The organism is Kitasatospora sp. NPDC051702, from assembly GCF_040681575.1.
Taxonomy (GTDB): domain Bacteria; phylum Actinomycetota; class Actinomycetes; order Streptomycetales; family Streptomycetaceae; genus Kitasatospora.
In genome coordinates, this window is record NZ_JBFAZB010000010.1 from 111,477 (window position 1) to 193,604 (window position 82,128).

68 protein-coding genes and 2 pseudogenes (1 of these 70 cut by a window edge) are annotated in these 82,128 nt (G+C 73.8%); 45 read left to right on the forward strand and 25 right to left on the reverse strand.

From position 1 onward, the window contains the following. The 6 genes and pseudogenes from AB0N04_RS11900 to AB0N04_RS11925 all read left to right on the forward strand — a co-directional run. Window positions 1-1,490, forward strand: the 3' portion of a protein-coding gene (locus tag AB0N04_RS11900) for a succinic semialdehyde dehydrogenase (protein ID WP_360209002.1). The gene continues 142 nt to the left of window position 1, outside the view; 1,490 of the gene's 1,632 nt are visible here — the last part of the coding sequence; its start codon lies off the left edge, out of view; the stop codon is at window positions 1,488-1,490. Window positions 1,491-1,617: 127 nt separating this feature from the next. Then, window positions 1,618-3,423, forward strand: a complete 1,806-nt coding sequence (locus AB0N04_RS11905) for a GMC family oxidoreductase (RefSeq protein ID WP_360209000.1) — start codon at window positions 1,618-1,620, stop codon at window positions 3,421-3,423. A 328-nt stretch (window positions 3,424-3,751) separates the two neighbouring features. Then, complete coding sequence (locus tag AB0N04_RS11910; protein ID WP_360208997.1) at window positions 3,752-5,434, forward strand: hypothetical protein; 1,683 nt, start codon at window positions 3,752-3,754, stop codon at window positions 5,432-5,434. A 1,070-nt stretch (window positions 5,435-6,504) separates the two neighbouring features. Continuing rightward, window positions 6,505-8,100 carry a glutamine-hydrolyzing GMP synthase gene (guaA, locus tag AB0N04_RS11915; RefSeq protein WP_360208994.1) on the forward strand — a complete coding sequence of 532 codons (1,596 nt, stop codon included), beginning with the start codon at window positions 6,505-6,507 and terminating at the stop codon, window positions 8,098-8,100. A gap of 215 nt (window positions 8,101-8,315) precedes the next feature. After that, window positions 8,316-8,810, forward strand: a pseudogene (locus tag AB0N04_RS11920) (DoxX family membrane protein); the annotation flags it as partial. A gap of 225 nt (window positions 8,811-9,035) precedes the next feature. Then, a complete protein-coding gene (locus tag AB0N04_RS11925; RefSeq protein WP_363364127.1) occupies window positions 9,036-9,320 on the forward strand; it encodes a Rieske (2Fe-2S) protein in 285 nt (94 codons plus the stop codon). 21 nt (window positions 9,321-9,341) lie between these two features. Here AB0N04_RS11925 and AB0N04_RS11930 read toward each other — a convergent pair whose 3' ends face one another. Together AB0N04_RS11930 and AB0N04_RS11935 are read right to left on the reverse strand one after the other, a co-directional pair. Further along, window positions 9,342-9,563 (reverse strand): hypothetical protein, encoded by a 222-nt coding sequence (locus AB0N04_RS11930; RefSeq protein ID WP_360208991.1) that lies wholly within the window; start codon window positions 9,561-9,563, stop codon window positions 9,342-9,344. Continuing rightward, window positions 9,560-10,996 carry a PspC domain-containing protein gene (locus AB0N04_RS11935; RefSeq protein WP_360208989.1) on the reverse strand — a complete coding sequence of 479 codons (1,437 nt, stop codon included), beginning with the start codon at window positions 10,994-10,996 and terminating at the stop codon, window positions 9,560-9,562. The genes AB0N04_RS11930 and AB0N04_RS11935 overlap by 4 nt, the downstream gene beginning before the upstream one ends. 203 nt (window positions 10,997-11,199) lie before the next feature. On the opposite strand from AB0N04_RS11935, the gene AB0N04_RS11940 reads away from it, so the two are divergent. The 3 genes from AB0N04_RS11940 to pcrA all read left to right on the forward strand — a co-directional run bounded on the left by AB0N04_RS11940 (window position 11,200) and on the right by pcrA (window position 15,969). After that, complete coding sequence (locus tag AB0N04_RS11940) at window positions 11,200-12,591, forward strand: PspC domain-containing protein (protein ID WP_360209220.1); 1,392 nt, start codon at window positions 11,200-11,202, stop codon at window positions 12,589-12,591. Next, window positions 12,584-13,264 carry a response regulator transcription factor gene (locus tag AB0N04_RS11945; RefSeq protein WP_360208987.1) on the forward strand — a complete coding sequence of 227 codons (681 nt, stop codon included), beginning with the start codon at window positions 12,584-12,586 and terminating at the stop codon, window positions 13,262-13,264. The genes AB0N04_RS11940 and AB0N04_RS11945 overlap by 8 nt, the downstream gene beginning before the upstream one ends. An 89-nt stretch (window positions 13,265-13,353) precedes the next feature. Then, a complete protein-coding gene (pcrA, locus tag AB0N04_RS11950; RefSeq protein WP_360208984.1) occupies window positions 13,354-15,969 on the forward strand; it encodes a DNA helicase PcrA in 2,616 nt (871 codons plus the stop codon). A 75-nt stretch (window positions 15,970-16,044) separates the two neighbouring features. Here the strand turns inward: pcrA and AB0N04_RS11955 are convergent, their stop codons facing one another. Beyond that, window positions 16,045-16,860, reverse strand: a complete 816-nt coding sequence (locus AB0N04_RS11955) for a M23 family metallopeptidase (RefSeq protein ID WP_360208982.1) — start codon at window positions 16,858-16,860, stop codon at window positions 16,045-16,047. A 333-nt stretch (window positions 16,861-17,193) separates the two neighbouring features. Between AB0N04_RS11955 and AB0N04_RS11960 the strand changes: the two genes are divergently transcribed. Next, window positions 17,194-17,601 (forward strand): cobalamin B12-binding domain-containing protein, encoded by a 408-nt coding sequence (locus tag AB0N04_RS11960; RefSeq protein ID WP_350503520.1) that lies wholly within the window; start codon window positions 17,194-17,196, stop codon window positions 17,599-17,601. An 80-nt stretch (window positions 17,602-17,681) separates the two neighbouring features. Here AB0N04_RS11960 and AB0N04_RS11965 read toward each other — a convergent pair whose 3' ends face one another. Beyond that, window positions 17,682-19,280, reverse strand: coding sequence for a DUF5691 domain-containing protein (locus AB0N04_RS11965; protein ID WP_360208979.1), 1,599 nt, complete (start codon window positions 19,278-19,280; stop codon window positions 17,682-17,684). Window positions 19,281-19,291: 11 nt separating this feature from the next. Then, entirely contained in the window at window positions 19,292-20,605 is a 1,314-nt protein-coding gene (locus AB0N04_RS11970) for an SWIM zinc finger family protein (protein ID WP_360208976.1), read from the reverse strand. Between the two features lie 201 nt (window positions 20,606-20,806). Between AB0N04_RS11970 and AB0N04_RS11975 the strand changes: the two genes are divergently transcribed. From AB0N04_RS11975 to sucD, 5 genes are all read left to right on the forward strand, one after another. Beyond that, on the forward strand, window positions 20,807-21,889 hold the full coding sequence (locus tag AB0N04_RS11975; protein WP_360208973.1) for an AAA family ATPase: 1,083 nt from the start codon (window positions 20,807-20,809) through the stop codon (window positions 21,887-21,889). Further along, window positions 21,886-24,240 carry a DUF5682 family protein gene (locus tag AB0N04_RS11980; protein WP_360208971.1) on the forward strand — a complete coding sequence of 785 codons (2,355 nt, stop codon included), beginning with the start codon at window positions 21,886-21,888 and terminating at the stop codon, window positions 24,238-24,240. The genes AB0N04_RS11975 and AB0N04_RS11980 overlap by 4 nt, the downstream gene beginning before the upstream one ends. Window positions 24,241-24,327: 87 nt before the next feature. Then, window positions 24,328-25,494, forward strand: coding sequence for a VWA domain-containing protein (locus tag AB0N04_RS11985; RefSeq protein ID WP_360208968.1), 1,167 nt, complete (start codon window positions 24,328-24,330; stop codon window positions 25,492-25,494). Window positions 25,495-25,795: 301 nt separating this feature from the next. Beyond that, entirely contained in the window at window positions 25,796-26,968 is a 1,173-nt protein-coding gene (gene sucC / locus AB0N04_RS11990) for an ADP-forming succinate--CoA ligase subunit beta (RefSeq protein WP_360208965.1), read from the forward strand. A gap of 18 nt (window positions 26,969-26,986) precedes the next feature. Further along, window positions 26,987-27,871 (forward strand): succinate--CoA ligase subunit alpha, encoded by an 885-nt coding sequence (gene sucD, locus AB0N04_RS11995; protein WP_350573897.1) that lies wholly within the window; start codon window positions 26,987-26,989, stop codon window positions 27,869-27,871. A gap of 68 nt (window positions 27,872-27,939) precedes the next feature. Here the strand turns inward: sucD and AB0N04_RS12000 are convergent, their stop codons facing one another. Continuing rightward, a complete protein-coding gene (locus AB0N04_RS12000) occupies window positions 27,940-29,883 on the reverse strand; it encodes a LuxR C-terminal-related transcriptional regulator (RefSeq protein WP_360208962.1) in 1,944 nt (647 codons plus the stop codon). Between the two features lie 132 nt (window positions 29,884-30,015). Between AB0N04_RS12000 and AB0N04_RS12005 the strand changes: the two genes are divergently transcribed. Continuing rightward, window positions 30,016-31,455, forward strand: coding sequence for a DUF6350 family protein (locus tag AB0N04_RS12005; RefSeq protein WP_360208960.1), 1,440 nt, complete (start codon window positions 30,016-30,018; stop codon window positions 31,453-31,455). 10 nt (window positions 31,456-31,465) lie between these two features. On the opposite strand, the gene AB0N04_RS12010 is transcribed toward AB0N04_RS12005, so the two are convergent. After that, the gene (locus AB0N04_RS12010) at window positions 31,466-32,110 is read right to left on the reverse strand and encodes a hypothetical protein (RefSeq protein ID WP_360208957.1); all 645 of its coding nucleotides are present in this window, start codon (window positions 32,108-32,110) and stop codon (window positions 31,466-31,468) included. Window positions 32,111-32,524: 414 nt separating this feature from the next. Between AB0N04_RS12010 and purN the strand changes: the two genes are divergently transcribed. Beyond that, window positions 32,525-33,181, forward strand: a complete 657-nt coding sequence (gene purN / locus AB0N04_RS12015) for a phosphoribosylglycinamide formyltransferase (protein WP_360208955.1) — start codon at window positions 32,525-32,527, stop codon at window positions 33,179-33,181. Further along, a complete protein-coding gene (gene purH, locus AB0N04_RS12020; protein ID WP_360208953.1) occupies window positions 33,178-34,755 on the forward strand; it encodes a bifunctional phosphoribosylaminoimidazolecarboxamide formyltransferase/IMP cyclohydrolase in 1,578 nt (525 codons plus the stop codon). Before purN ends, purH begins: the two co-directional genes overlap by 4 nt. A gap of 140 nt (window positions 34,756-34,895) precedes the next feature. Here purH and AB0N04_RS12025 read toward each other — a convergent pair whose 3' ends face one another. Further along, window positions 34,896-35,516 (reverse strand): hypothetical protein, encoded by a 621-nt coding sequence (locus tag AB0N04_RS12025; RefSeq protein WP_360223090.1) that lies wholly within the window; start codon window positions 35,514-35,516, stop codon window positions 34,896-34,898. 481 nt (window positions 35,517-35,997) lie between these two features. Between AB0N04_RS12025 and AB0N04_RS12030 the strand changes: the two genes are divergently transcribed. From AB0N04_RS12030 to AB0N04_RS12055, 6 genes are all read left to right on the forward strand, one after another. Then, the gene (locus AB0N04_RS12030; RefSeq protein ID WP_360223087.1) at window positions 35,998-36,852 is read left to right on the forward strand and encodes a bifunctional methylenetetrahydrofolate dehydrogenase/methenyltetrahydrofolate cyclohydrolase; all 855 of its coding nucleotides are present in this window, start codon (window positions 35,998-36,000) and stop codon (window positions 36,850-36,852) included. 34 nt (window positions 36,853-36,886) lie between these two features. After that, window positions 36,887-37,312, forward strand: coding sequence for a DUF3017 domain-containing protein (locus AB0N04_RS12035; RefSeq protein ID WP_360223084.1), 426 nt, complete (start codon window positions 36,887-36,889; stop codon window positions 37,310-37,312). A gap of 201 nt (window positions 37,313-37,513) precedes the next feature. Beyond that, window positions 37,514-38,506, forward strand: coding sequence for a malate dehydrogenase (locus AB0N04_RS12040; protein ID WP_360223081.1), 993 nt, complete (start codon window positions 37,514-37,516; stop codon window positions 38,504-38,506). Between the two features lie 75 nt (window positions 38,507-38,581). Next, window positions 38,582-39,907: a hemolysin family protein gene (locus AB0N04_RS12045; RefSeq protein ID WP_360223078.1), complete on the forward strand. Its 1,326-nt coding sequence runs from the start codon at window positions 38,582-38,584 to the stop codon at window positions 39,905-39,907. A gap of 30 nt (window positions 39,908-39,937) precedes the next feature. Beyond that, complete coding sequence (gene trpS, locus AB0N04_RS12050; protein WP_360223075.1) at window positions 39,938-40,978, forward strand: tryptophan--tRNA ligase; 1,041 nt, start codon at window positions 39,938-39,940, stop codon at window positions 40,976-40,978. A 62-nt stretch (window positions 40,979-41,040) separates the two neighbouring features. Then, window positions 41,041-41,529, forward strand: a complete 489-nt coding sequence (locus tag AB0N04_RS12055; RefSeq protein ID WP_360223072.1) for a 2'-5' RNA ligase family protein — start codon at window positions 41,041-41,043, stop codon at window positions 41,527-41,529. Here the strand turns inward: AB0N04_RS12055 and AB0N04_RS12060 are convergent. Both AB0N04_RS12060 and AB0N04_RS12065 read right to left on the reverse strand, forming a co-directional pair. Further along, window positions 41,514-44,030, reverse strand: a complete 2,517-nt coding sequence (locus tag AB0N04_RS12060; protein ID WP_360223069.1) for a CDP-glycerol glycerophosphotransferase family protein — start codon at window positions 44,028-44,030, stop codon at window positions 41,514-41,516. The two genes, AB0N04_RS12055 and AB0N04_RS12060, sit on opposite strands and share 16 nt — an antisense overlap. 276 nt (window positions 44,031-44,306) lie before the next feature. Continuing rightward, complete coding sequence (locus AB0N04_RS12065; RefSeq protein ID WP_363364108.1) at window positions 44,307-47,879, reverse strand: CDP-glycerol glycerophosphotransferase family protein; 3,573 nt, start codon at window positions 47,877-47,879, stop codon at window positions 44,307-44,309. Between the two features lie 133 nt (window positions 47,880-48,012). Here AB0N04_RS12065 and AB0N04_RS12070 point away from each other — a divergent pair, with 133 nt between their 5' ends. Together AB0N04_RS12070 and AB0N04_RS12075 are read left to right on the forward strand one after the other, a co-directional pair. Next, window positions 48,013-49,011, forward strand: coding sequence for a glycosyltransferase family 2 protein (locus AB0N04_RS12070; protein ID WP_360219519.1), 999 nt, complete (start codon window positions 48,013-48,015; stop codon window positions 49,009-49,011). A gap of 89 nt (window positions 49,012-49,100) precedes the next feature. Further along, window positions 49,101-50,051, forward strand: coding sequence for a YihY/virulence factor BrkB family protein (locus tag AB0N04_RS12075; RefSeq protein ID WP_360219522.1), 951 nt, complete (start codon window positions 49,101-49,103; stop codon window positions 50,049-50,051). Between the two features lie 55 nt (window positions 50,052-50,106). On the opposite strand, the gene AB0N04_RS12080 is transcribed toward AB0N04_RS12075, so the two are convergent. Continuing rightward, entirely contained in the window at window positions 50,107-51,255 is a 1,149-nt protein-coding gene (locus AB0N04_RS12080) for a D-alanyl-D-alanine carboxypeptidase (RefSeq protein WP_360219616.1), read from the reverse strand. Between the two features lie 202 nt (window positions 51,256-51,457). Between AB0N04_RS12080 and AB0N04_RS12085 the strand changes: the two genes are divergently transcribed. After that, window positions 51,458-51,718 (forward strand): hypothetical protein, encoded by a 261-nt coding sequence (locus tag AB0N04_RS12085; RefSeq protein ID WP_360219525.1) that lies wholly within the window; start codon window positions 51,458-51,460, stop codon window positions 51,716-51,718. An 83-nt stretch (window positions 51,719-51,801) separates the two neighbouring features. On the opposite strand, the gene AB0N04_RS12090 is transcribed toward AB0N04_RS12085, so the two are convergent. Genes AB0N04_RS12090 through sdhC form a run of 4 tightly spaced genes read right to left on the reverse strand, consistent with a single transcriptional unit; the run spans window position 51,802 to window position 55,249 of the window. Then, window positions 51,802-52,575 carry a succinate dehydrogenase iron-sulfur subunit gene (locus tag AB0N04_RS12090; protein ID WP_360219528.1) on the reverse strand — a complete coding sequence of 258 codons (774 nt, stop codon included), beginning with the start codon at window positions 52,573-52,575 and terminating at the stop codon, window positions 51,802-51,804. Then, window positions 52,575-54,317 carry a succinate dehydrogenase flavoprotein subunit gene (gene sdhA, locus AB0N04_RS12095; protein ID WP_360219531.1) on the reverse strand — a complete coding sequence of 581 codons (1,743 nt, stop codon included), beginning with the start codon at window positions 54,315-54,317 and terminating at the stop codon, window positions 52,575-52,577. The genes AB0N04_RS12090 and sdhA overlap by 1 nt, the downstream gene beginning before the upstream one ends. A 51-nt stretch (window positions 54,318-54,368) precedes the next feature. Next, window positions 54,369-54,860, reverse strand: coding sequence for a succinate dehydrogenase, hydrophobic membrane anchor protein (gene sdhD, locus AB0N04_RS12100; RefSeq protein ID WP_360219534.1), 492 nt, complete (start codon window positions 54,858-54,860; stop codon window positions 54,369-54,371). A gap of 8 nt (window positions 54,861-54,868) precedes the next feature. After that, a complete protein-coding gene (gene sdhC / locus AB0N04_RS12105; RefSeq protein WP_360219537.1) occupies window positions 54,869-55,249 on the reverse strand; it encodes a succinate dehydrogenase, cytochrome b556 subunit in 381 nt (126 codons plus the stop codon). Window positions 55,250-55,529: 280 nt separating this feature from the next. Between sdhC and AB0N04_RS12110 the strand changes: the two genes are divergently transcribed. After that, complete coding sequence (locus AB0N04_RS12110; RefSeq protein ID WP_360219540.1) at window positions 55,530-56,312, forward strand: hypothetical protein; 783 nt, start codon at window positions 55,530-55,532, stop codon at window positions 56,310-56,312. A 27-nt stretch (window positions 56,313-56,339) separates the two neighbouring features. Here the strand turns inward: AB0N04_RS12110 and AB0N04_RS12115 are convergent, their stop codons facing one another. The 3 genes from AB0N04_RS12115 to AB0N04_RS12125 all read right to left on the reverse strand — a co-directional run bounded on the left by AB0N04_RS12115 (window position 56,340) and on the right by AB0N04_RS12125 (window position 59,607). After that, entirely contained in the window at window positions 56,340-56,825 is a 486-nt protein-coding gene (locus AB0N04_RS12115) for a 2-oxo-4-hydroxy-4-carboxy-5-ureidoimidazoline decarboxylase (protein ID WP_360219619.1), read from the reverse strand. Between the two features lie 323 nt (window positions 56,826-57,148). Next, window positions 57,149-58,798, reverse strand: a complete 1,650-nt coding sequence (locus tag AB0N04_RS12120) for an alpha/beta hydrolase (protein WP_360219543.1) — start codon at window positions 58,796-58,798, stop codon at window positions 57,149-57,151. Between the two features lie 68 nt (window positions 58,799-58,866). After that, a complete protein-coding gene (locus AB0N04_RS12125; RefSeq protein WP_360219546.1) occupies window positions 58,867-59,607 on the reverse strand; it encodes an SDR family oxidoreductase in 741 nt (246 codons plus the stop codon). 195 nt (window positions 59,608-59,802) lie between these two features. Here AB0N04_RS12125 and AB0N04_RS12130 point away from each other — a divergent pair, with 195 nt between their 5' ends. The 10 genes from AB0N04_RS12130 to AB0N04_RS12175 all read left to right on the forward strand — a co-directional run bounded on the left by AB0N04_RS12130 (window position 59,803) and on the right by AB0N04_RS12175 (window position 71,063). Beyond that, entirely contained in the window at window positions 59,803-61,392 is a 1,590-nt protein-coding gene (locus tag AB0N04_RS12130; protein ID WP_360219549.1) for a methylmalonyl-CoA mutase family protein, read from the forward strand. Between the two features lie 183 nt (window positions 61,393-61,575). After that, window positions 61,576-62,841: an amidohydrolase gene (locus AB0N04_RS12135; protein WP_360219552.1), complete on the forward strand. Its 1,266-nt coding sequence runs from the start codon at window positions 61,576-61,578 to the stop codon at window positions 62,839-62,841. 308 nt (window positions 62,842-63,149) lie between these two features. Next, window positions 63,150-64,208, forward strand: coding sequence for a BMP family ABC transporter substrate-binding protein (locus tag AB0N04_RS12140; protein WP_360219555.1), 1,059 nt, complete (start codon window positions 63,150-63,152; stop codon window positions 64,206-64,208). 210 nt (window positions 64,209-64,418) lie between these two features. Further along, window positions 64,419-66,077: an ABC transporter ATP-binding protein gene (locus tag AB0N04_RS12145; RefSeq protein ID WP_360219622.1), complete on the forward strand. Its 1,659-nt coding sequence runs from the start codon at window positions 64,419-64,421 to the stop codon at window positions 66,075-66,077. 4 nt (window positions 66,078-66,081) lie between these two features. Further along, window positions 66,082-67,245 (forward strand): ABC transporter permease, encoded by a 1,164-nt coding sequence (locus tag AB0N04_RS12150; protein WP_360219558.1) that lies wholly within the window; start codon window positions 66,082-66,084, stop codon window positions 67,243-67,245. Further along, the gene (locus tag AB0N04_RS12155) at window positions 67,242-68,507 is read left to right on the forward strand and encodes an ABC transporter permease (protein WP_360219561.1); all 1,266 of its coding nucleotides are present in this window, start codon (window positions 67,242-67,244) and stop codon (window positions 68,505-68,507) included. The genes AB0N04_RS12150 and AB0N04_RS12155 overlap by 4 nt, the downstream gene beginning before the upstream one ends. Window positions 68,508-68,518: 11 nt before the next feature. Next, a complete protein-coding gene (locus tag AB0N04_RS12160; protein WP_360219564.1) occupies window positions 68,519-68,908 on the forward strand; it encodes a cytidine deaminase in 390 nt (129 codons plus the stop codon). A 112-nt stretch (window positions 68,909-69,020) separates the two neighbouring features. Next, entirely contained in the window at window positions 69,021-70,298 is a 1,278-nt protein-coding gene (locus AB0N04_RS12165; protein WP_360219567.1) for a thymidine phosphorylase, read from the forward strand. 46 nt (window positions 70,299-70,344) lie between these two features. After that, a complete protein-coding gene (locus AB0N04_RS12170; protein ID WP_360219570.1) occupies window positions 70,345-70,725 on the forward strand; it encodes a type II toxin-antitoxin system RelE/ParE family toxin in 381 nt (126 codons plus the stop codon). Further along, window positions 70,725-71,063, forward strand: coding sequence for a helix-turn-helix transcriptional regulator (locus AB0N04_RS12175; protein ID WP_360219573.1), 339 nt, complete (start codon window positions 70,725-70,727; stop codon window positions 71,061-71,063). The genes AB0N04_RS12170 and AB0N04_RS12175 overlap by 1 nt, the downstream gene beginning before the upstream one ends. Before the next feature lie 37 nt (window positions 71,064-71,100). On the opposite strand, the gene AB0N04_RS12180 is transcribed toward AB0N04_RS12175, so the two are convergent. Together AB0N04_RS12180 and AB0N04_RS12185 are read right to left on the reverse strand one after the other, a co-directional pair. Beyond that, window positions 71,101-71,280: a hypothetical protein gene (locus tag AB0N04_RS12180; RefSeq protein ID WP_360219575.1), complete on the reverse strand. Its 180-nt coding sequence runs from the start codon at window positions 71,278-71,280 to the stop codon at window positions 71,101-71,103. A gap of 26 nt (window positions 71,281-71,306) precedes the next feature. After that, entirely contained in the window at window positions 71,307-72,641 is a 1,335-nt protein-coding gene (locus tag AB0N04_RS12185; protein WP_360219577.1) for an MFS transporter, read from the reverse strand. Window positions 72,642-72,732: 91 nt separating this feature from the next. Between AB0N04_RS12185 and AB0N04_RS12190 the strand changes: the two genes are divergently transcribed. The 3 genes from AB0N04_RS12190 to AB0N04_RS12200 all read left to right on the forward strand — a co-directional run bounded on the left by AB0N04_RS12190 (window position 72,733) and on the right by AB0N04_RS12200 (window position 75,601). After that, window positions 72,733-73,701: a LysR family transcriptional regulator gene (locus tag AB0N04_RS12190; protein ID WP_360219580.1), complete on the forward strand. Its 969-nt coding sequence runs from the start codon at window positions 72,733-72,735 to the stop codon at window positions 73,699-73,701. Between the two features lie 166 nt (window positions 73,702-73,867). After that, on the forward strand, window positions 73,868-75,022 hold the full coding sequence (locus tag AB0N04_RS12195) for an adenosine deaminase (RefSeq protein ID WP_360219583.1): 1,155 nt from the start codon (window positions 73,868-73,870) through the stop codon (window positions 75,020-75,022). A gap of 216 nt (window positions 75,023-75,238) precedes the next feature. Further along, on the forward strand, window positions 75,239-75,601 hold the full coding sequence (locus AB0N04_RS12200; protein ID WP_360219586.1) for an ATP-binding protein: 363 nt from the start codon (window positions 75,239-75,241) through the stop codon (window positions 75,599-75,601). Window positions 75,602-75,739: 138 nt separating this feature from the next. Here AB0N04_RS12200 and AB0N04_RS12205 read toward each other — a convergent pair whose 3' ends face one another. The 5 genes from AB0N04_RS12205 to AB0N04_RS12225 all read right to left on the reverse strand — a co-directional run bounded on the left by AB0N04_RS12205 (window position 75,740) and on the right by AB0N04_RS12225 (window position 77,408). Continuing rightward, the gene (locus AB0N04_RS12205) at window positions 75,740-75,925 is read right to left on the reverse strand and encodes a PspC domain-containing protein (protein ID WP_360219589.1); all 186 of its coding nucleotides are present in this window, start codon (window positions 75,923-75,925) and stop codon (window positions 75,740-75,742) included. Between the two features lie 349 nt (window positions 75,926-76,274). Next, window positions 76,275-76,592 carry a hypothetical protein gene (locus AB0N04_RS12210; protein WP_360219592.1) on the reverse strand — a complete coding sequence of 106 codons (318 nt, stop codon included), beginning with the start codon at window positions 76,590-76,592 and terminating at the stop codon, window positions 76,275-76,277. A gap of 74 nt (window positions 76,593-76,666) precedes the next feature. After that, on the reverse strand, window positions 76,667-76,789 hold the full coding sequence (locus tag AB0N04_RS12215) for a hypothetical protein (protein ID WP_360219595.1): 123 nt from the start codon (window positions 76,787-76,789) through the stop codon (window positions 76,667-76,669). Continuing rightward, window positions 76,777-77,037, reverse strand: a complete 261-nt coding sequence (locus AB0N04_RS12220; RefSeq protein ID WP_360219598.1) for a hypothetical protein — start codon at window positions 77,035-77,037, stop codon at window positions 76,777-76,779. Before AB0N04_RS12220 ends, AB0N04_RS12215 begins: the two co-directional genes overlap by 13 nt. Further along, complete coding sequence (locus AB0N04_RS12225; RefSeq protein WP_360219601.1) at window positions 77,037-77,408, reverse strand: ATP-binding protein; 372 nt, start codon at window positions 77,406-77,408, stop codon at window positions 77,037-77,039. The genes AB0N04_RS12220 and AB0N04_RS12225 overlap by 1 nt, the downstream gene beginning before the upstream one ends. A 233-nt stretch (window positions 77,409-77,641) precedes the next feature. On the opposite strand from AB0N04_RS12225, the gene AB0N04_RS12230 reads away from it, so the two are divergent. The 4 genes and pseudogenes from AB0N04_RS12230 to AB0N04_RS12245 form a co-directional block, all read left to right on the forward strand. Beyond that, window positions 77,642-78,532 (forward strand): helix-turn-helix transcriptional regulator, encoded by an 891-nt coding sequence (locus AB0N04_RS12230; protein WP_360219604.1) that lies wholly within the window; start codon window positions 77,642-77,644, stop codon window positions 78,530-78,532. 10 nt (window positions 78,533-78,542) lie between these two features. Beyond that, on the forward strand, window positions 78,543-78,743 hold the full coding sequence (locus tag AB0N04_RS12235) for a DUF397 domain-containing protein (RefSeq protein ID WP_360219607.1): 201 nt from the start codon (window positions 78,543-78,545) through the stop codon (window positions 78,741-78,743). A 295-nt stretch (window positions 78,744-79,038) separates the two neighbouring features. Beyond that, window positions 79,039-80,319 (forward strand): aspartate--tRNA(Asn) ligase, encoded by a 1,281-nt coding sequence (aspS, locus tag AB0N04_RS12240; RefSeq protein ID WP_360219610.1) that lies wholly within the window; start codon window positions 79,039-79,041, stop codon window positions 80,317-80,319. A gap of 286 nt (window positions 80,320-80,605) precedes the next feature. Then, a pseudogene (locus AB0N04_RS12245) lies at window positions 80,606-82,128 on the forward strand (hypothetical protein); the annotation flags it as partial.

An 82,128-nucleotide genomic window follows, 5' to 3' on the forward strand; every position in this document is an offset into this window, starting at 1 on the left:
GCGAGCCCAGCCTGGTGGACACCGTCGCCCCGCTGACCGGTGAGCGGCTGGCCAGCCTGCCGCAGTCCACCCCGGCCGACGTCGAGGTCGCCTTCCAGCTGGCCCGCCGCGCGCAGACGGCCTGGGCCGCCCTGCCGGTGCGCCGCCGCGCGGCCGTCCTGCTGCGCTTCCACGACCTGCTGCTGCGGCGGCAGGACGAGGTGCTGGACCTCGTCCAGGCGGAGACCGGCAAGGCCCGGCTGCACGCCTTCGAGGAGGTGCTGGCCGTCGCCATGGCCGCCCGGTACTACGGGCGGACGGCGCACGCCCACCTGCGGGACAAGCGGCGGGGTGGTGCCCTGCCGGTGCTCACCCACGCCGTCGAGGCCCGTCGCCCCAAGGGCGTGATCGGCCACATCTCGCCCTGGAACTACCCGCTGGAGCTGTCCGTCGGCGACGCCCTGCCCGCCTTCGTGGCCGGCAACGCGGTGGTCAACAAGCCGGACACGCAGACCGCGCTCACCGCGCTGTGGGCCCGGGAGCTGCTCGTCGAGGCCGGGCTGCCGGCCGACCTCTGGCAGGTCGTGATCGGCGACGGGCCGGTGATCGGCCCCGCCGTCGTGGAGCACGCCGACTACGTCTCGTTCACCGGCTCCACCCGCACCGGCCGCGACGTCGCCCAGCGCGCCGCCGCCCGCCTGGTCGGCGCCTCGCTCGAGCTCGGCGGCAAGAACGCCATGCTGGTGCTCGCCGACGCCGACCTCGACCGGGCCGCCGCCGGCGCCGTCCGGGCCTGCTTCTCCTCCGCCGGGCAGCTGTGCATCTCGATCGAGCGGCTGCTGGTGCACCGGTCGGTGGCCGACGGGTTCCTGGAGCGCTTCGCCGCCCGCACCCGGGCGCTGCGCCTTGGCGGCGGCCTCGCGTACGGCGCGGACATGGGCTCGCTGGTCTCGGTCCGCCAGTTGGAGACCACCACCCGGCACGTCGAGGAGGCCGTCAAGGCGGGCGCCACCGTGCTGGCCGGCGGCCGCGCCCGGCCCGACCTCGGCCCCTTCTTCTTCGAGCCGACCATCCTCGACGGCGTGACCCCCGAGATGGCGGTCTGCGGCGAGGAGACCTTCGGCCCGGTCGTCTCCGTCTACCGCTTCGACACCGACGACGAGGCGGTGGCCGCGGCCAACTCCACGCCGTACGGGCTGAACTCCAGCGTCTGGAGCGGGGACCAGCGGCGCGGCCGGGCGGTCGCGGCCCGGTTGCGGACCGGCACGGTCAACGTCAACGAGGCCTACGCGGCGGCGTACGGCTCGGTCGCCTCGCCGATGGGCGGCATGGGGGACTCCGGGCTCGGCCGCAGGCACGGGGCCGAGGGCCTGCTGCGGTTCACCGAGGCGCAGACCATCGCGACCCAGCGGCTGATGCCGATCGCGCCCTCGTTCGGCCTGGACGACCGGCAGTTCGCCGCGGTGATGACCGGCGGGCTGCGGGCGTTGAAGGCGCTGCGGTTCAAGTAGCCGCCGGCTCCGCGGTCCGACCGGCCGCGGGCGCCGTGTAGCGGGCGGGCGGCCCCGCCGTCATGGGTTCGGGGTGCGGCTCGTCCGCGCCCGTGGTCAGGTTCGTGTCCCGAAGGAGCAGTGGCAGATGGTGGAGTCCGGCGGTGCGGCGGAGTTCGACTACGACGTGGTCGTGGTCGGGTCCGGGTTCGGCGGCTCGGTCGCCGCGTTGCGGCTGACCGAGAAGGGCTACCGGGTCGCCGTCCTGGAGGCGGGGCGGCGCTTCGAGCGGGACGAGCTGCCCAGGAACTCCTGGGACCTGTCGAACTACCTGTGGGCGCCGCAGCTCGGCCTCTACGGAATCCAGCGGATCCACCTGCTGGCCAACGTGCTCATCCTGGCCGGCGCCGGGGTCGGCGGCGGCTCGCTGAACTACGCGAACACCCTGTACGTGCCGCCGAAGGCCTTCTTCGAGGACCGCCAGTGGAGCCACATCACCGACTGGCAGCAGGAGCTGGCGCCGTTCTACGACCAGGCGCAGCGGATGCTCGGGGTCCGGCTCAACCCGACCGTCACCCCCTCGGACGTCCACCTCAGGGCGGCCGCCGAGGAGATGGGCGTCGGCGACACCTTCCACATGGCACCGGTCGGCGTCTTCTTCGGTGACGGCGAGGACGCCGGGGGCGCGGCCAAGGCGGCGCCCGGTGACGAGGTCGCCGACCCGTACTTCGGCGGTGCCGGGCCGGCCCGCAAGGCCTGCGTCGAGTGCGGCGAGTGCATGACCGGCTGCCGGCACGGGGCCAAGAACATGCTCACCGAGAACTACCTCCACCTGGCCGAGCGCGGCGGCGCCGAGATCCACCCGCTGACCACGGTGGCCCGGATCCGCGCGCTGGGCGGCGAGGACGGGTCCGGCGGCTACGCGGTGGACGTGCGCCGCACGGACTCGCGATCCCGCACCGACCGGGTGAAGGCGGGTGCGCGGACCATCACCGCCGCCCGGGTGGTGGTGGCGGCCGGCACGTACGGCACCCAGTCGCTGCTGCACCGGATGCGCGACGCCGGGCACCTGCCCCGGATCTCGAGCCGGCTCGGCGAGCTGACCCGCACCAATTCCGAGGCGCTGGTGGGCGCGCAGACCACCGACCGGCGCTACGGCGCCCGGGCGGACTTCACCAAGGGCGTGGCGATCACCTCGTCGATCCACCCGGACGCCAACACCCACATCGAGCCGGTCCGGTACGGCAAGGGCTCGAACGCGATGGGCGCGCTGTCGATCGCCCAGGTCAAGGGCGGCGGTCGGGGCCCGCGCTGGCTGCGCTACCTGGGGAACTCGGCGCTGCACCCGGTGACCTTCGCCCGCTCGATGAACCAGCGCCGCTGGTCCGAGAAGACGATCATCGGGCTGGTGATGCAGTCGCTGGACAACTCGATCACCGTCTCGCTGAAGAAGGACCTGCTCGGCAAGAGCCGGCTCACCTCCACCCAGGGCCACGGCGCCCCCAACCCGACCTGGATCCCCGCCGCCGAGCAGGGCGCGCAGGCGCTGGCCGCACAGATCAACGGCTTCGCGGGCAGCACCGTGGGCGAGATCTTCGACATCCCGATGACCGCCCACTTCCTCGGCGGCTGCCCGATCGGCGACGCCCCCGAGACCGGCGTGGTCGACCCGTACCACCGGCTGTACGGCTACCCCGGGATCAGCGTGGTGGACGGCTCGGCCGTCTCCGCCAACCTCGGGGTGAACCCCTCGCTGACCATCACCGCGCAGGCCGAGCGCGCCATGTCGATGTGGCCCAACAAGGGCGAGACGGACCGCCGCCCCGCCCAGGGCGAGGCCTACCTGCGGGTCACCCCGGTGGCGCCGACCCGGCCGGCCGTCCCGGAAGGGGCGTTCGGCGCGCTGCGGCTGCCGCTGCTGCCCGTCCCGGAGGTCCCGAAGAAGCAGGCCTGAGCACGCCGGACGGGCCAACCGGCAGGCCCGGGCACCCGGTTGACATCCGTTCGGATCCGATGGGATAAACGGGCTTTCTGGGCGACCAGGAACTCGTCGAGCGGGGGGAAACCGGCCCATGGCCAACTGCGCAGCGTGCGGCGCGGCATCGGTGGAGGGGGCGCCCGCGTGCGCCTCGTGCGGGCGGCCGGCGGCACCGCCGCCCCCGCCACCCGCGGCGCCCCCGGCGGCGGCCACGCCTCCCGCCGGGCCGCCGACCGCCGGGATGCCTCCCGCCGGGCCGCCGGCCGCGCCCCCGGGGGTGCCGCCCGCGACGCCGCCCCGGCAGGTGTACGGACCGCCGCCCGCCGGGCCGGGGTACCCGCCCCCGCCGCCCGGCCCGCAGCCGGGCTACCCGCCGCCTGCCGGCCCGCTCACCGGCCCGCCCACGCTGGCCGGTTGGGGCGCCGGTCGGCCGTACGACCCGAGGGCCGGTCAGTCGGCCGCGCTGCGCGGACTGCTCGGCGCGGACTGGCGCCCGGCACTCGTGGCGGCCGTCGCGCCGACCCTGGTGCTGCTCCTGGCGGCTCTGGTCGCGGCCGTCCCGAGCGACTACCAGTACGCCTTCCTGTTCCGGGCGCCCGAGTTCGGCGAGCGCTACGGCGCCGCCCTGGCGATGGCGCTGAACGCGCTCGGCGCGCCGTTCCAGGTGGGCTACCACACCACGTTCACGCGCGGCGACGCCGGAGGGACGGACCTCCTGCTCCGGGTCGTCCCGATGACGGTCACGGTGCTGTGGGCGGTGGCGCTCTGGCTCGGCCTGCGGGCCGGGGCCCGGCGCCGCCGGTCCGCCGGGATCCAGCTGACCAAGGGCCAGGCGGCCGGCGAGGCGCTGCGCACCGCGGTGGTCCTGTCGGCCGTGACGGCGCTGCTCGGGCTCCTCGGCGGGACGAGCTGGCAGCCGGAGCGCGGTGGTGCCGGCTACCCCGGCGGCATCGTCGGCCGTGCTCTCGGGGCGACGTACACCATGGACTCCGGCTGGCCGGAGGCGGTCGGCTGGACCGCGCTGCTGGCCGGCCTGCTGGCCTTCGCCGTCCACGGCACCGACGCGCTGCGCTGGGCCGCCTGGCGGAGCCGGGCGGTGCGCGGCTGGGCGGTGGCCGCGCTGACCGCCGGCCAGGCGCTGGCCCTGACCCTGGGGCTGGCCTCGCTGACCGGATTCGTGCTGGTCGCCGCGAACAGCGACAAGGGCTGGCAGACCGCGGTCTCGCTGGCCTTCCTGCCGAACCTGGGCCTGGGCCTGCTCGGCCTCGGCTCGGGGGCGACGCTGCGGTTCTTCAACGGGGTGGACGGCGTCTCCTCCGGCGGCGGTGACTACGGCGACTACGGGGGCAGCCCGGACCGGACGGAGCTGTCCTTCTTCGACCTGCCCGCCCAGAGCGCCGACTGGCGCTGGACCGGCCTGCTGGCGCTCGCCGCCGCCGGGATCCTCGGCTGGTCGGCGTACCGGCGGCAGCTGGACGCGGCCGACCGGCTCCGGCTGGCGGGCGTGTACGCCGTGCTGCTCGTCGCGCTGTCGGCGGCGGCCGGCGCGCTGACGACGACCACCTCCTCCTCCGCGACCGGGGGCTGGGGCACCGCCGGCCGGCAGCTGGACACGACCCGGGAGACCTCGGTCGGTCTGGTGTTCGTGAGCGTGCTGCTGGCGAGCCTGGTCTGGGCGGCCGTGGGCGCGCTGCTGGTGCCGCCGCTGCTGGCGGCCGTCCGCGGCCGGGGCGCGGCGGCCCGGTACGGGGCCGCCCCGCACGCGGCCGGACCGCTCGAGGGTGCTCCGCATGAGGGCGCTCCGCACGAGGGCGCGCCGTTCGCCGGTGCCTCGCCGGGGGTGCCGCACCTGGCCGCGCAGCCGTCCGCCCCCGCGGCGGAGGTGCGCGAGGTGATCGGCTCGTCCGACGCCCCGCCGGCCGGCCACGCCCCGCCGGCGGCGGCCGGTGAGTCGGTCGACCCGAGCGTCTGGCGCAAGCAGGACTGAGCCCCGCCGGGGCGACCTGCCGCCGGGCCCACCCGGACGGTCGGGGTGGGCCCGGCGGCCCGGACAGGGCAAAGGGCCCCGCGGGGGAACGGGGCCCTTTGTCGTTCAGCACGCGGCGTCAGGGCTGCGCCGGTGCTGGGTGGACGGCGCCGGGGGAGGAGCGCCATCCGGTCGGTCGGCTCGGGGGTGCGCCGCCGCGGCCCGGCGTGGGTGACCGGTCGTGCGGGGCGCACGAGTGCCCGGGGCGGCGGGTCGGCGCAGGTCTGCGCCGGACCTTCGCTCACGGAGCGTGAGATCTCCTCCGGGGTTGCCGCAGCGCGCGGCGACCCCGGTCGGCCCTCCGCGGTGCGCCTTCCGGCGGCCGGGAGAACCTCTTCCACGCAGCATCGTGCTGGACGAAGGGCTTGCTCTGCAACCGATTCGGCACAGTTGGGTGCAATCCACAAAGTGCGGGTACCGACCTGCGGACGCCGTTCCGACCGGTTCCGCGGCTCCGGTCGGAGTGACGGCACCAGGCCGTCGATGATCACGGTGTGTAGTGGTGTGGGCGTTGCGGCGCACGGGGACGCGCGTAGCGGCGTGGGACGGCGGGGGTTGTGCGCCCGGGTGTGTCCGGCTCGCGCCGGGGGTGCGACGGCCGGCCCCGGGCGTCCCCGGGCCCGGCCGTCCCACCTCTCGGTCCAGTCGCGGCCGGGGTCGCTGTCCCCTGCTGTCCGGCCGCGGCACCCGCGCACGGTCCCACGGCGCCGCGCTCCCGGCGGGGCCGGGGCGGTGGCGCCACGCGCGCCGGTGGACTGGGATGAAGCTCCACGCGTGGTCCTGCAGCCCGTACGGCGGCGCCCCTGGCCGGGGCGAAGGCGGCGCGCCTGGCGGGCGCGGCGCGGTCGTACGGTCGTCAGAAGCAACGAAGCGCGGCCCCGCCCGGTCACGGTTCTTTGGACGGGCAGACGAGTGAAACCGGACAGCCCGGTAGAATCGGTGTCCAGACACCCCCACCCGTCGCCGCCGCGGCCCCCGCCGGGGAAGCGGTTCGGTGTGACACCTCTCGTACCGCTGCCGGAAGGCCGTCTGTGTCCTCTGCAATCCCCGTCCAGTCCGCGCCGGACAACGACCCCGTCCTGGTGGTCGACTTCGGTGCCCAGTACGCCCAGCTCATCGCCCGTCGGGTGCGTGAGGCGCGGGTCTACAGCGAGATCGTGCCGAGCAGCATGCCGGTCGCCGAGATGCTCGCCAAGAACCCCAAGGCGATCATCCTCTCCGGCGGTCCGTCGTCGGTCTACGAAGAGGGCGCGCCGCAGATCGACCGCGCGATCTTCGAGGCCGGTGTCCCGGTCTTCGGCATGTGCTACGGCTTCCAGCTGATGGCCAAGACCCTCGGCGGCACCGTCGACAACACCGGTGCCCGCGAGTACGGCCGCACCCCGCTGGTCGTCAGCCGCACCGGCTCCACCCTCTTCGAGGGCGTCCCGGCCCGGCACTCGGTGTGGATGTCGCACGGCGACGCCTGCTCCGCCGCCCCCGAGGGCTTCACCGTCACCGCCTCCACCGAGGTGGTCCCGGTCGCGGCCTTCGAGAACGACGAGGCCCGCCTGTACGGCGTCCAGTACCACCCCGAGGTGCTGCACTCCGACCACGGCCAGCAGATCCTCGAGCACTTCCTCTACCGCGGCGCGGGCATCGCCCCGACCTGGACCACCGGCAGCGTGGTCGAGGAGCAGGTGGCGCTGATCCGTGCCCAGGTCGGCACCAAGCGCGCGATCTGCGGCCTCTCCGGCGGCGTGGACTCCGCGGTCGCGGCCGCCCTGGTCAACAAGGCCGTCGGCGACCAGCTGACCTGCGTGTACGTCGACCACGGTCTGATGCGCAAGGGCGAGACCGAGCAGGTCGAGAAGGACTTCGTGGCGGCCACCGGCGTGCAGCTGAAGGTGGTCGACGCCGCCGAGCGCTTCCTGACCGCGCTGAAGGGGGTCACCGACCCCGAGGAGAAGCGCAAGATCATCGGCCGGGAGTTCATCCGGGTCTTCGAGCAGGCCCAGGCCGAGATCATCGCCGAGGCCGGCGAGCAGGGCGAGTCGGTCGACTTCCTGGTCCAGGGCACCCTGTACCCGGACGTGGTGGAGTCCGGTGGCGGCACCGGCACCGCCAACATCAAGTCCCACCACAACGTCGGCGGCCTGCCCGAGGACCTGCAGTTCCAGCTGGTCGAGCCGCTGCGCAAGCTGTTCAAGGACGAGGTCCGGATGGTCGGCCAGGAGCTGGGCCTGCCGGAGGAGATCGTCCAGCGCCAGCCGTTCCCGGGCCCGGGTCTGGGCATCCGGATCGTCGGCGAGGTCACCCAGGAGCGGCTCGACCTGCTCCGCGAGGCCGACGCGATCGCCCGCGAGGAGCTGACCGCGGCCGGTCTGGACCGGGAGATCTGGCAGTGCCCGGTCGTGCTGCTGGCCGACGTGCGCAGCGTCGGCGTGCAGGGCGACGGCCGCACCTACGGTCACCCGATCGTGCTGCGCCCGGTCTCGTCCGAGGACGCCATGACCGCGGACTGGTCGCGCCTGCCGTACGACGTGCTGGCCCGGATCTCCACCCGGATCACCAACGAGGTCCGCGACGTGAACCGCGTCGTCGTCGACGTCACCAGCAAGCCGCCGGGCACCATCGAGTGGGAGTAGCCACTCCCGCCGGACGCTGAGCCGGTGCTGAACGGCCGCGCCGTCGTTCCCGTATACAGGGGAGCGGCGGCGCGGCCGTTCGCGGTGGGGCTTCCGCCCACCGGGTGGGCCCTCCCACCGAAAGCGATCGGGACCGGGCAGAATGCGGACCGGACCTGTCAGGACGTGGCAGGCCGCGAGGGAAGGTGTGACGGATGTCGGAGGCCAGCAACTCCGTGGCGGTCGACGGGGGAGCGGCCGGTCGGGCCGACCGGGCGGCGCAGCGGCGGGCGTTCGCGTCCCGGTACGCGCTGCTGCCGCTGCGCCTCTTCCTCGGCGTCACGTTCGTGTACGCCGCCCTCGACAAGCTCTCCGACGGGCACTACCTGGCCGGCGCCGGCGACCCGGCCTCGTTCGTCTCGCAGACCCAGGCCGTCAGGGCCGGCAGCCCGATCTCCTTCCTGCTCGGCCCCGCCCTGGACGCCCCGACCCTGTTCGCGCTCGCCATCGCCTTCGGCGAGCTGGCGGTCGGCCTCGGCACCCTGCTCGGCCTCTGGGGCCGGGTCGCGGCGCTCGGCGGCGCGCTGATCAACCTGAGCCTCTGGCTGACCGTCAGCTGGAGCGTCTCCCCGTACTACCTGGGCAACGACCTCGCCTACCTGATGGCCTGGACCCCGCTGCTGCTGGCCGGCACCCCGTACCTGTCGGTGGACGGCTACCTGGCCGCCCGGGCCGGCCGGGACCGGGCGCGCGGCCTCGCCGAGGACCGGGTCAAGCGCCGGGCCCTGGTGGACGGCGGGATCGCCGCCGTCGCGATCGGCGGCGCCGGGCTGCTCACCGGCTCGCTCACCCGGACCTTCGGCCGGGGCGGGAAGTCCGCGGCCAAGCAGTCCGCGGCCCCGGTCAGCTCCGCCCCGGCCCCCGCCGGGCCGGCCCCCTCGGTGCCCGCCGCGAGCGTGCCGGTCGGCGGCTCGGCCCAGGTCAAGGACCCGGCCACCGGCGACGCCGTCTACATCGTGCAGCCCAAGGCCGGCCAGTACTGCGGCCTCTCCTCGGTGTGCACCCACTCCGGCTGCGCGGTCGACGCCCCGAAGAACGGCCAGCTGTACTGCCCCTGCCACGGCTCCCGGTTCGACGCCGCCACCGGCGCGGTGGTCAACGGCCCGGCGGTGAAGCCGCTGCCGAGGTACGGCGTGACCAAGGACGGCGACCAGCTGAAGCTCGGTCCGCTGCAGAGCTGACCGCTCCGCCCGTCGCCGCGGTCACCCGCCGTCGCGTTCGCCGCCGTCGCCGCGGTTGCGCCGGGCGACCGCGGCGACGGCGCCGACCAGGCCGCCGAGGCCGAGCACGATGAAGGTGACCGGGATGACGATCCGGCCGTTCACGGTCTGGTCGTTGAGCGCCGCGACCAGGTAGAGCACGGCGATCGTGGTGAACAGTCCGCCCGCGATCAGCGAGAACGGGTCGAGCCGGTGCTTCCTCACTGCTGGACCTCCACCTTGATGTTGCCGAGGCCGACCGAGAGTTCCAGGTCGATCGTGCCCTTGGACGTCTGACCGCCGACGGGTTGCAGCAGGTAGGTGTGGCGACCGGTGCCGTCGTCGCGGCCGCCCGGGACGGAGACGTTGCCGAGGCCCGTCCGGGTCACCAGGTTCACCGTCGCGTCCGGCGGCAGCACCACGGTCAGTTCGCCGACGCCCAGCTCGGCGCGGCTGGTGAGGGTCGCGCCGGTGGTGTCCAGCGCGCTCAGGTCGAGGTGGAGCTCGCCGGCGCCGAGGGTGTACTTGGGCGCCAGGTCGGTCGTCGCGGTGACGGTGAAGTCGCGCCGCCCGACCGCGTCGCGCACGGAGTCCGGGGAGTGGCCGACGAAGGTCAGCGCCAGGGTGATCAGCAGGCCGATCGCCGCGAGCTTGCGGGCCCGGCCGAACTTCGCTCCGAGCAGCAGGGTCAGACCGACCACCAGCAGCGCGGTGGCCAGCACCGTCGTGCTCAGCACGCCGAGATCGGTGTGGCCGACCGAGGCGGACCAGACCGCGGCGCCCGCGCCGATCGCCAGCAGCAGGCCGAAGAACCCCAGCGCGGAGCGCTCCCGCGGGTGCCGGACGGCGGCGGGCCGCGGCCGGCGGGGCGGGCCGTCCTTGCGCAGCGGATCGCCCTCGGGCAGGTCGGCGCGCTGCCACCAGGGCTGGGCGGGGCCGCCGGCGGGCGGCACCGGGGTGCCGTACGGCGGGGTGCCGGTGCCGCCGTAGGGGTTGCGGTCGGGGTGGCGCGGGTCCCACAGGTAGCCGCTCGGGCCGGGGGCCGGGGAGTCGGCGGGCACCGTGCCGGCGGCCTGCGCGGCGGCGTGCCGGGCGCGGGCGGCCGCGTCCTCCTCCGGCCGGGACCAGGGGTGGCCGCCCTGGTCGTCCTCGGGGAAGTGCCGGTCGTACGGGCCGCCGCGGCGGCGTCCGCGCACCCGGCCGCGGCGCCGCTCGGGGTCGTAGCGCACCGCCAGGAAGACCAGGCCGGCGAGCAGCAGCAGCGGGAAGAGCTGGCCGTCGTCGCCCATCGAGGAGAAGAACACCCCGGTGCCGATCACGGTCAGCAGCACCGCGCCGACCGACTGGCCGTCCACCCGGCCGGTGAGCACCCGCTGGAGTTCGGTGCGCCCCTGCCGGTCCTCGCCCCGGCCGTCCGGCACCGGCTCGGTCGGGACGACCAGCCAGGCCAGGCCGTACAGGAAGAGCCCGAGGCCGCCGGAGAGGCAGAGCACCACGATGACGACCCGGAAGACCACCGGGTCGATGTCCAGGTGCCGTCCGAGACCGCCGCAGACACCGGCCACCACGCGGTGGTGCCGTGCCCTGGTCAGCGGCGGGCGGTCCGGTTCCGGCGGGGCGGCGGGCCCGGCCTCCTCGATGCGGTGGTCCTCGGTCATGGGCACCATCCTCCCGGCTGGGCCCGGCCCGCCCAACCGGTGGGAGCCCTGTCCGTACCCTGACCCGTCCCTGAGAAGGGCTTAGGGACACACCCTGATGCGCCCGCGTGCGCGAGCGTGGAACCATCGGTGCCGTGGCAGCACCCGGTACCGATCCCCGACCCCTCGCCCCCGACACCGCGTCGGCGGGCACCGACCCGAGCGTGCCCGACGGCGGGCGGCCGCCCTACCGACGGCTCTACCGCAGCCCGCAGGGACGGATGCTCGGCGGTGTGGCGCACGGCCTCGCGGTGCACCTCGGGCTGCCGGTGCGGTGGGTCCGGCTGGCGTTCGTGCTGCTGTTCTTCGCGCAGGGCATCGGCGCCCTGCTGTACGCGGCGTTCTGGTTCGTGGTGCCGATCGGCATCGGCGAGCCGGCGCAGCGCGGCGGCGCGCACTGGGTGTACGTCAACGGCGGCTTCGTCCCGACCGGCCAGGGGCAGCAGCAGGGCGGGGCGCTGACCAAGGGCGGCCGCGGCGGCTGGCTCGGCCGGCTGCGCGAGCTGCTGCAGCACGCGCTGCAGGGCGAACCGGCCGCGCCGGCCGCGGAGGGGGAGGGCGCCGCGCCCGGCGGCCGCCCCGGTCAGGGCGGGCTCGGCCAGCTCGCCGCCCTGGTGATCACGGTGATCGGCCTGATCGCGCTGCTGAACGTGCTGGGCGTGCAGACCGCCAAGCCGTACACCTGGCCGCTGCTCGCGATCGGCGTCGGCGTCGCGCTGGTCTGGCGGCAGGCCGACGACTCGCGCTGGCAGCGCTGGTTCGGCCTGGAGGAGGGCGACCGGCGCCGCGGCGCCTACACCCGGGTCGGCGTCGGCGTGCTGCTCGTGGTGGGCGGCACCATCGCCTTCCTCGCCGTGCAGGGCAGCGGCTCGACCCTCGGGTCGGTCGTCGAGGCCTCGCTCGCGGTGCTCGCAGGGGTGCTGGTCCTGCTCGGCCCGTACGGGCTGCGCCTGTGGCAGGACCTCGGCGCCGAGCGCACCGCCCGCATCCGGGCCCAGGAGCGGGCCGAGATCGCCGCGCACGTGCACGACTCGGTGCTGCACACCCTGACCCTGATCCAGCGTCGGGCCGAGGACCCCAAGGAGGTGCTGCGGCTGGCCCGCGCCCAGGAGCGCGAGCTGCGGCTCTGGCTGTACCGCCCGGAGGCCGCCGCGGAGGCCGCCCCGGACACCATGGCGGAGAGCCTGCGGGCCGTCGTGGCGGAGGTGGAGGACCGGCACGGCGTCCCGGTCGAGCTGGTGATCGTCGGCGACTGCCCGATGGACGAGCGGATCGCGGCACAGATGCAGGCCGCGAGGGAGGCGACCGTCAACGCGGCCAAGTACGGTGGCGGGGGACCGGTCCAGGTCTACGCCGAGGTCGAGGGGAGGACCGTGATGGTGTTCGTCCGCGACCACGGCCCCGGCTTCGACCCCGACACGGTGCCGGAGGACCGGATGGGCGTACGGGAGTCGATCATCGGCCGGATGAAGCGCAACGGCGGCACCGCACGGGTGCGGCCCGCGCCGGACGGCGGGACCGAGGTCGAGCTGGAGATGGAGAGAACGAATGACTGAGGCAGCTCCGGAGCGCACGGCGAGGGTCGTCCTGGTGGACGACCACCGGATGTTCCGGACGGGGGTCAGGGCCGAGATCGGCCGCACCGACGTGACCGGCATCGACGTGGTCGGCGAGGCCGACGACGTGGAGTCGGCGGTCCGGGTCGTCGCCGAGACCAGGCCGGACGTGGTGCTGCTCGACGTCCACCTGCCCGGCGGCGGCGGCGTCGAGGTGCTGCGCCGCTCGGCCGGGCTGATGGGCGAGGCGGGGGGAGCGGTCAAGTTCCTGGCGCTGTCGGTGTCGGACGCCGCCGAGGACGTCATCGGCGTCATCCGCGGCGGTGCCCGCGGCTACGTCACCAAGACCATCACCGGGACCGACCTGGTCAACGCGGTCTTCCGGATCGCGGACGGCGACGCGGTGTTCTCGCCGCGGCTGGCCGGCTTCGTGCTGGACGCCTTCGCCGCGACGGACACCCCGCCGGTCGACGAGGACCTGGACCGGCTCACCCAGCGCGAGCGCGAGGTCCTGCGCCTGATCGCGCGCGGGTACGCCTACAAGGAGATCGCCAAGCAGCTGTTCATCTCGGTGAAGACGGTGGAGAGCCACGTCTCCGCCGTGCTGCGGAAGCTGCAGCTCAGCAACCGGCACGAGCTGACCCGCTGGGCCACCGCCCGCCGCCTGGTCTGAGCCCGCACCCGGGCCCCGTCGAGCCCGCCCGGCCCGTTCCGTACGGGCCGGGCGGGCTTGTCGGTGGGTGGCCATAGACTCGGAGTGCCATGAGTAGCCTCTTTGACGACCTCCCGCTCCCCGGTTTCGAGGCCCCCGCCGCCGGGTCGAAGCAGCCCGCCGCACCCATCGACGAGGAGCCTCCGCCGTACGAGGGCGACGTCCCGTACGACGCCTACGAGGAGGCGATCCCGGACGGCTTGTTCCACACCGACCACGCCGCCGAGGCCGAGCGGGACGCCTGGTACCGCAACGGCGCCGCCCGCCCGGTGGTGGACCCGGCGCAGCTGCTGGAGGGCATGAACGACCCGCAGCGCGAGGCGGTGCTGCACGCGGGTTCGCCGCTGCTCATCGTGGCCGGCGCCGGCTCCGGCAAGACCCGGGTGCTGACCCACCGGATCGCCCACCTGCTCGGCGCCCGCGGCGTGCAGCCCGGCGAGATCCTGGCCATCACCTTCACCAACAAGGCCGCCGGCGAGATGCGCGAGCGCGTCGAGGCCCTGGTCGGCCCGCGGGCCCGGGCGATGTGGGTCTCCACCTTCCACAGCGCGTGCGTGCGGATCCTGCGCCGCGAGTCCAAGCTGCTGGGCTTCACCTCCAGCTTCTCGATCTACGACTCGGCCGACTCGCAGCGCCTGATGTCGCTGGTCTGCCGCGACCTCGACCTGGACCCGAAGCAGTTCCCGCCGAAGTCCTTCACGGCGAAGGTCAGCAACCTCAAGAACGAGCTGATCGACGAGGAGACCTTCGCCGACCAGGCCGCCAACCCGATGGAGAAGAAGCTCGCCGAGGCGTACGCCCTCTACCAGCGGCGGCTGCGCGAGGCCAACGCGCTGGACTTCGACGACATAATCATGACGACGGTGAACCTGCTGCAGGCCTTCCCCGACGTCGCGGAGCACTACCGGCGGCGGTTCCGGCACATCCTCGTCGACGAGTACCAGGACACCAACCACGCCCAGTACATGCTGGTCCGGGAGCTGAGCGGGGGCTCCGTCGCCGCCGCGCCCAGGCGCACCGTCGACGGGGACTTCGTGAACCCGGCCGCCGCCCACCTCGCCGAGGTGCCGCCCGCCGAGCTGTGCGTGGTCGGTGACGCGGACCAGTCGATCTACGCCTTCCGCGGCGCGACGATCCGCAACATCCTCCAGTTCGAGGAGGACTACCCGAACGCGACCACGATCCTGCTGGAGCAGAACTACCGCTCCACGCAGACCATCCTGAGCGCCGCCAACTCCGTCATCGAGCGCAACGCCAACCGGCGCGAGAAGAAGCTCTGGACGGCCGGCGAGCACGGCGAGAAGGTCGTCGGCTACGTCGCGGACGACGAGCACGGCGAGGCCCAGTTCATCGCCGACGAGATCGACCGGCTCACCGACGCGGGCGACGCCAAGCCCGGCGACGTCGCGATCTTCTACCGGACCAACGCCCAGTCCCGCGTGTTCGAGGAGGTGTTCATCCGGGTCGGCCTGCCGTACAAGGTGGTCGGCGGGGTGCGCTTCTACGAGCGCAAGGAGGTCCGGGACGTCCTGGCGTACCTGCGGGTGCTCTCCAACCCGGAGGACACCGTGCCGCTGCGCCGGATCCTCAACGTGCCCAAGCGCGGCATCGGCGAGCGGGCCGAGGCGATGATCGACGCGCTGGCCGCGCGGGAGCGGATCTCCTTCGCCCAGGCGCTGCTGCGGGTCGACGAGGCGTACGGGATGGCCGCGCGCTCGGCCAACGCGGTGAAGAAGTTCAACGTGCTGCTGGCCGGTCTGCGGCAGGTCGTCGAGTCGGGCGCCGGCCCGGCCGCGGTGCTGGAGGCCGTCCTGGAGGAGACCGGCTACCTCGCCGAGCTCCAGGCCTCCACCGACCCGCAGGACGAGACCAGGGTGGAGAACCTCCAGGAGCTCGCCTCGGTGGCGCTGGAGTACGAGCAGGACCCGGGCGAGCGGCCGGACGCCGGCGAGGACGGCGCGCCGCCGGTCGGCTCGCTCGCCGACTTCCTGGAGCGGGTCGCGCTGGTCGCCGACTCCGACCAGATCCCGGACGAGGACGAGGAGGGCCGGGGCGTCATCACGATGATGACCCTGCACACCGCCAAGGGCCTGGAGTTCCCGGTGGTCTTCCTGACCGGCATGGAGGACGGCATCTTCCCGCACATGCGGGCGCTCAACCAGGTCAAGGAGCTGGAGGAGGAGCGGCGGCTCGCCTACGTGGGGCTCACCCGCGCGCGGGAGCGGCTCTACCTGACCCGCTCGGTGCTGCGCAGCGCCTGGGGGCAGCCCGCCTACAACCCGGCCTCGCGGTTCCTGGAGGAGATCCCGGACACCCTGGTGGAGTGGAAGCGGACGGGCGCGGCGCAGGCACCGGCCGCACGCGGCTTCTCCTCGGGCTCGTCCTGGGGCAGGTCCTCGTCCGGGGGCGGGGGGCAGCGCTCCTCCGCGTCCGCCTCGGCCGCCCCGAAGGCGGGCTGGGGGCAGTCGGCGCGGCGCGGCGGCAAGGTCGTCGAGCGGGACGTCGTCTCGCTGGCGGTCGGGGACCGCGTCACCCACGACACCTTCGGGCTGGGCACGGTGGTGGGCGTCACCGGTGTCGGCGACCGGGCCCAGGCCACCGTCGACTTCGGCACGGAGGGGCGCAAGCAGCTGCTGCTGCGGTACGCACCGGTGGAGAAGCTCTGACCCCCGGGCCGGGCGCCGGGCAGGGGCCGGCGGGGGCCGGTCCCAGCAGGGGTCCGGCCTGGCGGGGGTCCGGTCCTAGCGGGGGTCCAGTCCGTTCGAGAGGAACCACGGCAGCGGGTCGACCGGCCCGCTGCCGGCCGGGCGGATCTCGAAGTGCAGGTGCGGCCCGGTGCTGTTGCCGCTGCTGCCGACGAAGGCGATCACGTCGCCCTGCTTCACCGGGCCCTTGCGGACCTTGTACGCCCGCAGGTGGCAGTACCAGGCCTCGGTGCCGTCGGGCATCTTCAGTATCGACATGTAGCCGTACGACGGGTTCCACTGCGTGCGGATGGTGCCGTCCGTGACGGCCACGACCTGGGTGCCGCCGTCCACCGGGAAGTCGATGCCGGTGTGGCGGTTCGCCCAGTGGGTGCCCGCCTCGCCGAACAGCTCGCCGAGGCCGTGCTGGGCGACCGGCATGACCACCTTGGGCTGGGCGGGTTCGGCGGTCGGCTGGGCGGTCGGGGTGGCGCCGGGGGCCGTGGCGTCGGCGGGCTGGGCGCCGGACAGCGGCTGCCGGGCGTCGCCGCGGGAGGCCTGGGCCTGGTCGCCGACGGCGAGCGCCTGCTGCGCGGACGCCTTCGCGGCCGTGGCGGCCGTGCCGTCCGGGGCGTCGGCCGCCGTCGACTGCGGGGGGACCCGGCCGGCCGCCTGCGCGCGCTGGTCGGCCTCGCCCTGCACGGTGACCGCCGCGGCGGCGGCGACCCCGAGCGCGGCCACCGACGGCAGCGCGACCCGCAGCAACGCCGTCCGGGTGGCGGCCCGGGCGGCGCCGCGGCGCTGGGCGCGGGACTGCTCGCGGGCCGCGAGGCGCAGCTCCGCACGGGTCGGGCGGGCTGCTTCGGGAGCCATCGGGGGCTGCCTCCTCGGTGGGCCTCGGGCGCGTCGTCGGGCGTGGGGAAAACCGGGGGGAAAACAGCCGAGACTGTAGTCGCAAGGCCGACGCCCCCGAAAAACCAGCGCTTGTCAAGGGGTCGGCCGGGGGTCCGTGCGGACGGCGGCGGACGGGTATACCCACTGGTAGCAAGGCCGGTGGCTTGTGACTTTGCCCTCCTCTTGGGGGGTGGCACGACCAACGGGGTCGGGTGGCGCTAACCTCCCCTCAGGTTGGTTATTGACCGTTAACCGAGCCCGCGGCCCACGAGGTCCGGTCGGACGGTGGACGACGATGTCCAGGAGGCAGTCATGAGTGTGTCGGGGCCGATCCGTGTGGTGGTCGCCAAGCCGGGGCTCGACGGTCACGACCGTGGCGCCAAGGTCATTGCGCGCGCCCTGCGCGACGCCGGTATGGAGGTCATCTACACCGGGCTGCACCAGACGCCCGAGCAGGTCGTCGACACCGCGATCCAGGAGGACGCGGACGGCATCGGGCTGTCGATCCTGTCCGGCGCCCACATGACGCTGTGCGCGCGGGTGCTGGAGCTGCTGAAGGAGCGCGACGCCGAGGACATCAAGGTGTTCTGCGGCGGAATCATCCCGGACGAGGACATCGCCGAGCTCAAGGCCATGGGCGTCGCCGACATCTTCACCCCGGGCACGCCCACCCGGGACGTCGTCGCCTGGGTCGAGGCCAACCTGCGGGCGGCCGGCTGAGGCCCGCCCCTCCCCCGAAGCGGTAGCGCGCACGGCCGAGCGGGCCGCCCCCTCCGGAGGGGGCGGCCCGCTCCGCCGCGTCAGCCGCCGAGTTCGGCGAGCATCGCCGCCCGGAAGCGCAGGGTCCCGGCCAGCCGGGCGAAGGTCTCCGACCACGCGGAGTCCGGGGCGGCCCCGGCGGCCAGCTCCTCCACGGCGGCCGCCGTCTCCGGGGCGAGCGCCCGCTCCGTCATCCCGAGCACCCCGCTGTGGCTCCACGGGTACGCGCCCGAGCCGGCGGCCCGGGCCAGGGCCGTCACCACGGCGGTGGACAGCGGCGGCGTCCACGGGGTGGCGCAGGCGCCCAGCAGCTGGAAGGCCTCGCCGAGGCCGTGCACCTCGATGAACGCGGCCGTCCAGGCGGCCCGCTCCCCGGGCGGGAGGACGGCCAGCAGCTTGGCCGGGGCACCGGTGGCGCGCGGCGCGCGGGGCCGTCCGGAGCCGCGGACGGGCGGGGCGGGGGCGGGGCCGAGCAGCGCCCGGGCCCAGTCGGCGTCGTGCTGGCGGACGGCGGCCCGCGCCCAGGCCTCCCGCAGGTCGTCGGCCCAGCTGCTGCTGGTCTCGTCGATGCTGTCGCCGACCCGCAGGGCGAGCAGCTGCTCCGGGGTCAGACCGGTGCTGCGGGGCCAGGTGGCGAGCGGCGCGGCGGCGACCACCTCGCCGAACCACCAGGCCCGCTCGCCGCGCCCGGTGGGGGAGGTGGGCGCGATGCCGTCGCGCTGCATGGCCGCGTCGCACTCGGCGGGCGGGGTGACCAGCAGGTGCGTGCCGGCGTCGGCGAGGCGGACGGCGGCCAGCGCGCGCTCGGCCATCCGGTGGGCCAGGGCCGAGCCGGGCAGGGTGGAGAGCAGCTCGGCGGCCGTGGCGCGGACGTTCTTGCTGCGGTCCCCGAGGGCGGCCTCCAGGAACGGTTCGTCGGCGGCGGAGAGGCCGTCCTGCAGGGCGTCCAGGAAGAGCAGGCGGTCCTCGGCGCGCTCGGTGGGCCAGGTGCCGCTCAGCAGTTCCAGACCGGCCGCCGGGTCCCGGCGGCGCAGCAGGGTGAGGTGGGTGACCCGTTCGGCGAACAGGCCCTCGTGCCACAGGTGGTGGTCGACGGGCTGCCCGGGCCGTCCGGCCGGATCGCCCGCGGTGCGCAGCACGAACCGCCAGTCGGGGTTCTGCTCGGCCAGCCAGCGGCCCAGCGGGCCGGCCAACGCGACCGCGTCGGGGCGCAGTTCGCTGCGGGCCCGGGCGGCGTCGAGCAGGCCGGGTACCAGGGCGCCGGGCGGCCGCAGGCCCCGGGCGCGCGCGGTGGCGAGCCACTGCGGGAGCAGTTCGGCCAGGTTGGCCAGGGTGCTGCCGCCGGTGCCGCCGGAGCGGCCGGCCAGCAGCACGGCGAGCCGGCGGGCGGCCGGCTCGGGCAGCACCGGGCGCCGGTCCTCCGGCGCGGGCGGGCCGGGCGGGCCGGCGGCTGGCACGGGCAGGGCGCCGGCCCGGCGGCGGACGGTGGCGAGCGCGGCCAGCTCCAGCAGGGCGGTGGCCGGGTCGGACCGGTCGACCTCGTCGGCGAGCGGCAGCGCGGCGGCCGGGAGCGGGCGGCGGTCGGTGCCGAGCAGCGCGGTGGTGTGCAGGGTCTCCCACGGGTCCTGGGTGGTCGTCATGTCCGTTGCTCCTACGCAGTGGTGAGGCCGATCGGGCGGTCCTGGCCGGACCAGGCCGTGACCGGGGCGAAGCCCTGGTGGCCGTACTCGCCGAAGACGGTCAGCGGGCGGCCGGTGGAGACCGCGGCCAGCCGCCACAGCGCCGCCTCGGGGACGGCAGGGCCGTGCACGGGCACGGTGTGGTGGCCGTCCGTCAGGTGCCAGCCGTCCGGGGTGCGGACCGGCACGACCCCGGCGAGGACGGTCGGCCAGCTCTCCAGCCACGGGTCGTCGGCGACGGCGGTGCCGTAGCCGGCCACCGCCTCGGCGACGGCGAGGCCGTCGGGCGGGCCGGCCGGGCCGGGGGCGGGGGCGCCGTAGCGGGTGCCGAGGGCGGCGCGCAGCGGGCGGGCACCGGGGTGGAAGGCGAGGTCGGCCTCCAGCAGGTGGCCGGTGGGCAGGGCGAGGTCGGGGGCCTGGCCGGGCCGGCCGAAGGCCAGCAGCAGGGCGGGCCGGCCGGTCTTGGCGCCGCGCAGCCAGACCCGGCGGGTGGTCAGCCGGTCGTCGGAGCCCCCTTCCATCTGCACCGTCCGGCTGCCGAGCACCTGCCAGCGGTCGCGGACGGTGGGCCCGGCCAGGACCTCGGCGGTGTCGGCGGGGTAGCCGACCCGGGTGCGGACCGTCGCGGCGAGGTCGGCCGGCAGTTCGTCGAGGCGGGTGGCGGCGGTGGCGAGCAGGTGGAGCATCGCGTACTCCTCCAGGAGGAGGTCGGAGGGGACGGTGTCGAGCGTGCGGACCCGGGTGGCCAGGCCGGGTGCCTGCGCGTCGACCATCCGGGCGGCGACCGCCTCCCAGGGGCCGGCGGCGGACTGGTCGGCCAGGCCGTGCCGGACCCGGTCGGCCAGCCGCAGCCGGAGCTCGGCGGCGCCGGCGGCCACCCGGGCGCCCCGCTTCTCGGCCCGGCGGCGGGCGGCGGCAGGGTCGGCCGGGGCGGCGGCGCGCTTCTCGGCGCGCTCCCCGCGGGCCCGGAGCCAGTCGGCCGCCCAGTCGGCCGGCTCGGCGGCGGGGACGGCCTGCGGGGCGCCCGTCCAGAGCAGGAGGAGCCCGAGCGCGTGCTTGCACGGGAACTTCCGGCTGGGGCAGCTGCACTGGTAGGCGGGCGTGGCGAGCTCGACCACGGTGCGGTACGGCGTGCTGCCGCTGCCCCGGCACTCGCCCCAGACCGCGGTGCCGTCGGTGCCCGCCCCGGACCACGGCGCGGGCGAGGAGAGCTTGCCGGCCGCCTTCTGCGACGCGGCGTCAGGTGCCAGGGACAGGACGTGTTCGGTGCTCCAGCGTTCCTCCATGCGACCGACGGTAGGCGGCGGCACTGACATCGCCCGGGTGCCCGTCCGGCCCGCGCGCGAGGGCGCCCGCCGGTCCGTCAGGTGATGTCAGTGGCCCGGTGCAAGGTGGTTCCGCAGGCCGGGACGCCGACCTGGCTCCCCCCGATCACCCCGCCGCCGGGGCACCCGTGCACCCGGCGGCCGACCCGAAGGAGCCCCCCGATGACCGACGTTCTGCGGCAGCACGCCGAGGACGCCTTCGCCGGCGAACTGGCCGCCCTGGCCGCGCAGGACGACCGTCCGCGCCCGGAGCGCTGGAAGCTCTCGCCGTGGGCGGTGGCGACGTACCTGCTCGGCGGCGAGCTGCCCGACGGCACCCGGGTCACCCCCAAGTACATCGGTCCGCGCCGGGTGGTGGAGGTCGCCGTCACCACCCTGGCGACGGACCGCGCGCTGCTGCTGCTCGGTGTGCCCGGCACCGCCAAGACCTGGGTCTCCGAGCACCTGGCCGCGGCGATCAGCGGCGACTCCACCCTGCTGGTGCAGGGCACCGCGGGCACCCCGGAGGAGGCCGTCCGGTACGGCTGGAACTACGCCCGGCTGCTCACCCACGGCCCGAGCCGGGACGCCCTGGTCCCCTCGCCGCTGATGCGGGCGATGGCCGACGGGAAGATCGCCCGGGTCGAGGAGCTGACCCGGATCCCGGCCGACGTGCAGGACGCCCTGATCACCGTGCTGTCCGAGAAGACGCTGCCGGTACCGGAGTTGGGCTCCGAGACGCAGGCCGTGCGCGGCTTCAACCTGATCGCCACCGCCAACGACCGCGACCGCGGCGTCAACGAGCTGTCCAGCGCGCTGCGCCGCCGGTTCAACACCGTGGTGCTGCCGCTGCCGGGTTCGCTGGAGGAGGAGGTCGACATCGTCACCCGCCGGGTGAACCAGCTCGGCCGCTCCCTGGAGCTGCCCGAACTGCCCGGCGGCGCCGCGGAGATCAGGCGGGTGGTGACGGTATTCCGCGAGCTGCGGGCCGGGATCACGGCGGACGGCCGGACGAAGGTCAAGACCCCGAGCGGCACCCTCTCCACCGCCGAGGCGATCTCGGTGGTGACCAACGGGCTCGCCCTGGCCACCCACTTCGGTGACGGCGTGCTGCGCGCCGGGGACGTGACGGCCGGCATCCTCGGCGCCGTGGTCCGCGACCCGGTCGCGGACCGCGCGGTCTGGCGCGAGTACGTGGAGGGCGTGGTGCGGGAGCGCGACGGCTGGAAGGACTTCTACCGGGCCGCCCGCGAGGAGGTGCGATGACGGCCGACGTCGCGCTGCTCGGCATCCGGCACCACGGCCCGGGCTCGGCCCGGGCGGTCGCCGCCGCCCTGGAGCAGTGGCGGCCCGACGCGGTGCTGATCGAGGGCCCGCCCGAGGCCGACGGCCTGCTCCACCTCGCCGCCGGGACGGGCCTGGTGCCGCCGGTCGCGCTGCTCGCCCACGCCGTGGACGACCCGGCGAAGGCCGCCTTCTGGCCGTACGCCGAGTTCTCCCCGGAGTGGGTGGCGATCCGTCACGCCGTCGAGCGGGAGCTGCCGGTCCGCTTCATCGACCTCCCCGCGGGCCACGGTTTCGGTCCGGCCGCCGGGGAGGCGGACGGCGAGCCGGAGGAGCCGGCGGCCGATCCGCTGGCGCTGCTCGCCGAGGCCGCCGGGCACGACGACCCGGAGCGCTGGTGGGAGGACGTGGTCGAGCACCGCGCGCCCGGTGCGGACGCGCTGGCCCCGTTCGCGGCCGTCGCCGAGGCGATGGCGGCGCTGCGGGCGGAGGGCCTCGGCGAGTCCCGGCGGGACACCCTGCGCGAGGCCTACATGCGCCAGCAGGTCCGCGCCGCCCGCCGGGCCGGGCACGGCCGGATCGCCGTGGTCTGCGGGGCGTTCCACGTGCCCGCGCTGGCGGCCGCGCCGAGCGTCGCGCACGACCGGGCGCTGCTCGCCGGACTGCCCCGGAAGGTGCGGACGGAGGTCACCTGGGTGCCGTGGACGCACCGCAGGCTCTCCCAGGCCGCCGGCTACGGCGCGGGTGTGCGGTCGCCCGGCTGGTACCACCACCTGTTCACCACCGAGGGTGACCCGGTGCCGCGCTGGCTGACCCGGGCCGCCGAACTGCTGCGCGCCGAGGACCACCCGGTCTCCTCCGCCCACGTGATCGAGGCGGTCCGGCTCGCCGAGGCCCTCGCGGTGATGCGCGGCCGCCCGCTGGCCGGGCTGACCGAGACCCTGGATGCCGTACGGGCCGTGCTGTGCGAGGGCTCGGACGTCGCCCTGGAGCTCGTCCGGGACCGCCTGGTCGTCGGCGACGCGCTCGGCGAGGTCCCGGACACCGCCCCGGCGGTGCCGCTCCAGCGGGACCTCACCAGGCTGCAGCGCTCGCTGCGGCTCAAGCCCGCGGCCGAGCCCAAGGACCTGGACCTCGACCTGCGCAAGGACACCGACGCGGCCCGTTCCCGGCTGCTGCACCGGCTGCGGCTGCTGGGCGTCGACTGGGGCGTGCCCGCCCGGTCCGCCGTGAACTCCACCGGGACGTTCCGGGAGAGCTGGCGGCTCTGCTGGCAGCCCGAGTTCGCGGTCCGGATCGCCGAGGCCGCCCAGTGGGGCACCACGGTGGAGGAGGCGGCCACCGGCAAGGCCGTCGGCACCGCCCGCGCGGCGGCCGAACTCGCCGAGCTGACGGGCCTGGTGGAGACCTGCCTGCTGGCCGGCCTGCCCGGCGCGCTGCCCGCGGTGATGCGGGTGCTCGCGGACTGCGCGGCCCTGGACACCGACGTCGCCCACCTGGCCGGGGCGCTGCCCGCGCTGGTGCGGGCGCTGCGCTACGGCGACGTCCGCGGCACCGACCACGGTGCGCTCGGCGCGGTGGCCGCAGGGCTCGCCGACCGGATCTGCGTCGGGCTGCCGCCCGCCTGCGTGGGGCTGGACGCCGAGAGCGCTGCGGCCATGCGCGTCAGGATCGACGAGGTGCACGGTGCGATCGGCCTGCTCGGGCCGGGCGGACCGGCCGACCCGAACGCCGCGGGCGACCCGGACGCCGCGGACGGGCCCGGCGGCCCGGGCCCCGACGGCCGGAGCCCGGACGGCCTGGCCGGGCGTTGGGCCGCCACCCTGCGGGGCCTGGCCCGCCGGGAGCCGAGCGCCGGACCGGCCACCGGCGTCCCCGGGCTGCTGCGCGGCCGCGCCGTCCGGCTGCTGCTGGACGACGGCCGGCTCGACTCCGACGAGGCCGGCCGGCGGCTGCGCCTGGTGCTGTCCGCCGCCAGCGCCCCGCTGGACGCGGCCGGCTGGATCGAGGGCTTCCTCACCGGCGGCGGAGCCCTGCTGCTGCACGACCCGCGGCTGCTCGCCCTGCTCGACGCGTGGGTGAGCGGCGTCCCCGCCGGGGTGTTCACCGACGTCCTGCCGCTGCTGCGCCGCACCTTCACCGGGCTGGAGGCGGGCGTGCGGACCACGATCGGCGGCCGGGTGGCGGCCGGCCCGCTGGGCGAGGCCCCGGCCGGTGCCGACCAGCCGGGCGAGCTCGACCGGGGCCGGGCCGACGCGGCGGTGCCGGTGGTGGCGCTGCTGCTCGGGGTCCGGCCGCGGATCCCCCGGCAGGCTGCCGGGCGCAACACCTGACGCGGCCTCCCCGGGCCGCCCCCCCGGTCACCCCCGGTGTCCCCGTCACCCCTCTTACCCCCGTTGTCCCCGTCGAAGGAGGACGAGATGGCTGCGACCACGACCGACGACCGGCTGCGCCGCTGGCGCCTGGTGCTCGGCGGCGAGGCCGACGGCACCGGCTGCACCCTGCGCGGCCGGGACGCCGCGATGGACGGCGCCCTCGCCGCGCTCTACCGGGGCGCACCCGAGGAGGGCGGCCGTCCGGCCCGCGGCGGCCGGCGCGGTGCCGGGCTCGGCGGCTCGGCCCCGCAGGTGGCCCGCTGGCTGGGCGACATCCGCGAGTACTTCCCGTCGACCGTCGTCCAGCTGATGCAGCAGGACGCGATCTCCCGGCTCGGCCTCGACCGGCTGCTGCTGGAGCCGGAGATGCTGGAGGCCGTCGAACCGGACGTGCACCTGGTCGGCACCCTGCTCTCGCTCCGGCACGCGCTGCCCGAGACCACCCGGGAGACCGCCCGGGCCGTGGTCGGCAAGGTGGTCGCCGACCTGGAGCGGCGGCTCGCCGACCGCACCAGGGCCACCGTGGGCGGCGCCCTCGACCGCAGCGCCAGGGTGAACCGGCCCCGCCACCGCGACATCGACTGGGACCGCACCGTCCGGGCCAACCTGGGCAACTACCTGCCCGAGCACGGCACCGTCGTCCCCGAGCGGCTGGTCGGCCACGCCCGCGCCCGGCACGCGGTGCGCAAGGACGTCATCCTCTGCATCGACCAGTCCGGTTCGATGGCGCCGTCCGTGGTGCACTCGGCGGTGTTCGGCGCGGTGCTCGCCTCGATGCGGAGCCTGGACACCCGCCTGGTCGTCTTCGACACCTCGGTGGTCGACCTCACCGAGCAGCTCACCGATCCGGTCGACGTCCTGTTCGCCACCCGGCTGGGCGGCGGCACCGACATCAACCGCGCGCTCGCCTACTGCCAGTCGAGGATCACCCGGCCCGCCGAGACGGTCGTGGTGCTGATCAGCGACCTCTACGAGGGCGGGATCCGGGACGGCATGCTGCGGCGGGTCGCCGCGATGAAGGCGGCCGGCGTGCAGTTCATCGCCCTGCTGGCGCTCTCCGACGAAGGTGCGCCCGCGTACGACCACGCCCATGCGGCCGCCCTGGCCGCGCTCGGCGTACCGGCCTTCGCCTGCACCCCCGACGCCTTCCCGGAGATCATGGCCGCGGCGATCGAGAAGCGCCCCGTCCCGGTGCCTGACCAGGGAGTGTGAGGATTCACCCGGACGCGCTAAACCCGCCCGCCGGTGGGCGGGGCCCGCGCCGCACCGCTCTAGGCTGTCTGTGACGGTTCTCACCCAAGACGGGAAGGCCCCGGGCGAAACAGTCCCGTCGTACGGGGATAACCTGCCAGACGGACGTGACGCGCGTGTTGATTGACGTGTGCGCCCGTGGCTGTGTGGGCCGCAAGGCCGTACCTCTGCGTACCCGCACCGCCCCGACGACCCGCAGCGAAGATCCTGCCGTGGCACGCTCGTAGAGACACAATCCGCGACCACGAACAAGGACAAACACGTGGACCTGTTCGAGTACCAGGCGAGGGACCTCTTCGCCAAGCACGGCGTGCCCGTGCTTGACGGCGATGTCATCGAGACCGCCGCAGACGCTGCCGCCATCGCGGAGCGCTTCGGCGGCCGCGCCGTCGTCAAGGCTCAGGTGAAGGTGGGTGGCCGAGGCAAGGCCGGTGGCGTGAAGCTCGCCTCCGACCCGGCGGACGCCGTCGCCAAGGCCGAGCAGATCCTCGGCATGGACATCAAGGGCCACACCGTTCACAAGGTGATGCTGGCCCAGACCGCGGACATCAAGGACGAGTACTACGTCTCGTTCCTGCTGGACCGCACCAACCGCACCTTCCTGGCCATGGCCAGCGTCGAGGGCGGCGTGGAGATCGAGGTCGTCGCCGAGCAGAACCCCGACGCGCTCGCCAAGATCCCGGTCGACGCCAACGAGGGCTGCACCCCGGAGAAGGCCGCCGAGATCGTCGCCGCGGCGAAGTTCCCGGCCGAGGTCGCCGACCAGGTCGCCGAGGTCCTGCAGAAGCTGTGGACCGTCTTCATCAAGGAGGACGCCCTCCTCGTCGAGGTCAACCCGCTGATCAAGTCCGGTGAGGGCAAGATCATCGCGCTCGACGGCAAGGTCTCCCTGGACGAGAACGCCGAGTTCCGCCAGCCCGAGCACGAGGCGCTCGAGGACAAGGCCGCGGCCAACCCGCTCGAGGCGGCGGCCAAGGCCAAGGGCCTGAACTACGTCAAGCTCGACGGCCAGGTCGGCATCATCGGCAACGGCGCGGGCCTCGTCATGAGCACCCTCGACGTGGTCGCCTACGCCGGAGAGAACCACGGCGGCGTCAAGCCCGCCAACTTCCTCGACATCGGTGGCGGCGCCTCCGCCGAGGTCATGGCCAACGGCCTGGAGATCATCCTGGGCGACCCCGACGTCAAGTCGGTGTTCGTCAACGTCTTCGGCGGCATCACCGCCTGTGACGCGGTCGCCAACGGCATCGTGCAGGCCCTGGAGCTCCTCGTGAGCAAGGGCGAGAGCGTCACCAAGCCGCTCGTCGTCCGCCTGGACGGCAACAACGCGGAGCTGGGTCGCAAGATCCTCGACGACGCCAACCACCCGCTGGTCCAGCGCGTGGACACCATGGACGGCGCCGCGGACCGCGCCGCCGAGCTGGCCGACAAGTAAGGAAGGGGACTTAACACCATGGCTATCTTCCTTACCAAGGACAGCAAGGTCATCGTCCAGGGCATGACCGGCGCCGAGGGCATGAAGCACACCCGCCGCATGCTCGCCTCGGGCACCCAGATCGTCGGCGGCGTCAACCCGCGCAAGGCCGGGACCACGGTCGACGTCGACGGCACCGAGATCCCGGTCTTCGGCTCCGTCGCCGAGGCCATGGAGAAGACCGGCGCCGACGTCTCCGTCCTCTTCGTGCCGCCGGCCTTCACCAAGGCCGCCGTCATCGAGGCCATCGACGCCGAGATCGGCCTGGCCGTCGTCATCACCGAGGGCGTCCCGGTGCACGACACCGCCGCCTTCTGGGCCTACGCCGGCTCGAAGGGCAACAAGACCCGGATCATCGGCCCGAACTGCCCCGGCCTGATCAGCCCCGGACAGTCGAACGCCGGCATCATCCCGGCCGACATCACCACCTCCGGCAAGATCGGTCTGGTCTCCAAGTCGGGCACCCTGACCTACCAGCTCATGTACGAGCTGCGCGACATCGGCTTCTCCTCGGCCGTGGGCATCGGCGGTGACCCGGTCATCGGCACCACCCACATCGACGCCCTCAAGGCGTTCCAGGAGGACCCGGAGACCGAGCTCATCGTCATGATCGGTGAGATCGGCGGCGACGCCGAGGAGCGTGCCGCGGCCTACATCGCCGAGCACGTCACCAAGCCGGTCGTCGGCTACGTCGCGGGCTTCACCGCCCCCGAGGGCAAGACCATGGGCCACGCCGGCGCCATCGTCTCCGGCTCCTCGGGCACCGCCCAGGCGAAGAAGGAGGCCCTCGAGGCCGCCGGTGTCAAGGTCGGCAAGACGCCGTCCGAGACCGCCCGCCTGGCGCGCGAGATCATCGCCGGCTGACCTCGGTCAGCGGCGCGACGAGCGCCCCCGCCCTCCCGGGCGGGGGCGCTCGCCCGTTCCCGGGCCGTTCAGCGCGGTGCCGGCCCGGTGGTGCAGGGCAGCGGCGACCACAGCGGACAGGCCGCCGGCCCCTGCGGCGGGGGCGCCCCGGCCCCCCGGGCCGCCGCGGGCAGCTCCCACCGGGCGAGGGCCTCCGTCCGCGGCTCCACCACCACCGCCTCGATCCCCGGCGTCGGACTGCACCACAGGCTGCGCACGCCGTTCGGCGGGCCGCCCGGCAGCACCGGCACGCCCGGCTCGTCGGCGTCCGGGGCGGGCACGCACACGGCCGGCTCCGGCGGCTCCGGCTCCCGGAAGAGTGCCGCCGGTCGGATCCCCACCAGGGTCGCCAGCACCGCTCCGCCCACCGCCACCGTCAGGGCCGCCGCCGCCCCGGTCCGGCTCGCGCTCCACATGCGGTGCCGCGCCCGCAGCACCGGCACCGGGGCCCGGTGGGGCTCCGGGCAGCCCCGCACCGCCGCCCGGTGCAGCAGGCCGCTGAGCCGGTCCGCGAATCCGGGCGCCGTCGGGTCCGGGCCCACCAGGTCCGGCACCGACTGGGCCAGCGCCGCCCGGGCCGCCCACACCCGGCCCTCGGCGGCCGCCAGCGTGGACTCCACCTCGACCGAGACCGCCGCGGCCGGCAGCCCCAGGCCGTCGTGCAGCACCAGCGCCCGCCGCTGCGGCCGCGACAGGCGGCGCAGCGCCTTCAGCAGCGCGCGGTCCCGGTCGGTCAGCCGGTCGTGGTCCGGCAGGACGGCCTGCGACTCGTCGGCCGGTCGGACGGTGATCCGGCGGTGCGGCAGGCTCCAGAGGTGCGAGCGCCGCGGGCCCCCGCGATGCCACGGCGACAGCCCCAGCTCGCAGGCCCGCACCCGTACCCATCCCTCCGGATTCCCCGATGCGGCCACCGCCTCCCACTCCCGCCGCGCCTGTCCGAACGCCAGCCGGACGCAGTGCACCGCCCGGTGCCTGCAGGTGGTCAGCAGGAACACCTGCTGCACCAGGCGGGTGTGGGCCGCCTCGTACAGCTCCTCGAAGTTCCGGGGGACGGCGGCCGTCGCGGAGCCGGCCGGGGCGGGCGCGGGGGCGTCGACCGGCTGCTCCGCCGCCCGGGCGGGGGCGGGCTCGCCGCGACCGCCCCGGTCGGCCGGGCCCGCCGGGGCCGGTTCACCCGCCCGGGCCGGTGCGCCGGGGCCGGTCGCTCCCGCGACCGCTCGGGGGCGCCGGCCGGCGCGGGCGGGCCCGGTGCCGGTGGGGGCGGTGGTCTGCCGCCCGGCCGTGGTCGGCGCCTCGGTCGGTGCCGTGGTCGGCGCGGTGGGGGTCGCTGTTTTCACGGGCGCGGGCTTTCCGGTGCTGGTGGGCGGGTTGCCGGGCTCCGCGGGGGCGGGGGCGGCGGGGGCCGGGGCGGCCGGGGAGCTCGCGGAGCGTGGGGGCGTGCGTGGGCGGCCGGTGCCGGGGGGTGCGCCGCCGGGCCGCTCGCCGGGGGACGGCTGCGGGCGGTGGCCGTCCGGGGCGGATGCGCGGTTCTCCTTCGGCCGTCCGCCGGTGCCGAGGACCGGGGCCCGGCCGGCGCCGTCGGCCGGGGGAACGGCCGGGCCCGGGGGCCTGGCCGGAGCCGGAGCCGGTGCCGCCGACGTGGCCGGGGGAGCCGCCGGGGGCGAGGTCTGGGGCGCGCGGAGGCCGGCGGTGAGGGCGACGGCCTCGGCCTCCGTGGCGGCGCCGAGCTTGCGCATGGCCCGCTGGACGTAGCTGCGGGCGGTGGCCGGGGTGACGCCGAGGGCGGCCGCGGTCTGCGGGAGGTCGCGGCCGGTGGCGAGGTGGCCGAGGGCCTGGGCCTCACGGGGGGTCAGCTTGCGCAGGAGGCGGGCGGTGTCCTGGTCGGCGCGGGCGGCCCGGGGTTTGCGGGGTCGGCGGCCGGGGGTGGGGGAGTCGGCCCCGGCGGGGTGTTCGGCGGTGGGTGGCGTGGTCATCAGACGCTCCGGGCCGGGGCGCCGGCGGCTTGGGGGCAGGGTCTGAAAATGCGCATAAGCCAATAATCTGGGACACGGCGGCAGTTTGCCGCTTCACCGAGCATGGCGAGTCGCCTTGGCACCATGAGGCGCATGACGCAGCTGATGGGCCGTCCGATCCTCGAAGTGCCGGGCGAGCTGGGTGGACGCCCGCTGCCGGCCGACCTGTTGGCGGGGGTGCGGACGGCGCTGGTCGGCCTGGCGGCGGTCGGGGTGCCGGTGCTGGGGCTCTGGGTGGCCACGCCGTACGCGGACAACGGCGCGGCCGGTGCCACCCGGTTGGCGGGTGCGCTGTGGCTGCTCGGGCACGGCGCGCCGCTGGTGCGGGGGGCCGCGGACGCCCCGCTGACCGTCACTCCGCTGCTCCTGGGCGTGCTGGCGGTGGTTCAGCTCTACCGGGCCGCCGCCGGCGTGGCCGCCCGGCGCGGGCCCCGGCGGCGGTGGGGCGGCCCGGTCGCGGTGTGGGCGGGCTACTGCGCGGTGGCGTTCGCGGTGGTCCTGCACTGCACGGGCGACGGGCTCTTCCGGACCAGGGTGCTGCCGGACGTGCTGGTGGTGGGCCTGGTGACCGGGCTGGCGACGGCGGCGGGCGCCCGCTCGGCGCGGGCCTCCGGTCCGGGTCGGCCGCTGCTGGACCGGCTGCCGCCGTCGCTGCGCCCGTCCGGTGGCGAGGCGGCGGTGCGCGGGGCCGCGCTGGCCGCCGGTGCGGGGCTGGCGGCGGCGGGCGGGCTGCTGGTGGCGGTCGCGGCGGTGCTGGCCGCGGTGGTCGGGGGCGGCCGCGGGGCGGCGGTGCTCGGGGGCGGTCCGGCGGCCCTGGCCGGCTTGCTGCTGCTCGGGGTCGCGCTGCTGCCGAACGCCGTGCTCTGGGGGGCCGCGTACGCGCTGGGGCCGGGCTTCGCGGTGGGCGCCGGGACGGCGGTGACCCCGGCCGGTACGGCGCTCGGCCCGGTGCCGGAGTTCCCGCTGTTCGCGCTGCTCCCGGCCGAGGGGCCGGGCGGCTGGCGGTGGGCGGCGCTGCTGCTGCCGGTGCTCGCGGCCGTGGTGCCGGCGGTGCTGCTGGGCCGGGCGGCGGCCGGTCACGGCCGCCCGGCGGAGCCCGCGGGGGAGCCCACTGGGGAGCCCGGTGCGGTGCCCTGGTCGCCGGCCGCCACGGCGGCGGCGGTGCTGGCGGCGGCGCTGCTGACGGGTGCCGGGGCGGCCGCCCTGGGCTGGCTGTCGGGCGGCGCGCTCGCCGGTGGGCGGATGGCGTGGATCGGCCCGGTGCCGTGGTGGACGGGCCTGGCGGCGGCGGGCTGGCTGGTGCTGGTGGCCGTGCCGGGGGCGCTGCTGACCCGTCACCGGGCGCTGCGTCCCGCGGTCGCCGCCTCTGGGGTCGCCGCCCCCGGGGACGGCGGTGTCGGGGACGGCGGTGTGGGGGGCGCTCCGCTCACCGCCCGCGCCCGGCTCGCGGCGCAGGCGCACCGGGGTGCGCTGCTGGTGCGCGCCCGCGCGTACGCCGCCGTGGTGCGCCTGAGCGGACCTCGGGAGGGGTGAGGTCCGGGACCTACCCGGCGTTCCCGGTGAAGTCCACGTACCACTTGGGCGCCAGGCGGTTGCAGTTCTCGGCGCCGACGGAGGTCAGCGAGTCCCGGACGCAGGTGACGTAGTCGTCGTAGTACACCCCGAGGGCGATCACCGAGGAGGCGACCACGACGGTCATCGCGCCGGTGAGGATGCCCGCGAGCGCGGCCGGGGTGAGCGGGTTCGGGGCGGCGGGCCGGGGCGCGGCGCCGGGGCCCGCGGCTGCGCGCCGCGGGGTGCGCATCGCGCTGACGCCCAGGACGATGCCGAGCACGCCGAAGAACAGGGCCGCCCACTGGAGGCCGATGAACAGGCAGACCAGCGCGGCCGGTCCGGCGAGGGCGGCGTTGCGGGCGCGGCGCTGGGCCGGGTCGGTGGGGTCGAGCTTCGGCGGCTGCGGGGCGGGGGGCCGCGGCCCCCGGCCGTCACCGTGCTGGACGGGGCCCCAAGGGTGCGGCGGCGGGAACTGCGGGCGCTCGCCGGTGCCCTGGCCGTCGGGCCCCTGGCCGCCGTCGCCCCGGGGGTGCTCGCCGGGCCAGGGGTTGCGCGGCTGCCACGGCTGGTCCGGGGCATCCGCCGGCGGCGGCGCGAAGGGGTTGCGCTCGCCGGTGTCGTCACCGCTGCTCATGGTTCAGCCATTCCTTCTCGGTCGGAGGGGCGGTCTCCCGCGCCCCCTATGATCCCGCAGCCGTTCGCCGGGGCTCCGGCGGCCCGCCCGCTGCCCGGGCCGGGAGGGGCCCGCCGTGGCCGTCCGGCGCGGGACGGCCGCCCGGGTTCCGGACGCGCCCCGCCGCGGCAACTGCGCTGCGGGGGGCGGGAGGAGATCCCCGTCTCAACTACGCGCGTAGCGCCGACAGGAGGGTTCGAGGGGCGTCCGACCAGCCGTTATCGTGGTGACGGTCAGCAGCTCACATAGGTTCCCGGGGGCCCGCGTCGCGGCGGGTTCTCCTGGTGTTCCCCCTCGCTCGACCTGCCGTTCGTAGTGGCCCCACCGCCGGTGGACGTACCAGCGGGCGGCGCCCGACCTACGGAGAATCGCGCAGTGGCCGCCCCCGCCCAGCTCTTCCCGCCCCGTACGCCCGGACCGGCCCGACTGGTGGTGCTGGTCTCCGGTTCCGGCACCAATCTGCAGGCGCTGATCGACGCCGCCGCCGATCCGGCCTTCGGGGCCGAGATCGTCGCCGTGGGCGCGGACCGCGACGGGATCGCCGGTCTGGAGCGCGCCGGGAGGGCCGGACTGCCGGTCTTCGTGCACCGGGTGAAGGACCACCCGGACCGGGCCGACTGGGACCGCGCGCTGACCGCCTCCGTCGCCGCCCACGAACCGGACCTGGTGGTCACGGCCGGGTTCATGAAGATCCTCGGCCCCGAGTTCATCGCGGCCTTCGCCGGGCGGATCGTGAACACCCACCCCGCGCTGCTGCCGTCCTTCCCCGGTGCCCACGGCGTGGCCGACGCCCTCGCCTACGGGGTCCGGGTCACCGGCTGCACCGTCCACCTGGTCGACGCCGGGGTGGACACCGGGCCGATCATCGCGCAGGGCGTCGTCGAGGTCGTCGACGCCGACCACGCCGATGGCGGCGACGCGCTGCACGAGCGCATCAAGACTGTCGAGCGCAAGCTGCTCGTCGACGTCGTGGGCCGGCTGGCCCGCGAAGGTCACCGCATCGAGGACCGAAAGGTATGGATTCCGGCATGAGCGCAAGCTCCACCACCCCTCCTGTCTCCGAGGACGTCCGTCCGATCCGTCGCGCGCTGATCAGCGTGTACGACAAGACCGGTCTGGAGGAGCTGGCCCAGGGCCTGCACGCCGCCGGGGTCGCCATCGTCTCCACCGGCTCGACCGCAGGCCGGATCGCCGCCGCCGGCGTCCCGGTGACCGAGGTCTCCGAGCTGACCGGCTTCCCGGAGTGCCTGGACGGGCGCGTGAAGACCCTGCACCCGCGCGTGCACGCCGGCGTGCTCGCCGACCTGCGGCTGGAGTCGCACCGCGCGCAGCTGGCCGAGCTGGGCGTCGAGCCCTTCGACCTGGTCGTGGTGAACCTCTACCCGTTCAAGGCCACCGTCGCCTCGGGCGCCACCCCGGACGAGTGCGTCGAGCAGATCGACATCGGCGGCCCGAGCATGGTCCGCGCCGCCGCCAAGAACCACCCGTCGGTGGCCGTCGTGGTCGACCCGGCCCGCTACGGCGACGTGCTGGAGGCCGTCGCCGGCGGCGGCTTCGACCTGGCCACCCGCAAGCGCCTGGCCGGTGCCGCGTTCGCGCACACCGCCGCCTACGACGTCGCGGTCGCCTCGTGGTTCGAGGCCGGCTACGCGCCGAGCGACGAGCGCTTCCCGGAGTTCCTGGGCGCGACCTGGGAGCGGCAGAACGTGCTGCGCTACGGCGAGAACCCGCACCAGGGCGCCGCGCTGTACAGCGACGGCACGGGCGGCCTGGCCGGCGCGCAGCAGCTGCACGGCAAGGAGATGTCGTACAACAACTACGTCGACACCGACGCCGCGCGCCGTGCCGCGTACGACCACGCCGAGCCGGCCGTCGCGATCATCAAGCACGCCAACCCCTGCGGCATCGCGACCGGCGCGGACGTCGCCGAGGCGCACCGCAAGGCGCACGAGTGCGACCCGGTGTCGGCGTACGGCGGCGTGATCGCGGTCAACCGCCCGGTCACCGTCGAGCTGGCCGAGCAGATCGCACCGATCTTCACCGAGGTCGTGGTGGCCCCGGGTTACGAGGACGGCGCCGTCGAGGTGCTGGCCCGGAAGAAGAACCTGCGGGTGCTGCTGGCCCCCGAGGCGCCGGCCGGCCGGCAGGAGGTGCGCCCGGTCTCCGGCGGCGTGCTGCTGCAGGACACCGACCGGGTGCACGCCGAGGGCGACGACCCGGCGAACTGGACGCTGGCCACCGGCGAGGCGCTGTCCGGCGCGGAGCTGGCCGAGCTGGCCTTCGCCTGGCGGGCCTGCCGGGCCGTCAAGTCCAACGCGATCCTGCTGGCCAAGGACGGAGCCTCGGTGGGCGTCGGCATGGGCCAGGTCAACCGGGTCGACTCGTGCAAGCTCGCGGTCGAGCGGGCCGGCGAGCGCGCCAAGGGCGCCTACGCGGCCTCGGACGCGTTCTTCCCGTTCGCGGACGGTGCGGCGATCCTGATCGCGGCCGGTGTGCGGGCCATCGTGCAGCCGGGTGGTTCTATCCGGGACGAGGAGGTCGTCGCGGCGGCCGCCGAGGCGGGCGTGACGATGTACTTCACCGGCGCGCGGCACTTCTTCCACTGATCGCCCGGTCGCCCGACCGTCACCGGCTGACGGTGTGACGGAGCGGCCCGGCCCCCTCCCGCGGGAGGGGGCCGGGCCGCTCGTCGTTCCGGCCCGGCGGCCGGTGGCCCGGTGCGGGCGCCGCCCGCCGGGCCCGGTGCTCAGTAGCGCGGCCGGGAGAACCAGGCGACGCCGTCCTTCACGCTCATCGAGACGATCATGATGATCGACACCGCGAGCCACATCAGCACGAAGACCAGGCCGACCGGGTTGGCCTTGTTGGCGAAGGTGCCGAGCAGCCCGAGCAGGCCCAGCAATGCGCCGAGCGCGCCGTACACCAGGGTGGTGACGCGCACGGCCGGGCCGCCCTTGCCGAACTTCGCGCCCAGCGTGATCGAGAACGCCGCGAACAGCGCGCACACGACGCCGATCACCACCAGCACACCGGCCGCCGCGTTGCCGAAGCCGTTGAACGGGTCGCTTCCGTCGATCTGCTGCGCCCGGTTGGTGACCTCCTTGGCCGCCGCGGCGGCGATCAGGTAGACACCCGCGCCGATGATCTGCACGGCGCCGATGACGAACAACAGCACCCGGGTGGTGACGACCAGGCCCGGCATGCTCTGCGGGACGGCCGGCGGGTAGCCGTAGCCCGGGGCGCCGTAGCCCGGAGCGGCCTGCGGGTAGCCGTACGCGGCGGCCGGCGGGGCCTGCTGGGGGTAGCCGTAGCCGGGGGCCTGCGGCGGCTGGCCGTAGGGGTTGTTCGGGTCGGGCGGGTAACTCATCGATGCCTCCGGGCAGTTACGGGGACGTGGGGACGGTGCGGAGGTCCCGGTTCCGGTCGGCGGGTCGGGTCGGCGACGGAACGGGGCGCGGGCAGGGCGGAGGCCCGGCACGGGGCCGGGCGGCGCGGTCGGCTCAGCCGCGTGGTGAGCGCGGTGGCGGCGGCGCGAGCGGAGTCGTCGACGGGCACGCCGCGGGCGGGACGACGCCTCGCTGGTCGGGCTGCTCGATCTGAAGTGGTCGGCTCACGTGCTCTTTCCCCCGGGTACGCCCCGCCGGGAGTCCGTCGGCCCGTCACCGGGCCGGTTCGCGGCAGGGAATGCCCGCATATCGTCGAACGGACGGCCTGGCCGTGTCCAGCCGGTTCCCCGCGCGCGGGCCGGACTGTGGCGCAACCGCAACGTGGCCAGGACGTTCCGTGTCCGTTCGGTCGGCTGGCGGGCCCTGGTACGGCGGCGCGCCGCGATCCGGGAGAATGGGGTCATGACTGCCCAGATTCTCGATGGCAAGGCCACCGCCGCCGCGATCAAGTCCGAACTCGCCGCCCGCGTGGCGGCCCTCAAGGCGAAGGGCGTCACGCCCGGCCTCGGCACCGTCCTGGTCGGCGACGACCCGGGCAGCCGCTGGTACGTGAACGGCAAGCACCGCGACTGCGCCGAGGTCGGCATCGCCTCGATCCAGCGCGAGCTGCCCGCCACCGCCACGCAGGAGGACGTCGAGAACGTCGTCCGCGAGCTCAACGCCGACCCCGCGTGCACCGGCTACATCGTCCAGCTGCCGCTGCCCAAGGGCCTGGACCAGAACCCGGTCCTGGAGCTGATGGACCCGGACAAGGACGCGGACGGCCTGCACCCGACCTCGCTCGGCCGCCTCGCCCTGGGCATCGAGGGCCCGCTGCCCTGCACCCCGCTGGGCATCGTCGAGCTGCTGCGCCGCCACGGCGTCGGGATCGACGGCGCCGAGGTGGTCGTGATCGGCCGCGGTGTCACCGTCGGCCGTTCGATCGGCCTGCTGCTCACCCGCCGCAGCGAGAACGCCACCGTGACCCTGTGCCACACCGGCACCCGGGACCTCGCCTACCACCTGCGCAAGGCCGACATCGTGGTGGCCGCCGCCGGTGTGCCGCACCTGGTCAAGCCGGAGGACGTCAAGCCGGGCGCGGCGGTGCTGGACGTGGGCGTCAGCCGCAGCGAGGGCAAGATCGTCGGCGACGTGCACCCCGGCGTGGCCGAGGTGGCCGGGTGGATCTCCCCCAACCCCGGCGGCGTGGGCCCGATGACCCGGGCCATGCTGCTCAACAACATCGTCGTGGCGGCCGAGCGCCGCGCCGGCGTCTGACACCCGACCGACACCACGACGAGGGACGGCGAGCATGACGGAACCGCGACCGGCGCGGACCCGGCGCAGGCCGGTCAAGACCACCGGCACCCTGCCGCCCGAGGGCTCGGCCGCGGCCCTCGGGCGTGACCACGCGCTGCCCGTCCGGCAGTGGCCGATAACCCTGGTCCTGCTGGTGGTCGGCGCCGGTCTCGCGGTCACCTGGTTCGCCGACTTCAAGGACGGCTTCAAGTACGGGCTGCTGATCCTCGGCGGCGGGGTGCTGCTCGGCGCCGTGCTGCGGCTGGTGATGCCCGAGGTCGGGATGCTGGCGGTGCGCAGCCGCTTCACCGACGTGATCGTGCTGACCTTCCTGGGCGCGTCGATCGTGCTGCTGACCCTGGTGGCACAGCCGAACCCGTGGCTGGAGATCCCGCTGCTCGACAACATCGGCCAGCTGATCGGCCGGCCCAAGCACTGAGCCGGGCCCCCGTGACGGCCCCCGCCCGGACCCTCCGGGCGGGGGCCGCCGTCGTTGTGACGCATCAGCCAGTCCGGTACCCGCGGCGTACGCTTCGCTTTGCGATAACCTGACGCCGGTCTCTCGATGTCGAGAGACCATCCTCGGCTCCAGTGCGCCGGTGTGCCTGGGGCACCTGGCGATTTGCTGGAGAAGGTAGAAATGACCCGCACCCCCGTCAACGTCACCATCACCGGAGCGGCCGGCCAGATCGGCTACGCGCTGCTCTTCCGCATCGCCTCGGGCCACCTGCTCGGTGCCGACGTGCCGGTGAACCTGCGCCTCCTGGAGATCCCGCAGGGCCTCAAGGCCGCCGAGGGCACCGCCATGGAGCTCGTCGACTGCGCCTTCCCGCTGCTGCGCGACATCACCATCACGGACAACGCGAACGAGGCCTTCGACGGCGCCAACGTGGCGCTGCTGGTCGGCGCCCGTCCGCGCACCGCGGGCATGGAGCGCGGCGACCTGCTGCAGGCCAACGGCGGCATCTTCGGCCCGCAGGGCAAGGCGATCAACGACCACGCCGCGGACGACATCAAGGTCCTGGTGGTCGGCAACCCGGCCAACACCAACGCCCTGATCGCCCAGCGCAACGCCCCGGACGTCCCGGCCGAGCGCTTCACCGCGATGACCCGCCTGGACCACAACCGGGCCGTCGGCCAGCTGTCCCTGAAGACCGGTGCGCCGGTCTCCGAGATCAAGCGCGTCACCATCTGGGGCAACCACTCCGCCACCCAGTACCCGGACGTCTTCCAGGCCGAGATCGCCGGCAAGCCGGCCTTCGAGGCCGTCGGCAGCGACCAGGCCTGGCTGGAGAACGACTTCATCCCGACCGTCGCCAAGCGCGGCGCGGCCATCATCGACGCCCGCGGCGCCTCCTCGGCCGCCTCGGCCGCCAACGCCGCCATCGACCACGTGCACACCTGGGTCAACGGCACCGCCGAGGGCGACTGGACCTCCATGGGCGTCGTCTCCGACGGCTCCTACGGCGTCCCGGCCGGTCTGATCTCCTCCTTCCCGGTCACCACCAAGGCCGGCAAGTTCGAGATCGTCCAGGGCCTGGAGATCTCCGACTTCTCGCGCGCCCGCATCGACGCCTCGGTCAAGGAGCTGACCGAGGAGCGCGACGCGGTCCAGGAGCTCGGCCTCATCTGAGCCCCGCGCGACGCCTCCCGACGGCCCGCCGCCCCTCCCGAGGGGCGGCGGGCCGTCGCCCTACACTGGCCCGCTGTGAACGAAACCCTCGGGGACGCCGCGCTCGTCCTCGTCTTCATCCTGCTGGGCGGACTGTTCAACGTCGCCGAGATCTCGCTGATCTCGCTGCGCGAGGGCCAGATCCGGACCCTGGAGGCGCACGGCACCCGCCGCTCCGCCCGGGCCGCCCACCTGGCCGCCGACCCCAACCGCTTCCTGGCCGCCGTCCAGGTCGGCGTGACCTGCATGGGCTTCCTGTCCGCGGCCTTCGGCGCGGACACCCTGTCCGGCAAGGTCGCCCCGCTGTTCGTGCGGGCCGGGCTGACCGAGGGCGTCGCCGACGCGATCGCCCTGGTCGGCCTCACCCTGGTGATCAGCTACGCCTCGCTGGTGCTCGGCGAGCTCACCCCCAAGCGCATCGGCCTGCAGCGCGCCGAGTCCATCGCGGTGCTCGCGGCGCCGGTGGTCGACGTGATGTCGGTGGTGCTGCGCCCGGTGATCTGGCTGCTCGGTCACTCCACCAACCTGATGGTCCGCCTGCTCGGCGGCGACCCGGCCGCCGGCCGCGGGTCGATGAGCTCCGAGGAGCTCCGCGGCCTGGTCGCCGCCAACACCGAACTCGGCAGCGACGAGCGCGCGTTGATCGCGGACGTGTTCTCCGCCGGGGAGCGCCAGCTGCGCGAGGTGATGGTCCCGAGGACGGAGGTGACCTTCCTGGACGCCGAGCGCCCGCTGGCCGCCGTCCGGCACCAGGCGGACACCTCGCCGCACTCGCGCTACCCGGTGGTCGAGGGCAGCGCCGACGCGGTGGTCGGCTTCGTCCACGTCCGCGACCTGTACGGCGCGCGCGGCGAGCAGGCCGTCAAGGCCCGCGACCTGGCCCGCCCGGTCAAGCTGCTGCCCGGCACCAAGCTGGTGCTGGAGGCGATGGGCGAGATGCGCCGGGAGGGCCACCACCTGGCGATCGTGGTGGACGAGTACGGCGGCACCGCCGGGATCGTCACCCTGGAGGACCTGGTCGAGGAGGTGATCGGCGAGATCCGGGACGAGTACGACCGGCCGGAGACCGCCGCCACCCGTCGGCTGGCCGGCGGCGGCATGGAGCTCGACGGCCTGCTCAACCTCGGCGACTTCACCGAGGAGACCGGCGCCACCCTGCCCGAGGGCCCGTACGAGACGGTGGCGGGCTGCCTGGTCGCCTCGCTCGGCCGGCTCCCCCGGGACGGCGACCAGGTGCGCGTCCCGGTCGACGGCGGGGGCGGCGTGCTGCTGACGGTGGCCAAGATGGAGGGCCGGCGGATCGCCAGGGTGAGGGTGAGTGCGGTCACACTGGCGGAACCTCCAGGGGCAGACGTTTCCTGAGCGACCGGTGGAACTGGAACAATGGCGCGCATGGTCAACGCAGCGGTCACCGGTCCGGTCAAGGACCGTCCCCGGGTGCTCTCCGGCATCCAGCCCACCTCCGGCTCGTTCCACCTCGGCAACTACCTGGGCGCGGTGCGCCAGTGGGTCGACCTGCAGAAGGAGAACGACGCCTTCTACATGGTCGTCGACCTGCACGCGATCACCGTGGAGCAGGACCCGGCGACGCTGCGCCAGAACACCCGGATCTCCGCCGCACAGCTGCTCGGGGCCGGCCTGGACCCTGAGCACTGCACCCTGTTCGTCCAGTCGCACGTGCCCGAGCACGCGCAGCTCGGCTGGGTGATGAACTGCCTCACCGGCTTCGGCGAGGCCTCCCGGATGACCCAGTTCAAGGACAAGTCGGCCAAGCAGGGCGCCGCCGGCACCTCCGTGGGCCTGTTCACCTATCCGATCCTCCAGGTCGCCGACATCCTGCTTTACCAGGCGGACGCCGTCCCGGTGGGCGAGGACCAGCGCCAGCACGTGGAGCTCACCCGCGACCTCGCGGAGCGCTTCAACACCCGCTACAGCCCGACCTTCACGGTCCCGAAGCCGTACATCCTCAAGGAGACGGCCAAGATCCAGGACCTCCAGGACCCGGCGATCAAGATGAGCAAGTCGGCCTCCTCGGCCAAGGGCCTGGTCAGCCTGCTGGACGACGCGAAGACGAGCGCCAAGAAGTTCAAGAGCGCCGTCACCGACACCGGCACCGTGGTCTCCTACGACGAGGAGGAGAAGGCCGGCGTCTCCAACCTGCTGCGCATCCACTCGGCGCTCAGCGGCCAGTCGGTCGAGCAGCTGGTCGCGCACTTCGAGGGCAAGATGTACGGCGCCCTGAAGACCGAGCTGGCCGAGCTGTTCACCGAGTGGGTCACCCCGTTCCAGGAGCGCACCCGCGTCTACCTGGACGACCCGGCCGAGCTGGACCGGGTGCTGGCGATCGGCGGCGAGAAGGCCCGCGAGGTGGCCGCGCAGACGCTGGCGACGGTGTACGACCGGATCGGCTTCCTCCCGGCCGCCAAGCGGTGACTGCGCTGCCGCGACTGCCCGATGGTGAGGACCTCCCGGAGGTCCTCACCATCGGCGTGTCCGTGAGCGTCCCGGACCCGTACGGGACGGAGATCCAGGACGCCCGCGCCGGGCACGGCGATCCGCAGGCCCGGTCGATACCGACGCACGTGACCCTGCTGCCGCCGACCGAGGTGCCGGCCGGGGCGCTGCCGAAGATCGAGGAGCACCTGGCCGCGGTGGCCGCCGCGCACCGGCCGTTCCGGATGCTGCTGAGCGGCGCCGGGACCTTCCGCCCGGTCTCCCCGGTGGTGTTCGTCCGGGTCGAGGAGGGCGCGCAGGAGTGCCGCCTGCTGGAGGCGGACGTCCGCTCCGGCCCGCTGGCCCGCGAGCTGGCCTTCCCCTACCACCCGCACGTGACGGTGGCGCACGGCCTGTCCGAGGACGCGCTCGACCAGGCGTACGCGCAGGCCCGCGGTTTCCGGGCGGCCTTCGACGTGCCGGGCTTCAGCCTCTCCCGCTTCGACGCGGACGAGGTCTGGCGGCCCTGGCGCGGCTACCGGTTCTCCTGACCCGCCCCCAGCTCCAGCATCCGGTCCACCACCCGGCGGGACGCCCCGCCGTCGTCCAGGACGCAGTGCTCGGCCCGGAAGCGGCGGTGGCGCTCGGCGTAGCCGGGCGGCAGCCCGGTGCCGCCGTCGGCGAGTTCGCGCAGCGCGCGGAGCAGTCCGGCGGAGGTGGGGACGAGCGGGCCGGGGGCCTGCGGCTCGAAGTCGAAGTAGAAGCCGCGCAGGGTGTCCCGGTAGTGCTCCAGGTCGTAGGTGAAGAAGAGCACCGGGCGGCCCGTGACGGCGAAGTCGAACATGATCGACGAGTAGTCGGTCACCAGCACGTCCGCGACCAGCAGCAGCTCCTGCGGGTCCGGGTAGTCCCCGCAGTCGTACAGGAAGCCGTCCCCGGCGCCGGGCAGCGGTTCGCGGACGTGCGCGTGGGGGCGGACCAGCAGCACGTGGTCCGGGCCGAGCAGGCGCCGGGCGTGGTCGAGGTCGAGGCGCAGGTCGAAGCGGAAGCCGTCGCCGTCGCCGCGCTGCTGGTCCTCCCGCCAGGTCGGCGCGTACAGCACGATCCGCTTGCCGTCCGGGACGCCGAGCCTGCGGCGGACGGCCGCGGCGGTGCGTCGGTCGGGTCTGGCGAGCACGTCGTTGCGGGGGTAGCCGGCCTCCAGGATCTCGCCCTGGTAGCGGAAGGCGCGGCGCAGGATCGGGGTGGCGAACGGGCTGGGGGAGAGCAGCAGGCTCCACTGCGGGGTCTCCCGGTCGAGCGCGTCCAGGTAGCCGTGGTCGGCCAGCCAGGGGTTGTCGACGTCGTGGGCGATCCGCTTCAGCAGTGAGCCGTGCCAGGTCTGCACCACCACCTGGCCGGGGCGGCGTTCCAGGAAGTCCGGGAAGTGGGTGTTGCCGACGAGGTAGCGGCAGGTGGCCAGGGCCCGGTACCACTCGGGGCTCCAGATCCGGACGGCGCGCACCCCGGGCGGGAGTTCGGCCTGGGCGTCGTCGACCACCCAGAGGTGCTCCAACGGCGCGCTGCGGCGGTCGAGTTCGGCGTGCACCGCGCGCGGCGAGTCGGCGTAGCCGCGGCCGCCGAACACGTCGTACAGCACGGCCTCGCGCAGCGGCTCGCGGCGGGCGGCGGGGTACGCGCGGGTGCGCAGCCGGGCCTGCGTCCAGGCACTGCGCTCGGTGGCGGTGAGCACCGGGGTGGAGTCCACCAGCAGGGTGTCGTGCCAGCGGCGCTGCAGCAGGATCCGCTTGCCGCCGACGGAGGTGGCGGCGGGCAGGGCGGGGAGCGCGGCGGGCGCGGCGAGCAGCGGGCGGCTCGGGCCGGAGTGCCCGACGGGCTCCAGCGACGCCTCCCAGACGCCCTTGCGCAGCGGCAGGCCGGCGCCGTCCGAGCCGGTGCGGGTCGCCGGCACCCGGACCAGGAACCGGCCGCCGGGGCCGGTCTCGACGGGGCTGCGCACCTCGCCGGCCACGCCGGTGTGCCGCAGCACGAGCTCCAGCCGGTCGGCGGAGCCCCCAGGGCAGTGGCCGGTGAGCTCGAAGCCGCCGGCCCGGACGGCGATCCGCTCGACCAGGCCGGCCGCCGGCTGGACGCACAGCTGGAGCCGCCCGTCGGCGAGGTGCTTGAGGTAGAGCGCGCGGTCCGGGGCGCCGGGCAGCCGGTGCTGGCCGGCCACCCGGCCGTGGCGCTCATCGAGGCAGAGCTGCTCGGTGGTGCCGTCGGGGCGCTGCAACTCGGCGTCCCAGTGTTCGAGGTCGTCGGCGCCGCGGCCGTCGGCGGTGAACGGCCGGTACGGGACGTGGACGGCGAAGCGGTCGCCGGTGCGGGCGACCGGCCGTTCGATGACGGCCGGGCTCTGCCGGTGGCGCAGCCGCAGCACGGTGCCGTCGGGCTGGTCGTGCGCGGTGCCGCGCAGGTCGAGGCCGTCGGCGGTGGGGGCGGCGTGGGTGAGCCGGACGCCGGGGCGTTCGAGCCGCAGCCGCAGCCGCCCGTCGGAGAACTCCGGCTGGAGGCGGACGTCCCGGTCCAGCCAGCGGGCCGGCGGGTACTCGCCGGAGCCGCACCAGTGCGGGGCGAGGGAGCCGTACTGGCGCCGCACCCGGGCCGGGCGCGGGCGGGTGAACAGGGTGGCCTCGACCTGCCAGTCGCCGAGCGGCCAGTCGGGGCCGCGGCGCAGCCGGGCCGGGTCGACCAGGGCGGTGAAGCCGGACCAGTCGTGGTTGAGGTCGGGCTGGGCGCTGTCGTCGGTGACCTCGGGCAGCCGGCGCGGCCGGGAGCGGAGGTGGACGGGCGGGAGGTCCGGGTCGGGGTGGCGCAGGGTCAGCCAGGTCCAGGCGGAGCCGGGGCGGCCGGTGTCGAGGTCGTCCGGCCGGGCGAAGCCGGTGAGCTCCAGCCCGCGGCCCGTCCAGCGGGCGCGCAGCAGGCCGAAGACGACGTCCTCGTCCTCGGCGGGCCGGTCGGTGCCGACCCGCGGGCCCGCGTGGGGGAGGACGAACCGCGTGAGCACAGACATCGGGGGTGGGCCCTTCGGGACGGCGGCCGGGCCATGGCGGTGGACCGGGGCTCCGGGCCGATATCCACCGGGCCGGATCCGAATTGACATCCCATACCGGGACGACACCCGGGGTCAACTGTACGGTCCGGCGAATTTCCCGCGAAATTCGTCAACGAAACACGAGTTCGAGTGTAATGCGGACGTAAAGGGCGGGGAAGTGTCCAGGAAACGTCCAGAATGCGCCGAGGCGCCCGACGCGGATCGCGTCGGGCGCCTCGGCGGGGCGGGGGGCGGTTACTCCTTTCGGAGCATCGCGTCGACCACCCGGGCGGCGGCCTTGCCGTCGTCCAGGTCGCAGTACTTCTCGCGGAACGCGGCGGCCCGGTCCGCGTGCTCGGCCGCGACCTCGTCCACCCGGCCGAGCGCGTCGACCAGCTGCTCGGAGGTGGCCAGCAGCGGGCCGGGCGCCTCCGCCTCGAAGTTCAGGCTGAAGCCGCGCAGGTTGTCGCGGTAGTGCTCCAGGTCGTAGGTGAAGAACAGCACCGGCTTGCCGGTCGCGGCGAAGTCGAAGACGCTCGCCGAGTAGTCGGTGACCAGCACGTCCGCGATCAGCAGCAGCTCCGCCATGTCGGGGTAGCTGCCGACGTCCCAGACGAAGCCGTTGCCGGCGTCCGGGATCTGGCCGCACATCATGCTGTGCCGGCGCACCAGGAGCACCTGGTCGTCGCCGAGCGCGGCCTTGGCCGCCTCCAGGTCGATCCGCAGGTCCAGCTGGTAGCCGCCGTCCGGCCGGCGCCGGTCCTCGCGCCAGGTCGGCGCGTAGAGCACGACCTTCTTGCCCTCGGGCAGGCCGAGCCGTTCCCGGACCTGCTCGGCGGTCTTCTCCCGGTCGACCGCGAAGAGGAGGTCGTTCCTGGGCGAACCGCTCTCCAGGATCTCGCCCTTGTAGTCGAACGCGCGTCGCAGCACCGGAGCCGACCAGCTGTTCCCGGCGACCAGCAGGCTCCAGTTCGGAACCTCCTTGGCGAGGCCCTTCAGGTAGTTCGAATCGGTGAACCAGACCTTCTCGAAATCGAGGCCGATCTGCTTCAGCGGGCTGCCGAGCCAGGTCTGCACGACGACCTGGCCGGGGCGGCGGACGAAGAAGTCGGGCAGGTGGGTGCTGGTGACGATGTACTTGGCCGTCGCCAGCGCCTCGAACCACTCCGGGCTCCAGAGCCGCAGCGCGCCCGCGGTCTGCGGCAGCTCGGCCTGCAGGTCGTCGCTGCCCCACAGGTGCTCCAGCGGCAGGCCGCGGCGGACCAGCTCCTCGTGGATCGCCCGCGGGGAGTCGGCGTACAGGCCGCCGAGGCCGACGTTGTACAGCACGGCGTCGCGCAGCGGGTGCCGGCGGGCGCCCGGGTAGTCGACGTTGCGCAGCTGGCGCTGGCGGTAGCCGCTGCGCTCCTCGGGCAGCAGCGCCGAGTGCGACTCCAGCGAGATCCCGTCGTGGTGGCGGCGCTCCAGCACGACGCGCTTGCCGCGCGACTCCACCTCCAGCGGCAGCGCGCCGAAGCACTCCGGCGCGATCAGCGCGTACGAGCTCGGCATCTCCTCGACGGGGGCGCCGAGCGGGCGGAAGAAGACGCCCCAGGTGCCCTGGGCGAGCGGCACCCGGCCGGCGAAGGAGGCCGTCGGCACGGCCGGCATCGCGGTCCGGAACCGGCCGTCCGCGATCTCCACGGGGTAGACGTGCTCCTCCTCGCGCCAGTTGTGCCGGACGACGAGCTCCCAGCGGTGCGTGCCGGGCAGCGGGAACGAGCCGCTGAGCAGGAAGCCGTCGGCGCCGCGGGAGGAGACCTCGTCCACCACCGGCTGCAGCAGCTGGTCGGAGAACTGCAGGTAGCCGCTGGGGGAGGGCTTGGAGTAGAGGGCCCGGCGCCGGTCCGAGGGGGCCTCCGGGTTCAGCGCCAGGTGCAGCTGCGAGGGGGCGTTGCGGTCGTCCCAGGCGATCGCGACGGTGCTGCCGTCGGCGAGCACCAGCGAGGTGTCCCAGCGGTCGCGGGCGCGGTCGGCCGCCACCGGGTCCAGCTCGGCCCAGGACTCGCGCAGGGCGGTCAGCTCGGCCACCGGGAAGGAGACCGTGAACGGCTGCAGGCTGCCGACCGGCGTGCCCAGCTCCACCGGGTAGGCCAGCTCGCGGTCCGACTCGACGTGCAGGAGCCGCAGCTTGGCCCCGGCGAAGCTCGCGCCGGAGCGGGCCGCACCCGAGACCTCCACCCGGCCGCCGTGCGCGGCCAGGCCGGTCACCCGGGCCTTGACGGTCTCCACCCGCAGGTAGACGCTGCCGTCCCGGACCCACGGCACGATCCGCACGTCCGGCTCGACCCAGTGCGCCGGGATGTACTGGGCGGTGTCGCTCCAGCCGGCCCAGATCCGGCCCTTGTAGACGCCGCCCTTGCCGGCGCCGGCCACCAGGACGCGCCAGTTGCCGTCCTTCCACTGACCGCGGTGCCGGAGCTTCTTCGGGTCGATGGAGACGTTGAAGCCGGCCCAGTCGCAGTTGTACAGGTCGTGGTGGCAGCTGGCGGTGGCCTCGGGGCTGTACGTGGTCTTCATCGGCACCGCGATCACCCGGCGGCCCTTGGCCTCGCGCAGCACCAGGGTGCGGACCATGTCGTGCTTGCCGGCCGCGCCCATCTGCTCCGGGTACGCGTGGCCGGACAGCTCCAGCCGCCCGCCGACCCAGCCGGTCTCGTACAGCCGGCTGCGCATGACCAGCGAGTTGTCGAGCTTGAGCACGCCGGACGGCACGCTCTTGCGCCCGCCGCGCAGGAACGGGTAGTCGGCGTACGGCCGCAGCAGGCCGCGGGCCTGGACGCCGCCGTTGCTCTCGCCCTCGTACTTGATCTGCTCGACGAACTCGTCGATGCGGCCCTGCAGGGTCAGGTGGTACTTCAGCCGCAGCGGCGCCCGCAGCTTGCGGACCTGCTCGGGGCCGATCGCCCGGAGCAGCCGGCTGACGTTCTTGAGGTAGGCGTCCCGGTACTCCTTGTCGCCGTCCACGACGGACCAGAAGAACATCGGGATCTCCTCGACGAGGGTGTTCTCGTCGTAGGAGCGCAGGTACTGGGCGAAGCGCGGCTCGGTCTGCTTCTTCAGCCAGCCGCGGACCAGCTCGACCGAGGTGACGCGGTCGATCAGGCCCTTGGGGTTGGTCCGCATCTGCGTGATCGACATCTCGCCGACCTCGCGCTCGCGCCAGTGGTAGATCGGCTCGGAGAGGACGTCCACGCTCTTGGCGAGGTAGTGGTGCGGCACGCTGACCGGGGCGTCCTCGTACAGGATGCCCTCGGGGTAGAGGATGCCGGCCGCGTCGAAGAAGGAGCGGCGGTACACCTTGTTCCACGCGGTGCGGTCGGTGACCAGCGCCGGGATCTCGGTGATGTGCGTCTTGAGCTTGGTCTCCCGGAACGGCCTGGAGTGCCCGCCGGACTGGTAGTAGCCCACGGCGCGGAAGCGCAGCACGTTGCCGGTGGCGAAGTCCGAGCCGGTCTCGTCGAGCGTGCTGATCATCAGCTCGTACGCGCTCGGCGGCATCGAGTCGTCGCTGTCGACGAAGCACAGGAACTCGGAGTCCGGGTCGATGTGCCGGATGCCCGTGTTGCGGGCGGCGCCGAGGCCCTTGTTCACCTGGCGGACCAGCCGGAACCGGGAGTCCTTGGCCGCGTAAGCCTCGGCGAGGGCCGCGCTGTCGTCCTTCGAACCGTCGTCGACCATGACGCACTCGAAGTCCGTGAAGGTCTGGGCGGCGATCGAGTCGAGGCATTCGACCAGGTAACGCTCGACGTTGTAGATCGGAACGACGATGGAGAGGCGGGGAGCCATCGGCTACGCAGGCCTTTCTCGGGAAGGAGCGTGGCAGCCCGTGGGGGGCGTGACCGCATTTGATCGGTGCGTACGTGCGCCCCGATCCTACCTCCGGGCTCCGCGGCCCCTCCGGGCCACTACTCTGGGGCCCGTGCCCCGCTTCAGCGTGATCGTCCCCGTGTTCAAGGTCCAGGACTACCTCGCCGAGTGCCTCGACTCGGTCCTCGGCCAGGGCGGCCCCGACCTGGAACTGATCGCGGTCGACGACCGCTCCCCGGACCGCTGCGGCGCGATGCTCGACGAGGCCGCCGCCGCGGACCCGCGGATCCGGGTGCTGCACCTGCCGGAGAACGTCGGACTCGGCCGGGCCCGCAACGCCGGCCTGGAGGTCGCCACCGGCGACTACGTGGTCTTCCTCGACAGCGACGACACGCTCACCCCGAACCTGCTCAAGAGCGTCGACGACCGGCTCACCGCCACCGGCGACCCGGACGTCCTGGTCTACGACTACGCCCGCACCTACGTCGACGGCCGGATCACCCGCGCCGCCTCGGCCCACGTCTTCGGCGCCGCCTCCCCCGAGGTCTTCGACCTCGCCGCCCGCCCGGACCTGCTCGACCTGCTGCAGGTCGTCTGGAACAAGGCCTACCGCCGCGACTTCGTCACCGCGCAGCGGCTGGTCTTCCCGGCCGGCTACTACGAGGACACCCCCTGGACGTACCCGGCGCTCCTCGCCGCCGCCCGGATCACCCTGCTCGACGAGGTCGGCGTGCACTACCGCCAGCGCCAGGAGGGCGGCAACATCCTGGCCACCGCCAGCCGCAAGCACTTCGACGTCTTCGACCAGTACGACCTGGTCTTCGGCTTCCTGGACGGCCGCCCCGACCTGGACCACTGGCGCCCCGTCGTCTACGGCCGGATGCTGCACCACCTCAACACGGTCGTCTCCAAGCCCGGCCGGGTCCCGCCCGGCGACCGCCGCGAGTACTTCCGCCGCGCGGCCGCCCACTGCGCCCGGCTGCGCCCGGCCGGCTACCGCCCCCCGGCGGGCGTCGACGGCGTGCGCACCGAACTGCTGAGCCACGGCCGCTACGGCGCCTACCAGGCCGTCAGGGCGCTCGCCCGGGCCCGCCGGCTGGTCCGCGGCTAGCTGCGGCGGGCCCCGGCGGCCACGACGCGGCCCCGGCCGCGCGTCGAGCCTGACGGCCGTTCGGGGGACGGGCCGGTATAACCGGTCGGGTGGACTTCCTGACCCGCCTTCCGGTCATCGGCCCGCTCGTGACGCGACTGCTGCGCAGCCGCCCGTACCGGGTGTACGAGCACTTCACCGCGGCCCGCGGGAACAGACTGGCCGGCGCGGTCACCTTCTTCGGCTTCCTCGCCCTGTTCCCGCTGCTCACCGTCGCCCTGGCGATCGCCGTGGCGACGTTCAGCGACAGCCGGGTGGCGGACATTCAGAAACGCATCTCCGACCAGCTGCCGGGCATCTCCGACGCACTCAACCTGCCGTCGCTGGTGGCCAACGCGGGCGCCGTCGGACTCGTCAGCGGGGCACTGCTGCTGATCTCCGGCCTCGGCTGGGTGGACACCATGCGCACCTCGATCCGGGACGTGTGGCAGCTGCCCGAGGAGGACGGCAACCCGGTGCTGCGCAAGGCGTGGGACTGCGTGGTGCTCGGCGGCCTCGGCCTGGTCTCGCTGGTCTCGCTGGGCGCCTCCGCCGCGGGGACGACGCTGGCCGGGCGGATCGCCGACCAGCTCGGCCTGCACAACGGCTACCTGCTCACCGGGATCGGCATCCTCATCGCCATAGGGTGCGACACCCTGCTCTTCGCCTACCTGCTGGCGCCCTTCCCCGGCATCGGCGGCCAGCGCCGGCGGGACGTGCTGCAGGGGGCGCTGATCGGCGCGGTCGGCTTCGAGGCGCTGAAGATCCTGCTCGCCTCCTACCTCGGCTCGGTCGCCGGGAAGAGCCTCTACGGCGCCTTCGGCGTACCGGTGGCGCTGCTGCTCTGGATCAACTTCGTCAGCCGGCTGCTGATGTACTGCGTGGCCTGGACGGCCCTCGCCGACCCGGAGGCCGCCCGGGAGCGGGCCAGGGCCCACGGCCGGGCCGTCATCGAGGCGGCCGACGAGGCGGGGGCCGCGGCGGAGCCGGCGGCCAGGGCCCAGGGTCCGGCCCAGTCCTGAGCGTCCTGGGAGCCGGCCCCTGAGCCCTGGGCCCGTGCCCGGGCCCGTCGGCGGATCAGCCGGCGGCCCTGCGGCGGCGGTGCACGACCAGCGCCCCGTAGCCGCCCGCGGCCACGGCCAGCGCGACGGCCAGCCAGCCGCCGAGGCCGGGCCCGGTGCCCCGGGAGGCCGCGGCGGGGGCCGCCGCCGGGGTGGCGGGTGCCGTGGCGGTGGGGGACGGGTGCGGCGGGGGCGCGGGAACGCCGGCGGCGCCGCCGGCCTGGCCGGTCGGCTCGCCGCCGGGCGGCAGCTCGTCGACCAGCCGGCCGACCGGTCGCACCTTGTCGGCCGCCGCGAAGCCCCAGTCCAGCAGCGCGGCCGTCTCGTCGTAGACCTTCTGGTAGCTGGCCGGGTGCATCACCGTCACCAGCAGGGTCCGGCCGTTGCGCTCGGCGGCGCCGACGAAGGTGGAGCCCGCGTTGGTGGTGGTGCCGTTCTTCACCCCGATCAGGCCGGGGTACTTGCCCAGCAGCCGGTCGGTGTTGGCGATCCCGAAGCTGCCGCGCTGGCCGGTGTTCTTGTCCACCGCGCCGGGGAACATCGCGTCCCGGGTGGCGCAGTACATCCGGAAGTCGGGATTGCGCAGGCCGGCCCGGGCGAACAGGGTGAGGTCGTAGGCCGAGGAGACCTGGCCGTCCATGTCGTACCCGTCCGGCGAGATCACCCGGGTGTCCCGGGCCTGCAGGGCGTCGGCGCGGGCCTGCATCTCGCCGACGGTCTGCTGCACGCCGCCGTTCATGTGCGCGAGGACGTGCACGGCGTCGTTGCCCGAGCTCAGGAACACCCCGCGCCACAGGTCCTCGACCCGGTAGTCGAGGTTCTCCTTGATGCCGACCAGGCTGCTGCCGGCGCCGATCCCCAGGATCTCCTCGTCCGCGACCCGGTGCACCAGGTTGCGGTCGAACTTGGGCAGCACGGTGTCCGCGAAGAGGATCTTCAGGGTGCTCGCCGGGGGCAGCTTCAGGTGCGGGTTGTTCGCCGCCAGCACCTCTCCCGACGTGGCGTCGGAGACTATCCAGGACTGGCCGGTGAGGTCCCCGGGCAGCGCCGGGGCGCCGGCCAGCGGGTCGACCTGGACCCCGGGGAGCCCGAGCCGGCCGCCGCCGACCGCGGTGGGCGGGGGCGGCTCGTACGGGGCGGCGGCCGCCGCCGGGGCGACGAGCAGGACGGGGAGGGCCGCGGTGACCGCGGCGCACAGGTGGGCGAACGTGTGACGGGCTGTGGGCACCAGCTGACCGTACCCACTCCGGGCGCCGGCCGTCCGCCGCACCGGGCCGGTCCTCCGCAGGAGGGCCCCGCCGTACGCCGATCGGCCGTCCGCGCATACTGGGGACGCACACCGCCTTCACACCCCCGCCGAGGATCCCATGAAGCTCAGCCGCCGCACCTCCTGGTTCCTGACCGCCTTCGGCGTCTGGTCGATGATCATCTGGACGACCTTCGTCAAGAACCTGTGGAAGGACTCCGGCGGCCAGGCCTTCACCGGCGGCGACCACTCCCAGCCGACCGCCTTCTTCTGGGTGCACCTCCTCCTCGCCGTCACCTCCTTCCTCCTCGGCATCGCCGTCGGCTCCGTCGGGGTCCGCGGCCTGCGCGCCGCCCGCCGCGCCGCCCCGGCCGCGGACTGAGGCCGGCGACCGCGCCGCCGGTACGCGCGAAGGCCCCCGTCCGCACCGCGGACGGGGGCCTTCGTCGGGCCGGGCCGGGTGGCTCAGAAGCGGCGGGTGACCAGGGCCCGCTTCACTTCCTGGATCGCCTTGGTGACCTCGATGCCACGGGGGCAGGCCTCGGAGCAGTTGAAGGTGGTGCGGCAGCGCCACACGCCCTCACGGTCGTTGAGGATCTCCAGGCGCTGCTCGGCGCCCTCGTCACGCGAGTCGAAGATGAAGCGGTGCGCGTTGACGATGGCGGCCGGGCCGAAGTACTGGCCGTCGTTCCAGAACACCGGGCAGGACGACGTGCACGCGGCGCACAGGATGCACTTGGTGGTGTCGTCGAAGCGCTCGCGGTCCTCGGCGGACTGCAGGCGCTCGCGCGTCGGGTCGTTCCCCTTGGTGATGAGGAACGGCATGACGTCCTTGTACGCCTGGAAGAACGGGTCCATGTCCACGACCAGGTCCTTGAGGACCGTGAGGCCCTTGATGGCCTCGATCGTGATCGGCTTCTCCGGGTTGACGTCCTTGATCAGGGTCTTGCACGCCAGCCGGTTGCGGCCGTTGATCCGCATGGCGTCGGAGCCGCAGATGCCGTGCGCGCAGGAACGGCGGTAGGTGAGGGTGCCGTCCTGCTCCCACTTGATCTTGTTGAGCGCGTCCAGGACGCGCTCCTTCGGGTCCATCTCGAGCTGGTAGTCGACCCACACCGGGTCCGGGTGCTCCTCCGGGTTGAACCGGCGGATCCGGAAGGTGACGGTGATCAGCTGGGTGGCACCGCTCTCGGCCGCGTCCAGAGCGGCCGAGTGCTTCTCCACGGTCGGAGTGCTCATCAGTACTTACGCTCCATCGGCTGGTAGCGGGTCGTGACGACCGGCTTGTAGTCGAGGCGGATGGAGGTGGTGCCGTCGGCGGCAACCTCCTGGTACGCCATGGTGTGCTGCATGAACTTCACGTCGTCACGGGTCGGGAAGTCCTCGCGGTAGTGGCCGCCGCGGGACTCCTCGCGGGCCAGCGCGGACACGGCCAGCACCTCGGCCAGGTCGAGCAGGTTGCCCAGCTCGACGGCCTCCAGCAGGTCCGTGTTGTAGCGGAAGCCCTTGTCCTGGATGGAGACGTGCTTGTAGCGCTCGCGCAGCGCGGCGATGTCCTCGACGGCCTGCTTCAGGGTGGCGCCGGTGCGGTAGACCATGGCGTTGGCGTCCATGGTCTCCTGCAGCTCCTTGCGGATCTGCGCCACGGACTCGGTGCCGGTGGACTCGCGCAGGCCGTCGACCATGGCCTGGACCTTCTCGGCCGGGTTCTCGGGCAGCTCGGTGTAGTCCACCGTCTGCGCGTAGTCGGCGGCGGCGACGCCCGCGCGCTTGCCGAACACGTTGATGTCCAGCAGCGAGTTGGTGCCCAGGCGGTTGGCGCCGTGCACGGACACGCAGGCGACCTCGCCGGCCGCGTACAGGCCCGGGACGACCTCGGTGTTGTTGCGCAGCACCTCACCCTCGACGTTGGTCGGGATGCCGCCCATGGCGTAGTGCGCGGTGGGCTGGATCGGGATCGGGTCCGTGTAGGGCTCGATGCCGAGGTAGGTGCGGGCGAACTCGGTGATGTCCGGGAGCTTGGCGTCCAGCTGCTCCGGCGGCAGGTGGGTGAGGTCCAGGTAGACGTGGTCGCCGTCCGGACCGCAGCCGCGGCCTTCGCGGATCTCGGTGTAGATCGCGCGGGAGCAGACGTCACGGGACGCGAGGTCCTTCATGACGGGGGCGTAGCGCTCCATGAAGCGCTCGCCGTCCTTGTTGCGCAGGATGCCGCCCTCGCCGCGGGCGCCCTCGGTGAGCAGGATGCCCATGCGCCAGATGCCCGTCGGGTGGAACTGGAAGAACTCCATGTCCTCCAGCGGCAGGCCGCGGCGGTAGACCAGGGCCTGGCCGTCACCGGTGAGGGTGTGGGCGTTGGAGGAGACCTTGAAGAACTTGCCGGTGCCGCCGGAGGCGAACACGACCGACTTGGCCTGGAAGACGTGGATCTCGCCGGTGGCCAGCTCGTAGGCGACGACGCCGGCCGTCCTGCCCTCGTTGAGCAGCAGGTCGAGGACGTAGAACTCGTTGAAGAACTCGACGCCGTGCTTGACGCAGTTCTGGAACAGCGTCTGGAGGATCATGTGGCCGGTGCGGTCGGCCGCGTAGCACGAGCGGCGGACCGGGGCCTCGCCGTGGTTGCGGGAGTGCCCGCCGAAGCGGCGCTGGTCGATGCGGCCCTGCTCGGTGCGGGAGAAGGGCAGACCCATCTTCTCCAGGTCGAGGACGGCGTCGATGGCCTCCTTGCACATGATCTCGGCGGCGTCCTGGTCGACCAGGTAGTCACCACCCTTGACCGTGTCGAAGGTGTGCCACTCCCAGTTGTCCTCCTCGACGTTGGCGAGGGCGGCGCACATGCCGCCCTGGGCCGCGCCGGTGTGGGACCGGGTGGGGTAGAGCTTGGTCAGGACCGCGGTGCGGCTGCGCTGCGTCGACTCGATGGCCGCGCGCATGCCGGCGCCGCCGGCGCCGACGATGACGGTGTCGTACTGGTGAATCTGCATGGGGGGTTAACTCGCCTCTGGCCTCTGCCGATGTCCGATGTTGCTCGCGGCTCAGATGTTGGGGTCGAAGGTGAAGATCACCAGGGTGCCGAGCAGCACGGTGAAGACCGTGGCGGTACCCATGAGCCCCTTGAGCCAGAGCCGGGTCGAGTCCTTCTCGGCGTAGTCGTTGATGACCTGACGCATGCCGTTGGCGCCGTGCAGCATGGCGAGCCACAGCATCGCGAGGTCCCAGACCTGCCAGAACGGCGAGGCCCAGCGGCCGGCCACGAAGGCGAAGCCGATCTTGGAGACGCCGCCGTCGAGCACCAGCATGATCAGCAGGTGGCCGAGGATCAGCACGACCAGGACGACACCGGACAGGCGCATGAAGAGCCAGGCCAGCATCTCGAAGTTGGTGCGGGTGCGGCGCGGGGTCTTCGCGGTCCGCTTGCGCGGAGGCTCGATGACGAACTCGTCGGCCGGGTTCCCGGTGCCGAGGCCCTTGCCGGTGTGCGCCTGGGCGGAGGGGACCACCAGCGCGTCGGAGATTTCCGTGGACATGTGTCGGCTCACTTCCCGAACCAGGAGATCAGCGTGTGCTGCAGGATCCCGTAGAAGGAGCCGGCCATCAGGACGACCCAGACGCCGACGACGGTCCAGAGCATCTGCTTCTGGTACTTCGGGCCCTTGGCCCAGAAGTCGACCGCGACGACCCGCAGGCCGTTGAGGGCGTGGAACAGGATGGCGGCCACCAGGCCGTACTCCATCAGGTTCACGAGAGGCGTCTTGTACGTCTGAATGACGGTGTCGTAGGCCTCGGGCGACACCCGCACCAGCGCGGTGTCCAGGACATGGGCGAACAGGAAGAAGAAGATGAGGACGCCGGTGACTCGATGAGCCACCCAGCTCCACATGCCTTCCCGGCCGCGGTACAGCGTTCCAGCCGGCACGGAAAAACCCTCCGGAAGCGATTGGGGGCTCGGCCGGCTTCGGTGTCGGTCAGCCCGGCCGGGTACGGTCCACCGGCCGCCAGCATCCTATCGACGCCGTCTGGTGAACCGCCTCCGGGGGCCTCAGGTGTGATCAATCAGGCACGACTGGCCTAGTTGGACGGGAACCGGAGCCCGTTCCGTCGCTCTGGGTGACGGTTCGGCTGCGCTACGGTGGCGGCCCGCCCCGCCGCCGGACCCACCGCGCCGGATCCGCCGCCGACACCCTGCCGAGGCCCCCGTGCCGTTCCGCCCCGCCCGACCGTCCGCCGCCGCCCTCGCCGGTCTGCTGCTGCTCGCCGCGGGCTGCACCACCGTCGGCGGCCCCTCCGCGGACCGGGCGGCGCCCGCCCGGGAGCTGTCCGCGGCCGAGCTGCGCGCCGCCGCGGTGGCCGACGCGGACCTCGGGGCGGGCTACGCGGTGACGGTGATGACGCCCGGTCACGGGGACACCGGGGCCGGGGCCGGGCGGGAGGTGGCGGACGTGCCGGCCTGCCAGCCGCTGCTGGACGCGGTGACCCCGGCCGCGTCGGGCGCCGCCACCGCCTCGCCGGGGCCGGGCTACCCGTACGCGGAGACGGACCTCGGCGTGGCGCGGGCGACCGACCCCGAGCGCGGGCTGTACGGCGGGCTGCTCGGCTACCGGACGGGGCGGGCCGCCGCACTGCAGGCGGAGCTGGAGAAGCTGTTCGGCCCGTGCGCCGCGTTCACCTCGGCGGCGCCGGCCCCGCCCGCCGAGAAGCAGGGGAGGAAGGCGCCGATCCGGACCGGGCACCGGCTGAGCCGGGTGGACACGCCCACTCCCGGGGGAGCGGACGCGGCCCTCGGATTCACCCTCACGAATGAATCGGGGAGCGCGGTGCTCTCCCAGCGCGCGGTGCTGGCCCGGGTCGGGCCGGTGCTCGCGGTGTTCACCACCTTCGGCGTCGCCACCGAGCCGGCCGCCGCGCCGGACGAACTGGTCGTCCGGCGACAGGTGGCCAAGCTCCGGGCCGCGCAGGCGGTCGGGCCGACGGGCGGGTAGGGCGGGTGGGTCGGGGCGGCGGCCGGCTCAGCGCGCCCCGGCCTCCGAGTGGGTGGCGACCAGGTGCTCCAGCCGGGTGAGGGCGATCCGGCGGAGTTCGTCCGCCGCGATCAGCCGCTCCTCGTCCGGGTCGTTGGCGAGTCGGGTGCGGATCGAGGAGAGCACGGTGTCGAGCATCTCCTCCGGGGCGACGCCCTCCAGGCAGACCACGAACACGTGGCCGAACCTGGCCTCGTACGCCGCGTGGGCGGCCCGCAGCGCGGTGTGCGCGGCCTGGCTGCCCGGCGCCCGCATGCCGAGCAGCGGCTGCGGCATCCAGCTCTCGTCGGCGAGCGCCTCGGCGAGGTCGGCCGGGCGGAGGTCGTAGGAGGCCTCGCTGGCGGCGGCCAGCAGGGACCCTATGTCGGGGTAGGGCCGGTGGGCGGTGAGCCGCAGGGCCCACCGGCGGCTGCCGCAGCAGGCCAGGAGGGCCTCCTCGGCGGCGCCGGCGTCGGCCTCGTTGAAGCGGTGCAGCCCGAGGAGGGTCGGCTCCGAGCTGGGTTCGGGCCGCTGTGGCGGGATGTCGCTGGCCAGCGGGTCCTCCTCGTGAGGGCGGGAAGGTGCCGGTGGAGTGGGGTGGGTGGAGCAGCTGAAGTATGGGGGGCCGCGAGCGGCTTCGAGCGCCCGTCGACAACTCCTCAAAGGTAGTTGAGCGGTCATCAGTTGGGGAGGGCGCGCGCGGAATTCATCCGGACGAGCTATCAAGTTGTGACGTTGACACCTTCGTGTCAGCGCCCTCCCCGCCGTCGTCTGCTAGGTCCGGCCCGGTGGGCGGCCGGTGGCCGGCCCGGTCGGGGTCAGGAGCAGCGGGTCCCCTCGGCCGGCATGGTGCCGTCGATCAGGTAGGTCTCCAGGGCCTGGTCGATGCAGGCGTTGCCCTTGCCGAAGGCGCCGTGGCCCTCGCCGACCCGGGTGAGCAGGGTGGCCTTGGCGAAGCCCTTGGCGAGCGCCTCGGCCGAGGCGTACGGGGTGGCCGGGTCGCCGGTCGAGCCGACCACCAGGATCGGGGCGGCGCCCTCGGCCCGTATGGTGTGCGGCTTCTCGGGGGACTTGTAGGGCCATCCGTGGCAGGAGTCCTCGGTGAAGTCCTCGACGCTCACGCCCTTGGTCATCAGCGGGGCCTGCTGCTGGAGCTGCTGCACGGCCTGCTGGGCGCGCTCGGGCGTCGGTGCCGGGGCCGCCCCGTCGGCGCAGCCGATCGCGGCGTGCGCCTCGTGGAGCGGCGTGTAGTGGCCGTTCTCGTCGCGCTCGTTGTAGTCGTCGGAGAAGGCCAGCAGGACGTCGCCCTTGCCGGCCTTGATCGCCACGGTGAGGCCGACCCGCAGGTAGTTCCAGGTCTGGTTCTCGTCGCCGTAGAGCGCCGAGCGGACGGCCGTCCAGGCCAGGTCGCTGCCGACCTTGCGTCCGTCCTTGGTCGGCAGCGGGTGGTCGCGCAGGCCGTCCAGGAAGTCGGCGGCCTTCTTGGCGGCGCCGGCCGGGTCCTTGCCGAGCGCGCACTCGTCCGCGTGGTTCTCGACGCAGTCGGCGGCGAAGCGGTCGAAGGCCGTCTCGAAGCCGACGATCTGCCTCACGGAGGCGTCGAGGTCGTCGGCGGCCGGGTCCACGGCGCCGTCCAGGACGAGCCGTCCGGTGTTGCCGGGGAACTCCTCCGCGTAGAGCGAGCCCAGGTAGGTGCCGTAGGAGATGCCCAGGTAGTTGAGCTTGCGGTCCCCGGCGGCGGCGCGCAGCACGTCCAGGTCGCGCGCCGTGTTGCGGGTGCCGACGAAGGGCAGCAGCTTGCCGGACTTCGCCTGGCAGGCGGCGGTGAACTCGGCGTCCTGCCGGTCCGACTGGGCCTTGCGGGCCACCGGGTCGAGCGGGGCGTCCTGCTGGGACTCGGCGTCGCGCTGCTTGTCGTCGAGGCAGTGGATCGGCGAGCTGGCGCCGGTGCCGCGCGGGTCGAAGCCGATCACGTCGTAGCGGTTGTGCAGGCTGCCGGCGAAGTCCTTGGTGCCGAAGGTGACCATCTCGACGCCGGAGCCGCCCGGGCCGCCGGGGTTGACCATGAGCGAGCCCAGGCGCTGGTCCGGCTTGGCGGCGGGGTACTTCACCAGGGCGAGGTCGAGGGCGTCGCCGGCGGGGTTCGCGTAGTCGAGCGGGACGTGCAGCTTGCCGCACTTCAGCGTGGAGAGGTCGACCTTGGCCTGCTCGGCCTTCGGGTCCGCGGGGCAGTCCGCCCAGGTGATCTGCTGACCGTAGAACGGCTTGAGGGCCGGGTCGGCCTCCCCGGTGGGCTCGGGGGTGGGCGTCGGCGTGGCGGTCGGACTCGCGGTGGCGGGCGCGGTGGTGCCGGCGGCCTGGCCCCGGGCGGGTCCGGCGGTGTCGTCGCACGCGGTGGCGAGCAGCAGGGTGCCGGCCGCGAGGGCGGTCAGCAGCACCCGTGGGCGGGCGGCCCGGAAGGTTCTCATCGCACGTGTGTATCACTCGGCACGGTGCGCATGATCACCGGGCCCCGGGCCGCCCGGACCGGCGCTGATCAGGCGCGATGCACCTTGTGGTTGGCCGCCTGGGCGCGCGGCCGGACCACCAGCAGGTCGATGTTGACGTGCGGGGGGCGGGTGACCGCCCAGGCCACGGTGTCCGCGACGTCCTCGGAGGTCAGCGGCTCGGCCACGCCGGCGTACACGGCGGCGGCCTTCTCCTCGTCGCCGCGGAAGCGGGTGACCGCGAAGCCCTCGGAGCGCACCATGCCGGGGGCGATCTCGATCACCCGGATCGGCTCCCCGCACAGCTCCAGCCGCAGCGTGGCCGCGATGGTGTGCGCGGCGTGCTTGGCGGCGACGTACCCGCCGCCGCCCTCGTACGCGGTGAGTGCGGCGGTCGAGGAGAGCACCAGCACCGTGCCGTCGCCACTGGCCCGCAGGGCCGGCAGCAGCGCCTGCGTCATGTGCAGCACGCCGAGCACGTTCACCTCGTACATCGCCCGCCAGTCGGCCGGGTCGCCGTGCTCGACGCTCTCGGCGCCGATCGCCCCGCCGGCGTTGTTCACCAGCACGTCCACCCGGCCGACCTCGGCCGCGAAGGCGTCCACGGCGGCCCGGTCGGTGACGTCCACGGTGTGGGCCCGGCCGCCGATCTCCTTGGCCAGCGCCTCGATCCGCTCGGTCCGCCGGGCGGTCAGCACCACGTCGAAGCCCTCGGCCGCCAGCCGGCGGGCGGTCGCCGCGCCGATTCCGCTGCTGGCACCGGTGACCACGGCCACCTTCTGCTCGGTCATTGCCACTCCCTGGGGGCTCGGTGTGGGGGTACGCACATTCGGTCGTTCACCCGATCATCTCAACCCCGTCCGCGCGCCCGCCGCCCGGTCACGCCCCTGCGCGGCCGGCACCCGGACGCCGCGCGCCGGGCCGCCGGGAACCGCCGGACGCGCCCTACATTGCGAGGACCACCGCTCCCGCCCCCAGGAGGGCCCATGGCCGCGGAACCGCGCCGCTCCGAGTCAGGATTCGAGATCGAGCCGCTGTACGGCCCGGAGGCGCTGGCCGGCTGGGACCCGGCGAGCCGGCTCGGACGCCCGGGGGAGTACCCGTACACCCGGGGCGTCCACCCGACGATGTACACCGGGCGGCCGTGGACGATGCGGCAGTACGCGGGCTTCGGCACCGCCGCCGAGTCCAACGCCCGCTACCGGCAGCTGATCGCGGGCGGCGGCACCGGACTCTCGGTGGCCTTCGACCTGCCCACCCAGATGGGCTACGACTCGGACGCGCCGCAGGCCGCCGGGGAGGTCGGCAAGGTGGGCGTGGCCGTCGACGGGGTCGAGGACATGGCGACGCTGTTCGACGGGATCCCGCTGGACGCGGTGTCCACCTCGATGACCATCAACGCGCCCGCCGCGCTGCTCCTGCTGCTCTACCAGCTCGTCGGCGAGGCCCGGGGGGTGGCGCCGGCCCGGCTCACCGGCACCGTCCAGAACGACGTGCTGAAGGAGTACATCGCCCGGGGCACCTACATCTTCCCGCCGCAGCCCTCGCTCCGGCTGGTCGCGGACCTCATGCGCTACTGCCGGGCCGAGATCCCGCGCTGGAACACCGTCTCGATCTCCGGGTACCACATGGCCGAGGCCGGGGCGGACCCGGCGCAGGAGATCGCCTTCACGCTGGCCAACGGCATCGCCTACGTCCGCACGGCGCTGGCCGCCGGGATGGCCGTGGACGACTTCGCGCCGCGGCTCTCCTTCTTCTTCGTGGCCCGCACCACGTTGCTGGAGGAGGTCGCCAAGTTCCGCGCCGCCCGGCGGATCTGGGCCCGGGTGATGCGCGAGGAGTTCGGCGCGCGGGACCCCCGCTCGCGGATGCTGCGCTTCCACACCCAGACCGCCGGGGTGCAGCTGACCGCCCAACAGCCCGAGGTGAACCTGGTCCGGGTCTCGGTGCAGGCGCTCGCCGCGGTGTTCGGCGGTACCCAGTCGCTGCACACCAACGCCTTCGACGAGGCGATCGCGCTGCCCACCGAGAAGGCGGCCCGGCTCGCCCTGCGGACGCAGCAGGTGATCGCCCACGAGACGGACGTGACCGCCACCGTGGACCCGTTCGCCGGTTCCTACGCCGTGGAGTCGATGACCGACGAGGTGGAGGCCGCCGCACTGGCGCTGATGGCCCGGGTCGAGGAGCTGGGCGGCGCGGTGGCCGCGATCGAGCAGGGCTTCCAGAAGGCCGCGATCGAGCGCACCGCCTACCGGATCCAGCAGGAGACCGACTCGGGCGAGCGGACGGTGGTGGGCGTCAACCGCTTCCGGCTGGAGACCGAGGAGCCCTATCACCCGCTGCGGGTGGATCCGGCGATCGAGCGGCGGCAGGCCGAACGGCTGGCCCGGCTGCGCGCCGACCGCGACTCCGCGGCCGTCACCCGGGCCCTGGACGCGCTGCGCCGCGCCGCGGAGGGGGCGGACAACGTGCTGTACCCGATGAAGGAGGCGCTGGCCGCCCGGGCCACCGTCGGCGAGGTCTGCGACGCGCTGCGCGGGGTGTGGGGCGGGTACTCCCCGGTGGACCGCTTCTGAGCCGCCGTCAAGGCACCGCGCCCGTGTCCACCGGCCCGGGTGATCGTTGCACAGGGCAAGCAACCCGGGGAAGGCGGCTGAAACGAGATGTCATACCCACCTGTTCGGCCGGTATGCGCCCATCCGGGGACTAGTTTTCCGGAAGTCGGGCCAAATCCCCCCAACAGGCCTACTCTTGTTGAGATGAACCGTCCTGAGCCCGCTCAGCCGGGCGCCACTCTCGCCGCCGCACGCCCCGCCGCCGATCTGCGCGCCAGGGTCAGGAGGCTGGAGCCCGAGCTGATCGCCTTCCGCCGTGATCTGCACCGGCATCCGGAGCTCGGCCGACAGGAGTTCCGCACCACCGGTCTGATCCGCGACCGGCTGGTGGCGGCGGGCCTGAGCCCGCGGGTGCTGCCCGGCGGCACCGGGCTGATCGTCGACGTCGTCCCGGCCGGCACCGCCCCGGACGCCGAGTTCCTGGCCTTCCGCGCCGACATCGACGCGCTGCCCATCGACGACGCCAAGAGCGACGTGCCGTACCGCTCGACCGTCCCCGGGCGGGCCCACGCCTGCGGGCACGACGTGCACACCTCGGTGGTGCTCGGCACCGCCCTGGTGCTGGCGGAGGCCGCCCGCACCGGCGAGCTGGGCCGCCCGGTGCGGCTGGTCTTCCAGCCGGCCGAGGAGGTCATGCCGGGCGGCGCGCTGGACGTCATCAAGGCCGGCGGGATGGACGGGGTCGGCCGGATCTTCGCCGTGCACTGCGACCCCAAGGTGGAGGTGGGCCGGATCGCGCTGCGCACCGGCGCCATCACCTCGGCCTGCGACCGCCTGGTGCTCCACCTGGACGGCCCCGGCGGCCACACCGCCCGCCCGCACCTGACCACCGACCTGGTGACCGCGATCGCCCGGATGGCCGCCGACCTGCCGGGTGCGCTGGCCCGCCGGATGGACCCGCGCTGGGGCGTCAGCCTGGTCTGGGGCCGGATCGCCGCCGGCTCCGCGCCCAACGTCATCCCGCAGCACGCCGAGCTGGAGGGCACCGTCCGCTGCCTGGAGCTGGACGGCTGGCGCGAGGCGCCGGACCTGCTGCACGAGCTGATCGCCAAGCTCGCCGAGACCTACCGGGCGAAGTGGACGCTGGACTACCACCGCGGGGTGCCGCCGGTGGTGAACGAGGCGGTCTCGGTCGCGCTGCTGGACGCGGCGATGACGGCCCGGTTCGGCACGGCCGGCGGGGCGGACGGCCTGCAGGTGGTGGAGGGCACCGAGCAGAGCCTGGGCGGCGAGGACTTCTCCTGGTACCTGGAGCACGCCCCGGGCGCGCTGGCCCGGCTCGGCGTCCGCGCCCCCGGTGACACCGCCGTCCGGGACCTGCACCAGGGCCGCTTCGACGTCGACGAGCGGGCGATCGGGATCGGCGTGGAGCTCTTCGCGGCGCTGGCCCTGGACGAGCCGCAGCTCTGAGCCGGCGGACCGCCGCCCGTGCGGCAGGTCCCCGCGACGTGTGCGAACGACCCCCCGGACCGGCCGGTGCCCAGCAGGGCGCCGGCCGGTCCGCGCTGATCCGGGCTTTTCGAACAGTTCCGTAGACTGGTCTGAAACCAGTTCCGGATCACCGTCCGCGCACGGGAAGAGGGCCTCGGGACGACCGTGAGACCACGGTTTGATAACAACCCGAATGCTCCGGCAGCCCGTAACACAACCGTGTTCTACGCGCGTTACGGTGGCGTCCGACCACGCTAATCAGGTGCGTGTGAGAAGGAGATACTCCCTTGCGCCGTTCAATGAAGCTCGCCGCGGTTGTGCTCTCGGGTTCCCTGGGCATGGCCTCGCTCGCCGCTTGCGGCGCAAAGAGCACTGACAACGCCTCCTCCGGTTCCTCCGACGGCTCGCTCAAGGTCGGTATGGCCTATGACATCGGCGGCCGTGGCGACCAGTCCTTCAACGACTCCGCCGCCCGCGGTCTCGACAAGGCCAAGTCCGAGCTCGGCGTCTCCGTCACCGAGGCCGACGCCAAGACCGGCGAGGCCGAGGCCGACAAGGAGACCCGCCTCAAGAACCTGATCGACGGTGGCTACAAGACCATCATCGCGGTCGGCTTCGTCTACCAGCAGGCGGTCGACAAGGTCGCCAAGGACAACCCGGACGTCAAGTTCGCGATCATCGACTCGAACGACAAGGACCAGCCGTCCAACGTCACGTCGCTGGTCTTCGCCGAGCAGGAGGGTTCCTACCTCGCCGGCGTCGCCGCCGCGAACAAGTCGAAGAGCAAGCACGTCGGCTTCATCGGCGGTGTGCAGTCCGAGCTGATCAAGAAGTTCGAGGCCGGTTACAAGGCGGGTGTGAAGTCCGTCGACCCGAACATCCAGGTCGAGACCACCTACCTGACCACCCCCCCGGACTTCTCCGGCTTCAACTCGCCCGACAAGGGCAAGGAGGCCGCGCAGGGCCAGCTCGACAAGGGCGCGGACGTCATCTACTCCGCCGCCGGCTCCTCCGGCAACGGCGCCATCGAGGCCGTCGCCAACAAGCAGGGCGCCCTGGCCATCGGTGTCGACTCCGACCAGGCCAACCAGCCGGCCCTGGCGAAGTACAAGAACAGCATCCTGACCTCGATGGTCAAGAACGTCGACAACGCGGTGTTCTCCTACATCGAGTCGGTCAAGAAGGGCGCGCCGTTCACCGGCGTCAAGCTGTTCGACCTGAAGGCCAACGGTGTCTCGCTGGCCACCACCGGTGGCAAGATCGACGACATCCAGGACAAGCTGAAGGCCGCCGCCACGGCGATCACCTCCGGCGCCACCACCGTCCCGACCGCCCCGGCCCAGTAAGGCCCGCGCGTCCCGGACGACGTAGCGACTGCCGCCTGCCCGGCAGCGCGATGATTGACACGGCACAACGGGAGGGGCCCGGCAGGGTGCGCTGAACGCGTACCCCCGGGCCCCGTCCCGTCCCCACGTCCTCACCCTTGGCCCTCCCAGCGCAACGACGCGCCTCCAGACCACCAGGAGATCGCCATCACCGCATCCGACCCCGTCCCCCTGCGCAAGGACGGAACCCCCAGCGCGGGGACGGCGACACCGGCCGTCGAACTGCGCGGCATCACCAAGCGCTTCCCCGGCGTCGTGGCCAACCACGACATCAACCTCACCGTCCGCAGCGGCACCGTGCACGCCCTGATGGGTGAGAACGGCGCCGGCAAGTCGACGCTGATGAAGATCCTCTACGGCATGCAGAAGCCGGACGAGGGCACCATCGCGATCAACGGCGAGCAGTGCGAGTTCAACACCCCGGGCGACGCCATCTCCCGCGGCATCGGCATGGTGCACCAGCACTTCATGCTGGCCGACAACCTCACCGTGTGGGAGAACGTCGTCCTCGGCGGCGAGAACATCCACGGCATCGGCGCCAAGGCGAAGGCGAAGATCCGGGAGATCTCCGACCAGTACGGCCTGGGCGTGCGCCCGGACGCCCTGGTCGAGGACCTCGGCGTCGCGGACCGCCAGCGCGTCGAGATCCTCAAGGTGCTGTACCGCGGCGCCAAGATCCTGATCCTCGACGAGCCCACGGCCGTGCTGGTCCCGCAGGAGGTCGACGCGCTGTTCGACAACCTGCGCGACCTGAAGTCCGAGGGCGTCACCGTCATCTTCATCTCGCACAAGCTGCACGAGGTGCTGGCGGTGGCCGACGCGATCAGCGTCATCCGGCGCGGCACCACCGTCGGCGACGCCGACCCGAAGGCCGTCACCGCCCGCCAGCTCGCCGAGCTGATGGTCGGCGCCGAGCTGCCCTCCCCGGAGAGCCGCGCGTCGACCGTGACCACCGACGTGATGCTCGCCGTCGAGGACCTGCGGATCGCCAAGACCGACGCCGAGGGCATCGAGCGCGTCGTCCTCGACGACATCTCGCTGCGCATCCACAAGGGCGAGATCCTCGGCATCGCCGGTGTCGAGGGCAACGGCCAGGCCGAACTGGTCGAGGCCATCATGGGCATGCTGCCGCTGGACGGCGGCACCGTCGCCCTGGACGGCAAGGACCTCTCGGGTTCGCTCACCCGCGCCCGCCGCGAGGCCGGCATCGGGTACATCCCCGAGGACCGCCACCGGCACGGCCTGCTGCTGGAGGCCCCGCTCTGGGAGAACCGGATCCTCGGTCACGTCACCGAGGAGCCCAACTCCAAGGGCGTCCTGCTCGACCCCTCCGGCGCCCGGCAGGACACCTGGCGGATCGTCGAGCAGTACGACGTCCGCACCCCCGGCATCGAGGTCACCGCGGCCTCCCTCTCCGGCGGCAACCAGCAGAAGCTGATCATCGGCCGCGAGATGAGCCACCAGCCCAAGCTGCTGATCGCGGCGCACCCCACCCGCGGTGTGGACGTCGGCGCCCAGGCGCAGATCTGGGAGCACATCCGGGTCGCGCAGCGCGCGGGCCTGGCGGTCCTGCTGATCTCCGCCGACCTGGACGAGCTGATCGGCCTCTCCGACACCATCCGGGTCATCTACCGCGGGCGCCTGGTCGCCGACGCCGACCCGGCCACCGTCACCGCCGAGGACCTCGGCACCGCGATGACCGGTGCCGCCAGCGGCCACATCGAGTCCGACGCGGACGCCGTCGCCGAGGCGCACGCCGCCGCGGCGGAGGGCACCGAGGCCGAGCACTCGCACACCGACACCGCCGGCGACGCCGAGGCGGGGGAGTAGCCACATGACCAGTCCCAACCCCCCTGCCGCCAAGCGCAGCCTGACGCAGCGGATCAGCGGTGAGCGGATCGTGCTCGCACTGGCGGCGCCGGTGCTCGCGGTCGTGCTCTCCGTGGTGATCTGTTCCGTCCTGCTGGCGACCTCGGGCAAGAACCCGTTCGAGGCGTGGAACGTGATGCTCACGTACGCCACCAAGTCGGACGGCCAGGTGGCGATCCTCAACCGGTCCACCACCTACTACCTGGCCGCCGCGGCCGCCGCGTTCGGGTTCCGGATGAACCTGTTCAACATCGGCGTCGAGGGCCAGTACAAGGTCGCGGCGCTGTTCGCGGCCTTCATCGGCGCCCAGGTCGACCTGCCGGCGATCATCCAGATCCCGCTGCTGCTGGTCACCGCCATGCTGGTCGGCGGTCTGTACGCCAGCATCGCCGGTCTGCTGAAGGTCTACCGCGGCGTCAGCGAGGTCATCTCGACCATCATGCTGAACTCGATCGCCGTCGCGATCGTCGGTCTGCTGCTCGTCCCGGGCATCTTCGCCCCGGAGCAGAGCGGCACCAGCAACTCGATCCAGACCGCGCCGATCTCGCAGTCGAGCCACTTCTTCTCGTTCGACACGGCCGGCGGCCCGCTCTGGGGCTTCCTCTTCATCGCCGTCCTGGTCGGCGTGGCCTTCCAGTTCACCCTGACCCGCACCCGCTTCGGCTTCGACCTGCGCGCCACCGGCCGCTCGGAGTCGGCGGCCACCGCGTCCGGCGTGAACGTCAAGCGCATGGTCATCATCTCGATGGCGGTCTCCGGCGGCCTGGCCGGTCTGATCGGCATGCCCGAGCTGCTGCAGAACTCGTACTTCTACGGCCAGACCTTCCAGCCGGGCCTCGGCTTCCTCGGCATCTCGGTCGCCCTGCTCGGCCGGAACAGCCCGATCGGCATGGCCTTCGCGGCCCTGCTGTTCGCCTTCCTGGACGCCACCGGCAACCAGCTGCCGCTGCCGAAGAACGGGGCCTTCCCGTTCGAGATCGTCCAGGTCATGCAGGGCACCATCGTCATCTGCGTCGTCGTCGCGTACGAGCTGGTGCGCCGCTACAGCCTGAAGCGCCAGCAGCAGAAGGTCGGCGCCCAGCTCGCCGCCCAGCTCGCGGCCACTGAGAAGAAGGAGGTGTCCGCATGAGCACGGCTACCGCTGCTCGTCCGAAGGCGCCCGGCGCCCCCGCCAAGAAGCGCAAGCTCTCCTGGCCGGTCGTGCTGCTGCTGATCGCGGGCGCCCTGGTGCTGTTCTCCGCCGTGGGCATGGCCACCGGCAACCACTCGCTGACCTCCTCCGGGCAGGTCACCGCGGCGCTCAGCGCCGCCGTGCCGATCGGCATGGCCGGTCTGGGCGGTCTCTGGTCCGAGCGGGCCGGCGTGGTCAACATCGGCCTCGAGGGCATGATGGTCGCCGGCACCTTCTGCGGTGCCTGGGCGGGCTACCTGTACAACCCGTGGGTCGGTCTGCTGGCCGGCATGCTCGGCGGTGCGCTGGGCGGTCTGCTGCACGCGGTGATCACCGTCAGCTTCGGCGTCGACCACATCGTCTCCGGCGTCGGCATCAACCTGCTGATCCCCGGCATCTGCGCGTACGTCAACCGGATCTACTACAAGGACTACATCTCGGTCGGCGCCGGTGCGAACCAGTCGCCGCCGGCGGATCCGCTGCCGTACATCACCGTCCCGGGCCTGTCCTCCTGGCTGAAGGACATCGAGGGCCACCACTGGTTCTTCGTCTCGGACGTCGCCGGGGTGCTCGGCGGCCTGGTCACCAACATCTCGGTGGTCGTGGTGCTGGCGGCCGCGCTGATCGTGATCAGCTACTTCGCGCTCTGGCGCACGGTGTTCGGCCTTCGGCTGCGCTCCTGCGGTGAGAACCCGACCGCCGCCGAGTCGCTGGGCGTCAACGTCTACAAGTACAAGTACCTCGCGGTCATCGCCTCCGGTGCCTTCGCCGGTCTCGGCGGTGCGTACCTCTCGCTGGTCGCGGCGCACTTCTACAAGGACGGCCAGACCCTCGGCCGCGGCTTCATCGGCCTCGCGGCGATGATCTTCGGCAACTGGATGCCGGGCGGCCTCGCCATGGGCGCCGGCCTGTTCGGCTTCACCGACAGCCTCCAGCTGCGCGACCCGGAGTCGGTGCACGTCCTGATCCTGACCGTCTCCATCGCGATGGCCCTGCTCGCGCTCTGGCAGCTGTACCGGCGCAAGTTCACCTCCGCCGCGGTCTCGATCGTGATCGCGGGCGGCCTCGGTGCCTGGTACGCGCTCACCGACGAGGTCCAGCGCCCGCTGATCGTCGCCACGCCGTACGTGATCACCCTGGTGGTGCTCTCGCTGGCCTCGCAGCGCCTGCGGATGCCCAAGGCGGACGGCCAGATCTACCGCAAGGGCCAGGGCAAGTGACGGCGGCTCCGGTGAGCCCCGCGGTCGACTGGGAGCGGCTGCGCGCGGCCGCGCGCGAGGCCATGGGCCACGCGTACGCCCCGTACAGCAAGTTCCCGGTCGGCGCGGCCGCGCTGGTGGACGACGGGCGGCTGGTCACCGGCTGCAACGTCGAGAACGCCTCGTACGGGCTCGGGCTGTGCGCCGAGTGCGGGCTGGTGTCCGCGCTGCACGCCTCGGGCGGCGGCCGGCTGACGGCCTTCACCTGCGTCGACGGCGCGGGCGAGCTGCTGATGCCGTGCGGGCGCTGCCGCCAGCTGCTGTACGAGCACGGCGGACCGGAGCTGCTGATCGAGCTCCCCTCGGGCGTGCGCCCGATGAGCGAGGTCCTCCCCGACGCGTTCGGACCGGAGCGCCTGTAAGCCGGAGCGGCTCTAGCATCTGCATTTGTTACGCGCGTAGAGTGTCGCGAGTGGGCCGTAACCCGGTCATCTCGCGACACTCTTCGCTTTTGAACCCCCTCTTGGAGCACGCATGGACGCCATCTCCGTCATCAGGACCAAGCGCGACCGCGGAGAGCTGAGCGACGCTCAGATCGACTGGGTCATCGACGCCTACACCCGTGGCGAGGTCGCCGACGAGCAGATGTCCGCGCTCGCCATGGCCATCCTGCTGAACGGCATGAAGTCGCGCGAGATCAGCCGCTGGACCGACGCCATGATCCGCTCCGGCGTCCGGATGGACTTCTCCTCGCTGGCGCAGCCCACCAGCGACAAGCACTCCACCGGCGGCGTCGGCGACAAGATCACCCTCCCGCTGGCCCCGCTCGTCGCCGCCTGCGGCGCCGCCGTCCCGCAGCTCTCCGGCCGCGGCCTCGGCCACACCGGCGGCACCCTCGACAAGCTGGAGTCCATCCCCGGCTGGCGCGCCCTGCTCTCCAACGAGGAGATGCTCGACGTGCTGCGCGGCACCGGAGCCGTCATCTGCGCCGCCGGCGACGGCCTGGCGCCCGCCGACAAGAAGCTCTACGCGCTGCGCGACGTCACCGGCACCGTCGAGGCCATCCCGCTGATCGCCTCCTCCATCATGTCCAAGAAGATCGCCGAGGGCACCGGCGCGCTGGTCCTGGACGTCAAGGTCGGCTCCGGCGCCTTCATGAAGAACCTGGACGACGCCCGCGAGCTGGCCCGCACCATGGTCGGCCTCGGCACCACCGCCGGCGTCAACACCGTCGCCCTGCTCACCGACATGTCCACCCCGCTCGGCCTCACCGCCGGCAACGCGCTGGAGGTCCGCGAGTCGGTCGAGGTGCTGGCCGGCGGCGGCCCGGCCGACGTCGTCGAGCTCACCCTCGCCCTCGCCCGCGAGATGCTCGCCGCGGCCGGCGTGCACGGCAAGGACCCGGCCGACGCGCTGCGCGACGGCTCCGCGATGGACCACTGGCGCCGCATGATCGCCGCCCAGGGCGGCGACGTCGACGCCCCGCTCCCGGTCGCCCGCGAGCAGCACGTCATCCCCGCGCCCGCCTCCGGCGTGCTCACCACCCTCGACGCCTACGCCGTCGGCGTCTGCGCCTGGCGCCTCGGCGCCGGCCGCGCCCGCAAGGAGGACCCGGTGCAGGCCGGCGCCGGCGTCGAGATGCACGCCAAGCCCGGTGACACCGTGGTGGCCGGTCAGCCCCTGCTGACCCTGCACACCGACACCCCGGAGCGCTTCGCCTACGCCGTCGAGGCCCTGGAGGGCGGCATCGAGGTCTCCCCGGCCGGCACCGCGTTCACCCCGAACCCGATCGTGCTGGACCGCATCGCGTAGTCATGCGATTACTTCCTGTGCGGCAGCGTGCTCTACGCTGCCGCACATGGGAGTCGACCGCTTCTCCATCGAGATCGAACCCGAAGTCCGGACGTGGCTCGCCGCGCTTCCGCCGCTGCACTATTGCAGGACCGAGCGCGCCGTCGACCTTCTGGCCGATCGTGCGACGACGCTCGGCGAGCCGTACTCGCGCCACCTGGACGGGTTGGTGCGCGAGCTTCGCTTCGATCTGGGGGGCGCGGCCACGAGGATCACCTACTGGCTCGCGCCCGGGCGACGGATCATTCTGCTGACGGTGTTCACCAAGAGGCGGATGCGCGAGACTGCTGAGGTCACCCGGGCTCTGTGGGCTCAGAAGATCTGCGAGTCCGAACACGAACCCGCGCACGAGGAGTTCAGCCGGATCGTCTCGGAGGGAGAGCAGTAGTGAACCACTCTCAGTGGCGGACCCGCCGCACGCGCGAGCTGCTGGGCGAGCATGTCCAGGAGAGCCCGGAGAGCGCCGCGGAGCGGCTGGAGTTCCACTACTCCTGGGCGTTCGGGCAGGCGCTCTACGACCGCCGCACTGCTCTCGGCCTGTCGCAGGCGGAGGTGGCCCGTCGGGCCAACCTGACGGAGGACGAAATCGAGCGCATCGAGGGAGCCGGCACCGTGCCCACGCTTCCGCTGCTGCAGCGGTTGGCGGCCGCGCTGGAGTCCGAGCTCGACATCCACGTCACGCCCGACGTCGAGGCCGCCGTCCGCTTCCACCCGCCGGCGGCCTGACGGGCCGCTTCAGGCGGAGGTCCGCAGGACGCTGGTGTCAAGGGCTCACCGAACTGTCGCGCGCCAGGCGGATGGCGGCGAGTTCGTGACGCTTCACCGGTGACGTCGTCACGACGATCCCGCCGTCGGCGATCTCGATCTTCCCTATTCCCGGCACCTGCGGCAGCTGACGCGCGATCTCACGCAGCCGGGCGTACCCGGCGGGGTCGGTGCTCATGGTCCGGAGCGTATCCGCGGTGGCCGTCAGGCGTTCGCGACCGCTCGGCGGGCGGTGTGGGCCTGCCGGGTGCCGTGGAGGGTGACGCCGGCGGCGAGGGTCATGGCGACGAGGCCGACGACGGCGGCGCCGGTCCAGCCGGTGGCGTGGTAGGCGTCGGCGCCGACGGTGCCGCCGAGGCTGTTCCCCAGGTAGTAGGCGATCAGGTAGAGCGCGGAGGCCTGGGCGCGGCCCCGGGTGGCGGTGCGGCCGACCGCCGAGGAGGCGGTGGCGTGGCCGGCGAAGAAGCCGGCGGTGATCAGCACCAGGCCCAGCAGCGCGCAGAGCAGGGACTCGGCGAGCGAGAGCAGCAGCCCGGCGGCCGTCACGCCGATCGAGACGTAGAGCGCGCCGCGGCGGCCGAGCCGGCCGGAGAGGCGGCCGGCGGCGGCGGAGGTGCCGGTGCCGACCAGGTAGACGACGAAGATCGAGGCGGCGACGGACTCCGGCAGGTGGAACGGCGCGCCGATCAGCCGGTAGCCGACGGTGTTGTAGACCGCGCCGAACACGGCCATGAAGAGCAGTCCGAGCAGGTACAGCCGGACCAGCAGCGGGTTGCGCAGGTGCCCGCCGACGGTGCGGGCGAGGGCGCGGGCGTCCACCGGGGCCGGGGTGAAGTGGCGGGCGGCGGGGATCAGCAGCCGGAAGGCGAGCACGGCGAGCAGGGCCAGTGCGGCGGAGGCGGCGAGGCCCCAGCGCCAGCCTAGGGCGGCGGCCGTCCAGCCGGAGAGCAGCCGGCCGCCCATGCCGCCGATGCTGTTGCCGGCCACGTACAGGCCCATCGCGGAGGCCAGGGCGCTGGGGTGGACCTCCTCGGCGAGGTAGGCCATCGCGGTGGCGGGCAGGCCGGCGAGGGCGGCGCCCTGGAGGACGCGCAGCACGACGAGGGTGGTGAGGTCGGGCGCGAACGGGAGGGCGAGGGCGAGGGCGGCGGCGGCGAGGGTGGAGGCCGTCATCACGGCGGTGCGGCCGTACCGGTCGGACAGGGCGCTGGCGGGGAGCAGGGCGAGGGCGAGTCCGAGGGTGGCGGCGGAGGCCGTCCAGCTGGCCTGTCCGGGGGTGAGGTCGAGGTCGGCCGAGAGGACCGGCAGCAGGCCCTGGGTGGAGTAGAGCAGGACGAAGGTCGCGATCCCGGCGGCGAACAGGGCGAGGTTGGCGCGGCGGAAGGAGCGCTGGCCGGGGCGGTGGCGGTCGTCGTGTGCGGGGGCGGTGCCGGGGGAGTCCGGGACGGCGGTGGGGGCGTCCGGCGCGGCGGTGGGGTCGGGGGCGGCGGTGGGGGCATCCGGGACGGCCACGGACGCCTTGGTATCGGCGGGCTGCATGTCGTCGACGTTAGGCGCGCGGCGCTGATGCGTCCAATGCATCAACAGGGGATTATTGATGCACTGTCGTATGAGTCGAGGTGGTGGCGGGATGGCCGGGGCGGAGCTGCCGGACGGCACGGAGGCGCGGTACCGGGCGGCGGAGCTGGGGCCTGACGAGCCGGCGGTGCTGCTGGCGCCCCGGCTGGCGCAGTTCGCCGCGGTGGCCCGGCTGGAGCACGTGACGCAGGCGGCTGCGCTGCTCGGGGTGCCGCAGCCGACGCTGTCGCGGGCGGTGGCCCGGCTGGAGGAGGAGCTGGGGGTCGGTCTGCTCGCCCGGCAGGGGCGGACGGTCCGGCTGACCAGGGCCGGCCGGCTGCTGCTGGCCTCGGTGGAGCGGGCGCTGGCGGAGGTGGAGCGCGGGGCGGAGGCCGCGCGGGCGGAGGCGGATCCGGAGGTCGGGCGGGTCGCGTTCGGGTTCCTGCACACGATGGGGGCGGACACGGTGCCGGCGCTGCTGGGCGGGTTCCGGGCGGCGCACCCGCAGGTCCGGTTCCAGCTGGTGCAGGACTACGGCGCGGCGATGCTGGAACGGCTGCGGGCCGGGGAGCTGGACCTCTGCCTGGTCGCGCCGCTCCCGGAGGACCCGGCTTTCACGGCCCGCGGGCTGGACGAGCAGCGGCTGCACCTGGTCGTCCCGGTGGACCACCGGCTGGCCGGGCGGCGGCGGATCCGGCTGGCGGAGGTGGCCGACGAGACCTTCGTCGGGCTGGAGCCGGGCTACGGGATGCGCGCGATCACGGACGGGTTCTGCGCCGAGGCCGGGTTCGTGCCGAGGCTGGCCTTCGAGGGCGAGGAGACCGAGACGCTGCGCGGGCTGGTGGCGGCCGGGCTGGGGGTGGCGCTGCTGCCGCCGGCGCTGGTGCCGCGGCCGGGGGTGGTGGAGCTGGAGGTGACGGCGCCGCGCACCCGGCGGGCGATCGGGCTGGCCTGGGCGACGGGGCGGCCGCTGACCCCGCCGGCGGCGGCGTTCCGGGACTTCGTGCTGTCGCGGCGGGGCCGCCTGCTGCAGCACGACTGACCGGCGGCCGACGGGTCGCCGGCGGGTCGCCGGCCGGGTCACAGGTCAGGGGGGGCTGGCCCGGAGGTGTCGGGCTGGCCCGTGCGGTGGAATTCCGGGTGGACTTTCGCCGAACCGGCCGTGTTGGCGGTGGTGGGTCTACGCGCGTAGGGGCTATATTTCCGCAATGGAGAAGCAGATCCCTGTCACCGCCGCGGGCACCGGCCCGCGCATCCCCACCCCCGACCAGATCCGCCGCGCGCCGAAGGTGCTGCTGCACGACCACCTCGACGGCGGGCTGCGCCCGGAGACGGTCGTCGAGCTGGCCGCCGCGGTCGGCTACGAAGGACTCCCCACCACCGACCCCAAGGAGCTCGGCGAGTGGTTCCGCGAGGCGGCCGACTCCGGCTCGCTGGTCCGCTACCTGGAGACCTTCGCGCACACCTGCGCCGTGATGCAGACCCGTGAGGCCCTGATCAAGGTCGCCGCCGACTGCGCCGAGGACCTGGCCGCCGACGGCGTCGTCTACGCCGAGGTCCGCTACGCCCCCGAGCAGCACCTGGAGGCCGGCCTCTCCCTGGACGAGGTCGTCGAGGCCGTCAACGAGGGCTTCCGGCTCGGCGAGGCCAACGCCCGCGCAGCCGGCCACCGGATCCGCGTCGGCACCCTGCTGACCGCGATGCGGCACGCCGCCCGCTCCACCGAGATCGCCGAGCTGGCCAACCGCCACCGCGACCAGGGCGTCGTCGGCTTCGACATCGCCGGCGCCGAGGCGGGCCACCCGCCGACCCGCCACCAGGCCGCCTTCGACTACCTCAAGGGCGAGAACAACCACTTCACCATCCACGCGGGCGAGGCCTTCGGCCTGCCGTCGATCTGGGAGGCCCTGCAGTGCTGCGGCGCCGACCGGCTCGGCCACGGCGTGCGGATCGTCGACGACATCACGGTGGGCGAGGACGGCAGCGTCCAGCTCGGTCGGCTGGCCGCGTACGTGCGCGACAAGCGCATCCCGCTGGAGATGTGCCCCACCTCCAACCTGCAGACCGCGGCCGCGACCTCGTACGCCGAGCACCCGATCGGTCTGCTCAGCCGGCTGAAGTTCCGGGTCACCGTGAACACCGACAACCGCCTGATGAGCGGCACCAGCATGAGCCGGGAGTTCGGCCACCTGGTCGAGGCCTTCGGCTACACGCTGGGGGACATGGAGTGGTTCACGGTGAACGCGATGAAGTCGGCGTTCCTGCCGTTCGACGAGCGCCTGGCGATGATCAACGACGTGATCAAGCCGGGGTACGCCGAGCTCAAGGCCGAGTGGCTGTTCAGCGCCGGCGTCGCCGGCTGAACGGTCCGGACGGACCCGGTCGTCGGGTGAACACCAGTGCTTCGAACGGGAGTTGGTGTTCATCCGACGACTCACTCGGCTGAGTGAACGCCCTTTGGTCCTGACGCGACCCGCTCACTACGGTGTGCCAGTCATTGCTGACGAGCCGTGGTGGCGGTCGCCCTCCGGCGATCGTGCGCGCCGTCGGCCACCGACGAGGACCCAAGGGGTAGAACCATGAAGCAGGCTCTGAAGGCCGCCGGCACCGCGGCGCTCGGCATCGCGATCGCGGCGGTGGGCGCCGGCACCGCGTCCGCCGACGCACCCGCGCCCGGCGGTGTCGGGCTGCCCACCAGCACCCTGACGAACCCCGCGGTGACCGGCGCGGTCGCCGACACGGCGTCCAAGCTGCCCGGCGGCGACAAGGTCACCGGCACGCTCGGCACCCTCGCCCCGACCGCGGGCCAGGCCGCCCCGGCCGCCGAGGCGCCCGTCGCGGGCGTGACCAACCGCGGCGCGGTCCCGACCATCCCGGGCGTCGACAAGACCCCCATCGGCGGGCTGACCAACACCCTGCCGCTGCCGGGCCTGACCGGCTGACCGAACCGCCGGTACGGCGACGGGCCGCCCGCCCCGGTGATCCCGGGGCGGGCGGCCCGTCGCCGTCCGGGGCCGCCGGCGCGGCTCCCGGGGGTCACGGTCCCGGTTTCACGGGTTCCGTGCGTTGCGGCCCCGGTGTCACGGCTCCTGGGGGAGCAGGATCCAGAGGGCCAGGTAGACCAGGCACTGCAGCCCCGGCAGGATGATCGAGATCAGGAAGATCAGCCGGACGGTCCACGGCGTCACGCCGAAGCGCTCGGCGATCCCGGCGCAGACGCCGGCGATGACGCGGTTGTGGCGGGGGCGGGCGAGGCGGGCGCTCATGGTGTGCTCCGTGAGGTGGCGTCCGGTCCGGGCGGTCCGGCGGGCGTACTCCAACTCTCCTTGCCCGCAGGCCCGATCGCGTCCACCTGGCAGTCGATTCGGTACCCCGCCGGATCACCGGGGAGGCGTAGCCGGACATCGGGGTTCAGCTCAGGGTCCACCCGGAGGGGGGTGGCCTGGTCGGGTGACGGTGGGCGTGGGACGTCGGTCCGGCCGACTTCCCGTGCGCCGGGAGGGCGGGGTCGGCGCCCGCCGGGGTCGGGTGACAAGGGTGCAATCGGAGAGCGGGTGGAGCAGGACGTCGGACGGGCCGACTTTCCGCGCTGAGCTCGCACCCGCCCTGCGGGGGTCACGGGGTGGGCGGTCCGGGGGCCGGTCCGGGGGCGGGGTTGAGGCGGGTGGCGGGCCAGGCGGTGTTGCGGCCGGCGGCCTCGCGGTAGGCGATCCGCTGGACGGCCGTGAGCAGGCGGTAGAGGTCGAGGGCGACGACGGAGTGGTCCGCCTCGAATCCGAGGCGGTGCACGAAGGCTTCGAGCCGCGGCCAGTCGAAGTCGTCCGGCACGGCGGGGACGCCGGCGGTCGGGGCGTAGTCGCGGAAGGCGGCGGCGACCGCGTAGTGCGTCGCGGCGAGGGCGTTGCGGAGCGGGCACGGCTGGGGTTCGGGCATGACGGGGCCCTTCGGGGAGGGGGAGAGGCGGCCGGGGCGGAGGCCGCCCGGGGAGAGGGCAGGGGATGGGGCGGTCAGGCGGACTCGTCCTCGTCGCCGGGCCTGGCGACGTTGAGGGCCGTGACGACGCCGAGGGCGACCGTGGCGATCGCGAGGGCGAGGAGGACGGCGAAGGCCGTGGCGATCAGGAAGCGCACGGGTCGTCGCCGGTGCGCTCGGCGTCGAGCAGGAGGGTCAGGAGGTTGAGCAGCGTGGTCACGGGCGCGGTGCCGAAGCGGACGAGCACACGGCCGTCGAGGGTGCGGTCGGTGGTGGCGGACGGCCAGACCAGGCCGAACCGGCGGCCGCGCTCGTCGAGTTCGGCGATGAGGGCCCTCGCGTGGGCCTCGGTGTAGAAGCGGACGCGCGGATCGGTCGGCTTCATCGGGCGGCGGTGGACGGGCATCAGGCGGCCTCCAGCTCGAACCAGATGGACTTGCCCCGGGTGCGGACGTCGGCGCCGAAGCGGTGGGTCAGGGAGCGGACCAACTGGAGCCCCCGGCCGGAGAGTTCGTACGGGTCGGCGGAGTCGCGCTGCTCGGGGAGGTCCGGGCTGCCGTCGCAGACCGAGACGCGAAGGCGCTTGTCGAGCAGGGCGAGGACGACCAGGGGAGCCGGGCTGCCGCCGTGCTTCCAGGCGTTCACGAAGAGCTCGTGTAGGGCGAGTTCGGCGTCGAAGATGACGTCCGGCGGCCAGCCGGAGGAGGAGAGCAGGTCGCGCAGCTCCTCGCGGGCGGCGGACCAGTCGGGGGGTTCGGGCGAGGTGAAGGCACGCACGGAGAACCTCCGGGAGAGGAGAGTGAGTTCAGGCGAAGCGTGACCGTGAGCCAGGCCGGGCGAGGCTGCTCTGCGGCGCCTGGAACGGCATTACTGACGCTCCGTCATGTGATCGGTGCAACACTGAGAGTAGGGGTGAGGTTGGCAATGTTGCAAGCCGATCCGCGAGACCTCCTAGACTGCCGTCACTCGTTGGTGTGTGGCGTCGCACAGGTGGACAGGAAAGGACAGTCGTGGGGTACAAGGGCCCGATCAGCCAGCGACAGCGCCGCTTTGGTGAAGAGCTGCAACGCTTGCGTGCGGCGGCGGGATTGTCCGCGCCGGAGGCCGGCGCGCTGGTCGGCATGAAGGGACCGGCGGTGAGCCACACCGAAGCCGGTCGGATCACGCTCAATCCCGAGCGTCTCGAGAGCTGGCTCGATGCGTACGGCTGCACCGATCCCGCCTATCGCGCGACGCTTGCGGAGATGGGCCGCAGCACCGGCAAGGGTTGGTGGACGGAGTTCGAGGGGCAGGTGCCGGACCTTGCCCTCGATCTGGCGGAGCTGGAGGATCGGACTGTCCATCTGGACAGCTACGACACGCTGTACATTCCGGGGCTCCTCCAGTTGCCGGCCTATACGGAGGCCATCTACCAGGATTCCTATCGAAACGCCCGCTGGGACGTGGATACCGCAGTCCGGTTCCGCATGGAACGGCAGCAGATTCTTACTGACGGCAAGCGGCGAACGTTCCGCTTCGTGATTCACGAGGCCGCGCTGCGGATGCGGTTCTCCGGTGATGCCGTTCTGAGGGCCCAGCTACTGCACCTGGTCGAGATGGCGCAGCTCCCCAACGTCACCATCCAGGTGCTGCCGTTCACAGCCCCAAGGCATGCGCCGCTCTCATCCTCGTTCCTGTTCTGTGACCCGGGCTGCATGGATCTGGCCACGATCGTGATCTCTGGGCCCAGGCGCGCTGAACACTTTGGTGATCCGTCCGACATCGCGGCCTACCATGAGAAGTTCCAGCAGTTGCGCGACCTTGCGCTCCCCGCCGTGGATGGCGGTGCGTCCTTGCGTAAGCTCCACTCCCGTGACTCGTGGGGAATCATCCAGCATCTTCTCTACATGCTCCAGACCTGAAAGGGATCCGATGTCCCACCTCTCTTGGCAGAAGTCGTCATTCAGTGACGCGGACGGTGCCGACAATTGCCTCGAAGTCGCGTCTGGCACCGGAGACCTGCGCCATCTGCGGGAGTCGGATGACCGGGGCGTCATCGTCACGACCGATGCCGCCAAGCTCCGGGCCTTCATCCTCGGGGTCAAGGCCGGGGAGTTCGACCACCTGATCTAACTCGCTTGCGGGGCCCGCCTCCCCGACCTAGCCTCCTCTCCAACGCTTCGAGGGAGCCGAGTACCTCCGGGAACCGTGAGCCGAGAGAGCCGCCGATCGCTGTGAAGGCGGCCTCACGCCCCGGAGGGAAGACACTCCTGAGCGCGGGGAGGAAATGCCCCGCCGGCCGGCCCCCGTCACCGGGCCACGACGAGGCCGCCGCCCCTGCGGCGGCGGCGAAAGTGCGGTGGCACCGCGAGTCCCCTTCTCGCCCGCACTCCCAAGGGATCACCACGACGCCCCGTGGAGGGCCGCGATGATCCACCCGACGACCGCCCGTGTCCTGGCCGCCGAACTACCCGGCCACGTCGGCGAGACCGTTGAACTCTCCGGCTGGCTGCACCGCCGCCGGGCCCTGAAGTCCGTCACCTTCCTCGTCCTCCGGGACCGCTCCGGCCTGGCCCAGGTGGTCGCCCCGGCCGCCGCCGCGAACCTGCCGGAGGAGACCGTGCTGCGGATCCGCGGCACGGTCACGGCCAACCCCCAGGCGCCGAACGGCGTCGAGCTGACCTCCCCGGCGGTCGAGGTGCTCTCCAGCCTCGCCGAGGCGCCGCCGTTCAGCCTCTTCCGGCCCACCGTGGAGGCCGCGCTGCCGGTCGTCCTGGACGGTGCGCCGGTCACCCTGCGCCACCCCCGGCTGTCCGCGCCGCACCGGATCTCGGCGGCGTCCGTCGCCGGGTTCCGCGCCGCCCTCGACGGCCTGGGCTTCACCGAGATCCACACGCCCAAGGTGGTGTCCTCGGCCACCGAGTCCGGCGCGGAGGTCTTCGCACTCGACTGGTTCGGCCGCCCCGCCTACCTGGCGCAGTCGCCGCAGTTCTTCAAGCAGGCGATGGTCGGGGTGTTCGAGCGGGTCTACGAGACCGGGCCGGTGTTCCGGGCCGAACCGCACGACACCGCCCGCCACTTGGCGCAGTACACCAGCCTCGACGCGGAGCTCGGCTTCATCGCCGACCACCGGGAGGTGATGGCGGTGCTGCGCGAGGTGCTGGCCGGGATGGTCGCCTCCGTCGCCGCCCGGGCCGCCTCCTCCGTCGAGCTGCTGGAGGTGCGCCTGCCCGAGGTGCCGGCGGAGATCCCGCAGCTGCACTTCGCCGAGGCGATGCGGATGCTGGGCGTCGACGAGCCGGACCTCTCCCCGGCGCACGAGCGGTGGCTGAGCGCGTGGGCGCTGCGCGAGCACGGCAGCGAGTTCCTGTTCGTGGTCGGCTACCCGATGCGCAAGCGGCCGTTCTACACCCACCCCGAGCCGGGCCGCCCGGAGTACTCCAACAGCTTCGACCTGCTCTTCCGGGGGCTCGAACTGGTCACCGGCGGGCAGCGGCTGCACCGGCACGAGGACTACCTGGCGGCGCTGGCGGCGCGGGGCGAGCCGGTCGGACCGTACGCGGGCTACCTGCGGTCCTTCGCGCACGGCATGCCGCCGCACGGCGGGTTCGCGCTCGGCCTGGAGCGCTGGACGGCCCGGCTCACCGGGGCGGACAACGTCCGCCGCACCGCGCTCTTCCCGCGCGACGTGCACCGCCTGACACCCTGACGCCCGCGCGCCCCGACACCCCGACACCCTGACGGCACCGGTCGGGCCACCGGCTCGACCGGTGCCCCACACCGGGCCGAGCGCGGGCGGAAACACTGTTCCCCCACCCGACACCGGCCGGCCGAAACCCTGTGGCGGAGTGGTCGGACCACCCCGATATGATTCCGCCGACGCTGGTGGTTGGGGGGCAGGACCGGCGGCGCCTTCACGGCGTGGAAACGGCCCCTCCCTTCCTGTGATTTCACACGCTTGTCGGGATCAGCCCGAATTCCTCCGTGAGGTTCCATTGCGCAACCAGCCCCGCAGACTCCTCGCCGCCGCCGCCGCTGCCACCCTGGTCTCCGGTCTGGCGCTGGCCTCCGCACCCGCCGCGTCCGCGGCGCCCGTCGCCACCGCGACCCCCACGGCCGACCCGGGCCCGCACGGCAAGGCCTCCCCGGTCCAGGTCACGGTGAACGGCTTCCCCGAGACCGTCCGGACCGGGACCGCCGTCGAGTTCACCGCCACTCTCAGGAACACCGCCGACCACGCGGTCGACGCCGAGACCGCCGTCAGCTTCTCCGGCGTCGACGGCGGCCTCCAGCAGTCCCAGCTCAAGCTGGAGTTCCAGCGCCCCGGCGGATCGTCGTGGCAGGACGCCCGGCCGACCGGCGGCCAGGCCCCCGGCGCCTCGTGGGAGCTGGACGGCACCGCTGCGCCGCTGCACCTGGCGGCCGGCGCCTCGGCCGACTACCGGCTGCGGCTCACCCTCGGCGCCGACGCCCACCCGGGCCGTGCCGCGGGCGGCCTCGGCGCGAAGGTGACCGACCCGACCCTGCCGGTGGACCAGCGCACCACGTTCGCCAACGGCGGCACCCCCAACTTCACCGTGGTGGACGCCAACCCGACCACGCGGCCGACCCCGGCCGGGCTGGCCGACCTCGCCGTCGAGGGCGTGCCGGCCACCTTCACCGCGGGCGGCCCGGCCAAGCCGTTCCGGCTGGTCCTCGCCAACCGCACCGGCAAGGACCTGCGGGTGCTCCCGTGGATCGTGCTGCAGGGGCAGAACGTCGTCCGGGCCTCCTCGGTCCGGCTGGAGTTCCAGACCCAGGACGGCCGGTGGCTGCCCGGCACACCCGAGGAGTGGGAGATCCCCGGCACCCAGCTGGCCGTGTGGCTGCGGACCGGGAACCAGGACGCCGACGCCGTCACCGTCCCCAAGGGCGAGACCCGGACGGTCAACGTCCGGCTGGCCTTCACCCGGGACACCCCGGCCGGCGCCGAGTCGGTCACGGTCAACGGCGGCAGCCTGCCCGGCCCCGGCGAGACCCAGAACGGGACCACCAGCCCCCGGATCGACTTCGCGATCGAGGCTCCGGCGGGCGGCACCGGGACTCCGGCCCCCGCCACCAGCCCCGCCGGCGCGGCGCCCGCCCCGACCTTGCCGGCCGTCCCGCCGAGCGTCCCGGCCGCCCAGGCCGCCGTGCCGGTCCTGCCGGTGGCCCAGGCCACCACCGCGGTGCCCAGCCCGGTCGCCGACGACGCGCCGCGGGTCGTCGCCGCGGCCCCGGCCGCGCCCGCCCCGATCGTGGCGACGGACGACCGGCTGGCCTCCACCGGTGGCGGCCCCTCCTCCGCCCCGATGGCCATCACCGGTGCCACCGCGATCGTCCTCGGCCTGGGCACCCTGGTGGCACACCGCCGCAAGGGTGCGCACCGCGCGGGCGTCGGTCTGGAACGCCGGGTTGGAGAAGTCTTTGCGGTCCACCCGTCCGAGCCTATGCCACCGCACCCGGGCGGCCCCATTTCCCTGCACGCGGGGCCTACCCA

What these genes read in the sequence shown, in the direction of transcription:
- AB0N04_RS11905 (WP_360209000.1), top strand. Translation starts at nt 1,618, where the DNA reads ATGGTGGAGTCCGGCGGTGCGGCGGAGTTCGACTACGACGTGGTCGTG.
- AB0N04_RS11935 (WP_360208989.1), bottom strand. Translation starts at nt 10,996, where the DNA reads ATGACCGAGGACCACCGCATCGAGGAGGCCGGGCCCGCCGCCCCGCCG.
- AB0N04_RS11945 (WP_360208987.1), top strand. Translation starts at nt 12,584, where the DNA reads ATGACTGAGGCAGCTCCGGAGCGCACGGCGAGGGTCGTCCTGGTGGAC.
- pcrA (WP_360208984.1), top strand. Translation starts at nt 13,354, where the DNA reads ATGAGTAGCCTCTTTGACGACCTCCCGCTCCCCGGTTTCGAGGCCCCC.
- AB0N04_RS11955 (WP_360208982.1), bottom strand. Translation starts at nt 16,860, where the DNA reads ATGGCTCCCGAAGCAGCCCGCCCGACCCGTGCGGAGCTGCGCCTCGCG.
- AB0N04_RS11960 (WP_350503520.1), top strand. Translation starts at nt 17,194, where the DNA reads ATGAGTGTGTCGGGGCCGATCCGTGTGGTGGTCGCCAAGCCGGGGCTC.
- AB0N04_RS11965 (WP_360208979.1), bottom strand. Translation starts at nt 19,280, where the DNA reads ATGACGACCACCCAGGACCCGTGGGAGACCCTGCACACCACCGCGCTG.
- AB0N04_RS11970 (WP_360208976.1), bottom strand. Translation starts at nt 20,605, where the DNA reads ATGGAGGAACGCTGGAGCACCGAACACGTCCTGTCCCTGGCACCTGAC.
- AB0N04_RS11975 (WP_360208973.1), top strand. Translation starts at nt 20,807, where the DNA reads ATGACCGACGTTCTGCGGCAGCACGCCGAGGACGCCTTCGCCGGCGAA.
- AB0N04_RS11980 (WP_360208971.1), top strand. Translation starts at nt 21,886, where the DNA reads ATGACGGCCGACGTCGCGCTGCTCGGCATCCGGCACCACGGCCCGGGC.
- AB0N04_RS11985 (WP_360208968.1), top strand. Translation starts at nt 24,328, where the DNA reads ATGGCTGCGACCACGACCGACGACCGGCTGCGCCGCTGGCGCCTGGTG.
- sucD (WP_350573897.1), top strand. Translation starts at nt 26,987, where the DNA reads ATGGCTATCTTCCTTACCAAGGACAGCAAGGTCATCGTCCAGGGCATG.
- AB0N04_RS12000 (WP_360208962.1), bottom strand. Translation starts at nt 29,883, where the DNA reads ATGACCACGCCACCCACCGCCGAACACCCCGCCGGGGCCGACTCCCCC.
- AB0N04_RS12005 (WP_360208960.1), top strand. Translation starts at nt 30,016, where the DNA reads ATGACGCAGCTGATGGGCCGTCCGATCCTCGAAGTGCCGGGCGAGCTG.
- AB0N04_RS12010 (WP_360208957.1), bottom strand. Translation starts at nt 32,110, where the DNA reads ATGAGCAGCGGTGACGACACCGGCGAGCGCAACCCCTTCGCGCCGCCG.
- purH (WP_360208953.1), top strand. Translation starts at nt 33,178, where the DNA reads ATGAGCGCAAGCTCCACCACCCCTCCTGTCTCCGAGGACGTCCGTCCG.
- AB0N04_RS12025 (WP_360223090.1), bottom strand. Translation starts at nt 35,516, where the DNA reads ATGAGTTACCCGCCCGACCCGAACAACCCCTACGGCCAGCCGCCGCAG.
- AB0N04_RS12030 (WP_360223087.1), top strand. Translation starts at nt 35,998, where the DNA reads ATGACTGCCCAGATTCTCGATGGCAAGGCCACCGCCGCCGCGATCAAG.
- AB0N04_RS12035 (WP_360223084.1), top strand. Translation starts at nt 36,887, where the DNA reads ATGACGGAACCGCGACCGGCGCGGACCCGGCGCAGGCCGGTCAAGACC.
- AB0N04_RS12040 (WP_360223081.1), top strand. Translation starts at nt 37,514, where the DNA reads ATGACCCGCACCCCCGTCAACGTCACCATCACCGGAGCGGCCGGCCAG.
- trpS (WP_360223075.1), top strand. Translation starts at nt 39,938, where the DNA reads ATGGTCAACGCAGCGGTCACCGGTCCGGTCAAGGACCGTCCCCGGGTG.
- AB0N04_RS12060 (WP_360223069.1), bottom strand. Translation starts at nt 44,030, where the DNA reads ATGTCTGTGCTCACGCGGTTCGTCCTCCCCCACGCGGGCCCGCGGGTC.
- AB0N04_RS12065 (WP_363364108.1), bottom strand. Translation starts at nt 47,879, where the DNA reads ATGGCTCCCCGCCTCTCCATCGTCGTTCCGATCTACAACGTCGAGCGT.
- AB0N04_RS12085 (WP_360219525.1), top strand. Translation starts at nt 51,458, where the DNA reads ATGAAGCTCAGCCGCCGCACCTCCTGGTTCCTGACCGCCTTCGGCGTC.
- AB0N04_RS12090 (WP_360219528.1), bottom strand. Translation starts at nt 52,575, where the DNA reads ATGAGCACTCCGACCGTGGAGAAGCACTCGGCCGCTCTGGACGCGGCC.
- sdhA (WP_360219531.1), bottom strand. Translation starts at nt 54,317, where the DNA reads ATGCAGATTCACCAGTACGACACCGTCATCGTCGGCGCCGGCGGCGCC.
- sdhD (WP_360219534.1), bottom strand. Translation starts at nt 54,860, where the DNA reads ATGTCCACGGAAATCTCCGACGCGCTGGTGGTCCCCTCCGCCCAGGCG.
- AB0N04_RS12120 (WP_360219543.1), bottom strand. Translation starts at nt 58,798, where the DNA reads ATGAGAACCTTCCGGGCCGCCCGCCCACGGGTGCTGCTGACCGCCCTC.
- AB0N04_RS12125 (WP_360219546.1), bottom strand. Translation starts at nt 59,607, where the DNA reads ATGACCGAGCAGAAGGTGGCCGTGGTCACCGGTGCCAGCAGCGGAATC.
- AB0N04_RS12130 (WP_360219549.1), top strand. Translation starts at nt 59,803, where the DNA reads ATGGCCGCGGAACCGCGCCGCTCCGAGTCAGGATTCGAGATCGAGCCG.
- AB0N04_RS12135 (WP_360219552.1), top strand. Translation starts at nt 61,576, where the DNA reads ATGAACCGTCCTGAGCCCGCTCAGCCGGGCGCCACTCTCGCCGCCGCA.
- AB0N04_RS12150 (WP_360219558.1), top strand. Translation starts at nt 66,082, where the DNA reads ATGACCAGTCCCAACCCCCCTGCCGCCAAGCGCAGCCTGACGCAGCGG.
- AB0N04_RS12155 (WP_360219561.1), top strand. Translation starts at nt 67,242, where the DNA reads ATGAGCACGGCTACCGCTGCTCGTCCGAAGGCGCCCGGCGCCCCCGCC.
- AB0N04_RS12165 (WP_360219567.1), top strand. Translation starts at nt 69,021, where the DNA reads ATGGACGCCATCTCCGTCATCAGGACCAAGCGCGACCGCGGAGAGCTG.
- AB0N04_RS12170 (WP_360219570.1), top strand. Translation starts at nt 70,345, where the DNA reads ATGGGAGTCGACCGCTTCTCCATCGAGATCGAACCCGAAGTCCGGACG.
- AB0N04_RS12180 (WP_360219575.1), bottom strand. Translation starts at nt 71,280, where the DNA reads ATGAGCACCGACCCCGCCGGGTACGCCCGGCTGCGTGAGATCGCGCGT.
- AB0N04_RS12185 (WP_360219577.1), bottom strand. Translation starts at nt 72,641, where the DNA reads ATGCAGCCCGCCGATACCAAGGCGTCCGTGGCCGTCCCGGATGCCCCC.
- AB0N04_RS12190 (WP_360219580.1), top strand. Translation starts at nt 72,733, where the DNA reads ATGGCCGGGGCGGAGCTGCCGGACGGCACGGAGGCGCGGTACCGGGCG.
- AB0N04_RS12195 (WP_360219583.1), top strand. Translation starts at nt 73,868, where the DNA reads ATGGAGAAGCAGATCCCTGTCACCGCCGCGGGCACCGGCCCGCGCATC.
- AB0N04_RS12200 (WP_360219586.1), top strand. Translation starts at nt 75,239, where the DNA reads ATGAAGCAGGCTCTGAAGGCCGCCGGCACCGCGGCGCTCGGCATCGCG.
- AB0N04_RS12205 (WP_360219589.1), bottom strand. Translation starts at nt 75,925, where the DNA reads ATGAGCGCCCGCCTCGCCCGCCCCCGCCACAACCGCGTCATCGCCGGC.
- AB0N04_RS12210 (WP_360219592.1), bottom strand. Translation starts at nt 76,592, where the DNA reads ATGCCCGAACCCCAGCCGTGCCCGCTCCGCAACGCCCTCGCCGCGACG.
- AB0N04_RS12220 (WP_360219598.1), bottom strand. Translation starts at nt 77,037, where the DNA reads ATGCCCGTCCACCGCCGCCCGATGAAGCCGACCGATCCGCGCGTCCGC.
- AB0N04_RS12235 (WP_360219607.1), top strand. Translation starts at nt 78,543, where the DNA reads ATGTCCCACCTCTCTTGGCAGAAGTCGTCATTCAGTGACGCGGACGGT.
- aspS (WP_360219610.1), top strand. Translation starts at nt 79,039, where the DNA reads ATGATCCACCCGACGACCGCCCGTGTCCTGGCCGCCGAACTACCCGGC.